Origin of the sequence: Christensenella minuta, assembly GCF_003628755.1 — a bacterium.
GTDB lineage: Bacteria > Bacillota > Clostridia > Christensenellales > Christensenellaceae > Christensenella > Christensenella minuta.
In genome coordinates, this window is record NZ_CP029256.1 from 57672 (window position 1) to 172228 (window position 114557).

Sequence of the window (114557 nt, forward strand, 5' to 3'; positions counted from 1 at the left end):
TCTGTAAATGGAAAATTGACGGTTTCCTTTGTCCGGACGGTCAGGGAAACGGGACTCATGCGTTTTTTCTTCGGCTTCCTTGCGCGGGAAACAGGCGAAGAAGTAACGGTATATACGAACGACTGGGGGACTTTGGATGGGCAAGTGTGAATATTGCGGCGTGACGGTCTCGGGCAGGGATACATGTCCGCTGTGCGGCCGGAAGGTGCGGGGCGGTACGCAAAACGCAATGTATCCGGCATGCCGCACGGATAATAGAGAAATGCCGGAAAAAAAGAGACCCTGCTGGCCGACGCTCGTAACGCTTCTGGCGGTGGGGGTCTGTGCGTGGATCAACCTAATGACCCGGGGAAGCTCGGGCGGGTATTGGTGTCTCGATATCGCGGCGATCTTCGCTTATCTGTGGGTGCTTGTGCTCCATACGGTGAAATCTAAAACGCGGGGCAGCCTCAAGCTCATGCTGCAGGCCTGCCTTATCATTGCCATGCTGTGCGTGTTCGACTGGAATGCGGGCAGGGGGCTTTGGTCGGTGAATTTCGCGATCCCGTTCGCGTGTATCGGCCTGGTTTTCCTGGCTACCTATATCGTGATGACGCGGAAGCTGAGCTGGAGCGAATATATCGGCTACATGGTGGCGGTCGTGCTTTTCGGGCAGATGCCGGTCATGGGGATATTGCTCGGGTTTACGCATTTCGTCTGGCCGAGCTTTGCAGCGGCCGGCTATGCCGTGTTTACATTCCTGGTGATGCTGCTGTTTGCCAACGGCAGGTATAAGGGCGAGCGGACGCGCAGGTTCCGCTTCTAGGGGGGCGCGTATATGGCGTTAAAGATGGGGCCGCTTGTGGCGGCGATGATGGAATACGAGCGGGGCGCAGCCCAGCGGATCAATCATTTTTTGAAGGTGTATTCCTTTGCCAAGCTGATCGGGGAACGGGAAGGCCTTCCCGCCTCCGATCAGGAGATCCTCGAAGCCGCGGCCATCGTGCACGATATCGGCATCCGGCCCAGCCTTGAAAAATACCAGTCCTCCGGCGGCAATTTTCAGGAGATCGAAGGCCCTCCCGTAGCGCGGGGGCTTCTTGAGCGGCTTTCGTTTCCGCAGCAGGCAATAGAGCGCGTCTGCTTTCTGGTGGGGCGTCACCATACCTATCAGGGGATCGACGGGAAAGATTACCAGATTCTCGTGGAAGCGGATTTCCTCGTGAACCTGTACGAAGAGAAGACGGACAAACAGTCGATTGTCAAAGTCAGGAAAAATATCTTCCGCACAGATGCGGGGATAAAGGCGCTAAACGACCTGTTCGCATTACCCGAATGATATGAAGATCATAGGCTGCGCGGAAAGCGGGAAAAAGGAATATCTGGAACTGCTGCTCGAAGCGGACCCCTCCGAAGAGATGATCGACCGGTATCTTGAAGACGGGACGCTTTTTGCGTTGGAGGAAAAAGGAACGCCCGCTGCCGTCGCAGTGGTGGCTCCCGCCATAGGGGGCGCGTGCGAACTCAAGAACCTTGCCGTTGCCGCCCATCTGCGCGGAAAGGGCGTTGGACGCAGGATGGTGGAATACCTGTTCGCGTTCTATCGCGGAAAATACCGTAAAATGTACGTGGGAACGGCGGATATTCCCTGCGGCTGCAAGGATTTTTACCAAAAGCTCGGGTTTCGGTACACGCATACGGTGGACGGCTTTTTTACGGAGAATTATCCGGAGCCGCTTTATGAAAACGGTGCGTTGATCGAAAATATGGCCTATTTTGTAAAGGAATTGAAATGAAGGGATTATTTGACGTTACGGGAAAACGAGCGCTTGTGACGGGCGGAAGCCGGGGCATCGGGCTCGCGCTTGCGAAAATGCTGAGGGAAGCCGGGGCTAGGGTCGCGGTCTTTTACCATGGAACGCCGGTAGAGGAACAAGGACTCGTTCCGGTGCAATGCGATTTGCTGGATGCGGAAGATACGCAGCGTGCATTTGCGCAAGCGGTGACGGCGCTTGGCGGGATCGATATCCTGGTCAATGCAGCCGGGCTGCATAAAAAAGACGACGCGGAACACTTTCCCGCCGGAGAGTGGGAAGAGATACTCAAGGTCAACGTAGTTGCCGCATTTCGCTTGAGCCAGCTTGCCGGACGGGAAATGATCGCGCAGGGCGGCGGGAAAATCGTCAATATCTGTTCCGTGCGTTCCGTGCTCGCGGGGGACCGCAGCTCGGCCTACAGCACGAGCAAGGCGGCGCTGCTCCAAATGACGAAGGCGCTTGCAAAGGAGTGGGGAAAATATCATATTAACGTCAACGGCCTTGCGCCGGGTTATATCCTGACGGATATGACGGCGGCCTCCATGAACGACCCGGAAACAGGCGGGCAGCTTCTTAACCGCACGCCGCTCGGACGGTTTGGGCAAATGGAAGACCTTACGGGAGCGCTGCTCTTTCTGTGTTCCCCTGCGTCGGACTATGTCACGGGTATCCTCCTGCCTGTAGACGGTGGTTTTTTGTGCTGAAGGCACTTCTTCGCAAATCACGATAGCGTTAAAACAAGCGGCATTGCACCTGCCGCATGGCAACTTCAAAAAACGTTGCGGTACCGTGCGTTTCCCTGCCGGCAGCTTTTCCGGTAGAAACCTCTGGGCCGGCCAGGCTGTAAAGAAGTGGAGCGCCAGTCCGGCATCTGGAAAATGAACTGGATTTTGCGAAGGGACCTACGGAATACCGCTTCGGGTACGACGGTTAAAAAACTTCATCCCATGAATAAAAACGCCGGGTCCTCCGGCGCTTTTTCTGCCAAATTATGTTCCTCAGCGGCAATCGACCCCAGCTGGGGAATTATTTCCATAGGAGGGTACCGTCATACACCCGCATGGCGGGTTGCCAATATCCTAAACGTTTGCATTCCCTGATAATTAACTGGTGCGTATAGCGGAACATTTCCGCGGCTTTTTTTGCAAAAATATCAGGGCTGTTGCTTGCCAGAGCCTCCGCCGCCTCGACACACTGCCGGTGGATTTCACGGTTGTGCCTGTTTTTCGCATGGTGGAGTAGTTTTGGTATGCTTCTCCCGATGTGATAATTTTTCTGGATTACTTTATAAACCGTCCGCAGCGCGCTATATTCGATATAGTCTGTTAGGAACTCCAGCAAAACGATAGGGGAAAGCTGATATAAATAGGAGTTGTTCCACCAATCCTCGAGCTTACTGCCCAATTTTCCCGCGTTTTCCACAGCCGTATCATGGGCGGCTGCATGGGCGGCGACCCCTTCGGCGGTAAGTGACAATAGCTCCAAACTGTCCAGATACCGCCGGACATGGTAGGCAACCAGGGCCGGGTCAATGGGGATATGGCGCAGTTTTTCCGGACCCATTGCTACAAAAATACCCTTGCCTCGCACAGCGGTAACTACGCCCCACTGTTTCAGCAGTTGAACGGCTTTGATTGTGGTATCGACGCTGACTCCATAAATCTGGCGCAGCCCGGCATGGGAGGGAAGGCGGTCGCCGGGCCGGTATTTACCGATGGCAATGAGGCCGAGGAGGTCCAGGTAAACGCGCGAATATTGTTCTTCCGCCCAGCTGATCCGGCGCCCCAGCTCTTTTGCGCCAAGCCGGAACGGGGAGTCGGACGCAACCTTACACACGGGCGAATGTTCCCCGCCGTCCGGGAGAAATCGGTAAAGGAACGATAGGTCCGCAAAACGGACTTCCGTCGGTTTGCCGCCGGTTTTAATAGTGTATAAAAATTCCTTTAACCTGGTAAAATACTCGGTCCTCACCTCAAGGGAGCCGGGCAGCGGATCCAGCTCGGACAATCCCAGGCTGTCAACAGCACGCAGGATAAAGTCGTTGCCGGTACGCGCGATAAAAAAACGCCAGAACCGGTTCGAGAGCCGCCAGAATTCAATTGGCCGGTCCGGCTCCATTTTCCCCAGAATGGCTTCAGGGATGTGCCAGTCGTTGCCGCCGCAAAGGTCCATTCCATACTGAATTATAGGATAACAAAGAAAAATCCCCGTTTTCAAAAGATCACCGGCGGTCGTAACGTCGGCCTTGCGCAGGGGAAGCAGCCGCTTTTCTTCTAAAGCGCCGGAATAATCAAAAGTGACGGTCGGACGCTTCCGCTGCCCGGTTTCAACAAGACCATAATCCGAAAGCAGTTTCACCGCATGTCGAACCGTCTTTTCCGATGTGCCGAACTCCCGGCACAAGTCGGTACGGGAAGGAAGCCTTGAACCGCTCGGAAGCAGGCCGCATTCAATTTTATTTTTTAAGATCCGGTAGATCTTTTCATACATCACGATTCCGTTTTTCATAGTATCCCGTTTTGTTTTGCCTATGATATCATAATTACTATCTTCGCGGGGCCAAAATGGATTCCCGGGCAAGCCTACTTGTTTTTATGATTTTGTTCGGCTAAAAATCGGATTGCTTTTTCCTGCGGCATTGGACGCGCATAGTAAAAACCCTGAATGTATTGTACGCCGGACGCGGAGATCAGCTGTTGATCCTCCTTGGTTTCCACGCCTTCCGAAACAACAGTCAGTGAATTGATTTTCGCCATTTCCACAATAGAATGAAGGAGTGCGCGCTGCTTGGGATTTATATAGATTTGGCGCGTAAGCGAACGATCTATCTTAATCACGTCCACAGGTAGGTTTGAAAGATAATTCAGGCTGCTGTATCCTACGCCGAAGTCGTCCAGGGCGATGCGAATTCCACTTTTCCTTAATTGATCGAGGGAGGAAGATGCGTGTTCGATGGACTGGATGAGGACGCTTTCCGTAATTTCCAGCGTGATCCGGTCTGCCGGGACGCCGGAAGCGCGGATCACCTCCAGCAGATGGTCGGCGCTGTTCTCGACCAAGAGCTGCTGGACGGAAATATTAATCCCCATATGTTCCAATTCCAATTGATGGGCATATAAAGACATAAACCTGCAGGCGTGGCCGAGGACATAATCTCCCAGGGCTTCCACCAGTCCGCCGCGTTCCGCGAAGGCGATCACCTGTCCGGCGGGGAAGAAGCCTCCCTTACCGTCCGGCAGGCGCACCAACGCTTCCGCCGAGGTAAACCTTCCGGATTTTACATGTACGATCGGTTGGTACCAGACTTCGAGCGTCTCCTCCGAAATAGCGGATTTGAGCCGGTGAACGATATCGGTTTCCGTCCGGATGATCTGGTCGAGTGCGTCGTCGTAGATTACGGTTTTTTGATTTTGCTCTTTTGTATAGCGAAGGGCGGACTGAATACGGTCAAGCAGAAGCTCCGGGCTGTCTCCGTTTGCCGGATACCCGCAGACAGCGATGCGCACCTGCAAGGTAAAAGAGGCATTCCCGGCGCATACCGGGTCGGCAAGCAAAGCCTGCAATTTGGCCGTAAAAGATTCCCTGTTTTCGCCGGAAAGGGAAATTCCAAGAAAAACGTCGCCGTTGATCCGGTATAAATAAGTTCCGAACAGGCGCGATAAGCGGCCGATTACCTCGAGAAGGATCGCATCACCAATGTCCGCGCTGAACAATTCATTATACTGGCTGAACGAGCAGATATCGATACAGAATAAGTCGAAGCGCCGCCTTTTATCGTAAGAGATGAGCATCTGCGCGTCCCGAAAATATTTGGGACGGTTGCCCACGCTGAAAACGGGATCGCAATACGCAAGCTGCTCAACCTGCTTGCGGTATTGGTTGAAGGTTTTCGACAACTCCGTCATCTCAAAATCGGTATATTCATCAAAGGCCACATCGTTTTTCCCTTCGATTAACTGACGGCATTTTTCGGTCAGCATACGCACGGGAGATTCCTGAGAGCGGTGGGAGTAATAATCGCGTATCAGTGATGAGATAGCCTCCTTCGCCCGGTCTTTGCCGGCCCGGCAGCGCTTATACTGATAGCATGCCGTCAAAAACTTTTTTTCTCCCTCCAGATGTACCTTCAGCAGAAGCTCGATCGAAAGGCCTCTTGCAAAATCCTCTTGCTGCATTTCATCCATATCCTCGCGGACAGCGAGGATAAAATTGCCGTCGCCGATTCGTCCGGCGATAAAGGGACTTTGAATAAAATTCTGTAAACGGCGGGGAATGCTTTGCAAAAAATCGGTTTCTTCATCATAATCGATTCGCTGCGCAACCTGGTGATACTCCTCGAAAACAAAGTAAAATAGTATAACGGGTTCGGTTGCTTCGGAAAGCCAGCGGTCAAGCTCCGCGGTAAAACCCGGTTGGTTATACAGGCCGGTCCGCCTGTCTCTGGATGCGAGCCGCTTTAATGTGCGGTTGCAATGGGATTGCTTATACAGCAAATAGGAAAGGGCGGACAAAAGACCCGCCACAAACACACAATAGGCGGTGATCCCAAAGAGATGGGCGGGGCTGAGCCAGCCGCCTGAGACGGGCTGAATACTGAGCGTCCACTGGGTTGGCAGGTAAAAGCTTGTTTTTTCGGCTTGGGAAAAATCGGTGCCCGGACGCGAAGCCGCGATCACCACCTTGCCTCCGCTCTGAGGATCGACCCGCCATAGTTCGTAATCATACCCTTGTTCGGAAAGGTAATTGAGACCGAGCTGCTCGAGGACATAATCGCGATCCAGCGCCACGATCACTTCCCCCAAGTAAGCATCTTCTTCCATAAAGGGCTGTAAAAACAAAAACACCTGCTGTCCGCTGCCGTCCCCGTCTAAGGAAACGGGCCCTTCGACTACAAGCTCCTTGACGACCTTAGCCATTGTATAGATATAGGAAAAATCCTTCAGGCCGTGTCCGACCTGGCCGCCGTAAGTATCGGCGGGCAGTGCGCTGACAATAGTATCTCCCTCAACAAGGCAGACATAACGCACCTCTTCCCGTTCGAGAAGAGGCGCCGCCGCGTTTTCCAACCATGCCGCATCGGAACCATTCATCGCATAGGCGACCTGGGCAAGCATAGCTGCTTCGTTCATGTCCTTTTGCAGCCTGAGTATGATATTGTCATTGTAAAACCGCAAAATATGTTTGGCGTCTTCCTGTCGAATCTCAGTAAACGCCCGCCCCATTACCATGCCTGTTGCCAGGGACAGGGCGAGAATCGAGACGGCTACAATGCAGAATAAAAGCCACCGCCTTACGGTTGTTTTCATGCGCACCTCAATTATGGGAAATCTTATAATATCCTTTTCCGTTTTTCTTGACGAAATATAAGGCTTCGTCCGCCTCGGCAATCAGCTGCTGCAAGTCGGAGCCGGGGAGGCACAGGGCAACGCCGATGCTGCACTGCACCGGAATATGCTCTCCGGCTGAGCCGATCTCCGAATGGAGGCGGAGAACCAGCTCATCGAGTACGCTGCGCAGCTCTGCCTCGCCATCCAAATCAGTCAGCAGCAGCACGAACTCGTCGCCGCCGTACCGGCCGACTACGCCGTCATATTTTTTTTCGTACTCCCGCAGGATATAGCCGATACTTTTCAGGGCGATGTCCCCGCCGTTATGGCCATAAGTATCATTGATATATTTCAGGTTGTCCATATCTACAAAACACAAGGCGCTGACCTTGCGGGGATCGATCTTCTTCAGGAGCGCGCCTGCCTGGTTGAGGAAAACAGACCGTGTGACCACGCCGGTTAAGGAATCGGACAAACCGTTCCCCGTGTGGCGTATGATCTCATTGAAGTCGGTATCCTCCGGGCGCTCGTTCTGGTAAATTTTTTTCTCCAGTTCTTCTACGGATTGTACAAGGATATTTACAATCTGCATTTCCTTCGCAATATACCTCCGCAGAATGAACAGCAGGCAGATGCACAGCAGAACAGCGAGGCCCGCTACAAGCAGCAGGGAAGGGAGAACACTGGAAAATGCCGTCCCAAAATTGACCGAGCAAAGAATATCCCATCCCGTATTCTCCACGCGTTGGTAGGTTGTATAATAAAAACTTCCGTTTTGAAAACTCCAGAAAGCTCCGGGGATTTTAGCCAGAAGCTGCTCCTCCAGCTGGTCCGCCGTGGTGCCAAACAGGGTGGCGTCCCGCAGCTCGCTCATGATCGGATCGCCATAAGGCAGGTCGGCGGTGGAAGACATGATTTGCCCTTGGGAACCAACCAGCGTCGCCTCGGAACCGTTGATGACCGCCGATTTCTCAAGGATATCGGAAACCTCATCAAAATAGATTGCACAAAATAGGCAGCCGGTAATGTTTCCCTGCTCGTCAAGCAGGGGGACGGCTACGGTATAATTAAGCGTTACCCCGTCCGCGCCAGCGGCAAAACTGTCCGTAACCTGCCGCTCTCCCGTGGAAAACAACCGCTGCATATAATCCCGGCTTGCGAGGCTGGCGGGTTCGGAGCCGTCTGAATATACAGTAATATCCGAGTCTACGTAACAGATCAGCAAATATCCGAAATAAGGAGCCATCTGATCGAGCTTTTTGACCTTTTCAATAGGCGGGATCGCCGGATCATAAAACTCCGGCAGGCTGGCGAGAGACTCCAAAAGGGTAATGGATTCGTTAATGCGCTGGGAAATTTGTGCATGTACGCTGGAAAGAGAAGCCTTGGCCTCCGCCTTCATTTGCCGGGAAGCAAGAACGCCCCCTCCCAGCAAGATAATCAATATAATCAGCAGGCAAAACACTGCGATGTAGCGCAGGATGGGGGAAAAGGATATCCGAACTCCGCTGCTGTTTTTTGTTTGGCTAGTTTTCCTCATCAATTCGCTTGCCCTTCCTTTGAAAACCTTAGCCTCCGGCTATTTTTTCATATGGCACATTGTCTCCCGTTGTGGTTAAAAAAGCGAGTGCATCGATTGAACGCAATACGCTTTATTCTTGGAACCTATACCGGATAATTATAGCACTTGCGGTCGGATAAATCAATACAGTTCCGGTCTTGTAATGTATGGAAAAGGACAAGATAAAAGCGTCCTGCAAAGCAAGGACGCTTTTATCTTGTAAAATATTTGGCCGTTTCCTTATTTCATCGCTTCTTCCACCGCGACAGCAACGGCCACGGAAGCGCCGACCATCGGGTTGTTGCCCATGCCGATGAGGCCCATCATCTCCACGTGCGCCGGGACGGAAGAACTGCCCGCGAACTGTGCGTCGCCGTGCATGCGGCCCATGGTGTCGGTCATGCCGTACGAAGCCGGACCGGCCGCCATGTTGTCGGGATGCAGCGTCCTGCCCGTGCCGCCGCCCGAAGCAACGGAGAAGTATTTCTTGCCGTTTTCGATCGCCCATTTCTTATAGGTGCCCGCCACCGGGTGCTGGAAGCGCGTCGGGTTGGTGGAGTTTCCGGTAATGGAAACATCTACGCTTTCATGGCGCATGATCGCAACGCCTTCGTTCACGTCGTCCGCGCCGTAGCAGCGAACCTTTGCGCGGTCGCCTTCCGAATATTTGGTCTCGGAAACGATGTTCAGCTTGCCCGTCGCATAATCATAATCCGTTTCGACATACGTGAAGCCGTTGATGCGGGAAATGATCTGTGCCGCGTCCTTGCCAAGCCCGTTCAGGATAACTTGCAGGTTTTCTTTGCGCACCTTGTTCGCTGTCTTGGCAATGCCGATCGCGCCTTCCGCCGCCGCGAAGGACTCGTGTCCCGCGAGGAAGCAGAAGCATCTCGTCTTTTCCTCGAGCAGCATCGCCGCGAGGTTGCCGTGGCCAAGACCGACAAGGCGCTGCTCCGCAACGGAGCCGGGAATGCAGAACGCCTGCAAGCCGATGCCGATCGCCTCCGCCGCTTCGGAGGCCTTCCTGCAACCCTTCTTGAGGGCGATTGCCGCGCCCAGCGTGTATGCCCAGATTGCGTTTTCAAAAGCGATGGGCTGGATGCCGCGCACGATACCGTCCACGTCGAGGCCCTTATCCACGGTATACTGCTTCACTTCCTCGAGGGAGCCAAAACCGTATTCCTTCATGCACTTTTCAATTTGGGCAATTCTTCTTTCATAACCTTCAAATGTAACCATGTTAATCGCCCTCCTTATTCTTTGCGCGGGTCAATGTACTTGACCGCGTCGTCGTATCTTCCGTACGTACCGATGTTTTTCTCATAAGCCTCTCTCGGTTCAACGCCGTTTCGGATGTCTTCCATCATCTTGCCGAGACGCACGAATTTATAGCCGATCACTTCGTCGTTTTTATCAAGGCCCATCTCAAGGATATAGCCTTCCGCCAGCTCAAGGTAACGAACGCCCTTTTTGTTGGTGGAGAAAATCGTGCCGACCTGCGAACGCAGGCCCTTTCCGAGGTCTTCAAGGCCCGCGCCGATCGGCAGGCCGCCTTCGGAGAATGCGGTCTGCGTCCTGCCGTAAGCGATTTGCAGGAACAGCTCGCGCATCGCGGTGTTGATCGCGTCGCACACGAGGTCCGTGTTGAGCGCTTCGAGGAGCGTCTTGCCGACGATCGCCTCGCCCGCCATCGCGGCCGAGTGCGTCATGCCCGAGCAGCCGCTCGTCTCGATGAGGGCTTCCTCGATGATGCCGTCCTTCACGTTCAGCGTCAGCTTGCACATACCCTGCTGGGGCGCGCACCAGCCTACGCCGTGCGTGAGGCCGGAGATGTCTGTGATCTGTTTGGATTTTACCCATTTGCCTTCTTCAGGTATCGGAGCCGGGCCGTGATGCGGTCCCTTTTTCACGCATACCATTTCTTCTACTTCTTTTGAGTATTGCATGGGATTTTTTGACCTCCTTGAAAATTTATTGCTTTCATTTAAATATTAAGCCATACATAAAATATTATAGCATATCCGGGGAACGGTAGTCATTATATTTTTAAGATTATTTCCCGCCGCCCGCCGCCTGTCAAAAAGCATCCGTTTCCCGGTTGAACGAAAGGGAAATGGATGATATTCTTAAATCAGGGGGAAAAACGGAAAACGGAGGAAATGTTATGCTGTGGATCCCGGTTGTGATTGTTGCCGCCGCCGCATTGTTTTTGATTGTGGTTTTTGTGGCGGCGAATAAGATATTTGACGTCGCCGTGAATGCCAAAAAGACCAAGAAAAAGGTGCTCGAAACAAATGCGAACAAGAGTGCGGACGGCGCGGGGCGGGAAAAAACGGAAAAGGAACGCGCCAACGAATGGCTGCGCGGGCAGGAATTTACGATACACAGCCAGCGTTCGCGGGATGGGCTTCTCCTTGTCGCGCGGGAGCTGGCTGCGAAAGAACCCTCGCACCTGTGGGCCGTATGCGTCCATGGGTTTTCGGGAAACGGCCTGAACCTCGGCCTTGCGGCCCGCCACTGGCACGAACAGGGCTGGAACGTGCTTTTGCCAGACCTGCGGGGAAGCGGCGACAGCGAGGGGGATTATTATGGCATGGGCTGGCTCGACCGCCACGATATCATCGGATGGATCCGGGGAACGGTTCTCGAAAAAGACCCCGGCGCGCAGGTCGTCCTGCACGGGGTCTCGATGGGCGCGGCGACCGTTATGATGACCACGGGCGAGCAGCTCCCGGAAAACGTCCGCGCGGCGGTTGAAGACTGCGGCTATACGGACGTGTGGGAGGAATTTACCATCCAGCTTAGGAAGGTGTTCGGGCTTCCGCAGTTTCCCATCATGCACATTGCAAACATCATGGCAAAGCGGCGTGCGGGCTATTCTTTCAGGGAAGCCTCGTCGGTCCGCCAGGTGAAAAAATCCAGGACGCCCACGCTTTTCATTCATGGCGGTGAGGATACCTTTGTGCCGTTTTTCATGCTGGATGAAGTATACGGGGCTGCGGCGTGCGAAAAGGAGAAACTGGTGGTGTCCGGCGCGCAGCATGGCGAATCGGTGCAGCTCGAGCCGCAGCGTTATTGGGATACGGTCCATGCGTTTGTCGGGAAATATCTTAATTGAAAAGGAGAAATATGATGGAAAGAGTACAATATATTTGCCCGAAATGCGGCTGTACGCAATATGAAAGCGATCAGTTTCAGGCGACCGGAGGGAACTTTTCCAAGCTGTTCGACGTACAGAACAAAAAATTTATCACAGTGAGCTGCGTAAAGTGCGGCTATACGGAGCTGTATAAAGGAAAGACTTCAGATGGCTGGAATATTCTCGATTTCCTGGTAGGCCGCTGAACATAAAAAATGAATAAATTGTAAAAAATGAAATCCGCGGCTTCCCGGCTTGCAGGGAACGCGGATTTTTGCTTGTATTTGCAATCTATTGAAAGTATAATATAATGCGTATAATTATTTACATGAGAAGGGCAGATGGAAACGATGTATCGATTTGCAGGACGTTTTGACGGCGTGGGCGGAAGCGAGATCCGTAAGATTTTTGGGCTCCTCGGAGTTCCGGGAATGATCTCATTTGCGGGAGGCAATCCTTCTCCCGACCTTTTTCCGGCGGATACGCTCGCAGACATCAGCGAACAGGTGATTGTGGACGACGGCAGGTCTGTGCTCCAGTATGGGGGAACGATGGGCGTCGCGCATTTTATAAGCGTACTGAAGGAAAAGAACCGGGATAGTATGAAAGAGGACGATGACCTTATCGTGCTTTCCGGATCCTCCCAGGGAATAGATTTTTTTGCCCATACCATGATTGAAAAAGGGGATGCCATGCTTGTGGAATCTCCGTCGTTTCTGGGCGCGCTCCAGACGTTTCGGCTTGCGGACGCCGATATCAAAACGGTGGACCTGCAGGAAGACGGGCCGGATACGGATATGCTCGAGGCGAAGATTAAGGAATATAATCCCAAGTTTTTTTATACGATCCCGACTTTCCAGAACCCGTCAGGCATCACAATGAGCGCGGAAAAACGGCAGAAGGTTTACGATATCTGCAAACGGTACGGCGTGCTGATCCTGGAAGACGATCCTTACGCGGAGCTGCGCTACGAGGGAACGCCGCTTCCCAGCATCAAGGCGCTCGACGACTGCGGACTTGTGTGTAAGCTCGGGAGTTTTTCCAAGACGATCTCCCCCGGCCTGCGCGTCGGGTACGCAGTCGCCAATAAAGAGATCATAGCAAAGTTTAACCTCCTGAAGCAGGGGGCGGACGTGCATACCTCCAACCTTTCGCAGACGCTCGTTATGAAATTCATCGAGCGCGGGCTTTATGAGGATCATGTCAGGATGCTGTGCGAGACCTATAAGGAGCATAGGGATGCGATGCTGCGGGCGATCGATATTTATTTCCCGGATGGGGTAAGCCACACCAATCCGCAGGGCGGCCTGTTTGTTTGGGTAACGCTCCCGGAATGGATGGATGCGCGCAAGCTGTTCGATGCGTGCGTGATGGAAAAGGTAGCGTTTGTGGCGGGAAGCCCGTTTTTCGCGGACGGCGGCCATGACAATACGCTGCGCATGAATTTCTCGATGCCGACCGTAAGCCAGATCGAAACGGGTGTGGAACGCATGAGCAGGGTAATTCGCCAGTACGAATTTTTGACGAAATAAACCGGACGGAACGGATATGAAGAGGAGCTTTTGAATCGATGGCAGAAAACGTATTTGATACATTACAGGAAAGAGGCTTTGTTAAGCAGACGACCCATGAAGGCCTGAAAGAAATGCTCGGCCGGGAAAAGGTGAAATTCTACGTCGGGTTCGATGCGACGGCGGACAGCCTCCATGTCGGTCACTTTGTTCAGCTGATGGCGATGGCGCATATGCAGCGCGCGGGCCATACGCCGATCATTCTCGTGGGCGGTGGAACGACGATGATCGGCGATCCAAGCGGAAAATCCGATATGCGCAAGATGATGACCCGCGAGGTGATCGCGCACAATGCGGAAATCTTTAAAAAGCAGATCGGCAGTTTTCTCGATGTTTCAGAGGGAAAGGCCATCATGGTAGATAATGCCGATTGGCTCCTTGACCTCAATTATGTGGAGTTCCTGCGGGAGATCGGCACTTGCTTTTCCGTAAACAGGATGCTGACGGCGGAATGCTATAAACAGCGCCTTGAAAAAGGCCTCACGTTTTTTGAATTCAACTATATGCTGATGCAGGCGTACGATTTTTTGGTTTTGAACCGCAAGTACGGCTGTACGCTCGAGATGGGCGGGGACGACCAATGGTCGAATATCCTCGCGGGAGCGGACCTGATACGCCGAAAAGAGGAAGGAAAAAAAGCGTACGGCCTCACGATTACCCTGCTCCTGAAGAGCGACGGCAAAAAGATGGGGAAAACAGAGTCGGGCGCCGTCTGGCTCGATCCTGAGAAGACTTCCCCATACGACTTTTACCAGTATTGGAGGAACGTTGCGGATGCGGACGTGCGGACGTGCCTTTCGCTGCTTACCTTCCTGCCGATGGACGAGGTTGAGCGCCTGTCAGCCCTTAAAGACAATGAGATCAACGATGCAAAAAAGATACTTGCGTTTGAGATAACAAAACAGGTGCACGGCGGGCAGGCAGCGCGCGAGGCTCAGAAAGCGGCGGAAGCGCTTTTCTCCGGCGGCGGGGAAGGGGGCAGCATCCCGACGACGGAGCTTACGGCTGCGCAGTGGAAAGAAAAACCGCAGCTTATTGACGTCATGGTCCTTTGCGGACTGACCAGGTCGCGCGGCGAGGGCCGGCGCCTGATTACCCAGGGGGGCGTGCTCCTGAACGGAGAAAAGGTCGTGGACGAATTCCGTGCGCTCGAAGAAGCGGATTTTGTGAACGGCGAAGCGATGATAAAAAAAGGCAAAAAGGTGTTTCACAGGGTTCTGATCCGCGTATAAGTATGGGAAAACCGTATGTTTGCCTCGCGGAGAAAGCCGCAAGCGAGCTTGTGATTAAAAAATCGAGGTTTTTGTGCAGGCTGGTTCCCGTAGAGACGGAACAGCAGGCGGCGGCGGCCCTCGGAGAGGTTAGGAAAGAACATTATAACGCGCGGCACAATTGCTTTGCCATGATACTCGGCGCAAACCGGAATTTCGAGAAAAGCTCGGACGACGGGGAGCCGCAGGGAACGGCGGGCGTGCCGATGCTGGAAGTGCTGCGCAAAAGCGGCCTGACCAATATCCTCGCGGTGGTCACGCGGTATTTCGGCGGAACGCTGCTCGGAGCGGGCGGCCTTGTGCGCGCCTATGGCGGGGCAGTGTCAGAGGCGCTCCGCACCGCAAAAAGGGAAGTGCATATCCCGGCGGTGGTGCTGCGGCTGCGGATCGATTATGCGGATTATGGGAAGCTGCAAAGCATCGCCGCGGAATATGGGGCGAAGGTGGAAGCGGATTACGGCGAAAAGGTGGAAGCGCGCGCGGTGTTCCGGCAGGCGGATTACGACGCTGTGGCAAAAAGAATCACGGAAGCGTTCCTCGGCGCGGATGTATACGAAAAAGACGGCGAATGCTATTTAACGGAACAGGTTGTCCCGCAGGAGCCGACGGAATAAATATTTTTATACGATTAGGGGAATTTTGGGTATGGAAATCAAATTTTTAGAGACGAATGAGCTTAAGAAAAAACCGGAAGACGAAAGCAACCTTGGTTTTGGCACGATCTTTTCGGATTATATGTTCCTTATGAGATATACCGAGGGACAGGGCTGGCACGACGCAGAGATCAAAAAATACGAAGATTTCAAGGTGTCGCCCGCGGCAACCGTTTTTCATTACGGCCAGGAAGTGTTCGAGGGTTTGAAGGCCTACCGTCAGGTGAACGGAGATATCGCGCTGTTCCGTGCGAAGGATAACTTCCGGCGGCTCAACAATTCGGCAAAACGCCTTGCGATGCCGCAGATCGATGAAGAGTTTGCGCACCGTGCGCTGCGCGAGCTTGTGAAGATCGAGCAGGACTGGGTTCCGCATGAAAAAGGGACTTCTCTGTATATCCGCCCGAATTATATGGGGATGGATCCGTTCATCGGCGTTTCCGCCGCAAAAGAATATGTGTTCTATATCATGACGGGTCCGGTCGGCGCATATTATGCGCACGGTCTCGCACCGGTCAGGATTTTAATTGAAAAGGAGTATGTGCGCGCCGCCAAGGGCGGAATGGGCTTCGCAAAAACGGCGGGCAATTATGCCGCCAGCCTCATTGCGGGCGTGGAAGCGCACGAAAAAGGCTGCGACCAGGTTCTGTGGCTGGATGCGGAAGAGCGTAAATATGTGGAAGAAGTCGGTTCCATGAACATGATGTTTGTGATCGACGGTAAACTGGTAACACCCGATCTCGACGGAAGTATCCTGCCCGGGATCACGCGTGCGAGCGTCATTGCTATCGCGCGTGATATGGGCATCACCGTAGAAGAACGCAGAATCTCGATCGACGAGGTGATCGAAACGGCGAAATCCGGAGCGATGAGCGAAGCGTTCGGCACGGGAACGGCGGCGGTGGTAAGCCCCGTCGGGGAATTTGTATACGGGGATGAAACGGTTACGGTTTCAGGCGGGAAGATGGGAAAACTCGCGCTCGAGTTTTATGACATTCTGACCGGCATCCAATATGGAGAAATCAAAGACCGGTTCGGGTGGACGGAAAAAATTTGAATCCCCGTTCATTTTGGAGGTAATTTGGTTTGAAGAAAATAGTATCGATTCTACTTGCCGCCGTCCTGGCGGTTACCCTGTGCATCTCCATGAGCGCCACGGCGCTCGCGGCGGGCAAGGTAACGATTACGGCCAGCGTCAGCCCCAGCTCCCTCACCGGGGCGGGAACGGTATCCGTCAAGGTAACGGTGCAAAACAATACGGATTCTGAGATCAGTGACGTCACGGTCACCTTCCCGGGGGACGATTCCGAGAATATCGGCAGCATCCCGGCGGGGGAGTCGAAGACGCGTTCCGATAATGAGTGGAATGTATCCGAGGATATGCTGGATACGGATCTGACCTTCTCGGCGGCCTTTACCGACGCGAACGGCAATACCCAAACCGTCAGGACGGAATCGCTGACAATCACGAAAAAAGAGTCGACCGTTGCGGCCACCGCAACGGCAAGCGTCTCAAAGGATACGATTGAAAAGGGCGACAAAGTTAAGTTCACCTTCAAGCTGAAAAACGAAGGCAACGTAACGCTCGAAAAAGCATCGCTCAAGGCCCCGCCCCTTTCCGACGGGGAACAGCTCGGGAAAACCTTTTCCCTCGAGCCGGGCGAAACCAAGATCATGACATGGGAGACCCCGCTCAGCGAAAGTGTCGACGTAAAGCCCGTATTCAGTTATACGGCGAACGGTGAAAAAGGAACCGCCAAGGCAGGGACGGTGTCCGTTACGGTCAATGGGGAAGCAAAGGCAAGCTCGACTCCGGAAGCGGATGCGCTCGAGGTAGTCGCGACGGCAAACAATACGCAGGTAAAGGCGGGTGACAAGGTCGCTTTCGAAGTAACGGTGCGCAACCACGGGTCGGAAGACCTTGAGAAGCTGAAGGTGACGGATGCAAACGGCAACCTGGTCACCTTTACGGGTACCCAGCTCGACGCGGGCAGCGCCGCCAGGGGAACAGCGGAAGTCACCGTGCAGCAAACGACAAGCTTTGTCTTCACGGCGACGGCGGAAGATGCGGATGGCAACAGCGTCAAAGCGGCTTCTGATCCGGTCGAAATTACGGTCGACGCCGTAGACCTTGCAAGCGCCCTTACAATGGACGTTGCATTTATCCCCGAGGTCAGCAAGGCGGGTCCGGTGGATTTTACGTTCAAGGTCAAGAACAATACGGGACAGGAGATCAAAAATATCGTCATATCAGAGGCGACGCTTGGCGAAATCGCCGCGATCCCCTCGATGACGGACGCGGAGCAGGATGTCACACAGCCCATCCAGGTCGACAAGACGACAAGCTTTGTCTTCACCATTTCCGGCGAGCTGCCCGACGGGACCAGACTCGAGTCGCAGACACAGCAGCCGGCCACGGTGACGGTGAAGCAGGCATTCGGTGGAATGAGCACCATGCTGATCCTGCTGCTGATCGTAGTGGTTGCTATCGCGGCAGTCGCTGTTACGCTCGGCGTATTCATCCATAAGAATAAGAAAGCGGGATACACCGCGTTCGGCAAGCGCAGGGACGGCGGCCCGGATCCGCGGCAGAGAAACGGAGGAAGCCATCCGAACGGGCAGGGCACGAACAGGCGTTATCAGGAGCGCCCGCCGCAGGCACGCCAGCAGCGCCCGCGCAGCCAGATGCCGCATGAAGAGATCGAGCCGCGCCAGCAGCGCCCGCAGGCACCGCGGCAGAAACAGCAAAGGCCGCCGGCTTCTAAAAAAGGCGGAAAGGGCTACAGCGACAGGAATAAATTCTGATCCGGCCCGGACAAAGGACCGGTGCCATACGGCAAAAAGGGCGGCCATTGGCCGCCCTTTTTGCCTGCTTTCCTGCCAGCGCGCTCACAGGACGTTTTTCTTAGAAAAAAGGGGCGAAACCAGGATGTCGTGGAACATGGAACGGATATCCTTGCGCATGTCCTCCCGCGGCGTTCCGCTCGCATAGCATTCGTTGATAACGCCCCACAGGCCGTTGCACAAGAGCGCGGCGGTTTGCCGCGAAGGATAGTTTGATGCCATCTGATGGCTGTGCCTTCGGATATATTCGTCGACATTGCAGAAAATATGGTGGTAAAAAGCGGAGTATAGGTACGGGTTTCTTTCCGGGGAGGTCCACGAAAAAAAAGCCAGATTGTTGTAATAAAGGTTCAGGATGCAATCGAGCATGTTGTAATATCCCTGTAGCGCCTCGCGGGAGGGATTGTTTTCCGCCTGCAGTCTGTGGTAGTCCCGCACCGCTTCGCCGATGTAACCGCAGAACATGTCCTCGACCAGCGCATATTTATCGTCATAATGTGTATAAAACGTAATGCGGCTGGTCATCCCAGCGCGGCACAGCTCACAGACCGTTACCTTTTCAAAGGGAAACCGGGCAAGCAGCCCGATCATGGTTTGCTTCAGATTCTGTTTTGTTTTAATGATACGCTTGTCTTCCATAAAAATTTTTTATACACTTTCCGTTTTTTGTAATAATAAATGACATACTATCCGCAGTTGTGATTGCTATGCCATATCCTGCATATTAATATAACACATGTATAAATATAAGACAATCCGTTAATGGGACGACGGTTCCGCTGCGGCGCCCGGCGCTGCGCGGGGAAGGGGATACGGATGGAAAAACGACCGGTGGAAAAAATTGTGCGCATCGTCACACTCGCGCCCGTTATGGCGCTTTTGGCCCTCAGCATCCTGCTCGGGGCGCAGCCGGAGCGGTTTGGTGGGATTGGAAATTATGTCATGGCGGTCATCTTCCTGACCGTCCTGCCGCTGCTGGCTTATCCCCTGCAGCAAATCCTGCCGGGATGGAAGGATAAGGGGCGGGACGGACAGCGCAAACTTGCCATATGGATGGCGGTCATCGGATATGTGGCGGGTGTTTTGTGCGCTTTGGCGGCGGCAGTACCAAAAGGCCTGCTGCTCGTTTACCTTGCCTACCTGCTTTCCGGCTGCCTGATCCTGCTGTTTAATAAGGGATTCAAAATCAAGGCGAGCGGACATGCGTGCGGCGTGGCGGGACCGCTCGCGCTGCTGGTCTGCCTGCTGGGGCCCGCCGCCCTGTCAGGCCTGCCCGTTTTGGGCCTGGTCTATTGGGCGTCGCTCCGCATGGGAAGGCATACCTGGCCGGAGCTGCTCCTCGGGAGCGTCCTGCCGCTGGCGGCATTGTTTTTGTCCATCGCTGTTTTGCTTCCATTTTAAAATCTGTTGCGGAAGCCCATAAGGGCAAACAGACCGGGGTTTCGCACAAGTCCGGCGAAGCGGACTGCGTGGGAAAAAGGAGCCGCGGCGGAGCATACTGCAAAAACCTCGCTAAAGGCGAGGCTTTTGCAGTACAGTGCAAGTCCGCTGCAACGTGTCACGGCCCATCGGAATCGATGATCTGGATTTCAAACTTCTCATACGGAAACTGGTCCACAAAATCGTCCGGCTTAAAGGTCGCCTTGCGGAACAGGCCCAGCTGTTTGGTATGGTTTGTGTGCCACATAGGCACCTCGATATCGAATTCCTTGGCAAAATGCTCGATGCATTCAAGGAGTGCCGCGGACATATCGTGCTTGCCGCTCGTATACGTGTCCGCCTTGATTGTCTTACCGTTTTTATAGAGCTTCCCCCATAATGTCAGCATATCGATCCGTCCTTTTCTGTACTTGCGCGGCCTTGGGCCCGTATACGGAAAAGCTTTCGCATACCTTCCGGGGAAGTGGGAAACGTCCCGCCCTTCAAAGGGCGAAGGGCCCCGCCGGTGCAAATGCCGCCCTTCCATTATATCGGATCACCCGGCAAAAAGAAAGGCGCGGCACTTGAAAAAACTGCGCTAAACGTATAAAATAAACACCATATCATTAAGTATTAAAGTATGGAGGATCAGAGAATGGGAAAACCACTGGCATATAAGATTTTGAACGATCATCTCGTTTCGGGGGAAATGATTCCCGGAAGCGAAATTTCCATCCGCATTGATTATACCCTCACGCAGGATTCCACGGGCACGATGGCCTACCTGCAGTTTGAAGCGATGGGCATCGACCGCGTGAAGACGAAACGCTCGGTTGCGTACATCGACCACAACACCCTGCAAAGCGGCTTCGAGAACGCGGACGACCACAACTATATCATGAGCGTGGCGAAGAAGCACGGCATTTACGCTTCCCGCCCGGGGAACGGCATCTGCCACCAGGTAAACTTGGAACGCTTTGGGGTACCGGGGGCAACGCTTCTCGGCTCCGACAGCCATACGCCTACGGGCGGCGGCATCGGCATGATTGCCATCGGCGCGGGCGGCCTCGACGTCGCTGTCGCTATGGGCGGCGGCGCATATTACCTCAATTGTCCGAAATTCGTCAATGTGGAGCTTAAGGGCAGGCTTCGGCCCGGCGTATCCGCAAAAGACGTGATCCTCGAAGTCCTGCGCGTGATGAGCGTGAAGGGCGGCGTGGGCAAGATTATTGAATATACCGGCGAAGGCGTCAAGACGCTTTCCGTTCCGGAACGCGCGACCATCACCAATATGGGCGCCGAACTCGGCGCAACCACGTCCATCTTCCCGAGCGACGAAGTGACGAGGGAATTCCTTGCGGCACAGGGCCGCGAAGCGGACTTCACGCCTCTTGCGGCGGATGCGGATGCGGAATACGACGAACATATCGTGATCGACCTTTCAGCGCTTACGCCGATGGCGGCGATGCCGCACAGTCCGGATAATGTGAAGACCATCGAAGAGATCGGCAAGATCAAGGTAGACCAGGTGTGCATCGGCAGCTGCACCAACGCCTCCTACCGCGATCTGATGCGCGTGGCGGCGATCCTCAAAGGAAAAACGGTGAATCCGCATACCAGCCTTACCATCTCGCCCGGCTCCAAGCAGGTCATGAATATGCTCGCCAAGAACGGTGCGCTCAGCAGTATGATCGACGCGGGCGCGCGTATCCTCGAATGCGCCTGCGGGCCGTGCATCGGCATGGGGCAGTCCCCGGCGACGGATGCGGTCTCGGTGCGCACCTTCAACCGCAATTTCTTCGGACGCAGCGGGACAAAGAGCGCAAGCGTATATCTTGTCAGTCCCGAGACGGCGGCGGTGACGGCAATCAACGGTTATCTTTCGGATGCTGCGGAGCTTCCGGACCTTTCCATCCTGGACGTGGAGATGCCGGAAAAATTTGATGTAAACGATAATATGATCGTTCCGCCCGCGGACCATGCCGGCGAGGTAGAGGTGATCCGCGGACCCAACATCAAGCCTTTCCCGAAACACGAACCTCTCGCGGAAGAGATCGAAGCGGAAGTGTTGCTGAAAATGGAGGATAATATCACCACGGACCATATTATGCCTTCCAATGCAAAGCTGCTCCCCTACCGTTCCAATATCCCGCATCTTGCGGACTATTGCCTCACGCCGGTGGACGAAACCTTCCCGGCGCGGGCAAAAGAGGCGGGAAAATCCATCCTCGTTGCGGGCCAGAATTACGGGCAGGGCTCCTCGCGCGAGCATGCCGCTCTTGCTCCGCTGTATCTTGGGGTCAAGGCGGTTATCGCTAAGAGCTTTGCGCGCATCCACATGGCAAACCTTATCAACAACGGTATTCTTCCGCTTACGTTTGCCGACGAAGCGGATTATGATAAGATCAGCCAGGGCGACATACTAAAGCTTACGCACGTCCGTGAAAATGTGGAAGGGAAAGACCGGTTCCGTGTGGAAGATGAGACGAAGGGAATCAGCGTCGAGGTCGTACTCGACGCATCCCCGCGCCTGCGCGATATGCTGCTCGCGGGCGGGCTTCTCAACTACACGAAAAATGCCGGCCAGGCATAAAAGAGGCGGCGGCAGGGGTGCGCAGGGCGCCCCGCCGTCCCTTCGTTTTTATTGACATTTACTTAAGATTAGAATATCATTATACTGTCTTAATTTTGCTTGATATGGGAATTGTATCTCTATTTAGCAAAGATTGTCAGAATAGATCCGTTTCATGAGCGGGAACGCGCAAGGTGAATTTCGCCGCAGGCGAAAGATTGCGAAGCATACCGGACGCAGCGAGTGTAGAAGGCGTCCTGGCGCGATATGAAACAACCTCTAGCAGGGGATCGTCGGGAAGGCGCATGAAATGTCCGGTTTGGCCGGGCCGCAGGCGGCAGGCAAATTGTGACAGTTCAGCGGTTCTTTTTCCCGGAGGGAAATAAGAACTTCAATATAGTTTTCCCGGAGCGCCATTTGGTGCGTTATGAGGTAGGAGGAATTATGAGTATACACATCATGGGAACGGGCAGCTATCTGCCCGAAAAAGTGATGACCAATGAGGACTTTGAAAAGATCATAGACACGTCGGACGAATGGATCACCAAACGGACGGGGATCAAGCGCCGGCATTATGTGGAAAACGGCATGTGGAACAAGGATATGTGCGTCATTGCGGCAAATATCGCAATGAAGGAAGCGGGGATCACGAAAGACGATCTCGGCGGTATCATCGTCGCGTCCGTCACGAATGAAATGGGCGTTCCATCCGTTGCCAGCCAGATTCAGCGGGAGCTTGAAATTCCGGAGGCGGTCTGTTTCGACGTTAATTCCGCGTGCACGGGCTTCATGTTTGCTTTAAAGGCGGCGGAAGGCCTGCTCCGGCCGGGCGGAAAACCGTTCCTTGTGTGCGGCAGCGAGACGCTTTCACGTTTTATGAACATGGAAGACCGCGCGAGCTGTATCCTTTTTGGAGACGGCGCGGGCGCTGTCGTCATCGAGTACGGCGCGGGCATGAAATATTTCGAGGTGTATTCCAAGCCGGATACGGATGGCCTCATCACGATTAACGGTATGAATACGCTTAAGGACGGGGTAGTTCAGCCGTCTTATGCGGCGCTCAAGGGGCGCGAGGTGTATGTCTTCGCGACGCGCGAGGCGGAACGCGTGATTCGTTTAGGACTCGAGGGCAGCGGGAAAACACCGGAAGAGATCGACTGGTTCCTGATGCACCAGTCCAATTACCGCATTACCAAAACGATCGCCCAGCGGCTCGGCATGCCGATGGATAAGTTCTATTCCAATATAGACGATACGTCCAATACATCAGCTGCCAGCATTCCGATCGCGCTCGACCAGATGAATAAAAAGGGAATGCTCAAAAAGGGCGATAAGCTTGTCATCGCGGGCTTTGGCGGGGGGCTTTCCTCCGGGTGCGCGGTCTATGAATGGTAACAACGCGAAAGCGTAACACAAAAAATAAATTGTTTTCTTATGGAGGAAAATGAAATGATCTACGAAAAGATTGCCGAAATTATCAGCGACAAAATGGACATTGACGCAGACGAAATCACAATGGATTCCACGTTCGAGAGCCTTAAAATAGACTCGCTCGATATGGTCGAAATCGTGATGGATATCGAAGAAGAGTTCGACGTTTCCGTTGAGGATGCAGAGAACCTGAAAAGCGTCGCAGACCTTGTCAAATATATTGAGGACAACAAATAAGAATGAGATAAACGGATAAAGGGCGGACGCAAAATTTGATTTTGCGTCTGTCTGCTATCTTTTGGAGGAATGTGACTTTGGGTAAATTAGCGGTGCTCTTTGCGGGGCAGGGAGCACAAAAAACCGGAATGGGCAAGAGCCTGTACGACAACGTCCCGGCCGCGCGCGATATCTTTGACCGGGCCGAAGCGGTATGCCCGGGGATCGCGGAGCTGTGCTTTGCGGGCGGCCAGGACGAGCTCAACCAGACCATCAATACGCAGCCGGCTGTGTTCACGGTAGACTTTGCCGCATGGGCGGCGCTTGCTGCCGCCGGGATACGGGCGGATATGGGAGCGGGCTTCTCCCTGGGGGAATATGCCGCAGTTGCCGCGGCGGGCGTGCTTCCGTTCGAAGAAGCGCTGAGCCTTGTGCTCCTGCGTGCGGAATGGATGCAGGAAGCGGCGGAAAACCATAGCGGCGCGATGGCGGCCGTTCTCGGCAAGACTGCGAACGAGGCAGAACAGCTTGCGGCGCAGCTGCGGGAAGGCGGCGTGCTCCTGCCTGTGAATTACAACTGCCCGGGACAAACGGTCGTGGCGGGCGATACGGGCCGGATCGAAGCGATGATGGCCTACTGCAAAGAGAATAAGATAAAATGTATGAAGCTCCCCGTGAACGGGGCGTTTCATTCGCCGCACATGCAGCAGGCGGCGCAGAATATCTATGAAGAGATCGCAGGAATGGACTTTGCCGCGCCGCAGTTCACGCTGTACGCGAACCGGACGGGCAAACCCTACGGTCCCGCTGATATGAAAACGGTCATGGCGGAGCAAACCGCGCATCCGGTGCTGTTCGAGCAGTCCGTCCGTTCGATGCTTGAAGCGGGTGCGGATACCTTCGTAGAGGTAGGCCCGGGCAAGACCCTTGCGGGCTTTGTGTCACGCATCAGCAAGGAAGCGGAGACATACAACATCAATGATTTTGAATCTTACGAAAAAACGGTGGACGCGCTGAAAGCGCGGTAGCTGTTTGCGTACCGATAGATACGGGAGGAATAAAATATGAGCACAGCACTTATTACAGGCGCTTCACGCGGCATCGGCAAGGAGCTTGCCCTGCGCCTCGCGGAAGAAGGATATGATATCGTGGTCAACTACCTGTTCGAGGAGGAAGACTACGCGGGAACGGTCGCGGAAATCGAGAAAAAGGGTGTAAAAGCCGTTGCGATCAAAGCGGACGTAAGCAAATTCAATGAAGTGGAAACGATGATGAAAGAGACGGTGGAGACCTTCGGCGCCATCGACGTGCTTGTCAACAACGCGGGCATTACCCGCGACGGCCTTCTTGCCCGTATGAAGGAAGAGGACTTTGACGCGGTCCTGAGCGTCAACCTCAAAAGCGTGTTCAATTGCTGCCGCCATGCGGTGCCTTATATGATGAAGCAGAAACATGGCAGGATCATCAGCATGACTTCCGTGGTCGGGCTGTCCGGCCAGGGAGGACAGACGAATTATTCTGCTTCCAAAGCGGGAATCATCGGCTTTACAAAATCCCTCGCCAAGGAAATTGGCTCGAGAAACATCACCGTCAATGCGGTTGCCCCGGGCTTTGTGGAAACGCCCATGACGGACGCAATGCCCGAAAAAGCACGCGCAGACGTGCTCGGGAGCATTCCACTTCGCCGCGGCGGTACGGTCCAGGATATTGCGGATGCGGTCGCGTTCCTCGCGAGCGACCAGGCGTCCTATATCACGGGGCATGTGCTGTCGGTGAATGGCGGCATGTATATGTGACCTGTCTGCGTTGGCAGCAGGCGGATATCGTGATCCATTAAATAGACTTGAAAGGAACCTTTTATGGGAAGACGGGTAGTTGTAACGGGCCTCGGAATCCTTTCCCCAAACGGGAACTCGGTCCAAGAGGCATGGGAAAACACAAAAAACGGCGTGAACGGCATCGGGCCGCTGACCAAGGCGGGCGCGGAAGGTCTGCCTGTTCATTTTGCGGGAGAGCTGAAGAACCTCGATGTGCTCGACCATCTGGAAAAGAAAGAGGCACGCCGCCTCGATGAGTATGCGCAGTTTGGCGTGATCGCGGGCGATCAGGCAATGGCGGACGCGGGCTTTGAAATCGGCCAAGAGATTCCTTACGACCCGTACCGTTTTGGGGTTTTGGTCGGCAGCGGAATCGGTGGCCTCGATACGATGGAAAAGGAAGTAACCAAGCTCAACGAAAAGGGCTTTAAGCGCGTCAATCCGCTGCTCATTCCCATGATGATCGGCAACATGGCGTCCGGACAGCTTGCCATCAAACATAAGCTGCATGGATACAATACGACGATCACGACGGCCTGCGCATCGGGGACTCATTCCATCGGCGATGCATACAGGATGATCCGGGACGGCTACATGGATGCGATGCTTGCGGGCGGCTCGGAGTCGCCGATCAAGATGCTGGCGATCTCGGGTTTTCTTGGCCTGCACGCGGTCACGACGACGGAAGAATTGGACCGCGCCTCCATTCCGTTCGATGCGGAACGCAGCGGCTTTGTCATTGCGGAAGGGGCCGGCGTAATCGTATTGGAAGAATATGAAGCGGCAAAGAAGCGCGGCGCCCGTATTTATGCCGAAATCGGCGGATACGGCGCGACAAGCGACGCATACCATATGACGGCTCCGGAGCCATCCGGAGCGGCGCTTGCAAAAGCAATGCAGTTTGCGCTGGATGAGGCCCATCTGAAACCGTCGGAAATTTCCTATATCAATGCGCATGGAACGTCGACGGAACTCAACGATAAGACAGAGACGATGTCGATCAAGAGCGTATTTGGAGAGGAAGCGTACAAGGTGGCGATTTCCTCTACAAAATCCATGACCGGCCATGCGCTCGGGGCAGTTGGCGGCATTGAAGCGGTATATACGGTCAAAGCGATAGAAGAGGGGTTTATCCCACCGACCATCAATTACAAGGTTCCCGATCCGGAATGTGACCTTGACTATACGCCAAACACAGGCAGGAAGATGGATATCCAGGCTGCGCTTTCCGATTCGCTTGGCTTTGGCGGGCACAACGCAGTGCTTTTGTTCAAAAAAGCGGAATAAATGTTAGATAGGAGATAGAAACAGTGGATTTAAAATCGATACTGGAATTGCTGAAGGCCGTGGACGAAACAAGCCTCAATAAATTTGAACTTGAAGACGGCGATTTCGCTGTAAAAATGGAACGCGGGACGGGTGAATCTAAAACAGTTTATGTGACGGCGCCCCCGCAGATTTCCGCACAGATCGGCTCCGCTCCGGTGGCCGCGCCTGCGGAAGCTCCGGCAGCGGCAGTTCCCGCCGCGCCTGCGGAGGAACCGGCGCCAGCGGCAAGCAAGGGCAAGGAGATCACTTCGCCCCTCGTAGGGGTATTCCACAGCCTTTCCGAAGGGAAGGCCGTAAAGATCGGCGATAAGCTCAAAAAGGGCGATATCGTGTGCATGGTGGAAGCGATGAAGCTGATGAACGAGATTACCATGCCCGAGGACGGCGAGATCACATGGGTCGCATGTGAAGAAGGCGGCAGCGTAGAATACGGGCAATTACTGTACAATTACGTGTAATAGTCCATATAGTACAGCAGTTTTTTGCAAGAAGGAGCTTATATGGTTTTGAATCAGGAAGAAATCAAGCAAATTATTCCGCACCGCGATCCGTTCCTGTTTCTGGACGAGGTGCTTGAATGTGAAGTGGCAAAACGCACCAAAGCGGTGTGGCGCATCCGGGAAGACCTGTTTTGCTTCAGGGGGCATTTCCCCGGCAACCCGATCCTTCCAGGCGTGCTCATCACGGAAGCGCTCGCACAGGCAGGCGCGGTGGCGATTTTGCAGGATGAAAAATACAAAGGGCGCCTCGCGGTGTTCGGCGGGATCGACGGCGTGCGGTTCCGCGGCATGGTGAAGCCGGGCGACGACCTTGTTCTGGAAACGGAGATACTCCGCCTGTCTTCGATGGGCGGCAAGGGCAAGGTCCGGGCGGCGGTGGACGGAAAAACGGTGTGCGAGGGTGAAATCCTGTTTGTGCTTGTAAAACAGGATTAAGCGGACCGGGCCGGGGCTGCGGCGATGCCGCCTGCGGGCTGGTTTCCCGGGAGCGTATGAGGCAGTCTTCGGCCGACCTCTGCAGGCGCCGTATGTAAAGGAGAAACATTCGATGATAAACAAGGTTTTAATTGCTAATCGCGGCGAAATCGCCGTGCGTATCATACGCGCATGCCGCGAGATGGGGATAGAAACCGTTGCGGTATATTCGACAGCGGACGCAAATGCGCTCCATACGCAGCTTGCGGATGAAGCGCTGTGCATCGGTCCGCCTGCGCCCAAGGACAGCTACCTGAGCGCGTACAACATTTTATCCGCCGCAAGCATATCCGGCGCGGACGCCATCCATCCGGGTTATGGCTTCCTGTCGGAAAATTCAAAATTCGTACGCATGTGCAATAAGAGCAATGTCGTCTTTATCGGCCCGGACGCGGAAGCGATGGAAAAAATGGGCGATAAGCTGATGGCACGGAAGATCATGACCGAGGCAAAGGTCCCGATCATCCCCGGCTCGCTCGAGGCGCTCAAGAACGCGAAGGATGCGAAGAAGATCGCGAAAAAGGTCGGCTATCCCGTCATGATAAAAGCCGCAAGCGGCGGCGGCGGGCGCGGCATCCGCAAGGTAGACCGTGAAGAAGATATCGAAGAGGCGATGAGCGCAGCCTATAAGGAAGCGCTGGGCGCGTTTGGAGACGGTACGCTGTATATGGAAAAGTGCATCATGGACGCGCGCCATATCGAGGTGCAGATCCTGTGCGACAATTACGGCGAGGCGGTCTATCTCTACGAGCGCGAGTGCTCCCTGCAAAGAAGAAACCAGAAGGTCATGGAGGAAGCGCCCAGCGTAGCGTTCGGCGCGGATAAACGAGCTGAGATCGGGCAGGCGGCTGTGCGCGCGGCAAAAGCGTCCGGTTATAAAAATGCGGGCACGATCGAATTTTTATACGACGAAGCTTCCGGGAATTATTATTTCATGGAACTCAACGCGCGCGTGCAGGTCGAGCATCCGGTCACAGAGATGATTACTGGCATCGACATTGTGCGCGAACAGATTCTGGTTGCAAACGGGGGCAAGCTTTCCTATACGCAGGAGGATATCCCGCTGATGGGGCACGCGATCGAATGCCGCATCAACGCGGAAGACCCGATGAAAAATTTCATGCCGTCCATCGGCACCATCGAAGCGCTTCACCTCCCGGGGGGGCCGGGCGTGCGCTTTGATACGGCAATGTATACGGGGTACAAAATCCCGCCGACTTATGATAGTATGATAGGAAAGCTCATCGTCCACGCGCCGACGCGCGCGCGGGCTATGGCGAAAATGCGCGCCGCCCTGACGGAGCTCGTTGTGGACGGGGTGGAGACCAACGCGGACTTCCAGCTCGACCTCCTGAACAACGAGGACGTAATGGAGGGAAGGCTCGATACGGGTCTTGTCGGGCGCATTATGGAGGAAAAATAACAGATGGGTCTATTTTCTAAAAAGCGCAAGGACATCACCCTGCGCGTATACCGTACCAACCAGCAGGCCCAGATGCCTGCGGAGGAACCGGAAACGATACCGGAACCGTTGGTTGCGCACGATGAAGAACAAGTCGAGGGCATGTGGGAAAAATGTCCTGAATGCGGCAGCGTGATTTATACGGACGACCTCATTGCCAACCTTAACGTATGCACGAGCTGTAACTACCATTTCCGCCTGTCCGCCCGCCAGCGGATCATGTATACGGCGGACGAGGGAACGTTTGAGGAAAGCAATGAAAACCTTATCGGGACGAATCCGCTGGATTTCCCCGGGTACGACAGTAAGATTCGCAAGATCCGCGGCTATACCAATGAAAAAGAAGCGGTCATTACCGGCAAATGCCGGATCGGCGGCGAACCGGCGGTTATTGCCGTCATGGACGGCTTTTTTATGATGGGTTCTATGGGCGCGGCGGTCGGCGAAAAAATTACCCTCGCTATTGAACAAGCCGCAGACGAAAAGCTGCCGTTCATTGCATTCACGGTATCCGGCGGCGCGCGCATGCAGGAAGGCCTCATATCCCTCATGCAAATGAGCAAGACGAGCGCGGCGCTCGGCAGGCTCGATGAAGCGGGGCTGCCGTATTTTGCCGTCCTTACCGACCCGACTACGGGCGGCGTAACCGCAAGCTTTGCGATGCTTGGCGACGTGACGGTCGCTGAGCCAAGCGCGACCATCGGCTTTGCGGGACGGCGCGTGATCGAGCAGACGGTCAAACAAACGCTTCCGCCCACGTTCCAGACGGCGGAATTCCAGCTCGAAAAGGGTTTTGTGGATATGATCGTTCCGCGCGGGGAACTGAAGGATACGCTGGCAAGGCTTTTGAAACTACATAAAGGAGGCGGCGCGAAATGAGTGAGAAACGTTCGGCATGGGACATCGTACAGATAGCGCGCGATCCCAAAAGGATTACCTCCCAATACATCATCAACAATATTTTTACGGATTTCCTGGAAATGCACGGTGATAAGCTGTTTGCGGACGATGCGGCGGTTATCGGCGGAGTCGGTTTTTTGGAGGGGATTCCGGTCACAGTCATTGGGCAGGAAAAGGGCGTAGACCTTCGCGATAAGGTCAACCGCAATTTTGGCTGCTCTAACCCGGAAGGATACCGTAAATCCCTGCGGCTGATGCGGCAGGCGGAAAAATTTCACCGTCCGGTCATCTGCATTGTAGACACACAGGGCGCGTTCTGCGGGATCGGCGCGGAGGAACGCGGTGTGGCGGAATCCATCGCCCGCAACCTGATGGAGCTTTCACGGCTGAAAACGCCGGTTTTGAGTTTGTTTATCGGCGAAGGCGGAAGCGGCGGAGCGATCGCCCTGGCCGTGGCGGATAAGCGCGTGATGCTCGAAAACGCGCTGTATTCCATCCTTTCTCCCGAGGGCTTCTCCAGCATCCTGTGGAAGGATTCCTCGCGTGCGGCGGAGGCGGCAGAGCTGATGCGTATGACGGCCTCGGAGATCAGGGAAATGGGCCTTATAGACGATGTGCTTCCGGAACCGGAGGGCGGCGCGCAGGCGGGCGACGGCGGCGCGTTTGCGGGAGAAATCAAAAAATACCTTGTGAACAGCGTGAAAGAACTGATGGCGGAACCGCTCGAAACCCTGCTCGGGAAACGATATGCAAAGCTTCGGTCCTTTGGTCAGGATGCGGTCGTCGGAAAATAAGCGGATATAAAGACAGGAAGCGTATGCCTTCCTGTTTTTTTTGTGCAAAAACGGACTTATGGACTTCAGGCAGCCGGAACAGGCAGCTTTACGGGAAACCTTAATCCCGTCCATACCGCCTTTTGGCTCAGCTTCATGCGCCGCGGCAATGAAGGCGCGCGTTGGAAGCGTCTGTAACCAGCGCGGAGGCGGAAAGCGGATAAAAAATTTTCAATTTTACAAAAAAACTGAAAAAACTGAAAAAATGTATTGACAAGGATTAAATTTAACGTTAAACTTAAATCGAATACAAGATACCATTCAAACAGAACGTAGTTTACAAGAAATAATAAAATAACAAACCTGTAATTCTAAACTGAAAAAATATTTGTGAAACCAAAAGTACGCGCGCGGCAAGCCAAACGGGTGCGCAAAGCGGGAAAAATACTTTTTTTGATGCGGAAAACAGGAAAAGGAGGCCGGAAAACCGGTACCGCATATTACTTTTACAGCTCTGGCAACGGCAAAATATGCCGCGAGTCCAGCCGGAGCGCACTATGACAGAAGCTTCCAGGCAAGAAAAAATGCACAAAAACCTTAATGAATCGAGGCGTATTTAATACCAAATTAAGTATAACGATAAACTAAAGCTGTTTGAAGTCCTAAGAGGAGGGAAAGATGAGTGTTTTAGAATTTAGGAACGTATCCAAATCGTTCCCGGGAGTAAAGGCGCTGAGCGATATCAGCTTTGCAGTAGAAAAGCAGGAGGTCCACGTCCTGATCGGTGAAAACGGTGCCGGGAAATCGACGCTGATTAAAATTTTGACCGGCGTAAACAGCGCAGACCCGGGAAGCGAAATATGGATCGACGATAAAAGGGCGGAAATTAATTCCCCCGTGGATGCGCTGAGCCTTGGTATCGTTGCGATCTATCAGGATTTTTCCTTGTTTGACAACCTGAGCGTAGTGGAAAATATCGCGCTTGGACTGCAGGTAACACGGCAAAAAAAGGTGGTTGATTGGAAAGAAATGCGCAAAAAGGCGGAGCAGGCCATGAAGAAGGTGCGCCTGGAGGCGGACCCGGATGAATTGGTGGCAAATATTTCCGTTGCGAAGAAGCAGCTGGTGGCGATTGCCCGCGCCTTGGTCTACGATGTAAAAGTATTGATTATGGATGAACCGACCTCCTGTTTGTCCCAGGGAGAAGTGGAACAGCTGTTCGATATCGTGCGGGACTTGAAAGCAGACGGCGTCACGATTATTTTTGTCAGCCATAAAATGGAAGAAATTTTCGAGATCGGCGATCAGATCACCGTTCTGCGGGACGGCCAGTATATCAAAACGGCGGCGAAGGGCAACATTACGGTCGACGAACTGATCGAATTGATGGTGGGACGCAAGGTAACCTATGAAACTTATGAAAAGCGGAAAATGACGGAGCCTATCCTGCGGGTGGAGAACCTTTGCAAAAAGGCCAACTTCAAAGATATCAGCTTCGAACTGAATAAGGGAGAAATCCTTGGCGTGACGGGACTGGTCGGCGCCGGGCGGACAGAGATGGTGCAGGCGATTTTTGGCCTCAACAGGCCCGATTCCGGCGCAATCTACCTGCACGGAAAAAAGATAACGGTCCATTCGCCCGTTGACGCAATCAAGCATAAATTCGGCTATGTGCCTGAAAACCGCCTGACGGAAGGGCTGGTCCAGACGCAGAGCATCAAACGGAATTTAAACGTCGCGATCCTGGAAGAACTGAAAAACGGGATATTCCTGAGCAATACGGCGCGGAGTAAATCGGCTGCGAACTGGATGGAGAAATTGTCCATTAAGCCCGTCCTCCCCGATATGCCGGTGGGAAAGCTTTCCGGCGGAAACCAGCAGCGCGTGGTCATTGCAAAGTGGCTGGCGACAAATCCTGAAATACTGATTGTGGACGAACCGACGGCAGGGATCGATATCGGGGCGAAAGAAGAGATACACCGTCTGCTCCGGGAACTGTCGGACGGAGGAATGAGTATTATTGTGGTGAGTTCGGAGCTGCCGGAAGTCATTTCCATTTGCGACAGGATACTGATTATGAAAAACGGAAAGATCGTAGCGGAGATGGGCGACGGGGCAACGCAGGAAGAAATACTCAATAAAGCGGTTCTATAGTGGGGGAAGAAGCATGGAAAGAGTGCGTAACTTATTCAGGAAAAAAGAAGCGGGGATCATTACGATATTCATCATTGTGATGATTGTCATCACAATCGGGAATAACGCATTCCTCAATCCGGCCAATATCATGAACATATTGACCACCAATATCGTTATGGGGATTGCCGCGCTGGGAATGCTGCTCGTTATCATCACGGGTGGGATCGATGTGTCGATCGGCTGGGTTATCACGATCGTAACCGTTGTGATCGGCGAGTTTTCAACACAGGTGGGAGGAAACCTATTCGTCCTGATCCTGATCGCCTGCGCAACGGGCGCGGCGTTCGGGCTGGCAAACGGGATTTTGGTAGCCCACCTGAAATTACCGGCGATTGTGGCCACCCTGGGCACTATGAGCATCATCAACGGCCTGGTGCTGCTCATAACGAATGGGAAATATATCCGGGAACTGCCGGATTACATCTCCGGTTTGGGCCAGCAGTATTTATTCAAGATCGAACTGGCGGAAGGAGGCTTTTACGGCTTCCCGGCGATCTGGCTGTTCTGGATCGGCGCAATCGCCCTGACATGGTTCGTACTGCGCCACACGCTGATCGGCCGCGGGATCTATGCGGTAGGCGGAAACATAGAGTCGGCGGAAAGGGTCGGCTATCGTCCCAAACGGGTATTGACGTTCGCATATGTTTACACCGGAATTATGGCAGGTCTTGCGGCCGTCGTCCACACGGGTATTGTAAGGATCGTCGATCCGCTTGCGTTCAAGGGCTTTGAAATGCAGGTCATCGCGGCGGTCGTCGTCGGCGGCGCGAACGTGCTCGGCGGCTACGGCACGGTGCTTGGAACGACGGTAGGCGTAATTTTCATGGGCGTGATTAACAACGGCATGGTGTTGATGCATATCCCGACATTTTATCAGAAAATCGCAGTTGGCCTGATTATTTTGATCGCTGTTTCGATTGATGTCGTGCAGCAGACCATGAAGGAACGCAGGATGGTCAAAGTCGACATCAAGGATTGAGGAGGAACAGGAAATGAAAAAGTTAAAGGCAAAGTCGAGTGAAGTTTATGTGTTACTGGGGGTTTTGGCTGCGATCATCGTCCTGTTTGGGGCGGCGTCGGGCGGCGCGTTGTTCAGCGGCAACATTTTGCAGACCTTCGCGTTCCAGTTCCCCGAATTCGGGCTGCTCGCCCTTGGCATGATGGTGGCGATCCTGACAGGCGGCATCAACATGTCCCTTGTGTCCACGGCCGCGCTGGCCGGGATCCTCGGGGCAATGGTGCTCTCCAATCCCGCGCTTGATGAAGCGACGGCGATCACGATGGGAATTGCGGTGTGCGTAGGCAGCGCGTGCCTGATGGGGGCTTTGAACGGCGCGATCATCGCCTGCCTGAACGTGCCGCCGATGCTCGTTACGATCGGCACGATGACCCTGTTTGAAGGGATCAGCCTGAACCTGACGGAAGGCGGGGCGATCTCCGGTTTTCCGGAAACGTTTTTCCAGGTCGGCTCCGGCAGCGTGCTTGGAATCCCGATCCCGCTGCTGCTGTTCATTGCAATGGCGGTGCTGCTGTTCCTGCTGCTGGAGAAGACCCCCTGGGGAGAAAAGGTGTATATGCTGGGCAGCAACCCGAAGGTCACGCGCTATTCCGGCATTGATAATACGGCGGTGTTATTCAAGGTATATGTCCTGTCCGGGCTGATGTGCGGCCTGGCTGCGCTGATTATGATCTCCCGGTATAATTCGGCCAAGGTGGATTACGGCGCGTCATACCTGCTCCAGACGGTGTCCGCAGTCGTGCTTGGCGGCACAAGCATCAGCGGCGGCTACGGAAAAGTGGCGGGTACGGTGATCGCCATCCTGGTGATCCAGATGATCACAACGGGCTTCAACCTTCTGGGAATCAACAAGCTGTTCACCGATATCTGCGTGGGAGCTGTGCTCATTGCGGTGCTGGCGGCAAATTCGCTGAAAAGTTCTGGTAAATTGAATTTCTCAAAAAAGAGAAATCTTGCTTAATGGTATTCACCATAATAAAAGGGCAAAGAAACAAGGAGGTAAAAATGAAAAAAAGATTGTTGGTAGTGATGATGGTGGTCTTGGCCGTAGCGCTTGTATTTACGGGCTGTGGAACCCCGGCGGCGGATTCGTCCGGCGGCGCGGAGGCTTCGGCTCCGGCGGAAACATCGGCGGAAGCATCAACGGCAGCATCGGCGGAGCCGGCAGGCGGCGCGGCGGATGACGGTGAGTTCACTGTGCTGGTGCTTCCCAAAATGATCGGCATTCCGATCTTTGACGCTTTCGAGGCGGGCGCCGTACAAGCGATGGAAGACTTCGGGATCAATGTGATCTATACCGGCCCGACCACGGCAGACGCGGTAGAGCAGGTCAAGATTCTGGAAGACTACCTCAACAAAGGGATTGACTGCGTAGCGGTAGCGCCAAACGATCCGGCAGCGTTCACCCCGGTCCTGAAGAAAGCAAAAGAGCAGGGCGTAACGGTAGTAGATTGGGATTCCTACGCAGAAGAAGGAATCGCAGACCTGTCCTGCAGGCAGATGAACGATGAAGATTTCGGTAAGGCGATCTGGGACGGCCTCGCGGAAGCGATGGGTGAAGAAGGCGAATATGCGATTATCACGGGCGGCCTTTCCGCGGAAAATCTCAATGCCTGGATCAAAGCGGGCACTGCTTATGCGGAAGAAAAATATCCGAACCTCAAGCTGGTGACGGACCCTGTTCCCTGCGACGAAAAACAGCAGCAGGCTTATACAAAAGCACAGGAACTGATCCAGGCGTATCCAGACCTGAAGGGGATCGTGGGAATCAGCACGCCGGCTCCGATCGGCGCGGCACAGGCGGTTCAGGAAAAGGGATTGCAGGATAAAATCGCGGTCGTCGGGACGGTTTGCCCGAATGACGCAAAACCCTTCATGGAAGACGGCTCGCTGGACAGCGGCTATCTGTACGATCCGACGGGCTTTATGAACGCAACGGTTTACCTTGCATGGCAGAAAGCTCTCGGCAATGAAGTGACCGACCAAATGGAAATCCCGAACACGGGAGAAAAGGTCACCGTGAACGGCTCGGACGTAACCTATGCCCCGCCGCTCAAATTCACGAAAGACAACGTAAACGACTATAATTTCTAAGAAAGATGGACCGGTGTCTCCCGGGAAAGGTCCCGGGAGATGCCATTCTCTGATACCGGCAAAGGAGCCTGAAAAATATGAAGTTTAATCTGGATTGCCATTTGTTTTGTTTCGGAACGTTCAGCGAACGCTATGTACCGAACGGCTATTATGACGGCGTAGATGTCAAAAAAGCGTTTGAAACGATCGCCTCCACCCCGGTGAAGGGCTTTATGAATACGTGGAAACCCGCGCTTCTCCCGGAAGACCCGGAGAAGAACAAAAAGTTTCTGGCGGAGTACGGACTGGTGCCTTCCCTGGTGCTGATCGATAATTTTGGAGACAGGATGTTCCGCCACGGCGCATATTCCACTTCGCAGAAGGACGTACAGAAGGAGAATATGAAGCTGTGCAAGGACGGCATTGATTTTGCGAAGGCTCTCGGGGTGCATAGCGTATTGCTCTGGCCGGCGCATGACGGGATGGACTATCCGTTCTCCGTAGATTACCGCGCGACGTGGGAACGCATGGTGGATCATTTCATTGAGATCGCGGAATATGCAGGCGATATGAAACTTGCCATAGAACCAAAACCGCAGGATCCGCGCCAGAAGATGTTGGTCAACAGCACGGGCAAGGCAATGATGTTGGTCAATGATATCGGACGCGATAACGTGGGGCTGGCGCTTGACGTGGGGCATTCCTTTGCCGCGGCGGAAAATCCGGCGGAAGCCTGCGTGGTGATGGACCGGCACAATAAGCTGTTCCAGGTGCATCTGAACGACAACTACAAAAATGCTGATCCGGACATGATTTTCGGAACGGTCAACTTCTGGGAAAACCTCGAATTTATGTATTATCTCCTGCAAACGGATTTCGACGGCTGGTGCTCGGTGGATATCATTGCGAACCGGGAAAACAGGGAAGATTCCTTTCAGGCATGCGTCGCGCTGATTGAAAAATATTACGAGCTGGCAAGCAGGCTGCTGGAAAGCAAGGATGTACTGCAGGCGAATATGGAAAATTACCGCTTCAGCAGGAATATCGAGCTCATCAGCAGCATCATTTTCAAATAGGCGGGCTGTCCGCATATAGAATGACGATTGGGAGAACAGGACGATGACAAGAAAACTGGAACATAAGGTAGCGTGGGTAAGCGGCGCAAACAAGGGAATCGGCGCGGGGATTGCGCGGCTGTTTGCAAGCGAAGGCGCAAAGGTGGCGATGATCGGACGCACGCCCAGCGAGGGCGGGGCGCTGGCAGAGGAAATCCGCAGTGCGGGAGGAGAAGCGTTTTTCTTCCGCTGCGACGTGTCGAAAGAAGAAGAGGTAAAGGCTTCGGTCGAAGAGACGGTCAGGTGCTATGGAACGGTCGACATCCTGGTGAACAACGCCGGAATTGTCGATGTCAGGATGCTGCACGAGTATACGTCCGAAGACTGGGACCGAGTGATGGGAATCAATGTAAAATCCATGTTCCTTTCCTTCAAGTATGCTTTTCCCTATTTAAAGGAACACGATATGAGCTATGTGGTCAACGTCGGGTCCATTTCAAGCTTTGTCGGACAGGACTGCACGCCGGTCTATACTACCTCCAAAGGCGCTGTGCTGAATCTTTCCAAATCGATAGGACTCGATTATGCGCGCTACGGAATCCGCTGCAACTGCGTGTGCCCGGGCATTACGGATACGCCGATGCTCCATACGCACCTGAATACGGAGGAAGACCCCGCGGCCCGCTATAAGGACCGGCTGCGCCGCGTGCCGCTGAACAGGCCGCTGTGGCCGGACGATATCGCAAAGGCCTGCCTGTTCTTCGCATGCGAGGATTCCTCGGGAATCACCGCAACGTCGCTGACCGTAGACGGGGGCTACCTCGCCTGCGCGGAATGGGACGCTGCAAAACACGAATAAGCGAACGGAGGCGCGAAATGGATTTTACAGGAAAGACAGCCATTATCACGGGCGCTGCCAAAGGGATTGGCCGGGGCTGCGCGGAAATTCTTGCGCGCGGCGGCGCGAATGTGGTTTTGGCGGATATAAATCTTGGCATGGCCCGGGAGGCGGAGCGGGCATTGACGGAGGAAGGACTGCGGGCAAAAGCGGTGCAGGTCGACGTAAAATCGGTCGCGGAGATCGAAAAAATGGTGCGTGCGGCGGACGAGGCGTTTGGCACGGTAGATATCCTCGTCAATAACGCGGGCATTTTCCATGCGACGCCCATTGAAGAGATCACCGAACAGGAATGGGACAACATCGTGGATATCAACCTGAAAAGCGTCTTTTTTGCCACACAGAAGGTCCTGCCCTACATGAGGAAAAAGAAGAGCGGAAAAATCGTCAACCTTTCTTCGCTGGCCGGACGCAACGGCGGTTTTACCAACGGACTGGGCTACTCCGCGGCCAAGGCGGGGATCATCGGCCTGACGCGCGGCTTTGCGGCGCGGCTGGCGCGGGATGGCATCAATGTGAACGCGGTTGCCCCCGGATCGACGGATACGGGAATACTGGACGGGCTGGGCGAAGACGGGATCAGGGGCCTGACGGAGAAAATACCGCTCGGGCGGTTCGGCAAAACGCCGGAAGTCGCCTCCGTAGTCGCTTTTCTGTGTTCGGAAGAAGCGGCGTTCATGACGGGAGCCGTGGTGGATGTCAACGGTGGTATGTATTTTGGTTGAAAAAGCAGCAAAACGGCGGGCCGTACCAAAAAGAAAGGCGGGAGACGTCCGTCCGGGAAAGTCTTGGACGGGCGGGAAACAGCTTCGCTATCGTCATTTGTTGACTTGAATGGGATTCGATGATATCATTCAAATAATAGGGTTCGCTTAATTAAGCAGCTTAGTCAGGAGAGTAATTTTGGCAGCAAAAAAGCCGGTCACACTCAAAAAAATTGGGGAACAATTGAATATCTCCGCAATGGCGGTCTCAAAAGCGCTGCGCGGAGATCCGAGCATCAGCAAGGAGACGATCCAAAAAGTAAAGCAATTGGCGGAAGAGCTGAACTACAGGCCAAATTCCATTGCGAAAAGCCTGCGTACCAACGAAACCAAGACGCTTGGATTGGTGATCGCGGATTCCACGCTTTCCCTGTTTGCCCCGGTGATCGAGGGAATAGAAGACGTCGCGTCCGAAAATGGATATAACATTATCCTGTGCAATGCACATTCCAACAAGGAAAAGGAAAAGGAAGCCATCCGTACGCTGATCGACAAGCGGATCGACGGTTTTATGCTTGCGGCTTCCACTCTGACGGCAAAAAAGTATAAGGCGTTTCTGGATTCATTCGGTGTGCCATACGTGTTTCTGGTACGCCGGTGCGAATACGAAAGCGGAAGCTATGTGGTAAACGACAATATTTATGGCGCCACTCAGATGATAAATTACCTGGTTAAGACGGGCAGCAAAAGGATTCATTATATCAACCTGTCTAAAGATATCGTAACGGCCGGGGAACGCGAAGAGGGCTATTGCCGGGCCCTGCATGAAAACGGGATTGCGCCCGACCCGGAGATTCTTTATAATGTAGCGCCCACGTTCGACGGCGGCTATGCCCAGATGACACAGCTGCTGCACGAAAAGGAAAAGATAGAAACGGTGTTTTGCGGCTGCGATATGATTGCCGTAGGCGCTATGGAAAGCATTTTAGAGCATGGGCTTAAAATCCCGGAGGATATCCGCCTGGCTTCATACGACGATATTGAATTTGCAAAATACCTGCGGATTCCGCTGACCACTGTACGTCAGCCAAAATACCGGATTGGAGAGCAGGGCGCCCGTATGCTGATCGAGATGATCGGTGAGAAACAGAGTAATTGCTCGCATATTATGCTCAAACCAGAGCTGATTTTAAGGGAATCGACCTAATTCATTACAGTTCATCACAAACTTTGAATTTTTTATTGACATTCGGAATGGAAAGTTTTACACTTAATTTAACGATAAACTAAGAAGCGCAATTCAAGGGCAAACTTCTCCAGGGCGCCAGCCAGCGGAATGAAATAGAAAAGAGTATAGGTGCTGTGCCGCAAAATAGCAAGAGCGAAATCCAAACAGCGCCGGCCTATTGGTATGAAAACTTGGTTTAACGATAAATTTAAAGAAAAGGCAGAAAGGAAGGAAAAAGAATGAACCGGTTTCAATTTTTAGGATTTGCGAGTTTCCTGATTACGACGGATACGGGGCTGAATATTTTAATCGATCCCTATCTGGACGATAACCCCAAAGCCCCGGTCAAGACGGACGCCCTGCCGAAAATCGACCTGATACTGGTGAGTCACGGAGCGTTCGACCATATGAAGGATACGCCCAAAATCGCGCTGCGTGACGGCAGCAAGATTATCTGCGGCGGGGAGACAATGAACCTGCTCATCGACCAGGGAGTGCCGAAAGGGCAGATCACAAACAGCGTCTGGGGGCTGACGGTAGAAGAATGTGGAATCCGGGTAAGGCCGGTAGTAAGCATGCACCGCTCCTCCGTAAGGCTTTCCGGCGGCACGGCGATGGACGGCTTTGCGCTCGGTTTCATTATTTACCTCCCGGACGGCACAAGAGTCTATAACGCGAGCGATACGGCGCTGTTCTCCGATATGAAGCTGATCGGCGAGCTGCATAAACCGCACGTTGGCCTGATGAACGTAACGATCGAAAACTGCTTCGATTTCCTGCCCGAATTCCTGACCGGGGAGATGACGCCGTATGAAGCGGCGCTTGCCTGCCAGTGGCTGCACCTTGATTATGCGGTGGCATGCCATTACGCGGATAAGGACAATGACGATGTGCGCGAATTCGAACGGCTCCTGAACCTGATGAGGGATCAAAACGGCGAAGAAGCACCTAAGCCGGTCGTGATGGACCCGGGCGGGGTGTTTGAATATTCTGTAAGGTAACGAAGACAAACAGGAAAGGAAGAACGGTTATGGCAAAAATCGGATTTATAGGCCTTGGAATCATGGGAAAACCCATGGCGAAGAATTTAGTGAAAGCAGGATATGATCTTGTTGTTTATGATATCGCGGCCGCCGCGGTAAAAGAGCTCGGAGAAACGGGCGCGCAGGCGGCCGCCTCGGTTGCGGAGGTGGCGCAGGCGGCAGGTATAATTTTCACCATGCTGCCGAATTCGCCGCATGTAAAGGAAGTTGTTCTCGGCGCGGGCGGCATACTGGAAAACGCGAAAGAGGGAACGATTATCGTGGATATGAGCTCCATTTCCCCCATCGTATCCCGGGAAATTGCCGCGGCATGCGGTGAAAAAGGCGTAACGCTCCTCGACGCTCCGGTATCGGGCGGGGAACCGAAAGCCATCGACGGCACGCTCGCAATTATGGCAGGCGGCGACGAGGCGGCATTCAAAAAGGTGGAGGAGATACTGCTCAAAATGGGTTCGTCCGCGGTACTGGTGGGCGAGGTCGGCAGCGGAAACGTCACCAAGCTGGCGAACCAGGTGATCGTGGCGCTTAACATTGCGGCAATGAGTGAAGCAATGGTGCTCGCGACGAAAAACGGTGTAGATCCGGAAAAGGTATACAATGCCATTCGCGGAGGCCTCGCGGGGTCCACCGTGCTCGACGCAAAAATGCCGATGGTCCTCAGCGGCAATTTCGATCCGGGCTTCCGCATCGAGCTCCATATCAAAGACCTGCAGAACGCGCTCGACTGCGCGCATGCTGTGAATTCGCCCATACCGCTGACGGCGGAGGTAATGGAGATCATGCAGGCGCTGAAAGCCGCGGGCATGGAGAAAAACGATCACGATGCGGTCATCCGTCATTATGAAAAGCTGGCGGGCGTGGAAGTAAGAAGAGTTTAAAGCAGAAGGGGAATAATCATGGATAAGAAAACACAGGCCTATGTAAAACAAACATTGCCGGCACTCAAGGAACTGCGGGCGCCCGAAGGGATGCCGCTTGACGAACAAAAGCGGATGTACCGCCAGATGTGCCTCATCCGGGAATTCGATTCCCAGGTGAAAACACTGTGGATGAAAAATGAGATATACGGTCTCGCACATTCCTATGTCGGCGCGGAAGCGATCGCCGTCGGCGCGTGCGAAAACCTTACGAAAGACGACTTTATCACCTCGACGCACCGCGGGCACGGACATACCATCGCGAAAGGCGCAAATACGCGCGCGATGATGGCGGAACTCCATGGGAAATATGAGGGGCTCAACCGCGGCAAGGGCGGGTCGATGCACATTGCAGACGTTGATATTGGAATGCTCGGCGCGACGGGCATCGTTGGCAGCGGTATGCCGGTTGCAATCGGCAGCGCAATCTCTGCGAAAGTATTGAAAAACGACCGTGTCACTATTTGCTTCCACGGGGACGGCGGTACGAACCAGGGAGTGTGGCACGAATCGATCAACATGGCGGCCGCCTGGAACCTGCCGGCGATCTTCCTCATCGAGAACAACCAGTACGCGATTGCGACCAAGCTTGGCTGGGTCGCCAGGGAGACAGACCTTTACAAACGCGCGGCCGGCTATGGGATCGAAGGCGTGCAAATTGATGGTTTCAATGTATTCGACGTATACAACGCAGTGAAAAAAGCGGTGGAAAAGGCAAGGAACGGCGGTGGCCCCACGCTCATCGAAGCGCGCTATATCCGCCTGCTCGGCCATTTTGTAGCGGATGATCAATGGTACAGGGATCTGAAGGCGGATGAGATATTCTGGGAATACGAACCGATCAAGCGCATGAAAGAATATTTTGTCGGCAATAAGCTCCTGGGCGAAGAAGAGGTAAACGCGATTCAGCAGGATGCCATCGCTGAAATCGCGGACGCAGTCAGCTACGCGCAGAACGAATGTACGGAACCGCCGGCGGATACGCTTTATGACGATATTTACGCGGACGGCGAGATCATCTACTAAGGTTGGGAGGAACGAAATATGGCAGTCATAACCGTAAGACAGGCACTCAATGATGCCTTTAAGGAAGAAATGAAAATAGATCCCACGATTATCATGATGGGGTGCGATATCGGCGTGCGCGGCGGCCCGTTCGGTATCACGCTCGACCTGATGAACCTGTATGGGAAAGACCGCGTGATCGATACGCCTATCTCCGAGCCTGCGTTTGTAGGCGCGTGCGTAGGCGCGGCGGCGACAGGGCTTCGCCCGGTGGCGGAGGTCCTGTATTCGGACTGGATCACGCTCGGCATGGACCAGCTTGTCAATATGGCGGCAAAGATGCGCTATATGTTCGGCGGCAAGGTGCATATGCCCCTTGTAGTGCGCGCGCCGTTCGGCGCAGGCGGCGGTATCGCGGCCCAGCATTCCCAGTCGTTCGAGGCCTGGTTCAACCATGTTCCGGGCTTCAAGGTAGTTGCGCCGATCGAGCCCTACGACGTCAAGGGGATGATGAAAACCGCCCTCAGGGACGATAATCCGGTCATCTTCTTTGAACACAAGAGAAGCTATCAGATCAAGGGCGAAGTCCCGGATGGAGAGGAAGGCGAAACGTACACAGTGCCGTTCGGCAAAGCCGCTGTGCGCCGCGAAGGTACGGACGTTACCATCGTCGCATATTCCATGATGGCGCTGCGCGCGAAAAAAGCGGCGGAAGAGCTCGCAAAAGAGGGCGTTTCCTGCGAAGTAATCGACCTCATTTCCCTGTTGCCTCTCGACTATGAGACGGTCATGAATTCGATCGGTAAAACAAACCGTGTCGTTGTTTGCCAGGAAGCAAACCTCCGCGGCGGCATGGCGGGCGATATTGTCTCCGAGATTATAGACAGGGGCTTCGACCTCCTTGATGCGCCTCCGGTGCGCGTGGGCGCTTTGAACGTGCCGATGCCGTACAACAAAGGCCTTGAAGACCTGTGCATCCCGGACGAGCAGAAAATCAAGGATGCGGTATACAAGGTTCTCGACAACAGATAAAGAGGGTAGGATTATGGCAAGAAAAATGGCTTTGCCTAAAATAGGCGTAAATATGACGGAAGCCGTCATCACAAAGTGGCTCGTGCAGCCCGGCGATACGGTGAACGAGGGCGATCCGGTCATAGAGGCGGAGACGGACAAGTCCACGCAGGAAATCTATGCCACGGAAGGCGGCATAGTCGCAAGGCTTCTCGTGGACGAAGGCCAGACGGTGGAATGCTACGCGGACATCATGGTGCTCGTGGACGAGGGCGAGGAATACCGGGAGGAAGCGGCGGAACCGAAAAAAGCACAGGGTAATGCGCCGCAGGCGGGCGTGCGCAGGATGCAGCTCCCTAAAATAGGCGTAAATATGACGGAAGCCGTCATCACAAAGTGGCTCGTGCAGCCCGGCGATACGGTGAACGAGGGCGATCCGGTCATAGAGGCGGAAACGGATAAGTCGACGCAGGAAATTTATGCAGCGGAAAGCGGGATCGTTGCCAAGCTCCTCGCAGACGAAGGGCAGACGGTGGAATGCTATTCGGACATCATGGTGCTCGTGGACGAAGGCGTAGAATATAAGGAAGACGACGACCTCTGCGTCAATGGGGAAGAGCCAAAGGCGCAGGCTTCTGATCCCGCAGTTTCTGCGCCGGATTACGCAGCGGAGCCTGCCGTGGTCCCGGCCGCAGACGTGGCAGGGACGCGCGTGAGGATTTCACCCCTCGCGAAAAAAATTGCGCGGGAAAGTGGAATCGATTTCCGGCTGGTTTCCCCGGCAGAGCCGGGTGGACGGATCGTAAAAGCTGATGTTCTGAGGTTCCTGCAGAGCGGCGGCGCTGCGGTCTGCGCGCCTGCGGGGGCGGCAGTACCGGAAGCGGAATACGAGGATGTAGCTCTTCCGAATATCCGGAAGGTGATCGCAAGGTCGATGCACGCGTCCCTTTCCGAAATGGCCCAGCTGACGCACTCCTTTTCCTTCGACGCAACGCAGGTCATGGCGTACCGCAAGATCGTCAAGGAAAATGCGGAAAAATTTGGCCTCGCGAATATTACCTTCAACGATATCATCCTTTTCGCGGTATCGCGCGTGCTCCTGAACCACCGGGACCTCAACGCGCATTTCCTCGGGGACAAGATGCGCTATTTTACGGACGTGAACCTCGGTATGGCGGTGGATACGCCCCGGGGATTACTGGTGCCGACGATTTTCGGTGCGAACAAAATGTCGCTGAACGAGATTGCGGGGGCGGCGAAGGACCTGGCGAAGCAGGCGCAGGAGGGAACAATCTCCCCGGACCTTCTTGTGGGGGCGTCGTTCACGGTATCGAACCTGGGGACGTACGGAGTGGAACATTTCACGCCGGTCATCAACCCGCCGCAGACGGGCATCCTGGGAGTGAACAACATCCAGACGAAGCTGAAGATGGTGGACGGGGAAGCGGTGCCGTACCAGGCGATGGGAATTTCGCTGACATACGACCACAGGGCGCTCGACGGGGCGCCGGCGTCGCGTTTCGCACAGGAGCTGTGCAGGACGCTGGAAAACTTCATGGCATTGCTTGCCAAATAAGGGGTGCTCATTATGGCAAGTTATGACGTAATCGTAATCGGCGGCGGCCCAGGCGGCTATGTGGCCGCGATCAAGGCGGCGACAAGCGGAAGGAAGACGGCGCTGGTGGAAAAGGAACATTGGGGGGGCGTATGCCTTAACTGGGGCTGTATTCCCACAAAATCCCTCCTGCGGAACGCCGAAATTATGCGCGGCCTCTCCGAGGGAGAAAAATTTGGGTTTTCCACTGGGAAAATCAAAACAGATTATGCGGCTGCGCAGAAGCGCAGCCGCGAGGTAAGCGCGCGGCTCGTGAATGGGATCGAATACCTGATGAAAAAAAATAAGATCACGGTATATCGGGATTCCGCATCCTTCACAGGGAAGAAAGAGCTTTCGCTTGAGGCTTCCGGCGAAAAGCTTGCGGCAAAGAATATTATAATCGCCACAGGCAGCAAGCCGTTTGCGCTTCCGATGCTCGATTATTCAATGCCAAACGTGCTTGATTCCAAAAAAGCGCTGCAGGTGACGCACGCGCCGAAAAGTATTATAATCATAGGTGCCGGGGCGATCGGAATGGAGTTCGCGACGGTGTTCCGTTCCTATGGAACGGACGTGCACATCATAGAAATGCTGCCCCGTGTGCTTCCTAACGAAGACGCGGAAATATCCGCGCTCGTTGGAAAAGAGTTCCGGAAAAAAGGCTTTGACGTGCATACCGGCACGAAACTGGCCAAAGTGAAAAACGATGGAAAAACGGTTTGCGCATGTTTTGAAAAAAACGGAAAGACGTTCGAGCTGCAAAGTGAAGCGGTTCTTGCCGCAACGGGGGTCCGCCCGAATACGGAGGGATTGAACTTAAAGCTTTTCGGGATCAAAATGGACCGGCGCGGGTGCATCGAAGCAGATGAAAATATGTGCACAAGCGTTCCCGGGATTTATGCGGTCGGCGACGTAACGGGAAAACTGGCGCTTGCCCATGCGGCGAGCGCACAGGGAATGCGTGCGGTTGACCACATCTGCGGAAAGCGCCGCGGGCCGCTCGATTACAGCAATATCCCCAAATGTACCTATACCGTGCCCGAAGTGGCGAGCGCGGGGCTTACCGAGGAAGAAGCGAAAGAAAACGGTTATGATGTGAGAACGGCTGTGTTTCCGCTTTCGGCGAACGGAAAAGCGATCGCTTATGGGGACGATACGGGCTTTGTCAAGCTGGTTTATGATGAAAAATACGGCCAGCTCCTGGGAATGCACATGGCGGGTATTCACGTTACGGAAATGATCTGGGGAGCCGTTGGCTATCTCGGCATGGAAATGACGGTTGAAGAAATGGCAGAGGTCGTTCACCCCCACCCGACAGTCAGCGAGGCTGTTATGGAAGCGGCCCACATAGCAAATGGCAAACCTGTTCATATCTGATTAAGTTGCTAAAATAATCCTCGTACACTGTCGTTGTCCCCTAGGGATAGCGACAGTGCCATATATGGGAAAGGAGGAAAAGATGGAGCGAAAACGGGAATGCAGCGGGATTTGCCCGGTGTGTGGATTTCAGTTGGTATTTGAAGAGGGCGTATGCTATTGTCCGTGCGAATATTGCGGATACAAGTGCAGCCGGTGCAAAAAAGAAGAGGAAAAAAATCAATAGAAGGGTGAGGAGGCCTGCAAAATGGAATATCGGTATGCGTGCGCGGATTTTACGTTTCCGCTGCTCCTCCACGGGGATGTGCTGAAACTGATTGGAATGATGGGGTTTGACGGGGTCGACGTCGGGCTGTTTGAAGAACGGTCCCACCTGCGGCCGTCCGGGGAGTTTTACGCGCCGGCGGCGCGCGGCGCGGCGCTCAGGCGCAAAGCAGAAGATGCGGGGATCGCCGTTGCGGATGTCTTTTTGCAAAGCGCGTTTGATTTTCAAGCGCGCGCGGCAAACCACCCTTCCCCAAAGGTACGGGCAGAAGAGCGTACGCAGTTTTGCAGGCTGATGGAGTATGCGCGCGCGGCAGGAAGCGGGCACATTACCTGTCTGCCCGGCGTAGCGTTTGCGGGAGAGACATACGGGGATTCCTATAGGCGTGCGCTGGAGGAATTGGCGTGGCGTGTGGAACGGGCAAAGGAGTGCGGACTGGTATTCGCGGTGGAAGCACATTTAGGTTCGCTCGCAGATACGCCGGAGAAGGCGGAAAAGCTCGCCGCAGACGTGCCGGGGCTGACGTTGACGCTGGACTATACCCATTTTACCAAAATGGGGGTCGCCGACGGTGCGGTCGCACCGCTGATGAAGTATGCATCGCATTTCCATGCGCGCGGCGCGGCGGAGGGAAGGCTGCAAACCGTGGTCTGTGAAAGTGCGGTCGATTACGATGCGGTGGTTGCGGAAATGGTAAAAACAGGGTACGATGGTTTTATTGGGATTGAATATACCTGGCAGGAATGGGAAGGATGCAACAAGACGGATAATGTTTCGGAAAGCATCCTGCTCATGAGGAAGATGAAGGATGCCGAGCGCAAGGCGCGGGAAATGGGAAAATGAAGATAGTGATAGCGCCCGATTCATTTAAAGGAACGATAACGTCCGGAGAAATATGTGACATTGTCGGCGCGGCGGCAGCACGGCATTTTCCCAGGGCCGAAATCGTGAAAATACCCGTTTCAGACGGCGGGGAAGGCATGGTAGACGCGCTGCTGGCGGGCGTGGGCGAACGGATAGCGGTGGAAGTGACCGGGCCGAATTTTACAGAGGAACAGGCGGCCTACGGTATCCTGCCGGACGGAACGGCGGTGATCGAGATGGCTGCCGCCAGCGGGATTATGCTGGCCGCGGACCCGAAGCGGCCGATGGATGCGACCTCGCTTGGTACGGGCCAGCTGATCCGCGACGCGGCGCGGCGCGGCTGCCGGAAAATAATACTGGGAATCGGCGGCAGCGCGACAATGGACGCGGGACTTGGCATGGCCGCGGCAATGGGGGTTCGCTTTCTCGACGGCAGCGGCGCGGAGGTGGAACCTACGGCGCGCGGGCTGGGAAAGATCGCCCGTATTGATGCGTCGGTGGTCCCGGGGGAGATGGACGGACTGAAGATACTGATCGCGAGCGATGTAAAAAATCCGGCCTGCGGGGAAACAGGCTCCGCACAGGTGTTCGGAAGACAGAAAGGGGCCTCCCGGCAGGATATCGCAGAGATCGACGAATGGATCGTACGGTTTTGCGGACTGGTCCGCGAAGCCACCGGCAAGGATTTGCTGCACACGCCGGGAACGGGTGCGGCGGGTGGAATGGCGATTCCGCTGCTTGCGTTCTTCGGGGCGGATATCGTACCGGGGATCGACCTTATCTTGGATGCCGCTGGATTTAACGAAAAAATCCGCGGCGCAAATATGGTCATTACCGGCGAGGGGATGCTGGATGGCCAAAGCCTGGAGGGGAAAGTGCCTGTCGGGGTCGCCCGCCGCGCTAAAAAAGAGGGGATCCCGGTCGTCGCGCTGGTGGGCGATATTGGGCCGGATTACGCGCGGGCATATGAAGAAGGGATCACAGCGGTCTTTTCGACAAATAAGGCGGCCGTTCCCTTCGAGATTGCAAAGCAAACCAGCAAGGAAGACCTTGCGCTGCTGGCGGATTCACTCTTTGCTTTTAAGGCGATGCGGTAGGCGCGGCAGGTGAAAGGAAGGAATTTGTATTGAAATTAGCGAGAGTAAAAACGGAAGCGGGAATCCGCTATGCGCAGCTGCGGGATGGGAAGGCGCTGCTCCTGCGCGAAGCTCCCTATGACGGCATCTGCTACAGCGGAGAGGAACTACCGCTGGAACAGTGCGGGCTGGCCGTGCCCAGCGAGCCGAAAAACATCGTGGCGGTAGGCCTCAATTACCGCAGCCATGCCGAAGAGATCAAAATGGAACTGACGAAGGAGCCGCTGATTTTTTCCAAATGGATCAGCTCGATGCTGGACCCGGAAGGAACGATCATAAAGCCCCGCGTCTGCAAACAGCTGGATTATGAAGCAGAGCTGGCCTTTGTCGTAAAAAAGAAATGCAAAGAGGTCAGGCGCGGGGATGCCGCGGAATACATACTGGGTTATACCTGCCTGAACGATGTAACGGCACGCGACCTGCAGGCAGTGGACGGCCAGTGGGCGCGCTGCAAGGGATTCGATACCTTTTGTCCGTTCGGACCGTGGATTGAAACTGAGTTCGATCCGGAAAATGCACATATCCGGGCCGTTCTCAACGGAAAAGTCGTGCAGGACGGAAACACGAAGGATTTTATTTTCGATGTTTTCGAGCTGCTCGAATACATCAGTGGCTTCATGACGCTTTATCCAGGGGATGTCGTAACCACCGGAACGGCAGGGGGGATCGGGCCGATGGAGCCGGGCGATGAGATTTGCGTCGCAATAGACGGGATCGGAACGCTGCGCAACCATATCGGCTGAGGTAAAATTTTGCCGGAACAGGACGGCGTTCCACCCGGCAAGCACACAGCGCTTCGGGCATGCCGGAAAAAGGGCATGCCTTTTTTCCGGCGGCGCGGGCAGGAAAACATAAGTTGAGCGGAGCGAAACCGTATGGTATGATGAATGTACGAGTGACGAACGTATCTTTTGATGTCTGGCACTGTCTGGAGGATAGAAGATGAAACGGAAAATTCTGCTTTGTATTACCCTTGCAGCCCTGATTCTGGTAGCTTTTGCCTTTCCCGCTTTTGCGGAAATTATTGCTCCGGAAGAAGACGGGGAGAAGGTCCCTTCGGTTCCTGCCATTGGGATCAACTTGGCTTTTACCGGCACGGACGGCAAGCCGCTTGCGGAAACGGAAGTGTTCCTACAGGAGGATGTGGATACGGAATATCTGTATAACGGGGTGACAGACAAGGATGGAAAACTTTCCCTGCCCTCCGTTCCCATTTCGGATTTTCAGTTGGTGACCAAAGACCGGGATGATGATCTTACCGGGGCGGTAAAGGTGCACCTTTATCCTGCGGATAAGACGGAGATACTGAACCAGCCGGAGAATGTCGTTGAAACGATTGACCTGACCCGGGCGCGAAACGCGGCGCTCGTAACGGGAAATACTGCGCCAAAAACATCAAAGGGACCGCTTGTGCCCGATAATGTAGAGGTATATACCTACGAGGTGAACGTCAATCAAAAGGCGCCGGCGGTCGATTTTGTATTCCGGGTCCCGGCAGACGGAAAAATTTTGATGACCGGCGCGGCAGACGGCGTATTGCCCGAACCGACGCCGGAGCCGACTTCTACAATGGAACCAACGCCTACTGCGGAACCGACTCCGACCGCCACGCCCCAGCCCACGGAGCAGCCTACGCCCCAGCCCACGGAGCAGCCGGCGCCCACGCCCACGGAGCAGCCGACGCCCACGCCGACAGCGGCCCCTACCACTCCGCCGGAACGTGTCAATCTGAAGCTATACCTGATGGATGCGAAGGGAAGCGCCTTGCCCGGCTACTATGCGAGCATCGGCGACAGCCAGCAGGGGATTGCAAACGCGACGGGGACGGTGTATTTTTCTAATATCGATCCCGACGACGCGGAGACCATGCGCGTGTACGACCATGAAACGAATGTGCGCGGAAAGTGCAGGGTGATATTTGTGGAAGGCGGTTCCACTGCAGTCAGCCTGAAGGATGGCGTATATACCGTAACATACAAAGAAGGAACGCAGGATGTTTATATGTCTGCGGATGTCGATCCGGATGGAAGTGAAAAAACGGAGCTCGTCCTTGTAAAAGCATCAGACCGGCCGATGCCGCATGGCGGAACTGCAAATGAAGGCCAGAAAGACCAGCCCGCCGAACTGGAAGGCGAACCGGGGCTGGACGGTTATCTTGTAGGCGCGGACGGAAAGACCGTTGCCGGGGCGACAGTAGAGAGCCTGAACACGGAGAATCATGGTATGCTCAGCGGCGTCACGGACGCCAGCGGCTACTTTGAAATCAGCGCCCTCTCTACGGGAAATCATAAAATTACGGCAACGGCGGAAGACGGGGCCTATATTGGCCAGGTGAAATTTACCGTGCAGGATGCGGATGCTACGGGTATTGTATCCCGGAATGGAAAATTGATTCTCAGCATCGCGCGGGATGCAAGGAAGGTCTACCTTAATCTCACGGCTGACGGGAACGGAGGCCTCACAATCTCGGATGTATCCTCGGGCGCGGCTGTAAAACCGCTCCAGCCGTCGGCGCCGCCGTCGCCGGAGGCAAGCCCCGCGCCTGTCCCGGCGGAAACGGCGGGCGGAGGAATCAGCCCCGTCCTCGTGATCGTGCTGGCGGCCGCCGCAGCCGCGGCCGCCATACTGGCGGTATTCCTGGTAAAACGCGGCAAGGACCGCAAAAACAGCGGAACTAAGGATTGACCGGGAAAGATAGGTCTGGAAACAAAAAAGGCATATTTAAAAGCGAACTTGTCAAGAAAAAGCAGACGATAAAAAGAGTGAACTCAGAAGCCTTGTTCAATTCAAAATTGGACAGGGCTTCTGTAGTTTAGGGCAAGGGCGGGTCTGATATGATTGTAATAGAAAACAAACTCATCCGGCGCGGCCTGAAGGTTGCCGCATAGGTGAAGGCTAAAATCTAAACGCATCTCCTGCTTTATCCGGCCGTTGACCGCTTCGATCACCGGATTATCCGTGGGCGTACCGGCGTGACATCGAGCGTACTGTTCGTGGGCTTTGGCGAAAGCCCTGGACGAATAGACATAGCCTTGGCCAGTGTGCAAAACTACCGGGGCCTTCTGTCCGTCCCATTGTTTTTACATCAATTTGTATTCTACATAAAAAAGCAGGCATGCTCTTTTTCATGTCTGCTTTGAGGTTGCTGCTGTATACGGCTGTGTATACGGCGCTTTTTTATTTACTCAGCTGTTTTTCATGACGATGATCTCAAGAATATTCGCCACTTCCTCGCATGCGTCGCAGCAGCCCTCAAGATAGTTGAAGGTTTTGGACCATACCATGATTTCGATCGGGTCGGTCGAATTGACGTGCAGGTCGCGCATCGCGCGGGTATAAAGCAGGTCTCCCTCGCCCTCGAGGTCGTTGACCTCGATGATGCAGTCGCTGAGCAGCCCGGATTTTTTGAAGTTGCGGAATTCCTGCACCGCTTTTTTCAGGGAACAGCAGCAGGCCACGATAATATCCATAAACTCCAGAGCCTCCGGACGGATGGTGCGGATGTTGAACGTATAGATTTTGACCAGCACATCCTCGAGGGCGTCGGTAACGTCGTCGATTTTCTGCGTCAGCTCGGTAACGTCCTCGCGCTCGATGGGCGGCAGAAACTCGCGGATCAGGACCTTCATCATCCGGTGCTTGTCTCCGTCTGCGGCATGCTCTATTTTATGCATTGCCGTCATCGATTCCTCGAGCCTGTCCGGGTCGAAGTTCCTGAGCGTATCGTTTAAAAGGGAAGCGGCGGCGCAGGAAGAATCCACCGCTTTTACAAATGCTTCAAAATAATCGAAAGAGTGCTTTTTTGCCATGATAAATCCTCCGGAATTTATTTGATATCATAGGAAAACGAATCAGAATACGGCCATAAACAAAAGGGCCATCAAAAAGCCGATGATACCGCAGCCGGGAAAGGTCAGGAGCCATGCCATGAACATCTCCTTCACCACACCCCAGTTCACGGAAGAGACGCGCCGCGCTGCGCCTACGCCCATGATTGCCGTCGTTTTGGTATGTGTCGTGCTGACCGGAAGCCCGGTGAGGGACGAAGTGAGCAGGCACACGGTCGCGGACATATCCGCGTCAAAGCCCTGATATCCCTTAAGGTGCACCATATCCATGCCCACTGCCTTAATGATACGGTATCCGCCGATCGACGTGCCAAGCGCCATCACCGCCGAACACAGGATCATCAGCCAGATCGGGATTTCAAAGGTAGTGACGTTCGCCTGTCCTTTGGCAAGGAAAATACCGAGCAGGAAAACACCCATGAATTTCTGGCCGTCCTGCGCCCCATGCATAAAAGACATTGCCGCGGCCCCGCCGATCTGCCCGTAATGGAAAAAGCGGTCGGTCCTGCGCCGGTCCCTGTATTTGCAAAGGCGGGTGGTGAGCTTCGCGGACAGCCATCCAAGTCCAAACCCAAGCCCGGTGGAAAGCGCAAGGCCGTATAAGACCTTGACCCATTCCGCGCCGTTGATACCCCCGAGTCCGCCGTGCATGGCGATCGCCGCGCCTGAAAGTCCGGCAATCAGCGCGTGGCTTTCACTGGTGGGGATGCCAAACAGCCAGGCAACGGTAGCCCATGTCACAATGGCAACCATCGCCGCGCACAGGGCAACCAGCGCTTCGTGCGGATCGCCGCCGAAATCCACCATGCTATAGATCGTATAGGCGACGGTAGCGTTGATCATGGTCATCACCAGCACGCCGAGAAAATTAAAAACAGCCGCCATCAAAATAGCCGGCTTTGGTCTTAGGGCACGGGTCGAGACACACGTTGCGATTGCGTTCGGCGCATCCGTCCATCCGTTTACGAGGATCACACCCAGCGTCAGAATCACGGTAATCAAAAGGGCGGGATTGGAACCGAGCTGGGAAATAAACTCTGAAAGCGAAATCGTCATGTTGGTTTCCTCTGTTATGAAAAATGATTGCAACTATATCAATTAATATACCCGCAAATCATAAAAAAATTCTAAATTGCGTGAAATTATTTTTACAAATTTTTTACAAAAGGCCCCGGAAGCGTTTGCGGCTCCGGGGCCCTCTCTGTTTTCGCGCGGATCTCATGCGATCCGCATCTGCTCCACCTTATCCTGAAGCTTTTCAGCGCGGTTTTTGAACGCGATGGAAAGTCCGAGGGAAACGCCGAGGAAGACCGCAAGAATGCCGATGCACTGCCAGATCAGCGTAATATCGTTTCCCGATATCGCTTCCCGCAGCGCGGTCACGCAATAGGTAAACGGCATGAACGGGTTCAGTACCCGGAAGAAATTCGGCACCAGCTCGAGCGGGAAGGTGCCCGCGTCCGATGTCAGCTGCAAAATTAGAAGCACAATGGCGATCAGCCGCCCCGCGTCGCCCAGCAGGGAGATCAGCGTCTGCACGATGGCAATGGAAACGAGCGACATTACAACGACCGTAAAGAAATACATCCCGATATGGTTCGGCACAAGTCCAAGCGCCAGCACTGCCGCGCCCACCAGTACGGCCTGCAATACCCCTACGAACGCATACGAAAGAAACTTGCCGACGACAGCCTGTGCGCTGCCCGCCGCAAAGCGCGGGTCGGCCTTGGGCGAAATGATGAAGAACATCAGGATCGCGCCCACCCACAGGGAAAGCGGGATGAAGTACGGCGCGAATCCGGTGCCGTAATCGGGCACGGGATTGATCGGCCGGCTGGATATGGTCACCGGACCGCTGATATAATCCGCCATCGCCCCGCTGGAATTTACGAGGTTCCCGTCGATATAAGACACGCCGTCAGCCAGCTTTTCGGAAAGCGCCTGCGATCCGCCTGTCAGCCGCGATACGCCGTCTGTAAGTGCGGGCAGCTGGTTTTCCATTGCAGCCATACCGTCCGACAGCGCCGCGGAGCCGATGTAAAGCTGCCCGATGCCCGCAGCCGCCCTGCCAACGCCCGTTTCCAGCGCATTACTGCCATCCCTCAGCTGCGATACGCCATCCATAAGGACGGGCGTCTTGACGGAAAGCCGCTGTGCCCCGGCGGTAAGGACCGAAGCGCCGTCCGCAAGCTCGCCGATGCCTGCCGTCAGTGCAGGGATATTGCCGGAAAGCTCGGCGATCCCTGCATTGACGGCGCCGGAACCGCTTGCCAGTTTTGCAGCCGCGCCAGCGGCTGCTTCCGTACCTGCCACCAGCTGCGATACGCCCGCCGCAAAGGAGGGTGAGCCGTCCGGCATCGCGGAATTGGCCGGATCGAGCGTATAAGACAGGCTGCCGAGTCCCGCGGCCACGTCCGCAAGGCCGCTTTTTGCGGATTCAATCCCGCCGTTCAGTGTGCCGAGGTCCGCGTGATAGGAAGACTGCAGCTGGTCAAGCGCGGCGGAGATATCGTCTGCGGATGCGCCGCCCGCGGCCAGGGCCTTGATCCCATCGATTGCGGTATCGAAATCTGAGGTCGAAGAAGTCGCGGCGGCCAGCGTGTCGAGACCGCCCGAGACCTGTCCGGTCCCAGCGGACAGTTGATCCACCGTGGATTTTAGGGCAGACGTTCCGTTTTGAACTGCTTCCGCTCCGCCGGTCAGCGCAGGCATCCGGCTGTTCAGGCTTTCAAGGCCGTCCGCTAATTTCTGAGAACCGGACGCGAGGCGGTCCACACCGCTTGCCAGCTCGCCGCTTTTCTGCGCGAGGGTATTGATTCCGCCGGATACCTGTTCGGCGCCGTCCGCTAGCCGCGCCGTGCCGTCCGCTAGCGCGGGCAGTTGGCTTTGCAGGCTTTCAAGGCCATCCGCCAACCGCGCGCTGCCGCTTTCCAGGGAAGGCGTGTTCCCGTCTAGCGTGCCAAGTCCGGTTTTCAGCGTGGCGGCGCCGTCCGCAAGCTGCGAAGCGCCCGACGAAAGGTCGGGAATCTTGCCGGAAAGCTCGAGGATGCCATCGTAAAGCTGTGAAGCGCCGCCCGACGCCTGGGAAAGTCCATCCCTCGCGTCATAAAGCCCGTCGAACGCGCCCCGCGTATATTCCTTGGTCACTGAAGCGGAAACCCTTTCCTTCAATTGCGTTTCCACATTGCCTCCGATCTGCGAGGCAAGGAAGTTCTTTGCCTGGTTCGAGGTATAAACGATTTCCGCCTTGGTCGGCGCGGCCGTTTTGGCGTTCACGATCTTTTGCGAAAAATCCTCGGGGATCGTAAACAGCGAATAATATTTGGTGTTTTCAAGCCCGTCGGCAAGGTCGTCCCGGGAGATAAAAGACCATCCCACCTCGTCGTTGCCCTTCAGGTCGTTCACCACCTGTTCCCCGTAATTTACATCCTTGCCGTCCAGCGCCGCGCCCCTGTCGAGATTCAGCACCGCGACGGGAAGGTCCTTAAGCCGTCCGTACGGGTTCCAGAACGCCGCAAGGTAGCATAGGCTATACAGCATCGGTACGATCAGTATCGCCGCCACGGAAACGCGGATGAACCGGTTCCTGAAAATCCCCGATATATCGCTTCCGGCGATTTTTGCAAATTTCAATGCACACACTCCCTTTTAAATTGTACTGACTAGTCAGTACAATAATATTGCTTTATGTACTATTTGTCAACATATTTTTGGCAGCGAAACAGCGGGAAAATTAAAATTGGAAAGGCAGGCCTACAAAATCCGGCAACTAAAAAATGCGCGGAGCCGCGCATTTTTTAAGCCGCCGGAAAGCAGCGGAAAAAGCAGGGAAAGCCTAGAGGATTCCATGCAAATAATTTTGGATCAGCAGGCTGGAAATATCTTTTTTCTGCGGTCCGGCCATGGCGCTGTAAACGGCAGCCGAGACCATCGTACCGAGAAAGCCGAACACCGCGGCCGCGGTCTCTTTTTCGGTGCCCTTTTCGATCCTCAGCTCGCCGATACATTCGCGGATCAGCTGTGCATATTCGTTCAGCTTGCCGCGCAGCAGGCGCTGGCGTTCCTCCTGGCCGAACAGCTGGCTTAAGATCACCTTGACAAAGTTTTCGTTTTTGCGGACGACACGCAGCTGCGACTTACACAGCCCGGCGATCTTCTCCTCGGGAGGGAGCGGCTTTTCAAGGATCAGCCTGGCGTCGTCGATCATATGGCCAAGGCCCGTCTGCATTACAAACAGGAACAGGTCTTCCTTGCTTTTGAAATGATAATACAAAGTGCCCTTGGCGACCTTTGCCCGCTCCGCGATTTCGTCCATTGCCGCGCCCGTATAGCCCGATTGTGAAAATACGTCCACCGATGCCTCATAAATTGCTTCTTTTGTTTTATTCATGGAAACCACCCCAAAATAGAATTGACCGGTCAGTACAGTTTCTTTATACCCTATTCGCAGGCAAATAGCAAGAAGAAAAGAATGGGATTGAAAAACAGGAAAAAGAGGTATACAATGATTTGTATTGGAACAGATAGAAAGGCACAACATATGGAGCTGAAGATCGCCCCGCTGTTCAGCGGATCGAAAGGGAACTGCATCTACGTCGGCACGGAAAGATCCAAGGTCCTTGTGGACGCGGGCTATTCGTGCACGAAAATCGTATCCGAACTGCAAAAGGTCGATATCCATATGGAAGATATCGACGGCATTCTCATTACGCATGAACACAGCGACCATATCGCGGGCGTGGGTGTGATCTCCCGCAAATTCGATATCCCGGTTTACGCGAACGGGCAAACGTGGTGCGAGATGGAAAAGCGCCTCGGCGAGGTGCGGCCGGGGAATATCCGTGTGATCGACGAACAGGATTTTTATGTCGGAGAGCTGTGCGTCCAGCCATATGAAATATCGCACGACGCTGTGCGTCCCTTTGGCTATAGCCTCACTGCGGGCGGGAAAAAGGTCAGCGTGATGACCGATCTTGGCCGGGTCACCGAAAAAATGCTCGCGCAGGTCGCGGGTTCCTCCATCGTGCTGCTGGAATCCAACCACGATGTCGAAATGCTCAAATGCGGGCCGTATCCTTACTATCTCAAACGCCGTATCCTTTCCACGCACGGTCACCTGTCCAACGACGACGCGGCCCAGACTGCGATGCGTTTGGCGGCGGCGGGCGTGCGCGGCATCCTGCTCGGCCATCTTTCCGAAAAAAATAATTTTTACGAGCTTGCCTATGAAACGGTGTGCGGCTTCCTGCGGCAAAACGGGGTCGTAATCGGTAAACATGTCGCAGTCGCTATGGCAAAGCGCGAAGGTGTAACCGGTATTTACGCTGCCGTATAAAAAGGGCGCCGCCCGGGAGTGGGGAAAAACCGATTAAAATCAAAATTGTATGCGTAGGAAAATTGAAGGAAGCTTTTTACGAAAAAGCGCAGGCAGAGTATGCCAAAATGCTCGGCCGTTTTTGCCGTATCGTGATTGACGAACTGCCGGACGAACCGCTCACGAACGTAAAGGGAGAAAAGGCCGAAGAGGCGGTCCGCGCGGCGGAGGGGGAGCGTATCCTCAGGAGATGCGAGGGCTATGTGGTCGCGTGCGATGTACGCGGGAAGGAAATGTCTTCCGAAGCCTTTGCGGAAAAGCTCGGCAGCTTGATGTCCGGTGGGAGCAGCACCCTCACCTTTGTGATCGGCGGCTCGCTCGGGCTTTCGGCCGGGGTGCTCGGCCGGGCGGATTTACGGCTCTCCCTTTCCCGGATGACGCTTCCGCACCGTCTGTTTCGCATCGTTCTGTTAGAACAGATATTCCGCGCGTTCAAGATCATGCATGGGGAAACCTATCATAAATAGAATATTTTTTGAGATAGTTTTGGAAACAGAACGTATATTAAGATGACAGGAAAACAAAAAAGGGGGCAATGAACATGGCGAAGATTAGGAAAGAAAACGGACGGATATTTGCGGATGGGCAGCCGGTAGAAATGGGTAAGTTCCGCAAGCTGACTGACGACGAGTTGAATGCGGTAGACGGCGGGATCAAGATATACACGAAATCCCACTGATACGGTCCGGACTATTTGGTGTGCGGAGGCTGCGGCAGCAAAAGCTGGACGATCATCGGTGGAGAAGAGCCGAACTGGCTGATTATCAGATGCGATAAATGCGGGCGCGTTTCCAGGGAGAAAATCGATACCTGATTAGCATCTCCAAAAGGACGCATCCAGCGTCCTTTTTTGGTTGAAAAATCCGGTTTATGGTACTATAAAAATAATACCGCCATACATCAGGGCAATAGCGCCCGTGGACCGGGAGACCCGGCCCGCGTCCGTCCGCAAAACAAAAGCGGCGGTTACGGCGGAAAACTACAGTATCATTGGCGGGGCCTATTCGGCGGTGAGCGAGACGCTTGCGCGGGAATATCCCATCCCGGCCAGGCGTACACGGCCGCTTCGCGAGGTCGGGCAGATGGATTATTTGCGGCAGGCGCTGCACCTTTGAAAGTGAAGTAAGCAGTGCTTTGGAATAATGATAATAAAAAAGAACTCGATAGTTGAGTTCTTTTTTACTAAATCAAATATGAATATTCAATTTGTTGTTAAGGCGTATAGGTCCCGGTCTTTGTTGGATCGCCTTCATCCGTCCATGTCGTAGATGTGACTTGATTTCCGTTGACGTTAACGGTTATTAAACCGGAGAAGTTGTCTCCCAGAAGCGTTTTGATCCTGCCTGCAAAACCAGTGTCCCCCAGGGCTGCGACTGTTTCATTTGTGATAGTTGCCACAGGGTCTACGGGATCTTGCGTTAAGGAAATCGCCGCGGCTGCTGCCGCCGCCGAATAGACCGACCTTGCGTTGGCAGTTGCGACAGAGCTGTTTGCTTCATTGATATAACCGATCATATTCGGGATGAGGATCGCCGCAAGGATCGCAAGGATTGCGATCACGATAATCAGTTCGATGAGCGTAAAGCCTTTTTTCTTCTTGCTGCGGTGGCGTTGAAATAGTTGATACATAACAATAACTCCTTTGATAAAATAAATAGGACAGGCCGCCGTGGCCCTGTCTTTGTGGGCGGCCGGATATCCTTAGAAGGAAGCGCCGCTCACGTATTGCATAATTCATATTTTACACGCAAAACAATATAAAGTCAATCAGGTATATATTTAATTATTCGCATAAAAACGGGAAAAATCAGGTATCCGGTGGATACCTCGCGGGCAGTGTGACAAACCGGTCGATAAAATCGCGCCCGTCCTCCCTGTCCCATTGCGCGAACTTTATTTCGCCCCTTTCGCTGAACGCGATACGGATTTCTCCGCCGTAAGGGAAGCTTTCCCCAAGGCGGTCCGTGTCCGTGATATAAAAGAGCTCCCCGTCGCTCAGGTCATAGGGGGTTTCCGTGGAATGCGTCGCGGTATAAAGGAGGCCGCTGTAATAAAGCTGCCGCGCATAGCTTGCGTACTGCGCCTTGCGGTACTCCACCGAAAAGGTAAAGACGGCAATCAAAATCACTGCGACCGCAATGCCGATACCGGTGAGCGTATAGATAAAGGCCTTCCTCGACGCTCCCTGTCCGACGGAATCATACTCAGATTTGGACGTAACGCTTCAACTCCTCTTTGCTGGCCGCCCGGTCGAGGGCAGCCTCCATAGTAATTGTACCGTCCTTCACCAGCCGCGCAAGATACATATCGAGGCAGATCATTCCCGTCCGCGTGTTCGTCTGCAATACGGAGGCGATCTGGAAGGTCTTGCCCTCGCGGACAAGGTTTGCCACAGCGTCGTTCACCAGCATAATCTCAAAAGCCGGAACGCGTCCTGAACCGTCCGCGCGGGGGATCAGCGTCTGCGTGATGACGGCCCTAAGGACCGTCGCCAGCTGCGTGCGCACCTGTTGCTGCTGGTAAGGCGGAAACACGTCGATAATCCTGTCGATGGTCTTGGCCGCGCCGATGGTATGCAGAGTAGACATCACCAGGTGTCCGGTCTCCGCCGCGGTAATGGCGGAGCTGATGGTCTCGAGGTCGCGCATTTCCCCCACAAGGATCACGTCCGGGTCCTCGCGCAGGGCGCTCCTGAGCGCGGAAGAAAAGCTCCTTGCGTCGCGCCCGATCTCGCGCTGGTTGACCATGCTCTTTTTGCTCGCGTGCATATATTCTACCGGGTCCTCAAGCGTCAGGATGTGGCAGCTGCGTTTTTCGTTCACCGCGTCGATCATCGCCGCGAGCGTGGTGGATTTACCGCTTCCGGTCGGCCCGGTCACCAGAACAAGGCCGCGCGGGTAATCCGCAATTTCCGCAAAGATGGAAGGCAGGTTCAGTTCGCCGATGGTCGGAATATCCTTTTGCAGCAGGCGGACGGCGATGCCAATCTCGCCCCGCTGGCGGAAGATATTGACCCTTTGCCGCTCCCCGGACGGTGTCTGGTACGAAAAATCGACGTCCCCGTCCTCCGGGCTGCCGCTGCCGCCGCTTTTTTGCAGCATCTCCCGCGCGATTTCGGCAACTGTCTGCGGGGTAAATACGGGCCTGCCCGAAAGTCGCTTCAATTCGCCGTTTTTACGCACGATCGGTGGCTCGCCGCAGGCGATATGGATGTCCGAACAGTCCATCTCGCGGGCCATGCCAATCAATTCGTCTATCATAAAAAAGTCCTCTCTATTCTTCTTCCGCCGTCGCGATGCGGTACAGCTCGAAAATATCGGTTTTTCCCTCTCGCAGCAGGTCGAGCGCGTTGTCCATCAGGAATTTTTGATTTTTGTTTTTCAGGTAACCAAGGATATCCTGCGTCTTTTTGTGGCCGACGACCATGTCACGGATGGCGTTGTCCGTTTTGACGATTTCGTGCACCGCTGTCCGGCCGTAGTGCCCGGTATTATTGCACGCGTCGCAGCCTGCGCCGTAATAAAGCGTAGGGATATCCTCCATTCCAAGCGAATGCAGGTAGGAAATATCCGCGCCGGTCGGCGTATAAACCGCCCTGCATTTGGGGCAAATCAGCTTTACAAGGCGCTGCGCCACCACGCCCACGACGGACGAAGCCACGACGTATGGCTCGAGGCCCATATCCACAAGACGCATAAAGGTGGAAGCGGCGTCGTTGGTGTGCAGGCTCGACAGTACAAGATGCCCGGTGATGGCGGCGCGCGAAGCGATATCCGCGGTCTCCGCATCGCGGATTTCCCCGATCATAATAATATCCGGATCCTGCCGCAGGAAGGCGCGCAGGCCGGAGGCAAAGGTAAGCCCGGCCTTGGGGTTCACCTGCGTCTGGCTGACGCCGGAAATCACCTTTTCCACCGGGTCTTCCACCGAAACGACGTTCACAAGCGGCGTCGCGATCTCTGCGAGAATAGAATACAGCGTGGTGGATTTTCCGCTCCCGGTCGGTCCGGTCACCAGCACGATGCCGTTTGGGGCGCCGATCAGCCTGTAAAAAAGCTCGATATTTTCCGGCGTCATACCCAGCTGCTGGATTTTATAAATGCCCGACTTGCTGTCTGTTAAAAGCCGCATAACAATCTTCTCTCCGAACACGGTGGGCATGGAAGATACGCGTACGCTGATTTCCGAATCCTCCACCTGCGCGTTAAACCGTCCGTCAAGGGGCAGCCTGCGTTCCGCGATGTCCATGTCCGCCATGATCTTGATACGCGTCACGAGGGACGCGTGCGCGGACGGGGAAAGCTCGGTGATGTCCACGAGGTCGCCGTCGATCCGGAAGCGGACGCGGGTCACGCTCTCGCACGGTTCGATATGGATGTCGCTGGCACGCTTCAGGTATGCCTGCTCCACAAGCATGCTCACAAAGCGCACGATCGGGGCGCTCCCCACCCGGCCCTCGATCTCGGAAAAATCCTCGCCGGCAAGCTGTTCAAGGCTCTCCGACACCTCGCGTTCACGGCTGATGTCCTCGGCAATTTCGTCCACCTGGTGCAGCGCGTAAAAACGCTCGATCGCGCTCTCGATTTCATGCTTGGGCGCGAGGGAAGTCTCGATCCTGCGGCCCTTGACGAGGCCCAGCTGGTTGATCGCGTCGTAATTAAGCGGGTCGGAAGTCGCGATCTCAAGGACGTTTCCCTGCAATTTCACAGGCAGCACGGAATATTCCCGCGCCAGCCTTTCCGGCACCTCGCGGATGACTTCGTTTGGGATATTGATATGCTGCAAATGGATTCGGGGAACGTTCAGGCGCTTTTGTAGCGCCTCCATCAGATGCTCCTCGCTGATAATGCCAAGGTCGATCAAAATATCGCCCAGCCGCTTCCCGCCGGACTGTTTCTGGATATCGAGCGCGCTTTTCAGCTGTTGCTCGTTGATAATGCCGCTGTCTACCAGCAGTTCGCCGATCCTGATATTCTTCATTCGTCTTAAACTCCCAAATTGTCGATTTTCGTGCGCCGTCCCAAACGGCGGACGGCCAACCGCACCGGGGCGGCCGCGTTCTGTTTATCCGGGTGCTGAAAAAATGCCCGATCTGTGTTAAGATATGGAACAGGACAAAAGAGGCCGGATGCCGTCCCTGCTGCACGCATCCGCCCGGGGGAGGAACCGCATGCAACTTATACTCGTCGTATCTTATATTTTTTTATTCGTTCTGGGGCTTATAATCGGCAGCTTCCTGAACGTGTGTATCTACCGGATTCCGAGGGGCGTCTCCGTCGCTTCCGGCCGTTCGGTCTGCCCGGGCTGCGGAAGTATGATCCACGGGTATGATAATATCCCTGTCTTAAGCTACCTGCTCCTGCGCGGGAAGTGCAGGAGCTGCGGCGCGCGCATTTCACCGCGCTATCCGTTGGTAGAGCTGCTCACGGCAGGATGCTTCCTGCTGTGCGGGGTCCGCTATGGCATTTCCATAGAAACCGTTCTGTTCTGCGCCTTTTCCGCCGTCCTGGTCGCCGTCGCCTTTATCGACATAGATACGCAGGAGATTCCGGACAGGTTCCACTTCATTATCCTCGGACTCGGCATCGCGGCCCTGTTTCTGGTTCCGGAGGTCGGCTGGATTTCCCGCTTGGTGGGCGCGGCCTGCATCAGTGTTCCCATGCTCGTGATTGCCTTGGCGACGGACGGCTTCGGCATAGGCGACGTCAAACTGATGGCGGTCAGCGGCTTCCTGCTCGGATGGAAAAACATTGTTTTTGCCGCCCTCGCCGGCGCGGTGCTGGCCGCTGTCTGCGCGCTCGTCCTGATCGCCCTGAAGAGAAAAACCAAAAAAGACAAAATTGCGTTCGGTCCCTATCTTGCCATCGCGCTGTTTACCGCGGCGCTCTTCGGCGATACGATCGTCAGCGCCTACCTGTCCCTGTTCTCGCTCTGATGCCTACGCCCCGGCTGCGTCCGCCGCGTCCTGCGCGGCCTGTTCCGCCTCTGTTGCTGCGGCGTCAAGCGCCGCGTCTCCCGGCTGTGCCACCGCGTAAAGCTCCGCCTGGATAGAAGTTGCCGACGGCAGCTGCGGGTTTTCCATGTCGATATAAAATTCCGTGACCACCATATAAGGGAGTTCGTAAAGCTGCTCGAGGACGTTCGCCGTCTGCTCGAAATTTCCGGTTGCCGTGAACTGCAGCACCACGCGCGAAAGGAATGCGCTTTGCTCCTGTTCCGGCTGCTGGCTGCCGTCTGTGCCGTCGCCGGCCGCTTCATATTCCCCGATGCTCAGGGAATCCAACGTAACGCCCGCCTTGCTGCAAATGTCGCTCACCAGGTAATGGATGTCGTAATTTTTCATTGCGGGCGGGATCAGCTCCTCGTTTTCCGCATACCGTTCCTCGATCTCGGCAAGCGCCGTCTCGAGCGCCGGTTTCGCGGCAAGCCGCGTCTCCATTTCCATCCGGGAAGCCTCGAGCACCGCCAGTGTGTCTGCCTTTCCGGTATTTTGCTGCATAACCGGGAAAATAAGCAGCACAAAGGGGACAACAGCCACCAGGATCACCAGCAGGACGATTAGCAATACCTTTTCGCGTTTCTGTAATTTTTTCATTCTGCTGCGCCTCCTTCCGGAAGGACGCAGGCCACGGAGAATACGTACCCCTCCTCAGGCGTTCCCTGAAAACCGGGATAACCTACTTCCCGGAAATAATCCAGCCGATCAAGCGCCTGCACGAAATCGGCGGGGGGCAGGTTGTCCGAAGTCCTGCATTCGATGGTAAGGGCCGCCTTGCCGAGCGCAAGCCCGGTGATGGTTACGCGTTCGGGTTTTACGGATACGATTTTGCTGTAAACGGCGCCGCTGTACTGGGACGAAGCGGCAAGCGCGTCCTGCGCGGCCCCCGCCGCTTCGTCGTATTGCGCATATCCCGAAATCTGCGATTGAATTTCGTTCACTTCCTGTAATTCAAGGGCATGGTCCGCGATATACTGGTCTGCGATTGCGATCTGCGTATCGAGCATGCTTCCGCGCGCCGTCGCCAGGAAATATCCTCCGCCCACGCACGCCGCGAGGACGATGAACACAAGTACGAGTATAAAGCCGGAGCTTACGGATTTTACGCTCGTCGGCGCGGCTTTTCTGTTTTGAAACATATTTACGGTCGTTTTCAAATTCCTGTTCATTTTTCCAGCAGCGCCCCCGTTGCATATGCGTATTGATGGAATAAAAATCCGCTGGGCGCGGATACCGCGGCCGGGCGGGGCAGTAGGGAAACCGGCAGCCCCAGCGCGGCGGAAATACCGCCGGCCATCTCTTCGCTTGCGGTGTCGCCGAAAATAAAAATCGAATCGCACGCCCGGCCGGGGTATTTGATGGATTGATATTGCATCATTTTGGAAATATTCTGCGTAGCCGCCTCCATTGCTGCGGAAACGTCGTAACGGTGTCCGGCAGAGTCGGAAAACGCTTGTTTGCCTGGCATCACCACATCCGAACGGGTCAGGGAAATATTGGGCTGGGCGAGCAAGGTAACGTGGATACGCGAACTGCCCACGTTCGCGGCGATGATATCGCCGGATGAAAAACCGTTTCCCAGGTGCTGCAGTTGATATAGGCAGTGTTGCGCCACTGTGTAGCAATACGGTTTTTTCCCGGCAAGGGAAAGAATTTCCGCGACGGATTCCACAAGGGAACGCCTTGCGAGATAGGCCTGCACCCGGCAGAATGTGCTGCCGTCCTGAGGGAATACCTCCAGGATCGTATAATCCAGGATGGAATCGTCCGAAGTCTGCGATTTATAAAGCTCCCCCTGCACGATGTTGCGCATAGCGATCGGATTTTTTTCATAAGGCAGCACGAATTCGTTGGAAATCACGCTGCTCTTCGATACCAACACGGTTGCCCGGCTGCCGGAAAAACCGGAAGAAAGAAGCCCGCGCACAGCGTCCGCCACAGCCCTCTGGTCTGCGGCCCCGTCCGCGTCCATATACCCCGGAAGGGGAACGCTGGCCGCGTGGTCCACGGAAATTTTCCCGCCGGAAACCTTCCCGTTTACGGCGCGGATATAAAGATTTGTAAAGTCTAAAGCGATCAATCGGTTCACCTCTCCTGCGCCTCCGTTGCCGGAAACGCGCCGTCCCACCTCGGCGGAACGGCTTTTGCGACGCACCGGGCCGGCCCTTCCGCGGGGAAGAAGCCTACAGCATGCTCGAATACATCGAATATATAGGCAGCATCACAGCTGCCAGCACAATCGTTATAATAACAGCCAGCACGATCAGCATCACCGGCTCCAAAATAGAAATCATCCGGTTGATGGCGTTTTCGGATTCCGTGTTATAGTAATCCGAAATACTGGCAAGGATACGGTCAAGGCTGCCCGATTCCTCCCCGATACGCACCATGGAAGGAAGCAGCCGGTCGAATACGTTCGCCCGTTCGATGGCCGACGAAAGGGATTCGCCCATGCTGACGTCCTGCATCAGCGAAGTAAACAGCCGGTCGATATACAGGTTGCCGAGGACGTTCGAGGACAGCCGCAGCGATGTAATCAGCGGGATGCCGCTCGCATACAGGATCGACATAGAACGCGCAAAACGCGCGGAATATACGGTGCGGTTCATTTTCCCCGTAATGGGTATGCGCAGCTTCATACGGTCGAGCACGTAACGGAAGGAGGGCATACGCGCGGAATTCAAAAACAAAACGGCGGCCGCAGCGATCGCGAGGATGATCCACATCCAGTAATTCACCATGAAACCGCTCACACTCATGACAAACTCTGTAATCGGGGGGATTTCAGCATTCTGGAACATGGTCATCATATTCGGAAGCACAAAAGTAAAGAGCAGGATAATCACACCCACCGAAACGACAAGCAAAATCGTCGGATAGATCGTTGCCGATTTGATCTTATGCATCAGCTTGTTCTCATTTTCATAGTGGCCCGCAAGCGTCAAAAGAATGGAATCGAGGTTGCCGCTCGTTTCACCGGATTCGATCATGTTGGTAAGGAAAGGCGGGAAAGACTGCCCCTCGAGCCGCATCGCCTGCGAGAGGGACATCCCCCTCTGGATGCTTTCATAGACGGAAAGGTATAATTCGCGGATTGCGGGCGTCTCCGCCGTCTGGTAGAGCACCTCGAAAGCCCCCGTCATGCTCAGCCCGGATTCCATCATCGTGCCCATTTTCCGGCAGAAAACGATAAGCTCCCTGGTTTTCATCTTGTGGAGGCGCCGCCGCGCCTGCTGCGCGTCCGCGTCCTCGCTGTAGGAAAGGCAATAAAGCCCCTGCTCGCGAAGGGAAGCGTAAAAGGACGGGATGCCGTCCGCCGTAAGGATGCCCTTTACTGTTTTGCCCTGAGCGTCGCGGGCGGTATATCGAAACTGACTCAATCCAAAGGTACGACCTTTCTGAAATAATACTGTCTAAATACGGTTATGTTTACGGTCAAAAAAATAAGTCCGCACAACAATATAGTTTTATCATATCATAAATCACAAATTCCGCAACAAAACTTCATATGAAAATTTTAAAATAATGGATGATTCACAACATCTTGTGGTATACTGGATTAGTCGGGGATTGTATTTTGACTGGGCGGTCAAAGCGGCATAAATCAAAGAACGGCTTTGCGGGCGCAAAGAGGGAATGTGTTTTGCCGTGCACCGTGCAGGAGAGGGAATTAATTTTCTTGCGGAGGGAGCCTGTTCGTGGTTTTAACGAAAGGAAAAAGCAAACTGGCTTTTACGCTGGTAGAACTCGTTGTCACCATTGCGATTATCGGAGTGCTGGCGGGAATATTGATCCCGTCGATTTTTGGTTACATCAAAATGGCCAAAATGGAAGGGCTCAATAACAACGCCCGTACGGTTTTTCTGGCGGCGCAGAACTACCTGACAGGCTGGACGGGCGACGGGAACGACGCGGCGGCGCTTGATCCGGATGGAGCGCCGGTAGACCTTAAAAAGATACTGCCGGAAGTCCCGCAAAAAGAAATGGACGAAAACGGCGGCAATATCAGACACCTCGCGCTCGCGCGCATGGATTCAGATGGGGAAAAACGGCAAAGCAGGCTCTACCAGCTCCTCTCCGGTTACATTTCAGATCAGCTCTTATTGGAAAAATCGATCCTCCTCGAGTATAACGCGAAGACGGGGCAGGTGCGCTCCGCGTTTGTTTCGGAAGAACCGTTTTTAGACTACGCCGGGGAGGACGGCGATCCGACGAATGTGAACGACCGCAGGGAGGATGCCCTGTGGGAAAAAGAGCAGGGATATTACGGGGTGGATTATACGGGCAGCCTGCCCGAACGCGTGGAAGACCAGACTCTTTCCGTACGTATCGTGAACAGCGGCGGCATGCTGGGCGTGGAGTGCGACATTGCGGATTATTTGAACGCAAAGGAAAACACCCAATACGAATTCCGCGTATTTTCCTTGGAGGACCCGAAAAAAGGATATACGTTCACCTTCGACCCCAACGCGGTCACCGACCGGGCGTCCGCCGGTGGAACGGTATGGGCGGTCACGTACAACAACGCAAAAACCGCGATCGAAAAAGCGGATCCTGCCAGGCCCATGGTCTATAAAACGGAGGTGGACCCGGACGGGACCGGGCACATCGTATGGATTCTCGATGTGTTCAGTGAATGGAACGCTTATAATTCCACGCGGGACATGGGCATAGCGAATTGCTATCCCGACCTTCCGGTCGGCATGCTCGATGCGCAGGTTACGGCACGGGCGGCGGATACGGGCGGCGAGCTTGCCGTAAAGCAGTCCGGGAATATGGAGCACAGCTATTTTGCCGGGCAGGAAAAGGGGGCGGACGGAAGCCTTACCTATACGCTCCGTGACGCGCGGCAGTTAAACAATGTGCGCTATATGACCAACGAAAAAGGGTATATCACAGGCGCCTTCAAACAGATCGGCGATATCAGTATGCGGGCGTTTTTCGATCAAACGGGCGACCGGGTCCTGGCCGAGGGAGCGCGGGTCACCATTGCGCCGCTGGGCATATTTGCCGGAACCTACAGCGCGGAGGACGCAAAGGCTGCGGTGGGAGAAGACGGAAACTATAAAATAACCGAGCTCATGGCCGCGTCCGTGTCCGGACAGGCCGGGCTGTTTGAGGAAAACCGGGGAAGCGTTCAAAACCTCACGGTCGAGGGCGCGCAGGTGGGAACGGAAACCGTTCCCGTGAGGACTGCGGGCGGCGTCATTGCGGGAACGAACGCAAACGTGGGCGTACTCCAAAACTGCAATGTCTCGGGAAGCGTCACGGGCGGGGCGTCGGTAGGCGGCCTCGCGGGCGTGAACAACGGGAAGATCATTGGCTGCAAGAGCGGCGTATTCCCCGCGCCCGGGACGGCGAACGCCGTACAGTATACCTATAAAAATACTTATTTCTACACGGAAAAAGTGCTTCGGAACCAGAAACCGGTCGAGATCGAAAAGGAATTGCCGTGCGTGCTTTCTTCCGGGCAAGCCCGTGAAAAGGGTGCCGCTGTCGGCGGCGTTACGGGCACGAATGCGGGAACAGTCTCTCAGTGCATCAATATTTCACAAATAGAGAACCACTCGGAAAACGGACGGGCGGGGGGCCTTGTGGGTCTTAATGCCGGAGGCGTGCTCAAGGAGAGCTATAATGCGGGCCGGGTCGTTGCGGAAGGAGACGGCGGCAGCGTTGGCGGCGCCGCAGGAGAAAACGGCGCGCGCATTGAAAACTGCTATAACACAGGACGGATCAATCTAAAGGACGGCGGCAAAAATGATCCCGGGGACGACATCCCGCTTGCAAACGGCATGATCGGCGGCGTAGCCGGCCGCAATACGCAGGACGGGCAGCTTGCGGACTGCTATGCGATCAACTATATCGGCTATAACGAGTGGCAGGAAAACACTGTTGCGGGCGGTATCGTCGGACGCGACGAAACAACGGACCCTGATTTTATCACCAACTGCAGTTTTATTCCCGGTGAAAACCTGACGAATGCGCTCGGCGTTTCCATCCTTGGCGCGCGCGGAGAACTGCGGGCCGTCTACCGGCCGGAAGACCTTGCGGACTACTATACGGATGAGCCGTGGCGCAGGGACGACCCTTCCGTCGCGGATACTTTTTACTACAGGTATCCGTATTTATACGGCCTCAAAAGCGAGCAGGCCACTCCGTGGGAACAGATTACGCCGGCAGTACCAGCGCTCATGGCGCGTATGCAAAACGGCGAACTGCTGACGGCGGAATGGACCAATGGGGCCTCTGCCCTGCAAAAGGGAATTTCCGTGGAATTACTGGATGAAAGCGGCCATGTGCTCGACACCATCGGGGATATCAGCCTGCCTGCGCTGCGCGGTATAACATCCGTGCGCGAAGCCCTGCAAAATCCTCTGACCGGGAATTCAGGCAGGGAGTACCCCGTTTTTTACGAAGACGATACTTATAAAATTGTGTTGGACGGCATTTTGATGGACGATCTGCAAAACACGATCGAAAATCATTTCCGTGACCGGCAAGGCATTGGCGTGCGCGTGACCTATCCGGGAGAAGAAACAGTTGTTTCCAACCTGGAAAATCCGCTGTACGCGGGGACGGCGGATGAGGGAAATCAGATCGCGAATGCGCGGCATCTATATAATGTACGCTACCGCAGCGGCGAAAATTTTGTGCAGACGGGAAATATCGGACTGCATAATTTCGACGGCAGCGAAGCGGTGATCCCGCCTATAGGCGAACTCACGGGCAGCTATGACGGCGGGGGTTATTCCATTTCCCAATTGCTGGTCGCCGCAAAAACCGGCGACGCGGGCTTGTTTGCGCAGGTCGGCGAGACGGCAGCGGTCAGGGACCTTGCTTTAGAATCGGGTGCGGTCATGGGCCGCGGAAACGTCGGCGGCATTGCCGGCGTGAACTATGGGACGGTAAGCGGCTGTACGGTCAAGCCGGGCGTAAGCGTTGCGGGCAGTGCCGGCAGCGCGGGAGAACAAAAGAATATCGGCGGCGTCGCCGGGCTGAACGCCGGGTCCGCTGCCGGTGCGGACAGGCGTCCCGTAACGCCTGCCGATAATTACCTGCATGCCGAAAACGGCGCATGGCAGGGCAGCAAAGATAAACGGATTCTGTATACGGCCGGCGGCGCGCTGCCGGCTCAGTTCAACGAACTCTATCTTGCGTTCCAAACGCTTGACCTGACGGAAACGAATACGCCGCCTGGCTGGGAAAAAAGGCCGGACCAGCTGGGCGTCGCGGTGACGATAGAAGACACGGTCTATCCGCTGTACCGGCGCAGTGCGGGGAGAATAACCGCCCTTACGGTGGCGGACCTCCAGGGCATGGGTGAAAAAGCGGCGCAGGGATATTATATCCGCTGCTATTTGACCTACGACGGTGCCGGATGGGCGCTGGAAGCGGACGGGCTGACCGACCAGCCCGGTTATTCCGCATATTCAGGCGAAATCATCGGTTGCATCAACGAAGCGTCCCTCGCGCAGACGGCGGACACAGCGAATGCGGGAGACAGTCTCGGCGGTGTCGCTGGGGCCAACGAAAGCATCATCCGGGACTGTGTGAGCGGTACGGTTCCAGCGGCGCCTTCCATGACGCTGCAGGAGGTCCTTGCCAACGCGACGCGCTATACCGCGGTAAACGCAGAGACGGTGGGCGGCGTTACGGGCGGCAATACGGGCGAAATCACCGGATGCGTCAATGCGGCGCAGGTTTCTTCGGCTGCAGGCAGTCTCGCGGGCGGGATCGCGGGCAGCAGCGTAAACCTAGTCGACCGGTGCTACAACGCCGGGACCGTGCAAATGACGGGGGCCAGCGGCAGCGTAGGCGGCGTTTTAGGAAAAAACACCGGTACGGTTACCAATTGCTATAATACGGGCCGCGTCAATGTGGAAAGCGTGAAAAAGTCCTCCGTAACGCTTGCGGACGGCAATATCGGCGGCGTTATCGGCCGAAACGGGGAAAGTGCCGCAGTGAATGCGTGCTATAACATCGGCTATGTAGGCGACGCAGCGGGCAGCGGCTCGGCGGGCGGCGTCATCGGCCTCAATAAAAATACGTCGCCGTCCGCTGCGCGGGTGCAGAATATCTACACGCTCGCGGAAGCGGCGCTCAATAAAAACGCCGTCGGCGCCGGAACGGTAAGCGGCGTACAGGATGAGCCGGTCACGAAGGATGCGCTCATTGCGGCACGTATCGGGACGGCGTTTACCGCGGATGCCGTCCCTGTGTCCGGCACCTATCTGTACCCGTATCCTTATCTGCGCGGCGCTTCCGCTGCGCAGCGCACCCCGTGGGAAGATACGACGCTGTCCGACGGCCTGAAGGGTTCGGGCACCTATGGCGATCCATACCAGGTTTGGAGCGCGGACGACCTGCAGCTCGTCGAACAGTACGACAGCAAAACAAACGACGCTTATTTCCAGCAAATGGAGGATATCGATATGCTGGGTGTAGGCTATCGGCCGATCGCCAGCTTCAAGGGTCATTTCGACGGGGCGGGACACATTATTTCAAACCTTACGCCGCTTATCGGAACGCTGGAAGGCGGCTCGGGAGATCCGGGGCGTTACGCGGGTGGGCTTATGCTCCGGTCCAATGGAAATGTCAGGAATGTCTGCCTGGTCAATCCGCAAATTGTGCTTTCCTACCGTGAGCCAAAGGATGCGTGGGGAAATATAAACCAGTTATATTTGGGCGGAATTGTGGGCATGACAAGCGGCCGGGTGGAAAACTGTATGGTGATCGGCGGTTCAATTACCGCGGTGATCGAAAGAGATGCTTTCGATGTGACCGCTTATCTGGGCGGCGCGGTAGGATATAACACGGGCGGGGCGGTTGATTATTGCGGCTGTACGGCGGATATTATACTGGTAAACCAGGGCACGAAACTGAAAGGATCTTATCTGGGCGGTCTTTCCGGACGCAGCTATGGAAGCGGCGTGAGCCACTCCTATTTTGCGGGTACGCTCGGGAGCGTCGAAACATCCGTCCTTAAAGGAGGCATTGCGGGGCTCAATGAAGGTGCGGTTAATTCCTGCGTAATTCTCGAGGGCAGCGCACAGCAGGCGGCAGGATCGGGCAATGCGGCTTCACCGGTGGAATTTTGCAGCGGACGTACTATGGCTTCAAATAGTATCCTCGGCATTCTGGGCGGCGGCGTGTGGCATTTTGTCCCGGAAAGCGGGTATCCGTATCCGCTTTCCGTCGATGTCACGGCGGTTCTGCCCGCGGCGTCCTTCAATACGCTTCCGGCAGAGGAGCCCTCGGCCCGGGAAACGGCCCCCAGCCCGTCAGGAGGCGCGGAGCCTTCGTCCCAAGAGACGGCGGAGCCGGAACTGTCTCCGTCCTTGCAGCCGGAACTGGATGCGGCAAAAAGCAGTGCCGGATCGGAACAGACGGGCGGTGAGGCGGCATGAACGGGAAGCGCAGGGCAAAAGAAGGGGCGTCGATGATTATCGCCCTGATCCTGCTGATCGTTTTCTTGGTGATCGGCACGTCCGTGCTCACAGCCGCGTCGGCGTCGGTCGGCAGAGCTGCGGCGCTGCGGGAGGAAAAGCAGCTTTATTATTTCGCGCGGTCGGTTGCCTCCACCTTCACGGAAGGAATGACGGACCTGTGGGGCACCGTATGGGGCCCCGTCAATAAAATGCTCGAAGCCGACCGGGAAGGGGAAAAGACGGAATACAGCTACCATTGCACGGTTTCCGTGCAAAACCTGTCGCAGGACGGCGTGCCCGACGATTTTTTGTCGGAAGACGGTACCCGGCTCAATATGGAGCCGGTCGCACTGACCGCGGAGGGTGTCCGCTTTGACGAAAACGGGACGCTGTATTCGGTCGGGAAACTGACCGCGGCGTTCCATGTGCAATATAAAAGCCGGGACTATCAGCTTGTCGCGGAGTATACTTATCAAAAACCGGAGGATGGAGATGCGGAAACGGGCTGGACGCTTGTCAAATACGGCAGGCCGTAAAACCGGGAATCGGTGGAAAAGGGGCGAGCTGCTGGTCGAGACGATCGTGGCGATCGCTGTTTTTGTAGTGGTCATGGTCGCGGTTTCGGCGATGGTGGCCGTCTCCTATCATATGCTCAATGCATCGCGGGAGCAATACGGACAGATACGCCAAAGATGCTCGGATATCGAAACCATGCAGGACGTGGGCGGCTACGAAAGCTCCGTACTGGAATTCCGGTTTGATGACCAAAACGATTCACAGACGAACGCCGCCATCCGGGTATATGGGGAAGGCCCGGTCACGTTCTTTACGCTGGGGAAATAAATGAGACGCAGGAACCTGTTACGGAAACTGAAGAAAGGCTTCACACTGGTCGAAATGGTGATCGCGATCGCTGTATTTGCGGTTTTTTCCGCCGGAACGGCGGCTGTTTTGGTGCCGGTGCTGAATGTTTACAGCGGCGCGGTCCAACTGTCCGACGCGCAGCTTGTCGCCGCCAACATACTTGATGCGGTGCAAAACGAGCTTGTTTATGCGCGTCCGGATCGGGAACCCGAAATTTCGGAGGACGGTTCGCTGATCGAGTTTAACGGCGTTTATCCAAACACGAGGATTACGTCGGCTCCCGCGGGGGAGACGCCGGGTTACCTGTATATTGCGCGCAGTGCGCAGGCAAACTTCGTGCCCTGCTATGACGAGCGCTATTACCGCAGCGACACCGTAGAGGTGTTTTTTGCCAAAGCCGGGGAATCCCATGCCCTTACGGTCACGGTCACGGTGAAAGACAGGAACGGCCGCGCGGTCTATACGGCGAAGCAAAGCGTCACGCCGCTTGCTTGGGTTTCCTGAAATCCGTCCGCGGCGGACGCGGCCCCGTTCGGCCCTGCCGCCGTCTCCTGCGCTCCTGCCTTGGAGCGGCTGCGTTTTCCGTTTGCCAAAGCGAAATATCCGCAAAAGCGGGCCGCGCGCAATATTGCGCGCGGCCCTGATTCTTGTTATAATAAAAGTTCGTAAGAGAATTGGAAAAGAGGTTCATTTATGGCGGAAAACGAGTCAAAGAATTTTATCGAAGAGATTGTTGGGCGAGATCTTGCAGACGGAAAAGTGGATCGTGTTGTAACGCGGTTCCCACCCGAGCCGAACGGCTACCTGCATCTTGGCCACGCGAAATCCATCTGCCTCAATTTCGGGCTGGCGGAAAAGTTCGGCGGAAAGTGCAACCTGCGCTTTGACGATACCAATCCCGCCCGTGAAGATGTAGAATATATAAACGCCATCAAACGGGATATTGAATGGTTGGGTTTTGAATGGGCGGCCGAAGCCTATGGCTCGGATTATTTCGGATTCATGTATGAATGTGCGGAGCGCCTGATCGAAAAGGGGCTTGCCTATGTGGACGACCTCACGCCGGAGGAAATGCGTGCATACCGCGGCACGCTCACGGAGCCGGGGAGGGAAAGCCCATACCGTGGAAGGACGCCCGAAGAGAATATGGACCTGTTCCGCCGTATGAAAGCGGGCGAATTTGAAGACGGCACAAAGGTGCTGCGCGCGAAGATCGACATGAGTTCCCCAAACCTTAACATGCGTGACCCCGCCATTTACCGCATCGTAAAAGCGCCTCATCACCGTACGGGCGAAAAGTGGGTCATCTATCCGATGTACGATTTTGCGCATCCGCTCGAGGATGCCTGTGAGGGCGTGACGCATTCGGTGTGCACGATGGAATTTGAAGACCACCGCCCGCTGTACGACTGGTTCATAGAAAACTGCGAGTGTAAGAACGTTCCGCACCAGTATGAGTTCGCGCGTCTCAACCTGACGCATACGGTTATGAGCAAACGGTACCTGAAAAAGCTGGTCGACGACGGCGTGGTCTACGGATGGGACGACCCGCGTATGCCCACGCTTTCCGGCGTGCGCCGCAGGGGATATACGCCCGCCGCGATCCGCGATTTCTGCGAACGTATCGGCGTTGCCAAGGCAGTATCCGAGGTAGACGTGCGCCTGCTCGAGCATTGCGTGCGCGAAGACCTCAACGCCCATGCGCCCCGCGTAATGGGGGTGCTCCGGCCTCTTAAGCTCACAATAGAAAACTATCCTGAGGGAAAAACGGAGCTGCTGGCGGCGGAAGACCTGCCGGGCGGGGAAAGCACTCATGAAGTGCCGTTCTCGAAGCACCTTTTTATCGAGCAGGACGATTTCCTCGAGGTAAAGCCCAACAATAAATATTTCCGTCTGTATGTGGGTGGCGAAGTACGCCTCAAGAATGCCTATATCATCAAGTGCGAACGTGTGGTGAAGGACGCAGACGGCAGCATCGCGGAAGTGGTCTGCACCTACGACGAAACAACGAAATCCGGCGGCGAGAACAGCGGACGGAAGGTCAAAGGCACGCTGCATTGGGTGGAGCGCGATACTGCGGTAAAGGCACAGGTGCGGCTGCTGGATTATCTGTTCACCGAGTCCGCAGACGGTACGTGCGTGGCGAACCCTGACTCGCTGACCGTCCTCGACGGCGCGGTGATCGAGCCGCATATCAGGACTGCGGAAAAGGGCAGCCGCTTCCAGTTCATGCGGCAGGGCTATTTCTGCATCGATACAAAAGATACGGCGGACGGCAAACTGGTATTCAACCAGATCGTGAGCCTGAAGGACAGCTTTGCCAAAACAATGAAAAAGTAACGCGCGCCGTATGCGGCGGCAGGGCGGAGCGGCCTATAAGGTCCCTGCCAGAAGGAAGGAACAGACCAGGAATCGAAAGGAATGGTATTATGGAGATAAGAACAAGATTCGCGCCCAGCCCGACGGGCTACCTGCACATCGGCGGCCTGCGGACGGCGCTGTACGCATACCTGTTTGCCAAAAAGAACGGCGGGAAATTCATCCTGCGCATCGAGGATACGGACAGGGAACGCCTTGTAGACGAGGCAAGCGAGATCATCTACCGCACGCTGAAAGATACGGGACTCATCTACGACGAAGGCCCGGATGTTGGCGGGGAGTATGGCCCCTATATCCAGTCCGAGCGCAAGGATATCTACCGTGATTACGCGGAAGAGCTCGTCCGGCGCGGCGCGGCTTATTATTGCTTTTGCACCAAAGAGCGCCTTTCCGGCCTGCGCACGGAGTGTGAGGCAAAAGGAGAACAATTCAAATACGATAAGCATTGCCTCAGCCTCACGCCGGAGGAAGTGCGGGCAAAGGTCGCTGCGGGCGAGCCGTATGTCATCCGCCAGAATATCCCAACGGAGGGGGAAACGACGTACAGCGATATGGTCTACGGCGACGTCACGGTCCCAAACAGCGATATGGAGGATAACATCCTCCTGAAATCGGACGGCTACCCGACTTATAACCTCGCAAACGTGGTGGACGACCATCTGATGAAGATTACGCATGTCATCCGCGGGATCGAGTATCTTTCCTCTACCCCCAAATATAACCTGCTCTATGAAGCGATGGAGTGGGACGTACCGGAATATATCCACCTGCCCCCGGTCATGCGGGATAAACACGCGAAGCTTTCCAAGCGCCACGGGGACGCTTCCTATGAAGACTTTGTGGAGAAAGGGTTCCTCTCTGGTGCGATCCTCAACTATATCGCGCTTCTTGGCTGGAGTCCTTCGGACAATCAGGAGATTTTCACGCTGCCTGAGCTTGTAGATGCGTTCGACGTATCGGGCATCAGTAAAAGCCCGGCGATCTTTGATGTGGAAAAACTGAAATGGATGAACGCGGAATATATCCGCGCGCTTTCGGAAGAACAGTTTATTGAAATGGCAATGCCGTATTTCGGGCAGGTGATCGACCCGGAAAAGTTCGACCTGCCGCTCATCACCCGGCTGATCCAGCCGCGCCTCGAAGTGATGACAGAGATACCCGATAAGCTCCGGTTCCTTTCCAAGCTGCCGGATTACGATATCAGCCTTTACAGCCATAAAAAAATGAAAGTCACGCCGGAAAGCGCGCTCGTATACCTTGAAGCCGCCTATCCCGTCCTGCGGGACCTCCCGGATTTCACGGAGACGATGATCCACGATTCCATGATGGAGCTTGTGGAAAAATTGGGCGTGAAAAACGGGCAGCTGCTCTATCCGCTGCGCGTCGCGGTATCCGGTACGCCCGTCACCCCGGGCGGCGCGATCGAGATCGCCTATCTCCTTGGCAAGCACGAGACGCTCTCGCGCCTCGAAACGGGAATTGCCAAGCTCAAAGATGCGCTCCAATGATGTGCGGCTCCTTGGCTGCAAAGCCCCGTTTTACGCTGCGGGGGGCCGGCGGAAAGGATTGTCGATTGGAAGGAGCCGGAGAAGTTTGCTTGACTTTCTCCTGCCCGTTGCGATATAATATTTTGATGTAACGTCCTTGCCCTGCGGACAAAAAGCAGGGCCATTAGTCCAGAAGGAGGTGAATTACGGATGATAAAGTACGAATCCATGTACATTTTGAAACCGGATATGGAAGAGGAGAAAAAAGACGCGCTCGTAAAGCGTTTTTCCGATATCGTCGAAAAAAGCGGCGGTAAGATGGAAAAGATCGACGAGTGGGGAAAAAAGCGTCTTGCGTATCCGATCCAGTATCTGAACGACGGTTACTATGTACTCATGACGTTTGAGGCGGACCCGACGCTCCCGGCAGAGCTTGAAAGAAATTACAAGATCTCCGACGATGTGCTCCGCTACATGGTTGTCAATCTCGAAGACCAAAAAGCGTAAGCAGGAAATTGCACGGGCAGGTCTTACCTGGCCCTGAAACGACCAAACAAAGGATGGTTCCAAGATGAATAAAGCGATTCTGGTTGGTAATTTAACAAGGGATCCGGAACAGCGCACAACGCCGTCCGGTGTTTCCGTCACAAGCTTCACGGTCGCGGTTACGCGCCGTTACAAGTCCCAGGACGGAACACAGCAGGCGGATTTCATCAATTGTGTTGCATGGCGCTCGACGGCCGAGTTCATTGCGAAGTATTTTACAAAGGGCTCGCGGATCGGCATCGTAGGCACAATACAAACACGCACTTACGACGACCAAAACGGCGTCCGCCGTTATGTGACGGAAGTTGTCGTGGATGAAGCGGAATTTGTGACGAGCAAGGCGCAAAATCCGGGCGCGTCGCGTGGTGATATGCCCGCGCAGCAGGCTCCCGCACAGCAAAACGCAGATGACCTGTTTGCTGAAGAATTATCAGATTTCCAGCCGCTCGACGATGCGGAGCTGCCGTTCTGACGGATCATTCACGAAGCCGCGGCGCACGATGCGCAAGGCGGCGATTTTAAGCAAAGGAGATGTCTCAAATGAGCGAAGAAAGAGCGAGAAGACCGATGCGCGCAAGACGCCCGAGAAGGAAAGTATGCGCCTTTTGTGCGGACAAATCGGAATTCATCGATTATAAAGATGTTGCGAAGTTAAGGAAATACCTGACGGAGCGCGGTAAGATCATGCCCAGGCGCGCTTCCGGTACGTGCGCGAAGCACCAGCGCGAGCTTGCTGTTGCCATCAAGCGGGCAAGAGTTATGGCGCTGCTGCCTTATGTCTCAGACTAATTCATCTGCACGGCGGTCTCTGGATTTTCGGATTGCGCGGCGGGCTCAGCGTATTCTGCGCTTTTGTCCGGCACGCTTCCGGTACGATCGATCCGGATGTTGTCCGTGTACGCTTCGTTGATCCGAAGCAAAAAAAGCAAGACAGGGAGGACATATCCTGATTGGATATGTTCTTTTTTTTACCCGCCGCCTTTACGGTGCGCATCCGTATGCGCCGGCGCGCTGCCCGTCCTGTCCGTGCGGCGCGGACACATTCCCTGGGCTTCCGCAGGTTTGCACGGCATACCCCGCGTATCACACCCGTGTATTTTGTATGACGCGGCGAATCAATGTGCTGTAATCGCCGCTGGTTTATGGTATACTATAAAATATGGATGTAGCCTATGAAAATGGCGCCGCGCTGGTGCGTACAGGGTGTTTCGAGCCGCGGCATATCTTTGAAAACGGGCAGGCCTTCCGCTTTTTCCCATGCGGGGCGAACGCCTATGAAGGCGTGGCGCACGGGCGGTATCTGCGTGTGGAAAAAGTGCCGGAGGGCGCGCGCCTTTATCCATGTACGCAGCAGGATTTTGAGCGGGTATGGAAGCGTTACTTCGACCTGGAACGGGATTATGCTGCACTGTTTTCGGATTGCGGCGACAGTGTCCTGAAACAGGGGATGCAATATGGCTGCGGGCTGAGGCTTTTGAACCAGGAGCCGTTTGAGACGCTGATTTCGTTTATCGTGTCCGCCAACAATCATGTGAAACGGATTCGCGGCATCCTCCGGCGCATCTGCGCATTATACGGCGAACCGTTCTCCTTTGAGGGGAAGACATGGCACCGCTTCCCGGCGCCTGCTATACTCGCGGGGCTTTCCGAGGAGGCGCTCGGCGAATGCGGCAGCGGCTACCGCGCGCCCTATATCAAAGGAGCGGCGCGGATGGCTGCGGAGGGCTTTTCGCTTGAAGCGCTGCGCGGGATGGGATATGCGGACGCGAAAAAGGAACTGCAGCGGCTGCCCGGTGTGGGTCCGAAAGTCGCGGATTGCGTCCTGCTGTTCTCCCTTGGCTTCTACGATGCGTTCCCGGCCGATGTATGGGTCAGGCGGGTGCTGCGTGAGCAATATGGATTTACAGGGAACGACAGGCAAATTTATGAGTTCGCGCGGAAACGCTTTGGGCCGTACGCGGGGATTGCGCAGCAATACTTGTTTTTCTGGAAGCGGGAAAACAGCAAAAGCTGATTTTGTTTGATACCGTTTGTGGACGGATTAGATATTTTTATAAAATTTGGAGGAAACGGAACTTATGAAGCTTCTCGTAGATACCCATACGCATACGGTGGCGAGCGGCCATGCGTATTCTACCCTGCGTGAAAATGCGCTTTTCGCGGCGAAAAAAGGCCTGGAAGCCTTTTGCTGTACGGACCACGGTCCGGGCCTCGCGGGCGGCGCGCCGGATTTTATCATCAGCGTGCTCCAGGGATTGCCGGACGTTTTGGAAGGAGTGCGCATGATCCGGGGCTGCGAGCTCAACATCCTGGACAGTGAGGGAAATATCGACCTTTCCGAGCGGTACCTGAAGCGGACGGAATTTTTGGTCGCGTCCATGCACGATATCGTGGTTGCGCAAGGTACGGTGGAAGAAAATACGGCGGCGCTTGTGAATGCGCTCAAAAATAAATATGTCGACGTGGTGGGGCATCCGGGCAATCCGCATTATGCCGTCAATATAGAGGAAGTGGTGGATGCGGCGAAGCGCTGCGATAAGCTGATCGAGATCAACAGCCATTCTTTCCGCCACCGCAGGGGCAGCGATAAGACCTGCCCGCAGTTTATCCGCCTGTGCAAGCAGAAGGATGTGCGGATCACCGTGTCGTCGGATGCGCATGCGTGCTATAACGTGGGAAATTTCGAGGATGCGGTCCGGGCGCTCGAAGCGGAGGACTTTCCGCAGGAGCTGATCGTCAGCCGCAGCCTCGGCGCGTTTACGGAGTATCTCCGGGAACGCAAACAAAGAATCGAAAAATAAGGAGACCTTTTATGGCATATAAGACCCTATACCGCGTATTCCGCCCCAGGACCTTCGATGAGGTCTACGGGCAGCAGCACATTACGGACATCCTGAAAAAGCAGGTGATGACCGGACAGCTTTCGCATGCCTACCTTTTTTACGGCCCGCGCGGGACCGGGAAAACAAGCACGGCTAAGATCCTTGCAAACGCAATGAACTGTCTCGATCCGCAGGGCGGGAATCCCTGCGGCAAGTGCGAGGTCTGTACAGGGGCCGCAAACGATGCGTTTGTAGACATCGTGGAGATCGACGCGGCGTCCAACAACAGTGTGGACAATGTGCGCGATATCCGCGAAAAGGTTTCGCTTCTGCCCGCGCTTGGGAAATACAAGGTATATATCATCGACGAGGTGCATATGCTTTCCCCCGGTGCGTTCAACGCGCTTTTGAAGACGCTCGAGGAGCCACCCGCGCACGCGGTGTTTATCCTCGCGACGACGGAAATCCGCAAGCTCCCGGCGACGATCCTGTCGCGCTGCCAGCGCTATGATTTCAAGCGGATTACGGAGGAAGATATCGTCGCCCGCCTGCGCGAGGTCGCAGAGAAAACGGGTGTGGAATACGAGGAAGAAGCGCTCTGCATGATTGCGCAGTCCGCCGAAGGGGCGATGCGCGACGCGCTCTCCGTGATGGACCAGTGTATCGCTGGTCAGGATTCCCTGACGCTCGGACATGTAAACGAAGCGATGGGCATTGCGGATACGGAGCGTACCCGCGCCTTATGCGGGGCGGTGCTCGGTGAAAATCCGGCGGAAGCCCTCGGCCTTTTGCAGGGCATGCTGAAAGACGGGATCGAGCCGCACAATATCCTGCGGGATATTATCGTGGAATTATCCGGACAGCTTGCAAAGGAGGCCGCGGACGCCTACAGGTGCGCCAACCTTTTGCGTGTGCTGGAAGTGTTTATTTATAACCAGAACATCCTGCGGTATGCGGCCACGCCGGACGCGGTGCTGGTCGCGGCGGTTGCGCGCGCCGCGGTCAACACGACGGATGTAGATACGGAAGATATGGACCTGCGCGTAAAGAAGCTTGAGGCGCGGGTGGAAAAACTCGCCGCAGACTTTGCTTCGGGTAAGCTGGCCGCGGCGGCGCCGGGACAGAAGCAGGCGCCCGCTCCGCGGGGGGGCGTGCCCGTGCAGGCAGAGATTCCCGGCACACAGGATCTTGCCGGAAACGCGATCAGGGCAGTAGAGCAGGAAGAAAAAGCACAGCAGGAGGAGCAAGAGGAAGAGATGCCTGAGGCAGGCGAAGCGTTAAAACAGCTGCGTGCAAAAATTGGTAGCGAACTTCCGGTGCTGGCCCCGGCGGCAGCTGCGGTCCGCGGTATCAATGCAAAGGGCAGCCTGCTTCAGTTCATCGCGGACGAGGCGGACAGCGTGCTTGTGGACATGCTGTGCAAGGAAGAATACCTTGCGCAGATGAACGGGATCATTGCGGAAATTTTCGGGCATACGATGGTGCTCGAAACGCGGTATGAACAAAAAGAGGAAAAAAGTATGGAGCAGCAGCTCTTTGACCTTTTTGGAAAAGATAAAGTTGTGATAAAATAGAGATCAAATGAAAACATTTTGGAGGATTGAACAATGGCAAAAGGCGGATTTCCGGGCGGGATGAATATGCAGAATATGATGCGTCAGGCGCAGCAGATGCAGGCGAAGATGCAGCAAATGCAGGCGGAGCTTGAAGAGCGGGAGGTCGAAGCGACGGCCGGCGGCGGTGTTGTGCGCGTGGTCGCGACGGGAAAAAAGATGATTAAAAGCATTGAAATACAGGAAGCGGCAGTCGATCCGGACGATGTGGAAATGCTGCAGGACCTCGTGATCGCAGCCGTCAATGAAGCGCTCACGAAAGCGGATGAAATGATGCAGGCCGAAATGGGAAAGATTACGGGCGGCATGAACCTGGGGGGGCTGTTTTAATTGAACCTGCAATCCTACCAGAAACTGGTCGCCCAGTTCTGTAAGCTTCCGGGGATCGGCGCAAAAACGGCGCAGCGTCTTGCGTACCATGTGCTGAAAATGCCGGAAGCAGAGGTGAAGCAGTTTGCGGTCGATATGTACGACGCGCGGCGCCGGGTGAAATACTGCAAAATATGCGGGAACCTGTGCGAAGGCGAAGTGTGCGAAGTGTGCGAAGACCCGCGGCGCGACCATTCGCTGATCTGCGTCGTGAAAGATGCACGCGATGTTTTTGCGATCGAAAAAACGCATGAGTACCGCGGGCTTTACCATGTGCTGGGCGGAACGATTTCCCCGCTCGAGGGAGTCGGCCCCGACGATATTGCGATCGACCAGCTCCTAGCCCGCCTTGGCGGAGAGGTGAAAGAAGTTATCCTCGCCACCAACCCGGACGTGCAGGGCGAGGCGACGGCGGCATATATCAGCCGGCTGCTGGGCGGCTACGATATCAAGATATCCCGTATCGCGCATGGTATCCCGATCGGTGCGGAGCTTGAATACGCGGACGAGATTACCCTGGCAAAGGCCCTCGAAGGCCGGACCTCTGTGTAAATAGGATTCGGAGGGCGGGACATATCCGGCCTGTAAAACCATGCGCCTCCCTGCGGGAGGTGCGGACAGCGGAGGCGTTTCTCCATGTATGACAGTATTAAGACGCTGTATGAAGCGGTTATGAATTGTAAAAAATGCAGACTCTCGCAGACAAGGCAGCATGCCGTGTTCGGCGAAGGCAGCCTGCATGCGGACGTGATGTTCGTGGGCGAAGGCCCGGGCGCGCGGGAGGATGAGCAGGGCAGGCCGTTTGTCGGTCCGGCAGGGCAGCTTCTCTGCCGTATGCTGGACGAGATCGGGCTCCGGCGCGGGGATGTATATATCGCCAATGTGGTCAAATGCCGTCCGCCGGGAAACCGCGATCCTCAGGATGACGAACGGGCGGCCTGCATCGATTACCTGCGCAGCCAGGTGGCGTTCGTCAAACCGAAGGTAATCGTGTGCCTCGGGCGCATCGCGGCGGGCGTTATCCTCGGCCGCGGCGTACGGATGATGAAAGAGCACGGCGTGTGCGTAAAGGTTAAAAACTTTTACATCATGCCCACGTTCCATCCGGCCGCGCTGCTGCACAATCCGGACTATGTGCAATACGCGAAACATGATTTTCAGGTGCTGAAGGGAACGCTGCATGGACTCGAACTCTCTTGAACGTTTATATGATCGGATCAGCGGAGCATATCCGGGGCAGGAGCTTGTGTTTGGCGACGGGAAGCCGGATGCGGGGCTGATGCTCGTGGGAGAAGCGCCGGGCCGGGACGAGGTCGCGCAGAAAAAACCGTTTGTGGGCCGGGCCGGGCAAAACCTGACCGGGTTCCTTAAAACACTTGGGCTGTCCCGGACGGAGATTTACGTTACAAACGTATGTAAATTCCGGCCTACGAAGGTGAGCGCCAAAAACACGGTTTCCAACCGTCCGCCCACCCGGGAGGAAATCCTTGCCGCACAACCGTTCCTGTGGGAAGAGATCAGGCTCGTTGCGCCCCGGCTTCTTGTGACGCTTGGAAACACGCCGCTTCGCGCGGTCAGGGGGTTTAACGCCGTCATCGGCGATCACCACGGCAAAGCGGAGCGAATTTCCCTCGGCACAGGGGAATATTGGCTGTTTGCGCTCTATCATCCGGCCAGCATCATCTACAATCCCTCCCTCAAAGAAACCTATTCCCAGGATCTTTCAAATTTGGCCGTATGGCTGGGAAAAAATATCTGAATTCTGCATCCTGGGCCCCGGAAACTTGCATTTTCTTAATAAGGTGGTATAATTGGGTTGTAATAAGTTCGTAACAATTGAAAAAAGGGAATGGCGGTATATGAAAAAGCAGAAGCGCACGGAAGTGCGTTGTTTCATTCTTGAGGTAAAAGCAGACCGGGAAGAGTGGAACGATTGATCCGTATGGAGGTAAGAACCGTTTGGATAAAAAGAAACTGTTTATTTTGTGTGTGGTGATTGCAGTCACGGCAAGCTTTGTAACAGGGTTGTTTGTGTATTTCTACCAGACGTCCAAAATTAAGGGCAACGATATCCTGCTGGGAAAAGGCAGTTATCAGGACATCCAGAAATACATGGAGATCAGCGACCTTGAAAAAATTATCAACGATACCTACTACCGGGACGTCGAACAAAGCGATCTTGTGACAGGAACACTCAAGGGGATGGTCGAGTCATTGAACGATCCCTATTCCGTATACTATACCGAGGAAGAATACCGGGAATTCAACCAACAGTCCGATACGGACCTTGTGGGCATCGGGGTCACCGCCGGGCCATACCAGAGAACAGGGCATTTAAAGCTGGAACGCGTCTATGCGGGAAGTCCCGCCGAAACGGCCGGGCTCGCTGAAAACGACGTGATCCTCACCATCGACGGTGCGGACGTTGGCGGGCTTGATTATGAAAGCTCGCTCAATATGCTGCGCGGGCCGAGCGGCAGTTCCGTAAAGCTCACGGTGCAAACGGGCGCGGATGCGCCCCGGGAGCTCGAAGTGGCGCGCGCGAATGTGGATGCGCAGCGCGTGACCTATACTATGCTCACAGACGACGTCGCGCAAATCGCGATTTCTGAATTCAACGGAAATTGCGTGGAAGAATTCAAAAATGCCATCCAGTTTTTAAAGGATGAGGACGCGAAGGGCGTACTGGTCGACGTCCGCGGGAATATGGACGGCAGCGTTCCGGATGCGGTTTCGATGCTCGACGAAATATTGCCCGAAGGGCTTGCGGCCTATACGGTGGATAAGGAAAATAAGCGTGACGAGCTTACGGTGGACGCCGATTATTTCGATCTTCCGCTCGTCGTGCTGGTCGATGGAAACAGCGCTTCTGCCGCCGAGGTTTTTGCCGGCGCGGTGCAGGGAAGGGGGCGTGGGCAGGTCATCGGCACCCAGACCTATGGAAAAGGCGTTGTCCAGTCTATTGTGGATATGCCGTATTCAGGCGGCGGGGTAAAGCTCACGAGCGCGCTCTACTATACGCCGGATGAAAAAGCGGTCAACGGCGGGATTACGCCCGATATTGCGGTAAGCAATCCGGAAGGACGGCTCACGTTTGAGACGGATGCGCAGCTCCAGCAGGCGCTCACGACACTCGGAGAGCTGATCGCGCAGGGAGGCTGACGCCATGAACAGGATTGGGATCATAGCAATCATAATTGAAGGGCATAAGGAAAGCGTGGCAAGGGTAAACGCCATCCTTTCAGAGTATGCGGATCTTGTACACGCACGCATGGGCGTGCCCAACCATGAGAAGGATATCAACGTCATCTCCCTCGTTGTAGAAGCGACGGGCGACCAGGTAGGGGCTATGACCGGCCGGCTCGGAAACCTTCCCGGCGTTACCGTAAAAAGTATGATGACCAACAAGACCTATTGAAGGAGCGGCTTCCGGGCGGAACTTCTGAAAAGAAAGCTGATGATAAAAAGCGGGATGGCGTTAATAGCCATCCCGCTTTTTATCGGCTTTGATCCATACGGTATCCGTTGTCAGCCGATCCTCTCGACGGTAACGGATGCGTCCTCCGGAAGCGCCGCCAGCAGGTCCATTCCCGACTCGATTTTTCCCATTGGGCAGAGGCCCTCCGCATACGGCTGGTCATTATAGAAAACGGCCATATTGCCCCATGGACCGTAGCAGGCCACATCGCCAATTTGTGGATCATATCCCTCCGGCGCGCCTTCATCGGTCAGAGCCTCTGCGAAATAGGCAATCTTTTCCGCCCCCGCATAGTCGCTCATCGTTACGGTAGCCGGAAGCTGCGCGAGCAGGCTTTGAACAGTAGGAGTATCGTTTAAAACGGCGGCGGCTTCCCCGCCGTCAAAGGAGAAACGGACACGGATTTCCCCGCCGGACGCTGCCGCCGTACCCGCTGCGGCTCCTTCAAGGCCAAGCCCGGCCAGCCATCCGATCACTTCCTCGCGGGAATCCGCTGCTTGCCCGCCGCGGACCGCGATGCCTTCCCGCAGCTCCGCCCCCGGCTGTAGGGCGGCAATGGCCTCCTGCGTGCCGGAAAAACCGCTGCTGCCGTGGGTACAGAAAGGAATGACAGTCTTCCCGGACAGATCGTATTCCTCGAGGAAGGTATAGACTGCCATCGGCATGTCGGCCCACCAGATCGGATAACCGATGAACACCGTGTCATAGGCCTCCATGTGTTCCACCCGTCCGGACAGCGCCGGACGGGCGCCGGCCTCCTGCTCCTGCCGTGCGGTTTCCAGCAGCTCGTCGTAGTCTTCAGGATATGCGTCTGCCGTCCGAATCTGGAACAGATCGCCGCCGAGCGCTTCCTGAATCCATCCGGCAATCGTTTCAGTATTTCCCGTGCAGGAGAAATAAACGGTCAATATCCCTGACGGCGCGCTTGTTTCCACAGGCACCGTCTCCATGGGTCCGTCAGGCGCGGAAGCTTCCGCCGCGTCCGGCGCTGTAGTTCGCTCACCGTCGGCCTGCGGCGGTTTTGCTTCCAAAGCCCCGCACGAAATAAGCAGCATTGCGGCAAAAATTGCCGCAGTGACGATCGAAATTAGTTTCCCAGTCTTTTTCATCGGATTTCCTCCTCCGTTGGCTTCGTTTGTTCCTGTTCCAGCGTCCTGATGACTTTTGCGGGGACGCCCCCCACAACGGTACCCTCCGCAACGTCCTTTGTGACCACCGCCCCCGCGGCGACGATCGCGCCGTCATGGACGGTCACCCCCGGAAGGATGGTGGAATTTGAACCGATCCATACGTTTTTTCCGATCACAATTGGAGCGGGGCGGAGGCTGCTGCGTTTTTCCGGCGCGAAACCATGGTTTAGGGTCGCCAGCACCACATTATGCCCAATCAAGGCCCCGTCGCCGATCGTAATGCCGCCCTGGTCCTGAAAACGGCAGCCGGAATTGATGAATACGTTTTTTCCCACCGTAATATTCTTGCCGCAATCTGTGGTAAAAGGCGGAAACATAGCAAATGATTCGTCCACCGGCTTTCCTGTCAGCTCCGAAAATAAGGCGCGGATTTCTTCCGGTTCATGATAGGAAGAATTCAGTTCCGCCGTGATTTTCATTGCTTCAAAGCTCAGGCGGCGCATGACGCGGTGCATCTCAGAATCCCCGTCAACGGTGCCGCCGCGGTTCATATAGTCCAAAAATTCCTGTAATTCCATCTTCTGTTCCTCCCGGGTCCTATTCTAAGGGATGGGAGGTTGAATAGCAAATACCTATATTAAATATAAATATATGCTTGAAAAGCATGGAATGCAAAGCTATACTGGTACCGGAGGAGGAATGCGAAATGGAACTTCGGGTGTTGCGTTATTTTCTTGCCGTAGTGCGGGAAGAGACGATATCAGGCGCGGCGGAAACGCTGCATGTCACACAGCCCACCCTCTCCCGGCAGCTTAAGGAGCTGGAGGAGGAGCTGGGAAAGAAACTGTTTATCCGGGGAAAGCGTAAAGTTTCGCTGACGGAAGACGGCCTGCTGCTCCGCAGGCGCGCGCAGGAGATCGTTGAACTGGCGGACCAGACAGAGGCGGCTTTTCATTCTTCAAACGAATTTGTCAGCGGAGATGTCCATATCGGGGGCGGGGAAACAGACGGGATGCGCCTTATTGCCCGCGCCGCCAAACGAATGGAGCGGAAATACCCGGAGGTCCGGTACCATCTGTTCAGCGGCAATGCCGACGATGTGACCGACCGGCTGGATAAGGGCCTGCTTGATTTCGGGGTGCTGATCGAGCCGGTGGATAAGAAGAAATACGATTATATCAAATTGCCCGCCTTCGACACATGGGGGGTCCTCATGCGCAGGGACAGCCCGTATGCCTCGCGCGAATCGCTCTCGCCAGAGGATTTGCCGGGGCTGCCGCTCATCTGTTCACGGCAATCGCTTGTGCAAAACGAGCTTTCGGGCTGGTTGGGAAAGGAGTTCGAGCAGCTCAACATCGTCGCTACCTACAATCTGCTGTATAATGCTTCATTGATGGTGGATGAAGGACTCGGCTGCGCCCTTTGCCTTGACCGGATCGTCAATACGGCGGGCAGTAGCCTGTGTTTTAAGCCGCTGGTCCCGCGGTTTGAGGTAGGACTCATCATGGTTTGGAAAAAATATCAGGTATTCTCCAAGGCGGCGGGAAAATTCATGGAGGTCTTGCAGGCGGAAGTTCTCTGAGATAAATGAAGCGGCCTGCGTTTTTCTTGGTAAAGAAGGATAATTTGTGTTAAAATAATAATATGGATAAGAATCAGGAAATCATTGAACGGCTGCGAAAAGAATATGGGAATACGGAGTCCGCGCTCCATTACGAAAATCCTTACGAGTTGCTGGTCGCGACGATCCTCGCCGCACAGTGTACGGATGTGCGCGTCAATATCGTTACAAAGGACCTCTTCAAGCGGTATCCTTCGCCCAAAGAGCTTGCCGGGGCCGACCTTGCCGAGGTGGAGGGTTATATCAAAACATGCGGACTTTATAAAAATAAGGCCAAGAACCTTATTGCATGTGCGCAGCGTATCATGAGCGAATACGGCGGAATCGTCCCGCATACGGAGGAAGAGCTCACCACGCTCGCGGGTGTGGGCCGCAAGACCGCCAACGTGGTGCTTGCGTTTGCGTTCGGGCTTCCGGCTTTTCCGGTGGATACGCACGTCCGGCGCGTCTCGAACCGCATTGGCTTCGCACACTCCAACGATCCGGATAAGGTCGAGGAAGAGGATAAAAAAATAATCAGGAAAGAGGACTGGTCACAGGCGCATCATTGGCTCATCTGGCATGGCCGCCGGGTATGCAAGGCGCAAAAGCCTTTATGCGGCAGCTGCTGCATCGAAGACCTGTGTCCCTATCCCAATAAAAATTTATGATAGTTGATAAAGTAAGGATCATCATCAAGGCGGGCGACGGCGGCAATGGGGCGGTCTCGTTTCGCCGCGAGAAATATGTCAGTGCGGGCGGGCCGGACGGCGGCGACGGCGGCAACGGCGGCAACGTCATTTTCGCTGCGGACCCTGGTATGCGCACGCTGATGGATTTCCGTTATCATAAAAAATTCAAAGCGGAGAACGGGGAGAACGGCCGCAAGAAGAATATGCGCGGCAAAACAGGCGCGGATATTCTCGTAAAAGTACCTGCGGGCACGGTCGTGATCGATAAGGAATCCGGGCGGGTGGTTGCGGATGTACGTGATCCGGAAGGCGTTGTCGTGCTTCGCGGCGGCAGGGGAGGAAAAGGCAATGCGCGTTTTTCCACAGCCGTGCGCCAAACGCCGCGCTTTTCCACGCCGGGCAAAAAGGTGCAGCCGCGTGAAGTCATTCTGGAGCTGAAATCCATTGCGGACGTCGGCCTCGTCGGATTTCCGAACGTGGGGAAATCTACGTTGCTCTCCTGCATGACCTCCGCAAAACCCAAAATCGAAAATTACCATTTTACGACGCTCGCCCCTAACCTTGGCGTAGTGAAGTCGTACGATTATGATTTTATCCTGGCGGATATTCCCGGCCTCATCGAGGGCGCGTCCGAAGGCGCGGGCCTTGGGCACGACTTCCTGCGCCACATCGAACGCACGCGCATGATCGCGCATGTGCTCGATATCGCGGGCAGCGAAGGACGCGATCCTTTGGACGACTATGTGAAAATCCGCGAGGAGCTGAAAAGCTATTCGCAGCAGCTTTTGGAGCGGCCCGAGATCATCGTGGCCAATAAAGCCGACCTGCCGGAGGCGGAGGAAAACCTCGCGCGTTTTCGCAGGGAATATCCGGATAAGGAAGTATTCCTTACCTCCGCGGCGACCCGCCAGGGGATTGGCGAACTGTGCGCCGCCATGATGGAAGTGCTGAAAACGCTGCCCGAGGAAAAGGTCATCCGCGAGGAAGGAGTGATCGAAGAGTGGCAGATGGAAGATGAAGAGCTGACCTTTGAAGTAGGCCGCGGCGAGGATGGGGTCCTGGAAGCGAGCGGTTCGCTCATCGATGAAATTTTTGCCCGCATCAATCCGGACGAAGTGGACTCCATGCGGCATTTCCATAAGCTTCTTAAGGACATGGGCATTATCAAAGCGCTTGTCCGCGCGGGCGCGAAGGATGGAGATACGGTGCGGCTCAATGGTGAAGAATTCGATTTTGTGGAGTAACGCATGGCATGCGCCCTGCCTCTTACGGCGGGTATAATCTGGGTGGTAATATGATAACGAGCAAACAACGCGCAAAGCTGCGCGGCATGGCACAGAAGATGGAGCCGATCCTGCATATCGGCAAGGATGGAGTTACGGAAAATCTGGTGAAGCAGGCGGATGACGCGCTCACGGCGCGCGAGCTTTTTAAGGGAACGGTGCTTAAGAACAGTCCGCTCACGGCGCGCGAGGCCGCGGATGAGCTTGCCGGATCGCTCGGTGCGGAGGGAGTATCCGTATTAGGCCGCAAATTTGTCCTGTACCGCGAATCCGAGAATAAGAAAATCGGGCTGTAAGCTATGGAACGTCCCGGGTGCATCACAATTGAACAGCAGGTACGCCTGTTTGCCCGCCCAAAACGGGTCGGGATCCTGGGCGGGACCTTCAATCCCCCCCACAATGGTCATGTGGATATGGCCCATAAGGTAAAAGGAGAATTTTCCCTCGACCAGGCCTGCCTCATGCCGTGCGGGAATCCGCCTCATAAAAGCCGCGGGCTGGCTCCAAAGGAAATGCGTCTGCAAATGACGCGGATGTGCGCGGCGGGAACGGATGTCGGGGTACTTGATTTTGAGGTAAAGAAAAAAGGCTGTTCCTACACCGTGGAGACCATCGCGGCCCTGCGGGAAAAGAACCCGGAAACGGACTATTATTTCATCGTCGGTGCGGATACGGTGTTCGAGCTGTGTACTTGGTATGATTTTGAACGATTGTTCAAAATAACGAAATTTATCTGTGTGCGCCGTCAAAACCATGATATCTTAAAGCTTTCGGCAGAAATTTCCCGTCTCCGGTGGGAATACGGCGCGCAGATATTTTTATCGGAGTATACGGGCCTTTTCGTCAGCTCGTCCTACATCAGGGAACGGGTAAGGGAGGGCCGCGGAATAGAAGGGCTGGTCCCGAAAAACGTGGAGGAATACATCATTGCAAATGGACTATACCGGAAACCGTGACGGCGTCGTAAAAAAGCTTGCGGAGCAGCTGAAAGGGGAAAAGTTCGAGCATTCTCTCGGAGTGGAGGAAACGGCGGTAAAGCTTGCGCAGCGGTACGGCGCGGATGCGCAAAAGGCGGGACTTGCGGGCTTGCTGCACGATTATACCAAACAAAAAGACAACGTGAAGCTCGCGGAAAAATACCATATCCCGTATTTTACGGAAAAAACCCTGCACGGGCATACGGCAGCCGCGGTGCTGAAGGACAAGGGCTATGTGACGGACGAGGAGGTGCTCTCCGCAGTCAAATGGCATACGACGGGCAGGGCAGGCATGACGATGCTCGAAAAGATCGTCTATCTTGCCGATTACATTGAGCCCAGCCGCGATTTTGACGGCGTCGAAAAGCTGCGGAGGCTTGCTTTCGAAAACATCGACAAAGCGGTTCTTTACGGCCTGCAAACGTCGATCGAGCACATTATTGAGAACAAAAGTCTGATCGACACGGACAGTGTCGGGGCATATAACTACTACCGGAAATTGTTTCCGGGGGAGGATATTTAATGGAAATTTCGGAACGTGCAAAACGGATTGCGGAAATATTAGACAATAAAAAGGCACAGGACATCGTGATCCTGAAAGTGGCGGATATGACGATCATCTCGGATTATTTTGTAGTTGCCAGCGCGCCCAATGTGTCGCATGTCCAGACGCTTGCGGAAGAGGTGCAGCTTAAGCTGCGCGAGGAAGAAGGGGCGTCTCCGATCCGCACGGAAGGCGAACGCGAAGGACGCTGGGTAGTCATCGACTACGGCGACGTGCTTGTGCATATCTTTCATAAGGAGGAGCGCGGGTTTTACCAGCTTGAGCGCCTGTGGAAGGTAGAAGGCAATTTCTATGACTACTCCGCTGAGCATAAAGAGCAGTAACCTCCTGATATGTCCCTTAAAACCGGAGGAAGCGGGAACGGTCCTGCCGGAAATGCTGTATCAGGCGCTGTTTTGCCCGCCGGGAGAAAAGGCCCTTGGGCGGATGGGCCGTCCGTGAAACAAACGAAGATTATGTGATGGTTTTTGACTTGGACGCATAAAAAAGCACCTGCGCAAAGCAGGTGCTTTTTGCCGGGGTCCTTTTACAGGAATACGTCCGCATCCATTTCCCGGAGGTCGTCCGCGATCAACGGCCTGAACTCCATATGTGCGAGAATATCCTTTTCAAGGTCTGCGCCCGGGGCGATCTCGGTAAGCTTAAGGCCGCCGTCCGTAAGGCGAAGTACGCACCGTTCGGTAATAAACACCACCTTCTGGCGCAGCTCTTTTGCGCGCGCGGCGGAGAATGTAAGTTGCTCGATGCTGCGCTTGAACTTCTTGATGCTTCCTTCGCTGATAATACGGAGCTTTCCGTCCGCTATCTCCACCTCGAGTCCTTTCGCGGTGAAGGTGCCGATAAAGTAAAGCTCGGGGGTCGACTGCGTGATGCAGATAAATCCGCCGCAGCCCGCGATGCGCGGGCCGAATTTACTGACGTTGATGTTACCCTGCGGGTCAGCCTCCGCCAATCCGAGGAAGGCCTGGTCAAGTCCGCCGCCGTGATAAAAATCAAACAGCTGATGCTGGAAAATGATTGCTTCCGGATTCAGTGTGGCGCCGAATTCCACGCCTGAAAGGGGGGAACCGCCGATGCCGCCAGCCTCCACCGTCAGGGTAAAATCCGAGACGCCCTTTTCTTCGGCCACCGCCGCGATTCCTTCCGGCATGCCGATTCCAAGGTTCACTACGCCGCCCTGCTTCAATTCCTTGAGCGCCCGCAGGGCAATGATGCGCCGGGGTCCGGCGGGAAGTGTGGGCATTGCGCCCTGCGGGGCACGCGTTTGTCCCGAATACGCGGGGTTATAGTCTGCCGCGGCCGTCTGTGTGTGGAATTTCATGTCGCTCGTCCGCACTACATAATCCACCAGCACCCCGGGTACGCGTACCGCATGCGGCGGAAGGTCGTCCACGGTTTCCTCCACCTGCACGATCACCTTGCCTCCGAGCGTGTGGCAGGCCTGCGCGATGGAAAGCGCATCCGCTACGGCAGCCTCCTTTTCCATGCTGATGTTGCCGTTCCTGTCTGCCCGTGTTCCGCGCAGAAATGCAAAATCGATTTTGGGAAAAGGCTTATAACGAATATAGTCCTTTCCATCCATAGTCACGATCTCATTCAGCTCATCCTTTGAAATGCTGTTAAGCCGCCCGCCGGAAAAACGCGGATCGACGAATGTTCCAAGCCCGATCTGCGTCACAAGTCCCGGCCGCCGTGCGCCTATGTCACGCATCAGCTGGGCGATCACACCCTGCGGGAGGTTATATCCTTCGATATCTTCCGAGAAAATCATCTGCTGGAGCTTGGGCATCAGGTTGATGTGCCCGGCGATCAATTTTTTGATTAGCCCCTTGTGCGCGAGACGGTTCAGTCCGCGTTCCCCGCCATCGCCCACCGAAGTAACGCTCACCAGCGAAAGGTCCCTCGGCGCGCCCGTTTCAAGAAAGCGCTGTTCCAGCGCGTAACACAATTCATCCGCTACTGCCGCCATTACGAAGCCGTTCGCAGAGACCACCGCACCATCGGGGATCATGGCCGCCGCTTCCCTTGATGTAATTTCCTTAAAACTCATACGCCACCATCCGTTCCTCAAAAATAATAATTACCCGTCTATTATCCAATAACACGGCGGCATTTTCAAGTGGCGAAATCCAATTTGCACAGCGGGGGATTCCCGCTGTGCGCGTGCGTGCGCGGCACCCTATTTCTGGCGAACTTCCGAAGGCCTGCGGTATTTTTTGCGGTCCTTGCGTTCCAGGAAGACCGCCGAAGCGCTCATCGCGGCAATTACCGCCAGGGCGGCGGAAAGAACGGTTAAAACTTCCTTCGAGAAAATAATTTCAAACATGATGCTGCCTCCTTTTTCCGGTATCCGAACCCGATGCTTCCATTGTAACCGCCGCCCTTTACATCCGGGGTCAAAGCCGTAGGCTTTTTAATGTAACATCTGTAATATTTTACGGGAACAGCCTGCGGTTCTGCGCGCAGGGAAGCTTTTTTGCGTTCCGTTTTTCGGGGAAAATATGAAAAAAGTGTGACAAAAGGGGGGATAAGCCTATACAAAATGGGCGTTCTGAGGTATAATATAGACCGTTATATAGAGACTCTGAGAGGTACCGTATTTGAAAAAGAAATTTGCGTGGATCATTGCAGTGCTGATGATCCTTACATTTCCGATAACCGCCTTCGCGGAAGCGGAGCCAGAAGCGCAGGCTTCGGCGGAGCCTGTCGCGCAGGAAGCAGGGGAAACGCAGGAGCCGCAGCCCGAACAGCCGGCCGATCCCGAGGCAACGCCGACGCCGGAGCCCACCCCGACGCCGACGGCGACCCCGCCAGAGACTTCCGAAACGAAGGAAGGAGCGCCGGAGGCCGATTTGTCACAGGTGACGTCTCTGTCGGCAATGCTTGTCGATGCGGATACGGGCGAAGTCCTGTTTTCTAAAAATGCGGACTGGACGATCTTCCCGGCCAGCACCACCAAGCTGATGACGGCGATTCTTGTCGCGGAGAATTGCAAACCGGAAGATATGGTCACCTATACGGTGGATATGAAGACGGAGGTCAATAAGTCGGGGGGCAGTATGATGGGCCTCAAAAATCTGCCTGTTGATTCGCAGATTTCCGTGAAAGACCTTTTCTATGGTCTCATGCTTTGTTCGGGAAATGACGCGGCGATCGTCCTTGGGATGCACATTGCGGGCACGGAGCAGGCCTTTGTGGATATGATGAACCAGAAGGCGCAGGAGCTCGGCATGACGGGAACGCATTTTATCAACCCGCATGGACTGTATATCCATAACGTCGGTTACGGCCATTATTCCACCGCCACGGATATGGCAAAGCTTGCAGTGGAAGCGAAAAAATATCCGATGATTACGGAAGCGGAAACCACGCAGACCTATACCTATGAATCGGTCAGCGGTTATTGCCAGCTCGAGAACCTTCCGCCCGATACTATTGAAAATTCAAACTACCTGGTCCACACTCCGGTGAATAAGCCGGAACTGGCGGCATATCTGTACGATAAAGCGACGGGAATGAAAACGGGAACATTGGAAAACATCCTGCCTCCCGGCGCAACGGAATACATCAAATCCTACGGCTGCCTGGTCGCATCCGCGTCGGATGGCGGCCTCAACCTGATCGCGGTCATCTTCGGAGACCTGTCGGTGGGCAATAAGGAGACGGGCGTGCCCAATGCTTATGCGCGCTGGGATATTGCAAAATACCTGTTTGATTATGGCTTTGCCAATTACGCCAAGGTAGACCTTGCGCAGTTCGCCGCTCCCGTGGCGCTTACCGAGCAGACCGAAAACTTCGCCTCCAACGACCCGGAGGAAGGCTCGCTTGAAGTAACGGCGGACCTTACGGGGATAGGGGCCGATACGCAGCTGCTTGACGCGGCGACCGTGCAGGGACTTCAGGACGGAAGCATCAAGCTGGAGGAAAAAACAACGATTGAGGAACCGCTGCGAGCGCCGATCACGGCGGGGCAGCAAATCGGGACCGTCACCTATTCGCTCAACGGTCAGGAGCTTTATACCGCGCCGCTCGTAGCGGGCCGCGATATCTATCCCAGGGGAGAGGAATCCGAAACGAGCGAGGAATACGGCGTACCGGTGTTCGCGTTTGAACTGTGGTATCTGTGGATCATTGTTCCCGCAGCGGCGGTTCTTACGCTTCTCATAATCCGGGCGGTAAACAAATCGCGGCGCAGGGCGCGTTATGCAAAGCGTGCGTCAGTCGGCGCGCGGCCGGTTCAAACGCGCGCAGGCGGATCCGCCGTACAGCGCCGGAATGCGAACACGCGCAGCAGCCGGCAACATAAGCCATGAGCCTATAAAAGCGGCCCCGGAGGGGCCGCTTTTATAGCGGGATACGAAAGGGAACGGACAATGGAACCGGTTATGATCGCGCCGTGCGGCATGAACTGTGAATTATGCGTTTCCCGTCAGCGTGAAAAGAAAAAATGTCCGGGATGCCGCGGCGGGGATGGCCATAAACCGGCAGGCTGTGTCAATTGCGTCATCAGGAACTGCGCCAGGCTGCCGGGATCTGGTTTTTGTTATGATTGCGGGCAATACTGCGCACGGATAAAAAGCCTTGATAAACGCTACCGTACCAGCTACGGGATGAGTATGCTGGATAATCTTGAGGACCTCAGGACGCTTGGGATGGAAGCGTTCCTGCGCCGGGAGGAAAAACGGTGGACGTGCCCGCATTGCGGCGCTATGCTGTGCGTCCACCGGGATAAATGCCCTTCCTGCGGCGTAAAATGGCGCTAAAAAAGGGACGGTTTCCGTCCCCTTTTTAGCGCCGTTAGTGCTACTTCCTATTTCAGTTCTGCAAGGATCAGGTCCGACATTTCCCTTGTCGAAATGGATTTCCCGCCCGCGGCGATATCCGCCGTGCGCGCGCCGCCTTTTAGGACCGCCTTGACCGCCGTCTCGATGGCCTGCGCTTCCTCTTCAAGGTCAAAGGAATACCGCAGCATCATCGCGCATGAAAGGATCATGGCGATCGGGTTGGCCTTGCCCGTTCCCGCAATGTCGGGCGCGGAACCGTGGATTGGCTCATACATCCCAAGCTTTGTGGAGCCGAGGCTTGCGGAAGGCAGCATTCCGATCGAGCCGGTAATCATGCTGGCTTCATCCGTCAGGATATCCCCGAACAGGTTGCCCGTTACCACCACGTCGAACTGGCGCGGGTTGCGCACAAGCTGCATGGCTGCGTTATCCACATACATATGGTTTAATTCGACGTCCGGGTAGTCCTTCGCCACCCGGCTTACCGTGTTTCTCCACAGGCGGGAAGTAGCGAGGACGTTGGCTTTGTCCACGCTCGTTACTTTTTTGCCCCTCTTGCGCGCCGATTCAAACGCAAGGCGCGCGATGCGCTCCACCTCATAATCGTGGTAATTCATCAGGTCGGAGGAATAGGTGATGTCGTCGCCGCCGCGCTCGCCGAAATACACGTCTCCGGTCAGTTCGCGCAGGATCAGAATATCGAGGCCCGTACCCACGATTTCATCCTTCAGCGGACAAGCGTCCCGAAGCTCGTCATAAATGATCGCGGGCCGGAGGTTGGCAAATAGGCCAAGCCCGCCGCGCAGGCGCAAAAGTCCCTTCTCCGGGCGTTTATCCACAGGAAGGTCGTCCCATTTTTCTCCGCCTACCGCCGCGAGGAGCACCGCGTCGCTCCGGCGGCAGGCCTCAAGCTGCTCCTCCGGCAGCGGATCACCGTATTTATCGATGGCCACGCCGCCCGCATCCACCTCCGTAAAAGCAAAGGTGTGGCCGTATAGCTCACCTATACGGCTTAGTATGCGCACAGCCTCTTCCGATATTTCCGGGCCGATACCGTCGCCGGGAATTCTGGCAATTTTATATTCCATCCGTTTTTTCGTCCTCCTGTCAAAAATTTAAGATACGCACCTATTATATAACAAAAACAAATTAGACAAAAGAGGCGCTATGAAATAAAATAATAAGAGGAAAGGACATACAATGAAAACAGGAATGTCGACAGCCTGCTTTTTCTGCAGGCTCTATAACGAAGAAGCGGTCAGAAAAATGGCGGAACTCGGGGTGCGCGATATGGAAGTCTTTTTTTCTGCCATGTCGGAATACGAAAAGCCGTTTACAGATGAACTCAGGCGCATCACGCAGGGGGAAGGCGCGCATATCCGCTCCATCCATGCCCTGTGTACGCAGTTTGAACCCCAGCTTTATTCCGCGCACCGGCGGCAGTATGAAGAAGCCCTCGATGTGTTTGAGAAGGTCACGGACGCGGCGGCGGCGGTCGGCGCGGGAACCTATGTGTTCCACGGCCCGATGAACGTCAAACGGGCCAAAACCTTCCATGTTAATTATGAGTTCGCGGGAGAGCGCACCGCAGTCCTCGCGGAACGCGCTAAGAAAAAGGGAATTAAGCTCGCATGGGAAACCGTGCATTGGTGTTGGTATGCGCAGCCCGGCTTTGCGCGCGAACTCCTTCGCCATACGGACAGCGACAACCTGTACTTTACCCTTGATATCAAGCAGGCGGCGCAATCCGGTTATGAGGTCATGGATTATATAGACGATATGAACGGCCGCCTTGCCCATATCCATGTATGCGATTACCGGAAAGACGCGGAAAAAGGAATCATTCCCTGCCTTCCGTTCGAGGGAGAGATGGACTGGGCCGGAATGAGGGAAAAGCTTGCCGGGTTGGATTACCGGGGCCTGCTGATGCTTGAGGTCTATCCGGGCGATTACGGCTCCTACGGCGAACTGATGAAAACCTATAACCGGCTTTCGGAATTTTTCGGTTAAAAGGCAAGCGCGGTGCGGCTATCCTTCTAAAAAAGTAAAATAAAAAGCTGCCCGCTGATATGGCAGGCAGCTTTTTTGCTGCGGCAAACAATATGCCCCGTCTTTTCACGCGGCGCTTTACGCCGGGCCGCTGAACGCCTTTTGCTGTGCCCGCGCTTCCTTTTTCAGCCGGTTGAACATCTTATACAGTGCGGGGATCGCGGCGACAGCCGCACAAATCGCGCATTCGATGCCAACGACAGCTCCGTTGTATCCGAGGGAATAAAGCCAAGCGGGCATTCCCTCCGGCGCATACATGCCGAAAAAGAGCCAGCCGGAAAGGAATTGGCAGGCAAAACGTGCGCCGCATCCATATAGGATACCGGGAATGATGCTGTTTCTTGCCAGCCCCGCCAATGCCAGCAGGGAGAAGGATGCGAGGTAATCGAGGGCAAACTGCGGAAAAGACAGGAAAAGCGGCTCCTGCACGAATTGCAAAAGACCATAGCACAGTCCCGCAATGAAGCCTTTTTTAAACCCGTAGATATAGGAAAATGCAAGCATCGGCAGCATGCTGGCAGGAGTGATGGACCCGCCGTTCGGCATCGAAAAGACCTTGATAAAGCTTAGCAGAAAGGACGCGCCGATGCAAAGGGCGGCGGTTGTCAGTTCCTTTGTCGTCCATTGCGATTTTTTTGTGATTTGTCTGCCGCCGTTTGTTTTGCGGCGGTACAGGAAATAACCGGCGAGACCCGCGGCAACGGTCACGCATACAATAATGACCGCAGGCAGGGTAAGTTCGGAAAAGCTTTTAAACATAATAAAAATCCTCCTTTGAGTGACAGGCGCGCCGGACAAGGAGCCCTGCGCCGCTGTAAAATCCGGGCGGGCAGGCCGTCCGGTCCGGTAAGCACACTGCAAAAAAGGAAAAACTCCCGCTGCCTGCGGGAGTTTGATTTTAAGTATAAGACTTATGCTTCCCACGCACGCATTATCGTGCAGGTTGAAGGGTTTAATTCTCAGCCGTAGCTCCCCTAGCAGTGTATTTACTTTTCTGATATAGTATAATAGTAGCATCAATGAAAAGCGGTTGCAAGGGGGATTCGATGAAAAAAAGTTTCTATGCCTATCTTTCGCGGATGCGGCACATCAAGCGGTGGGGCCTCATGCGCAATAATATGGAGGAAAACGTAGCGGAGCATACCTTCTCCGTTGCGCTGATCGCCCACGCCCTGTGTATCATCCGGAATACGTACTTTGACGGCAATGTAAGCGAAAAGGATGTGCTTGCGGCCGCGCTTTACCATGAAGCGGGCGAAGTCATTACGGGCGACCTTCCGACGCCCATCAAATATTTTGACAGCAGCATTACGCAGTCCTATAAAAAGATCGAGCGCCAGGCGGAAGATACGCTTGTTTCTATGCTGCCGGATGAAATGCGTCCCCGGATCGCGCCATATGTGCGGCAGGAAACAAGCGAGGACGTACGCCTGCTCGTCAAGGCGGCGGACCGCCTCAGTGCTTACATCAAATGCATGGAGGAGCTTAGGACGGGGAACCGCGAGTTCGAGAAGGCCTGCGTGCGCACCAAAGAAGCGGTGGAAGGCATGCGCCTCCCGGAAGTGGAATATTTCATGGAGCATTTCCTACCGGGGTATTCTCTTACGCTGGACGAGCTCAATTAGGCGGCGCTGGCAGAAAGTGGAAAAAGGGTTGTTTGGCCGGATTTTTACACGTTTTTCTTGACATAAGCCCTTTGGCGTGGTATTATAAGTCCTGCGTGAAAATGAAATATGTACCGAAAGCCATAGACTCAGGAGCGTAACGCTTAATCTCTGAAATCCTGACGAGGTTGATTTTATAAGAACCCAGTTGCTCTTTTAAGGTCTGCATGGCTTTGAAAGGGCATTTTTTATTAAATCCTGCGCAGTCAGCGAGGTGAAAGAATTTGAAGGAAGCAAAATTACAGGCAAAACAGGCAGCCGTTGCGGACGTAGTAGATAAAATGCAGCGTGCGCAGAGTGTCGTCGTTCTCGATTATCGCGGCCTTACGGTTGCGGAGGTATCAGACCTGCGGAGCAAGTTCCGCGAAGCGGGCGTCGAGTATAAGGTTATCAAAAACAATATGCTTAAGCGCGCGGCCGAGGAACTGAAAATCGAAGGTGTGGAAGATTACTTCAAAGGCCCGACGGCAGTTGCGTTTGGTTTTGAAGATCCGGTGGCTCCGGCTAAGATCCTGTGCAAGTTTGTAAAGGATGCGGGCAAGACGGAAATCAAGGGCGGCATCCTGGCCGGTCAGGCGATGGACGCGAAGAAGGTTGAAAGCCTCTCAAAGCTCCCGTCCAAGGAAGAGCTTATTGCAAAGATGATGGGCAGCCTCAACGCCCCGATCACCAACTTTGCTCTGGCGCTTCAGGCGATCCCGCGTGGTCTCGCATGCGCGCTCAAAGCGGTTGCGGAACAAAAACAGTAAAAGTGCTGCATGGCACGCAAAAATTGAAATCTATTAAAATTTGGAGGATAATAAATCATGGATAACAAGCAGATTCTTGATGCGATTAAAGAAATGAATGTTCTGGACCTTGCAGAACTGGTAAAGGAAATTGAAGAAACGTTCGGCGTAAGCGCTGCCGCTCCGGTTGCTGTTGCCGCTGCTCCGGCTGCTGGTGATGCCGGCGCTGCTGCGGAAGAAAAAACCGAGTTCGACGTTGTTCTGAAGGCTGCCGGCGCAGAAAAGATCAAAGTCATTAAGGTTGTAAGAGAAGTAACCGGTCTTGGCCTGAAGGAAGCAAAAGAGATGGTTGATTCCGCTCCTTCCACGATCAAGGAAGCTCTCGGAAAAGACGACGCGGAAAAACTGGTCGCTTCCCTCAAGGAAGTTGGCGCAGACGTGGAAATGAAATAAGTTTCCCAATTGCAGAGGATTCGCAATATTATGCGGTAAAAAACGCAGCCCGGCGCTGCGTTTTTTATATACGCTGGCAACCTATCTTCGCGCGGCGGCATAGGCATTTTGATTTTTTGTGACGAAGGTTTTTGGTTTTAACTGCGGAAGGCCGGTGTATAATTAATTAGATTGGATCAGGGGGGTCTTGTGTATGGACAGTTCCGGAGAGCAGGTGCTTGACGACTTCCTGGAGCAGGCGCGCATCAAAAGCAAGGAATTTTATATTAAGGCGGCACAGAACGCGATCGAGCAGGCATACGAATGCTCCCGGGAGGCGATTCTTGCCGCGCGTAAAACGGCGGAACGGCTGAAAGCCTATGCGGAAAACGGAAGCGCCGGGGAGCGCGGCAGCGTTGACGAAGCGGCGAAGGAAGCGGCAGAGCTCGCGGCCAGGGTAGCTGAAGCGGCGAAGGAAGCGGCGGAAGCCGCGTCACTTGCGGTCTCCGTCGAATTGAAAGATAACGGTTGATACGGACAGGGGGAAACGATTATGGCAGTAACGAAAGACCAGGTTGAAAAAACGGCAAAGGCCGCGCAGAAAAAAGCGATGGATGCAGGCCAGGCGGTGGGCGAGGCAGCGAAGACCGCGGCGGCAAAAGCCAGGGAAGGCATCGTAGCCTTTGGAACCACGGTTGCAAGCAAATCCAGGGAATTGATGGAAACGGCCAAGCTCAACACGCAGAAGTCCCAGAAGCAGAAAGAGCTCGAAGAAGCTTACCATACGCTGGGGGAAATGGCGTATGCCAAAGGAAGGCTGCGCGGCGATATGGGTGAAATGGCCAGGAAGATCAAGGAAATCTATGCGGAACTGCAGCAGCTTGAAGTGGCCCTCAATGCGGCGCAATCCGTGAAGGAGTGCAAAAACTGCGGCCAGAAACACTATGTGGGCGATAATTATTGCCCGAATTGCGGCGCAAAACAATGAATACGGCAGAAAACAAACAGCCGTGGACCAATATTGTCGTCTACCGTCCCGATGAATATCTCCCGCGGGAAGAGCTTGAAAAGCTTCGGGAGGATTTGAAACGAACCTGGCATACGCTCGGCTGGCTGCATCTTCGGCTGGCGAACGATCTCGATATAAAAACCGCGTCCCCGCTTCCGCGGCCGGAGATTGCGAGGCGGCTCGGTGAGGTAAAAAAGCAGATCGAAAAAATGATGGACGTATATCTTGGAGAGGATTTTTAAATCCTCTTTTTTTTACCGCAGTAATGGCGAACGCCACAGGCTTACCCGGAAAAAAGTTTGCGGATAGGATACGGTAAATTTTTTTAATCCGGAAGCCGGTTATAAGCAGGGCCGGTCCGTGTATAATATAAGTAGGGAAATAGAATGCTCGGGACGGAAGGAAAGAATGGCATATACTCGATCGGGAAGCGGATATATTTCTGTCATAACAGCGCTGCTTGTAATCGCGCTGTTATTGTTTGCCGTTCAGCCATTTCTGGACGATCCTGCGGATACGGCCGGAAACCCCGGCCATGCCGCGGAAAACCAGTCAAACCAGCAATATGGTTTTTTTGAAAGTTCAAATTCCACCGCTGTCCATCTCATATGCGGCCAGCCGGAACTGCAGGATACACATTCACGTTTGGCGCAGGAGCTTGGGGACCTGCCGTTTTTTTCAGCGTTTGTCCCCGGCTTCGGCAAATACGCCCAGGTCTTTGGCTGTTCGCCAGATTTTGCGCCGGGCAAATATTTAAAGGAATCTGTCATCGCATATTCACTGGGAGGAAACGCCCCGCCGGTTTCATAAACTGACGTTTTGATTATTTCAACGGCTGTTTTATGAAAGTAGAGGTGACCTTTGGATTCTTTGAATCAATTCTTGATAGGGATGGGCCTGTTGGAGCTGTCCTTCGGGCAGGTGGTTATGATTGGCATATCTTTCGTGCTGATCTACCTTGCCATTGTAAAAAAGTATGAACCGCTCCTGCTGTTGCCGCTGGCATTTGGTATGTTTATTGCCAATATACCGGTTTCGGGGCTTTCGGTCTATGACGAAGGCGGATTGATGTATTACCTGTACCAGGGAATACAGCTCGGAATTTATCCGCCGCTGATTTTCCTTTGCATCGGTGCAATGACGGATTTCAGCCCGCTGATTTCTTCCCCGAAAAGCGCGCTGATCGGGCTGGGCGGACAGCTGGGGATTTTTGTGGCGCTGGGCGGGGCGCTGCTTTTGAGCGGCTGGCTTGCTCCGGTTATTCCCGGCTTTGACGGTTTTACATTCCGGCAGGCGGCGTCCATCGGCATGATCGGCAGCTCGGACGGTCCCACATCGATCTATTTATCGGAGCTTCTCGCCCCGGAGCTGCTGCCTACGATCGCCATAGCCGCCTATTCCTATATGGCGCTTGTCCCGCTGATACAGCCGCCGATTATGCGCGCGCTGACGACGCAAAAGGAACGTGTCATCGAAATGCCCGTTCCAAACAAGGTGTCAAAGAAAAAACGGATTCTGTTCCCGATTATTGTGACATTGGCGACCTTGCTGCTCGTTCCGTCCGCGGGACCGCTTGTCGCAATGCTTATGCTCGGGAACCTGATCCGTGAAAGCGGGGCTGCCAAACGCCTGGTGCGTGCATTACAGAACGATTTGCTGAGCATTCTCACGATGCTGATCGGGTTGTCGATAGGCGCAACGGCAACGGCGGACAGGATACTGAATGTCCAGACGATCCTGGTCATCGTTTTAGGCCTTGTGGCCTTTTGCTTTGGCACGGTCGGCGGGGTATTGATCGCTAAAATAATGAATAAGGCAACCAAGGGAAAAGTAAATCCGCTGATTGGCAACGCGGGAGTATCGGCGATGCCGATGGCCGCGCGGGTGTCCCAAAAAATGGCGCGGCGGTATAACCCGCACAACCATCTGCTGATGCACGCAATGGGTCCGATCGTAGCCAGTACGGTCGGCTCGGCGGTCATCGCGGGGATTTTTATTGCAATGTTTGGATAGCTTCGAGCCCATATGATATGCGGATACAAGCAAAAGAGGACCGTCCGCCCGGCTTCTTCGGGCAGCGCAGGTGAGAGGGTAATGCTTGAGTGATCCGATATTTTAATGTTGCGCATGCCGGTAAGCGGTTAAAAAAGGTATCTGGTTAACTTTATTTCCCGGAAGATATGTTCGTCTGTTTTATGGGGATCGAAAGGATAAATGATATGAAAAAAAGAAGATTGATTTGCGTATTGCTTTCAGTGGTTCTCGTATTGGGCGTATTCGGTTTTGCCTCCGCACAGGAAGCGGCGGAAGTGAATGATGCTGCAATGGAAATAGTTGGCGGCGCCCCTGTTGACGCTGCCGGGACGCGGGAGCCGGAACCCCCCACAGCTGGGACGGAGAAGGATTCCGGCGGGGAAGAAGCCGAACCGTCTGTGCCTGCGGAACCTTTGGCACAGCCTTCCGTGCAGCCTGCGGAACCGGTGCCGGAGGCTCAGATGGAAAATGGCGGTCCGCCTGCGCTTACAGGCGAGGCGGCTCCGGCGGAGGACGGCCTTCAAATTATGCCTCTCGCGGCAGGGGACGAAGCAGCGCTGCGTGCGGACATCTTAAACGCCGCTCCCGGCGGAGTGGTAGAGATATCGAACAGCCTGCAGTTGACGAACACGCCCCTTACGATAGATAAAAACCTGACCTTCAGGTCGACGGGAGGCACGGTTCAATTATCCGTTGCGGGAGCCATCCGCCATATCAACGCGTCGGCAGGCGTTACCCTGACCTTTGAAGGAGTAGAACTTGTTGGCAACGCGCCTGCGGCAGGCGGTGGAATTGAAGCGGCGGGAGACATCACGCTTAACGGCGCTTCGGTCAGGGATTGCCAGGCGGCGGCAGGCGGCGGCGTTAATGCGGCCGGTGCGGTTACGCTGAGCAATTCGGTATTAAGTGGAAATAGAGCCTCGGCAGGCAATGGCGGCGGTGTTAACTCAGGACTCACGGTTTATGTATCAGGCAGCACGGTCAGTCAAAATACAGCGGCGGCAGGCAATGGCGGCGGGATTTATTCGGCAGGAGCATTTACGCTCAATAGCGGGACGATAGACGGCAATAATGCGGGGCTGAACGGCGGCGGAGTATATTCGCCCGCGCCGAATGCTTTTATAAGCGGTGGTACGATAAGCGGAAATACAGCGCAGGGGGATGGCGGCGGCTATTACGGGTTAAGCATCTTCGTATTAAATGGTACGGTCAGCGGCAACCATGCGGTTGAGAGCGGCGGTGGAATATTTGTGGAGACAGTTACCATAGAAAACGGTACGGTCAGCGGCAATACTGCCGGCGATAATGGCGGCGGAATCTATACGGAACAGGATTTTGAAATCAACGGCGGCTCAGTCAAAAACAATGCGGCTGCGGACGGCGGCGGGGTCTATGTGTTGGGCGAGGCCCTGCTGAATGGCGGGACGGTTTCAGAAAATAACGCGGCTGCGGATGGCGGCGGAATCTATGCAAGAGGGAAAACGCAATATGCGGGCGTGGAAATCAACGGAAATACGGCGGCAAACAATGGCGGCGGACTTTACGCATATAGCAGCGTCTCCGTATCAAATGGCAGCCTGACGGGAAACACCGCAGCAACCGGCAACGGCGGCGGGATCTATTGCGGTGGCAATTTTATGATCCAGAGCGGAACGGTCAGCGGTAATGAAGCCGGCGCTAACGGAGGCGGGGTCTACGCGGTCGCTCCGAACGCATTTCTGCGGGGCGGAACGGTTGCCGGCAACACGGCACGGCAGGATGGCGGCGGTTTCTACGGCTCTGTCGCCTATGTGATGGGAAGCTCGGTCACCGGGAATCACGCGGCTGCGGACGGCGGCGGGCTGTTTGTGGTGGACGTCACCGTAGAAAGCGGCCTGATTGATGGAAATGCTGCAGATGGCTACGGTGGCGGAATCTACGCGGAAAATGGGATAGAGATCAACAATGGAACGGTCAGCGGAAACACCGCGGCGAACGGCGGCGGGATCAGCACAATAGGAGATGTTGATTTCAATAGGGGCTTTATCACCGGCAACACGGCCCATGAAGACGGCGGCGGAATCTATGGGACCCTTGCCAGCATTACCGCCGGTTCCGGCGCGGTGTTTGCGGATAACAGCGCGGCGCGCGGCTACCTGATTAAAGAAGCGGACAAAGCGCTGTATGCGGCGAAGATTTTTACGGCGCATATCACGCAGCCCTTTACTTACGCATACAATAATTTTGACATCAATTATGTGGGGATCGAAATCGAATATGTCGTGACCTTCGATCCGCAGGGCGGCAGCGCGGTACGGCCTGCCCTGGTAACCGCGGGTTCGGCGGTAGAAAAACCGGCGGATCCGGTTCGCGCTGGCTACGTGTTCACCGGCTGGTTCAAGGACGCAGCGGCGACGCAGCCGTGGGATTTTGCAACGGCGGTAAACAGCAACATAACGCTGTACGCGGGATGGCGGGAAGGCCCCGCCCCGGCCGTAGTCTATACGGTGACGTTTGACTCGCGCGGCGGCAGCGCGGTCGCGGCGGCCATAGACATTCCCGCCGGAAGCACCATCAGCGCCCCGGCCGATCCGACACGCGGCGGGTATACGTTCACCGGCTGGTTTACGGATGAGGCGGCAACGCGGAAATGGTCTTTTGAGTCGGATACGGTCAATGGGAATATAACGCTCTATGCCGGCTGGAAAACGGCTGCGGGCACGGCAGCGGATACGGATGCGCCAAAAACAGGGGATACCTCCGGCCTTTGGCTCTATACGTGGATCGCCGTTGCGGGGGCGTCGCTGTTCATAGTCGCACTGGTCAAAATAAAACGGCGGCGGAAAAAAGAGTATTGATCCGCGGTCCAAAATATGCGGGGACCGGAGCTGCATCGGCAGCTCCGGTTTTTTTAGCTTAGGACATTTCGTTTTTACCAAGAAAACGGATACCGGGCCTTGCCAAAACGGGGCATGGGGAATAGCGCTATAAAGCGATTTTTGGAGAAAATTTCCTGCATTGATGCAAATATGATACAATGTAAAGCGATAATGGATGTATCTTAAGAAATCCATTGATTTGGGGAAACAACGGGTTATGATAAACATATTGATTGTAGAAGATGAACGTCCGATCTCCAACCTGATTCGCGTGAATCTGGCGGAGGGCGGATATTCCTGCGACGTAGCGGATGACGGGATGCAGGCGGCGGACATGATCGAGCAAAACCGGTACGATTTGATTTTGCTGGATATCATGCTGCCCAAGGTAAACGGGTATGAGCTGATGGAATATATCGCCCCTACCGGCACTCCCGTCATTTTTATTACCGCCAAAAACGACGTGGCGGACCGTGTGAAGGGCCTCCACCTCGGGGCGGACGATTACATCATCAAGCCCTTCGAGATCGTCGAACTGCTGGCGCGCGTAGAGGCCGTTCTGCGCCGTTACAACAAAGGCGAAAGCAGGATCGCCGTGGGAGACGTGGAAATCGATACGCAGTCGCGGTGCGTCAAAAAGAACGGGCGGCAGATCGATCTTACGATGAAGGAATACGAGCTCCTGCTTCTCTTCATCCGTAATAAGAATATTGCCCTCTTCCGCGAGACCATCTTCGAGCGCGTGTGGCAGAGCGATTACCTCGGGGATACGCGCACGGTAGACCTGCACGTCCAGCGGCTGCGCAAAAAACTTGGCTGGGAAAAAATGATTGTTGCCGTCTATAAGGTAGGATACAGGTTGGAATACTAGGATGAAATTTGCCTGGAAGGTGTTTTTGTCAACGGTGATCGTGATCGCCATCGTATTTGCGGTGGGCGGCTATGTTTTGGTTACGTCCTTTTTCACCTCCGCGCTTTCGCGCGAGACAGACCGGGCCCTTGAAGAAAACCAGCTAATGAAGCTCGCCTACGAAAGCGCGGCGACCACCTATCTGAACCAGGGCGCCAAGCTCACGGACGAAGCCGTCGTCAACAGTGTTTCATCCCTTGAAAACGGCGGGCGGCGGGGTATCATCGTTTCGGATGAAAATTATAAGAAGATATTTTCCAGCACGGGAGAAGCGGCGGACGAACAACTCATGCGCGAAATGGACGGCGGACGCGTATACCGCATCGGCGGGAGCGGCGGCCGTTACGATATCACCGTTTGCTGCTCGACCAGCGTGGGCGGCCGCACCGTCTATCTCGAGACCTCGCGGGATATCACCTCCATCTTCCAGGAACGGGAAGCCCAATTTGATACCTATACGGAATGGAGCATCGTATTGTTGCTTTTAAGTGCGCTGGTGATGCTCGTTGTTTCAATGTTTTTGACCCGCCCGCTTACCAGGCTGTCCGCGACCACGCGGCGTATCGCTGAGGGGGACTACAATGTGCGCATGCGGGTGAAGGGCGAGGATGAGATTGCCGAATTCACGCAGGACTTCAACGCCATGACAGACGCGGTGCAGGATAAAATGTACGCGCTCGAAAATACGGCGCGCCAGCGCGAGGATTTCGTTGCGAGCTTCGCGCACGAACTGAAAACGCCGCTCACGTCTATCATCGGCTATGCGGATATGCTGCGTTCCAAGCATATGAAGCCGGAGGAAATGTTCCTTTCGGCCAATTATATTTTCACGGAGGGAAAACGCCTCGAGGCGCTGTCCCTCAAACTCCTCGAATTGATGGTGCTCGAGCGGCAGGAATTTGAGAAACGGCGCATCAACCCGCGCGTACTGATCGAGGAGATCGAAGGCCTGATGCTTCCCATTATGGAAAACGCGGGGCTTGTCTTAAAAACGGCGGCGCAGAACGCGGTCGTGATGGTCGAGCCGGACCTTTTCAAAACCCTGCTTGTGAACCTGATTGATAATGCGCGCAAGGCGTCAGAACCGGGCAGCCTCATCGAGCTGTACGGGCAGATCGACGGCCGTGATTATGTCTTTTGCGTGCGCGACCATGGCCGGGGCATCCCGGAGGAAGAAATCAAGAAGATCACGGAAGCGTTTTATATGGTGGACAAAAGCCGCGCCCGTGCGCAGAACGGCGCCGGACTTGGCCTCGCGCTTTCCGATAAGATCGCGCATATGCACGGTTCGCGTCTTGAGTTTAAGAGCATCGTAGGCTCGGGTACGCTCGTATGCATCAGGATCAGAAGGGCAAGGAGGGCGCGTCCATGAAGCGGATCGTAAAATATGTGTGCGCAATCGCCGTGACCGCGTTCGTGGTCGTCATGAGCGCGTGGCTGCCGCCCTATCTCGCGCGGGAAACAGATTCCTCCTTCCTGAATGTTGTTCAAAAGGACGAGTCAGTCTCCGAGTCCTATCAATATAAGGCGACCAAATACCAGAAAACCAAGGTTCTCTACGAGCTGGTGGGCGCGGATTTTACCGGCAATATGCTGAATATTGAAAGGAACTACTATGAGACAGGGGTTGAACAGCCGTCCGCGGAAACAGACCCCTTCGATATGAGCCGTTTCGATAATGGAATATCTTCCTACAATTATCCGGATATTTCAGGAGGATTCATCGAAGAACCGGCCGGGGACAGTGTGATGACCAAGGCGCAGGCGGAGCTCGCCATCGTGCGTGAAGCGCGCCTTTTGCAGGAAACGGGGGCGATACCAAAATTTGACCTCGGCAAGGAAGGCACCTACGACGCGGTCGACAGCATCGCCTTTTTGTGGGCGGTCGACCCTACGGTCTCCAACCTCAAGTTCTATTATTGGAAGGGGATCATATCCAACCCGAAAACGGGCCAAAGGTATAGCCTTATCATCGACGACGACCTTGGAAAGGCGTATTATATGGCAATTTCCGCCAAAGATGACGAGCTCGGCGCGTGGTGGGACGATCTTGATAAGGTTCTCGCGGCGGCGGAGGCATTTGCGGAATACCACGAGTTCAAAGTGGATTACCGGAAGGATTTTTTCACCCTGACAACGGACGGCCCTGATTATAAAAGCTATATCGACAGCCTGTTCGCCATGACGGACCAGGATTTCGACATTCTGACAGAAATTGAAGATGTCAGCATATTCCGGATGATCCTCAAACCGTCGGATATTTTATAAAATTTTTTACGATGTTACAAAAATGATGCAAGATAGATGAAAAAAATATGCCCCGGCCCTGTACGTTATAAGTACAGGGTTTTTGTTTGGACAAAGAGAATCGGCATCAGGGGGAAAGAGATCATGCGTAACTTATCACAGCATACCGGAACGGGACGGCGGCACAGGCGGGCGACAGGAAGGTTTTTCCTGTTCCTCGCCGTCACATTGCTTATCATTGCGGGAATATTCCTGCTCTACCGGGCCTTCCCGTTTGAGATATCCCGTGCGGCCGGCGAAGAAATGGCGCCCGCAGCGGGAGAGACACAGACCCTCAAACAGATCATCCCGGCAGGCAGCGGCGCCACGGTCATCGTGGACCCCGGACACGGGGATACGGATGTCGGAACTAAAGGTGTTTCCACCGGAAGACTCGAAAAAGAGGTCAACCTCGAAATTGCCTTAAAACTGAGAAACGTACTGGAAGGGAAAGGCTATACCGTTATCATGACGCGCGAATCGGATGAACCGATCGCCGCGGCGGACGAGCCGGACGCCAAAGTACGCAAAGCGGCGGATATGGCAAAACGCGAGGAGATCATACGCACCGCGAATGCCGATGTCTTCGTCAGCGTCCACCAGAATTTCTTTGAACAGGGCGCCGGGGCCGCCGGCCCCCAGGTTTTTTACCGCGACAGGGAAGCGCCGGGCTACGAGCTTGCGCAATATGTCCAAAGGGCGCTCAACGAACAGCTCGGCATCGCAAATCCGCGCGATGTCAATTCGGGAGATTACCAGCTCCTGCGGCCGGGAAACCAGGCCAGTATCATTGTGGAATGCGGTTTTTTCTCCAATCCGGAGGAGGAACAGAAGCTGCAAAAAGACGATTACCAGCAGGCCGTCGCGCAGGCGGTGGGGTCGGGGATCGAAACATATCTTTTTGAAAAAAATTCGTAAAGGGGGGTGGGATTTAGAGACTGCTATATAACGTAACGGGCAATAAAATTTTTTCTGTCGGGAGAGGGAGGGCTTCAGCCTTCCCTTTCCTCTATGGCTGCGGTATAAAAATGATGAAGAATAGAAGCGGGAACGATACGTTCTCCGGATACTATGGAAAAAACAGGACGGGAGGAGGCGGCGAAATGCGTTTTACGGCGTCTGCGCCGCCGGGCAGGCATAAGCGCAGGAGGGCGACGAAGCGTTTTGCGGTGTTTGCCGTCATGGTGGCTATACTGGCCGTGGGGCTTCTGCTCTTCACGCGGGGCTGCGCACAATCGGAAAAGACCGTGCATACGGGTGCCGCGCGGGTTTGCGCACAGGCGCGGCCGCCCGCGGAGGCAGCGGAGAATCCCCCCGTTGAAGACGGCCGGTTTCTTGTGCTCGTAAACTGGGAACACCCTTCGGATGGCAGCCGCCCGGATACGCTCGTGCCGATGGACGAGGTATTCGAAAATGAAGTGTCCTTTGAGGGCGGCTCTATCGACAGCATGGCGGGCGCGGCCGCCCGGGAAATGTTCCGGGCTGCGCAGGCGGAAGGGGCCGGTCCCTACAAGATTACGACCGCGTACCGTTCCATCGAATACCAGGAACAGCTTTGGGAACAAAGACTGCGCGAGGATCCGGACTATGGCCGCGAACCCTATTCAGATCCCGTCCGCGTCCTTCCGGGAAATACGAGCGAGCACACGACCGGCCTCGCGCTGGATATCCTTTCCCCGCGGCACGACGAGGCCGACGATTCCTTCGGGGAAACGCCGGAAGGGCTGTGGCTCGCGGAAAATGCATGGAAATACGGTTTCATTCTCCGTTATCCGGAAGGGAAAGAAGCCCTCACCGGGGTGATCTATGAACCGTGGCATTTCCGCTATGTGGGAAAACAGGCGGCAAAAGAGATCTATCAAAGCGGCCAATGCCTTGAGGAATATGCAGGCGGCAATTCCTGAAAAA

Annotated in this window: 117 protein-coding genes and 1 other annotated feature (1 of these 118 only partly in view); of the genes, 91 read left to right on the forward strand and 26 right to left on the reverse strand. The window is 54.9% G+C overall.

Annotation, left to right across the window (positions count from 1 at the left end):
* The 5 genes in view from B1H56_RS00275 to B1H56_RS00295 are tightly spaced (at most 12 nt apart) and all read left to right on the forward strand, a layout consistent with a single transcriptional unit that may run on beyond the window.
* Positions 1-150: the 3' portion of a hypothetical protein gene (locus tag B1H56_RS00275; protein ID WP_066740036.1), read on the forward strand. It extends 1125 nt beyond the left edge of the window; 150 of the gene's 1275 nt are visible here — the last part of the coding sequence; its start codon lies beyond the left edge, outside the window; it ends in the stop codon at positions 148-150.
* The gene (locus B1H56_RS00280; protein WP_066523280.1) at positions 137-805 is read left to right on the forward strand and encodes a DUF6320 domain-containing protein; all 669 of its coding nucleotides are present in this window, start codon (positions 137-139) and stop codon (positions 803-805) included. The genes B1H56_RS00275 and B1H56_RS00280 overlap by 14 nt, the downstream gene beginning before the upstream one ends.
* Positions 806-817: 12 nt before the next feature.
* A complete protein-coding gene (locus B1H56_RS00285; protein WP_066523281.1) occupies positions 818-1318 on the forward strand; it encodes an HD domain-containing protein in 501 nt (166 codons plus the stop codon).
* Position 1319: 1 nt separating this feature from the next.
* Entirely contained in the window at positions 1320-1775 is a 456-nt protein-coding gene (locus B1H56_RS00290; protein ID WP_066523282.1) for a GNAT family N-acetyltransferase, read from the forward strand.
* On the forward strand, positions 1772-2500 hold the full coding sequence (locus tag B1H56_RS00295) for an SDR family NAD(P)-dependent oxidoreductase (RefSeq protein WP_066523283.1): 729 nt from the start codon (positions 1772-1774) through the stop codon (positions 2498-2500). The genes B1H56_RS00290 and B1H56_RS00295 overlap by 4 nt, the downstream gene beginning before the upstream one ends.
* A 322-nt stretch (positions 2501-2822) precedes the next feature.
* Here B1H56_RS00295 and B1H56_RS00300 read toward each other — a convergent pair whose 3' ends face one another.
* The 5 genes from B1H56_RS00300 to B1H56_RS00320 all read right to left on the reverse strand — a co-directional run bounded on the left by B1H56_RS00300 (position 2823) and on the right by B1H56_RS00320 (position 10630).
* A complete protein-coding gene (locus B1H56_RS00300) occupies positions 2823-4304 on the reverse strand; it encodes a GntR family transcriptional regulator (RefSeq protein ID WP_066523284.1) in 1482 nt (493 codons plus the stop codon).
* Positions 4305-4378: 74 nt separating this feature from the next.
* The gene (locus B1H56_RS00305) at positions 4379-7102 is read right to left on the reverse strand and encodes a putative bifunctional diguanylate cyclase/phosphodiesterase (protein WP_066523285.1); all 2724 of its coding nucleotides are present in this window, start codon (positions 7100-7102) and stop codon (positions 4379-4381) included.
* Between the two features lie 7 nt (positions 7103-7109).
* Complete coding sequence (locus tag B1H56_RS00310) at positions 7110-8663, reverse strand: sensor domain-containing diguanylate cyclase (protein ID WP_066523286.1); 1554 nt, start codon at positions 8661-8663, stop codon at positions 7110-7112.
* 261 nt (positions 8664-8924) lie between these two features.
* Complete coding sequence (locus B1H56_RS00315; protein WP_066523287.1) at positions 8925-9923, reverse strand: GGGtGRT protein; 999 nt, start codon at positions 9921-9923, stop codon at positions 8925-8927.
* Between the two features lie 14 nt (positions 9924-9937).
* Positions 9938-10630 (reverse strand): iron-sulfur cluster assembly scaffold protein, encoded by a 693-nt coding sequence (locus B1H56_RS00320; protein ID WP_066523288.1) that lies wholly within the window; start codon positions 10628-10630, stop codon positions 9938-9940.
* Positions 10631-10848: 218 nt separating this feature from the next.
* Between B1H56_RS00320 and B1H56_RS00325 the strand changes: the two genes are divergently transcribed.
* The 7 genes from B1H56_RS00325 (at position 10849) to B1H56_RS00355 (ending at position 18123) form a co-directional block, all read left to right on the forward strand.
* Positions 10849-11802, forward strand: coding sequence for an alpha/beta hydrolase (locus B1H56_RS00325; RefSeq protein WP_066523320.1), 954 nt, complete (start codon positions 10849-10851; stop codon positions 11800-11802).
* Positions 11803-11816: 14 nt separating this feature from the next.
* Entirely contained in the window at positions 11817-12029 is a 213-nt protein-coding gene (locus B1H56_RS00330; protein ID WP_066523289.1) for a zinc ribbon domain-containing protein, read from the forward strand.
* Between the two features lie 135 nt (positions 12030-12164).
* Positions 12165-13355 (forward strand): aminotransferase-like domain-containing protein, encoded by a 1191-nt coding sequence (locus tag B1H56_RS00335; protein WP_066740034.1) that lies wholly within the window; start codon positions 12165-12167, stop codon positions 13353-13355.
* A 38-nt stretch (positions 13356-13393) separates the two neighbouring features.
* Positions 13394-14626: a tyrosine--tRNA ligase gene (gene tyrS, locus B1H56_RS00340; RefSeq protein WP_066523290.1), complete on the forward strand. Its 1233-nt coding sequence runs from the start codon at positions 13394-13396 to the stop codon at positions 14624-14626.
* A gap of 2 nt (positions 14627-14628) precedes the next feature.
* On the forward strand, positions 14629-15279 hold the full coding sequence (locus tag B1H56_RS00345; protein WP_066523291.1) for a YigZ family protein: 651 nt from the start codon (positions 14629-14631) through the stop codon (positions 15277-15279).
* 31 nt (positions 15280-15310) lie between these two features.
* The gene (locus B1H56_RS00350; protein ID WP_066523292.1) at positions 15311-16375 is read left to right on the forward strand and encodes a branched-chain amino acid aminotransferase; all 1065 of its coding nucleotides are present in this window, start codon (positions 15311-15313) and stop codon (positions 16373-16375) included.
* Positions 16376-16404: 29 nt separating this feature from the next.
* A complete protein-coding gene (locus B1H56_RS00355) occupies positions 16405-18123 on the forward strand; it encodes a CLIPPER-2 domain-containing protein (RefSeq protein ID WP_066523293.1) in 1719 nt (572 codons plus the stop codon).
* 84 nt (positions 18124-18207) lie between these two features.
* On the opposite strand, the gene B1H56_RS00360 is transcribed toward B1H56_RS00355, so the two are convergent.
* Entirely contained in the window at positions 18208-18801 is a 594-nt protein-coding gene (locus tag B1H56_RS00360; RefSeq protein ID WP_066523294.1) for a TetR/AcrR family transcriptional regulator, read from the reverse strand.
* Between the two features lie 177 nt (positions 18802-18978).
* Between B1H56_RS00360 and B1H56_RS00365 the strand changes: the two genes are divergently transcribed.
* Complete coding sequence (locus B1H56_RS00365) at positions 18979-19563, forward strand: hypothetical protein (protein WP_066523295.1); 585 nt, start codon at positions 18979-18981, stop codon at positions 19561-19563.
* Positions 19564-19720: 157 nt separating this feature from the next.
* Here the strand turns inward: B1H56_RS00365 and B1H56_RS00370 are convergent, their stop codons facing one another.
* A complete protein-coding gene (locus B1H56_RS00370) occupies positions 19721-19990 on the reverse strand; it encodes a hypothetical protein (protein ID WP_147554735.1) in 270 nt (89 codons plus the stop codon).
* A gap of 246 nt (positions 19991-20236) precedes the next feature.
* Here B1H56_RS00370 and B1H56_RS00375 point away from each other — a divergent pair, with 246 nt between their 5' ends.
* The 30 genes from B1H56_RS00375 to B1H56_RS14430 all read left to right on the forward strand — a co-directional run bounded on the left by B1H56_RS00375 (position 20237) and on the right by B1H56_RS14430 (position 52127).
* Positions 20237-22174 (forward strand): aconitate hydratase, encoded by a 1938-nt coding sequence (locus B1H56_RS00375; RefSeq protein WP_066523297.1) that lies wholly within the window; start codon positions 20237-20239, stop codon positions 22172-22174.
* 423 nt (positions 22175-22597) lie between these two features.
* Positions 22598-23548, forward strand: a complete 951-nt coding sequence (locus tag B1H56_RS00380; RefSeq protein ID WP_066523298.1) for a 3-oxoacyl-ACP synthase III family protein — start codon at positions 22598-22600, stop codon at positions 23546-23548.
* A gap of 54 nt (positions 23549-23602) precedes the next feature.
* The gene (locus tag B1H56_RS00385) at positions 23603-23821 is read left to right on the forward strand and encodes an acyl carrier protein (protein ID WP_066523299.1); all 219 of its coding nucleotides are present in this window, start codon (positions 23603-23605) and stop codon (positions 23819-23821) included.
* A 77-nt stretch (positions 23822-23898) separates the two neighbouring features.
* Positions 23899-24828 carry an ACP S-malonyltransferase gene (locus B1H56_RS00390; RefSeq protein ID WP_066523300.1) on the forward strand — a complete coding sequence of 310 codons (930 nt, stop codon included), beginning with the start codon at positions 23899-23901 and terminating at the stop codon, positions 24826-24828.
* Positions 24829-24864: 36 nt separating this feature from the next.
* On the forward strand, positions 24865-25596 hold the full coding sequence (gene fabG / locus B1H56_RS00395; RefSeq protein ID WP_066523301.1) for a 3-oxoacyl-[acyl-carrier-protein] reductase: 732 nt from the start codon (positions 24865-24867) through the stop codon (positions 25594-25596).
* Positions 25597-25659: 63 nt separating this feature from the next.
* Positions 25660-26904 carry a beta-ketoacyl-ACP synthase II gene (fabF, locus tag B1H56_RS00400; protein WP_066523302.1) on the forward strand — a complete coding sequence of 415 codons (1245 nt, stop codon included), beginning with the start codon at positions 25660-25662 and terminating at the stop codon, positions 26902-26904.
* Positions 26905-26927: 23 nt separating this feature from the next.
* On the forward strand, positions 26928-27404 hold the full coding sequence (locus B1H56_RS00405; RefSeq protein ID WP_066523303.1) for an acetyl-CoA carboxylase biotin carboxyl carrier protein: 477 nt from the start codon (positions 26928-26930) through the stop codon (positions 27402-27404).
* 42 nt (positions 27405-27446) lie between these two features.
* On the forward strand, positions 27447-27881 hold the full coding sequence (fabZ, locus tag B1H56_RS00410; RefSeq protein WP_066523304.1) for a 3-hydroxyacyl-ACP dehydratase FabZ: 435 nt from the start codon (positions 27447-27449) through the stop codon (positions 27879-27881).
* 112 nt (positions 27882-27993) lie between these two features.
* Positions 27994-29343, forward strand: coding sequence for an acetyl-CoA carboxylase biotin carboxylase subunit (gene accC / locus B1H56_RS00415; protein ID WP_066523305.1), 1350 nt, complete (start codon positions 27994-27996; stop codon positions 29341-29343).
* Between the two features lie 3 nt (positions 29344-29346).
* On the forward strand, positions 29347-30261 hold the full coding sequence (accD, locus tag B1H56_RS00420; RefSeq protein ID WP_066523306.1) for an acetyl-CoA carboxylase, carboxyltransferase subunit beta: 915 nt from the start codon (positions 29347-29349) through the stop codon (positions 30259-30261).
* Positions 30258-31076 (forward strand): acetyl-CoA carboxylase carboxyl transferase subunit alpha, encoded by an 819-nt coding sequence (gene accA / locus B1H56_RS00425; protein ID WP_066523307.1) that lies wholly within the window; start codon positions 30258-30260, stop codon positions 31074-31076. Before accD ends, accA begins: the two co-directional genes overlap by 4 nt.
* A 657-nt stretch (positions 31077-31733) precedes the next feature.
* On the forward strand, positions 31734-33209 hold the full coding sequence (locus tag B1H56_RS00435) for a sugar ABC transporter ATP-binding protein (protein ID WP_066523309.1): 1476 nt from the start codon (positions 31734-31736) through the stop codon (positions 33207-33209).
* A 13-nt stretch (positions 33210-33222) separates the two neighbouring features.
* Positions 33223-34230, forward strand: coding sequence for an ABC transporter permease (locus B1H56_RS00440; RefSeq protein ID WP_066523310.1), 1008 nt, complete (start codon positions 33223-33225; stop codon positions 34228-34230).
* Positions 34231-34243: 13 nt separating this feature from the next.
* Positions 34244-35230: an ABC transporter permease gene (locus B1H56_RS00445; RefSeq protein WP_066523311.1), complete on the forward strand. Its 987-nt coding sequence runs from the start codon at positions 34244-34246 to the stop codon at positions 35228-35230.
* Between the two features lie 44 nt (positions 35231-35274).
* Positions 35275-36363 (forward strand): autoinducer 2 ABC transporter substrate-binding protein, encoded by a 1089-nt coding sequence (locus B1H56_RS00450; protein WP_066740031.1) that lies wholly within the window; start codon positions 35275-35277, stop codon positions 36361-36363.
* Positions 36364-36440: 77 nt separating this feature from the next.
* Positions 36441-37418: a sugar phosphate isomerase/epimerase family protein gene (locus B1H56_RS00455; protein ID WP_066523312.1), complete on the forward strand. Its 978-nt coding sequence runs from the start codon at positions 36441-36443 to the stop codon at positions 37416-37418.
* Positions 37419-37461: 43 nt separating this feature from the next.
* Positions 37462-38256: an SDR family NAD(P)-dependent oxidoreductase gene (locus tag B1H56_RS00460; RefSeq protein ID WP_066523313.1), complete on the forward strand. Its 795-nt coding sequence runs from the start codon at positions 37462-37464 to the stop codon at positions 38254-38256.
* A 17-nt stretch (positions 38257-38273) separates the two neighbouring features.
* Positions 38274-39020 carry an SDR family NAD(P)-dependent oxidoreductase gene (locus B1H56_RS00465; RefSeq protein ID WP_066523314.1) on the forward strand — a complete coding sequence of 249 codons (747 nt, stop codon included), beginning with the start codon at positions 38274-38276 and terminating at the stop codon, positions 39018-39020.
* A 178-nt stretch (positions 39021-39198) separates the two neighbouring features.
* A complete protein-coding gene (locus B1H56_RS00470; RefSeq protein ID WP_066523315.1) occupies positions 39199-40206 on the forward strand; it encodes a LacI family DNA-binding transcriptional regulator in 1008 nt (335 codons plus the stop codon).
* A gap of 260 nt (positions 40207-40466) precedes the next feature.
* Entirely contained in the window at positions 40467-41228 is a 762-nt protein-coding gene (locus tag B1H56_RS00475) for an MBL fold metallo-hydrolase (RefSeq protein ID WP_066523316.1), read from the forward strand.
* Between the two features lie 29 nt (positions 41229-41257).
* The gene (garR, locus tag B1H56_RS00480; protein ID WP_066523317.1) at positions 41258-42148 is read left to right on the forward strand and encodes a 2-hydroxy-3-oxopropionate reductase; all 891 of its coding nucleotides are present in this window, start codon (positions 41258-41260) and stop codon (positions 42146-42148) included.
* An 18-nt stretch (positions 42149-42166) separates the two neighbouring features.
* A complete protein-coding gene (locus B1H56_RS00485) occupies positions 42167-43213 on the forward strand; it encodes a thiamine pyrophosphate-dependent dehydrogenase E1 component subunit alpha (protein ID WP_066740028.1) in 1047 nt (348 codons plus the stop codon).
* Positions 43214-43231: 18 nt separating this feature from the next.
* Positions 43232-44224: an alpha-ketoacid dehydrogenase subunit beta gene (locus tag B1H56_RS00490; protein ID WP_066523318.1), complete on the forward strand. Its 993-nt coding sequence runs from the start codon at positions 43232-43234 to the stop codon at positions 44222-44224.
* Between the two features lie 13 nt (positions 44225-44237).
* A complete protein-coding gene (locus B1H56_RS00495; RefSeq protein WP_162938940.1) occupies positions 44238-45779 on the forward strand; it encodes a dihydrolipoyl dehydrogenase family protein in 1542 nt (513 codons plus the stop codon).
* A 12-nt stretch (positions 45780-45791) separates the two neighbouring features.
* Positions 45792-47177, forward strand: a complete 1386-nt coding sequence (lpdA, locus tag B1H56_RS00500; RefSeq protein ID WP_121418942.1) for a dihydrolipoyl dehydrogenase — start codon at positions 45792-45794, stop codon at positions 47175-47177.
* 82 nt (positions 47178-47259) lie between these two features.
* Positions 47260-47403 (forward strand): hypothetical protein, encoded by a 144-nt coding sequence (locus B1H56_RS14425; protein ID WP_156468719.1) that lies wholly within the window; start codon positions 47260-47262, stop codon positions 47401-47403.
* A gap of 21 nt (positions 47404-47424) precedes the next feature.
* On the forward strand, positions 47425-48285 hold the full coding sequence (locus B1H56_RS00505; RefSeq protein WP_066522249.1) for a sugar phosphate isomerase/epimerase family protein: 861 nt from the start codon (positions 47425-47427) through the stop codon (positions 48283-48285).
* Positions 48282-49403 carry a glycerate kinase gene (locus B1H56_RS00510; RefSeq protein WP_066522246.1) on the forward strand — a complete coding sequence of 374 codons (1122 nt, stop codon included), beginning with the start codon at positions 48282-48284 and terminating at the stop codon, positions 49401-49403. Before B1H56_RS00505 ends, B1H56_RS00510 begins: the two co-directional genes overlap by 4 nt.
* Before the next feature lie 29 nt (positions 49404-49432).
* Entirely contained in the window at positions 49433-50185 is a 753-nt protein-coding gene (locus B1H56_RS00515) for a fumarylacetoacetate hydrolase family protein (RefSeq protein ID WP_066522243.1), read from the forward strand.
* Positions 50186-50384: 199 nt separating this feature from the next.
* Positions 50385-52127 (forward strand): carboxypeptidase-like regulatory domain-containing protein, encoded by a 1743-nt coding sequence (locus tag B1H56_RS14430; protein WP_066522236.1) that lies wholly within the window; start codon positions 50385-50387, stop codon positions 52125-52127.
* Between the two features lie 101 nt (positions 52128-52228).
* On the opposite strand, the gene B1H56_RS15100 is transcribed toward B1H56_RS14430, so the two are convergent.
* From B1H56_RS15100 to B1H56_RS00550, 5 genes are all read right to left on the reverse strand, one after another.
* A complete protein-coding gene (locus tag B1H56_RS15100) occupies positions 52229-52489 on the reverse strand; it encodes an integrase core domain-containing protein (RefSeq protein ID WP_066522231.1) in 261 nt (86 codons plus the stop codon).
* Positions 52490-52627: 138 nt separating this feature from the next.
* Complete coding sequence (locus B1H56_RS00535; RefSeq protein ID WP_066522229.1) at positions 52628-53251, reverse strand: DUF47 domain-containing protein; 624 nt, start codon at positions 53249-53251, stop codon at positions 52628-52630.
* A gap of 42 nt (positions 53252-53293) precedes the next feature.
* Positions 53294-54346, reverse strand: coding sequence for an inorganic phosphate transporter (locus B1H56_RS00540; protein WP_066522228.1), 1053 nt, complete (start codon positions 54344-54346; stop codon positions 53294-53296).
* 162 nt (positions 54347-54508) lie between these two features.
* Entirely contained in the window at positions 54509-56923 is a 2415-nt protein-coding gene (locus tag B1H56_RS00545; protein ID WP_066522225.1) for a YhgE/Pip domain-containing protein, read from the reverse strand.
* Positions 56924-57125: 202 nt separating this feature from the next.
* On the reverse strand, positions 57126-57680 hold the full coding sequence (locus B1H56_RS00550) for a TetR/AcrR family transcriptional regulator (RefSeq protein ID WP_066522222.1): 555 nt from the start codon (positions 57678-57680) through the stop codon (positions 57126-57128).
* A 114-nt stretch (positions 57681-57794) separates the two neighbouring features.
* Here B1H56_RS00550 and B1H56_RS00555 point away from each other — a divergent pair, with 114 nt between their 5' ends.
* From B1H56_RS00555 to B1H56_RS00570, 4 genes are all read left to right on the forward strand, one after another.
* Positions 57795-58625, forward strand: a complete 831-nt coding sequence (locus B1H56_RS00555; RefSeq protein ID WP_162938942.1) for an MBL fold metallo-hydrolase — start codon at positions 57795-57797, stop codon at positions 58623-58625.
* A gap of 32 nt (positions 58626-58657) precedes the next feature.
* Positions 58658-59131 (forward strand): 23S rRNA (pseudouridine(1915)-N(3))-methyltransferase RlmH, encoded by a 474-nt coding sequence (rlmH, locus tag B1H56_RS00560; RefSeq protein WP_066522221.1) that lies wholly within the window; start codon positions 58658-58660, stop codon positions 59129-59131.
* Between the two features lie 74 nt (positions 59132-59205).
* Entirely contained in the window at positions 59206-59343 is a 138-nt protein-coding gene (locus tag B1H56_RS00565) for a bacteriocin (protein ID WP_121418944.1), read from the forward strand.
* 175 nt (positions 59344-59518) lie between these two features.
* Positions 59519-59779, forward strand: coding sequence for a transketolase C-terminal domain-containing protein (locus B1H56_RS00570; protein ID WP_121418945.1), 261 nt, complete (start codon positions 59519-59521; stop codon positions 59777-59779).
* A 97-nt stretch (positions 59780-59876) separates the two neighbouring features.
* Here the strand turns inward: B1H56_RS00570 and B1H56_RS14910 are convergent, their stop codons facing one another.
* The 4 genes from B1H56_RS14910 to B1H56_RS00590 all read right to left on the reverse strand — a co-directional run bounded on the left by B1H56_RS14910 (position 59877) and on the right by B1H56_RS00590 (position 63644).
* On the reverse strand, positions 59877-60293 hold the full coding sequence (locus tag B1H56_RS14910; protein WP_066522215.1) for a prepilin-type N-terminal cleavage/methylation domain-containing protein: 417 nt from the start codon (positions 60291-60293) through the stop codon (positions 59877-59879).
* A gap of 178 nt (positions 60294-60471) precedes the next feature.
* Positions 60472-60792, reverse strand: coding sequence for a hypothetical protein (locus B1H56_RS00580; RefSeq protein ID WP_066522214.1), 321 nt, complete (start codon positions 60790-60792; stop codon positions 60472-60474).
* Between the two features lie 76 nt (positions 60793-60868).
* Positions 60869-61924, reverse strand: coding sequence for a type IV pilus twitching motility protein PilT (locus B1H56_RS00585; RefSeq protein ID WP_066522211.1), 1056 nt, complete (start codon positions 61922-61924; stop codon positions 60869-60871).
* 13 nt (positions 61925-61937) lie between these two features.
* Positions 61938-63644: a GspE/PulE family protein gene (locus B1H56_RS00590; protein WP_066522209.1), complete on the reverse strand. Its 1707-nt coding sequence runs from the start codon at positions 63642-63644 to the stop codon at positions 61938-61940.
* Positions 63645-63834: 190 nt separating this feature from the next.
* On the opposite strand from B1H56_RS00590, the gene B1H56_RS00595 reads away from it, so the two are divergent.
* On the forward strand, positions 63835-64599 hold the full coding sequence (locus B1H56_RS00595) for a prepilin peptidase (protein WP_066522206.1): 765 nt from the start codon (positions 63835-63837) through the stop codon (positions 64597-64599).
* A gap of 3 nt (positions 64600-64602) precedes the next feature.
* Here B1H56_RS00595 and B1H56_RS00600 read toward each other — a convergent pair whose 3' ends face one another.
* From B1H56_RS00600 to B1H56_RS00615, 4 genes are all read right to left on the reverse strand, one after another.
* Positions 64603-65259 (reverse strand): hypothetical protein, encoded by a 657-nt coding sequence (locus B1H56_RS00600; protein ID WP_066522199.1) that lies wholly within the window; start codon positions 65257-65259, stop codon positions 64603-64605.
* Positions 65256-65801 carry a PilN family protein gene (locus B1H56_RS00605; protein ID WP_162938943.1) on the reverse strand — a complete coding sequence of 182 codons (546 nt, stop codon included), beginning with the start codon at positions 65799-65801 and terminating at the stop codon, positions 65256-65258. The genes B1H56_RS00600 and B1H56_RS00605 overlap by 4 nt, the downstream gene beginning before the upstream one ends.
* A 26-nt stretch (positions 65802-65827) precedes the next feature.
* Entirely contained in the window at positions 65828-66742 is a 915-nt protein-coding gene (gene pilM / locus B1H56_RS00610; protein ID WP_162938944.1) for a type IV pilus biogenesis protein PilM, read from the reverse strand.
* Between the two features lie 103 nt (positions 66743-66845).
* Positions 66846-68042 carry a type II secretion system F family protein gene (locus B1H56_RS00615; protein ID WP_066522188.1) on the reverse strand — a complete coding sequence of 399 codons (1197 nt, stop codon included), beginning with the start codon at positions 68040-68042 and terminating at the stop codon, positions 66846-66848.
* A 318-nt stretch (positions 68043-68360) separates the two neighbouring features.
* Between B1H56_RS00615 and B1H56_RS00620 the strand changes: the two genes are divergently transcribed.
* From B1H56_RS00620 to B1H56_RS00710, 19 genes are all read left to right on the forward strand, one after another.
* Positions 68361-74069 (forward strand): type II secretion system protein, encoded by a 5709-nt coding sequence (locus B1H56_RS00620; RefSeq protein ID WP_066522185.1) that lies wholly within the window; start codon positions 68361-68363, stop codon positions 74067-74069.
* The gene (locus B1H56_RS00625) at positions 74066-74626 is read left to right on the forward strand and encodes a pilus assembly PilX N-terminal domain-containing protein (protein ID WP_066522182.1); all 561 of its coding nucleotides are present in this window, start codon (positions 74066-74068) and stop codon (positions 74624-74626) included. The genes B1H56_RS00620 and B1H56_RS00625 overlap by 4 nt, the downstream gene beginning before the upstream one ends.
* Positions 74583-74933: a hypothetical protein gene (locus tag B1H56_RS00630; RefSeq protein WP_147554713.1), complete on the forward strand. Its 351-nt coding sequence runs from the start codon at positions 74583-74585 to the stop codon at positions 74931-74933. Before B1H56_RS00625 ends, B1H56_RS00630 begins: the two co-directional genes overlap by 44 nt.
* On the forward strand, positions 74934-75458 hold the full coding sequence (locus tag B1H56_RS00635; protein WP_066522179.1) for a PulJ/GspJ family protein: 525 nt from the start codon (positions 74934-74936) through the stop codon (positions 75456-75458).
* A gap of 189 nt (positions 75459-75647) precedes the next feature.
* Positions 75648-77294: a glutamine--tRNA ligase/YqeY domain fusion protein gene (locus B1H56_RS00645; protein ID WP_066522178.1), complete on the forward strand. Its 1647-nt coding sequence runs from the start codon at positions 75648-75650 to the stop codon at positions 77292-77294.
* An 89-nt stretch (positions 77295-77383) separates the two neighbouring features.
* Positions 77384-78841 carry a glutamate--tRNA ligase gene (gene gltX, locus B1H56_RS00650; protein WP_066522176.1) on the forward strand — a complete coding sequence of 486 codons (1458 nt, stop codon included), beginning with the start codon at positions 77384-77386 and terminating at the stop codon, positions 78839-78841.
* 189 nt (positions 78842-79030) lie between these two features.
* Positions 79031-79327 carry a 30S ribosomal protein S6 gene (rpsF, locus tag B1H56_RS00655; protein WP_066522174.1) on the forward strand — a complete coding sequence of 99 codons (297 nt, stop codon included), beginning with the start codon at positions 79031-79033 and terminating at the stop codon, positions 79325-79327.
* 64 nt (positions 79328-79391) lie between these two features.
* Positions 79392-79838 carry a single-stranded DNA-binding protein gene (locus B1H56_RS00660; protein ID WP_066522172.1) on the forward strand — a complete coding sequence of 149 codons (447 nt, stop codon included), beginning with the start codon at positions 79392-79394 and terminating at the stop codon, positions 79836-79838.
* A gap of 68 nt (positions 79839-79906) precedes the next feature.
* Positions 79907-80155, forward strand: coding sequence for a 30S ribosomal protein S18 (rpsR, locus tag B1H56_RS00665; RefSeq protein WP_121418948.1), 249 nt, complete (start codon positions 79907-79909; stop codon positions 80153-80155).
* Between the two features lie 370 nt (positions 80156-80525).
* Positions 80526-81380 carry a DNA-3-methyladenine glycosylase family protein gene (locus B1H56_RS00670; RefSeq protein ID WP_066522165.1) on the forward strand — a complete coding sequence of 285 codons (855 nt, stop codon included), beginning with the start codon at positions 80526-80528 and terminating at the stop codon, positions 81378-81380.
* Between the two features lie 64 nt (positions 81381-81444).
* Entirely contained in the window at positions 81445-82167 is a 723-nt protein-coding gene (locus B1H56_RS00675) for a phosphatase (protein WP_066522160.1), read from the forward strand.
* An 11-nt stretch (positions 82168-82178) separates the two neighbouring features.
* Positions 82179-83762 carry a DNA polymerase III subunit gamma/tau gene (dnaX, locus tag B1H56_RS00680; protein WP_066522157.1) on the forward strand — a complete coding sequence of 528 codons (1584 nt, stop codon included), beginning with the start codon at positions 82179-82181 and terminating at the stop codon, positions 83760-83762.
* A 33-nt stretch (positions 83763-83795) separates the two neighbouring features.
* Positions 83796-84131 carry a YbaB/EbfC family nucleoid-associated protein gene (locus B1H56_RS00685; RefSeq protein WP_066522154.1) on the forward strand — a complete coding sequence of 112 codons (336 nt, stop codon included), beginning with the start codon at positions 83796-83798 and terminating at the stop codon, positions 84129-84131.
* Entirely contained in the window at positions 84132-84722 is a 591-nt protein-coding gene (recR, locus tag B1H56_RS00690; protein WP_066522153.1) for a recombination mediator RecR, read from the forward strand.
* 84 nt (positions 84723-84806) lie between these two features.
* On the forward strand, positions 84807-85370 hold the full coding sequence (locus tag B1H56_RS00695) for a uracil-DNA glycosylase (protein WP_066522150.1): 564 nt from the start codon (positions 84807-84809) through the stop codon (positions 85368-85370).
* Positions 85351-85929 carry a uracil-DNA glycosylase gene (locus B1H56_RS00700; RefSeq protein WP_066522147.1) on the forward strand — a complete coding sequence of 193 codons (579 nt, stop codon included), beginning with the start codon at positions 85351-85353 and terminating at the stop codon, positions 85927-85929. The genes B1H56_RS00695 and B1H56_RS00700 overlap by 20 nt, the downstream gene beginning before the upstream one ends.
* Positions 85930-85981: 52 nt before the next feature.
* Positions 85982-86107, forward strand: a complete 126-nt coding sequence (locus tag B1H56_RS14915; protein ID WP_258107062.1) for a hypothetical protein — start codon at positions 85982-85984, stop codon at positions 86105-86107.
* Between the two features lie 22 nt (positions 86108-86129).
* On the forward strand, positions 86130-87332 hold the full coding sequence (locus B1H56_RS00705; RefSeq protein WP_066522146.1) for a S41 family peptidase: 1203 nt from the start codon (positions 86130-86132) through the stop codon (positions 87330-87332).
* 4 nt (positions 87333-87336) lie between these two features.
* On the forward strand, positions 87337-87588 hold the full coding sequence (locus B1H56_RS00710) for a TM1266 family iron-only hydrogenase system putative regulator (protein ID WP_066522139.1): 252 nt from the start codon (positions 87337-87339) through the stop codon (positions 87586-87588).
* A gap of 110 nt (positions 87589-87698) precedes the next feature.
* Here the strand turns inward: B1H56_RS00710 and B1H56_RS00715 are convergent, their stop codons facing one another.
* Both B1H56_RS00715 and B1H56_RS00720 read right to left on the reverse strand, forming a co-directional pair.
* On the reverse strand, positions 87699-88757 hold the full coding sequence (locus tag B1H56_RS00715) for a cyclophilin-like fold protein (protein ID WP_066522136.1): 1059 nt from the start codon (positions 88755-88757) through the stop codon (positions 87699-87701).
* Complete coding sequence (locus B1H56_RS00720; RefSeq protein ID WP_066522134.1) at positions 88754-89356, reverse strand: DapH/DapD/GlmU-related protein; 603 nt, start codon at positions 89354-89356, stop codon at positions 88754-88756. Before B1H56_RS00720 ends, B1H56_RS00715 begins: the two co-directional genes overlap by 4 nt.
* Positions 89357-89484: 128 nt before the next feature.
* Here B1H56_RS00720 and B1H56_RS00725 point away from each other — a divergent pair, with 128 nt between their 5' ends.
* The 7 genes from B1H56_RS00725 (at position 89485) to rsfS (ending at position 94218) form a co-directional block, all read left to right on the forward strand.
* Positions 89485-90360, forward strand: coding sequence for a LysR family transcriptional regulator (locus tag B1H56_RS00725; RefSeq protein WP_066522132.1), 876 nt, complete (start codon positions 89485-89487; stop codon positions 90358-90360).
* Positions 90361-90422: 62 nt separating this feature from the next.
* Entirely contained in the window at positions 90423-91049 is a 627-nt protein-coding gene (gene nth / locus B1H56_RS00730) for an endonuclease III (protein ID WP_066522130.1), read from the forward strand.
* Positions 91046-92314, forward strand: a complete 1269-nt coding sequence (obgE, locus tag B1H56_RS00735; RefSeq protein WP_066522128.1) for a GTPase ObgE — start codon at positions 91046-91048, stop codon at positions 92312-92314. Before nth ends, obgE begins: the two co-directional genes overlap by 4 nt.
* 50 nt (positions 92315-92364) lie before the next feature.
* On the forward strand, positions 92365-92649 hold the full coding sequence (locus B1H56_RS00740; protein WP_066522273.1) for a YhbY family RNA-binding protein: 285 nt from the start codon (positions 92365-92367) through the stop codon (positions 92647-92649).
* Between the two features lie 3 nt (positions 92650-92652).
* Positions 92653-93309, forward strand: a complete 657-nt coding sequence (gene nadD / locus B1H56_RS00745; RefSeq protein ID WP_066522126.1) for a nicotinate-nucleotide adenylyltransferase — start codon at positions 92653-92655, stop codon at positions 93307-93309.
* A complete protein-coding gene (yqeK, locus tag B1H56_RS00750; RefSeq protein ID WP_066522123.1) occupies positions 93287-93853 on the forward strand; it encodes a bis(5'-nucleosyl)-tetraphosphatase (symmetrical) YqeK in 567 nt (188 codons plus the stop codon). The genes nadD and yqeK overlap by 23 nt, the downstream gene beginning before the upstream one ends.
* Positions 93853-94218 (forward strand): ribosome silencing factor, encoded by a 366-nt coding sequence (gene rsfS, locus B1H56_RS00755; RefSeq protein WP_066740019.1) that lies wholly within the window; start codon positions 93853-93855, stop codon positions 94216-94218. The genes yqeK and rsfS overlap by 1 nt, the downstream gene beginning before the upstream one ends.
* A 203-nt stretch (positions 94219-94421) precedes the next feature.
* On the opposite strand, the gene B1H56_RS00760 is transcribed toward rsfS, so the two are convergent.
* Positions 94422-95945: an acyl CoA:acetate/3-ketoacid CoA transferase gene (locus tag B1H56_RS00760; protein ID WP_066522121.1), complete on the reverse strand. Its 1524-nt coding sequence runs from the start codon at positions 95943-95945 to the stop codon at positions 94422-94424.
* Positions 95946-96074: 129 nt separating this feature from the next.
* A complete protein-coding gene (locus tag B1H56_RS14440; protein WP_156468717.1) occupies positions 96075-96221 on the reverse strand; it encodes a hypothetical protein in 147 nt (48 codons plus the stop codon).
* Between the two features lie 274 nt (positions 96222-96495).
* Here B1H56_RS14440 and B1H56_RS00765 point away from each other — a divergent pair, with 274 nt between their 5' ends.
* The gene (locus B1H56_RS00765) at positions 96496-98208 is read left to right on the forward strand and encodes a D-alanyl-D-alanine carboxypeptidase family protein (RefSeq protein ID WP_066522119.1); all 1713 of its coding nucleotides are present in this window, start codon (positions 96496-96498) and stop codon (positions 98206-98208) included.
* A gap of 60 nt (positions 98209-98268) precedes the next feature.
* Positions 98269-98658 carry a DUF3795 domain-containing protein gene (locus B1H56_RS00770; RefSeq protein ID WP_066522111.1) on the forward strand — a complete coding sequence of 130 codons (390 nt, stop codon included), beginning with the start codon at positions 98269-98271 and terminating at the stop codon, positions 98656-98658.
* 47 nt (positions 98659-98705) lie between these two features.
* On the opposite strand, the gene leuB is transcribed toward B1H56_RS00770, so the two are convergent.
* Positions 98706-99767 (reverse strand): 3-isopropylmalate dehydrogenase, encoded by a 1062-nt coding sequence (leuB, locus tag B1H56_RS00775; RefSeq protein ID WP_066522109.1) that lies wholly within the window; start codon positions 99765-99767, stop codon positions 98706-98708.
* A gap of 112 nt (positions 99768-99879) precedes the next feature.
* On the opposite strand from leuB, the gene B1H56_RS00780 reads away from it, so the two are divergent.
* Entirely contained in the window at positions 99880-100689 is an 810-nt protein-coding gene (locus tag B1H56_RS00780; RefSeq protein ID WP_066522106.1) for a sugar phosphate isomerase/epimerase family protein, read from the forward strand.
* Between the two features lie 117 nt (positions 100690-100806).
* Here the strand turns inward: B1H56_RS00780 and thiT are convergent, their stop codons facing one another.
* Positions 100807-101487 carry an energy-coupled thiamine transporter ThiT gene (thiT, locus tag B1H56_RS00785; protein ID WP_066522104.1) on the reverse strand — a complete coding sequence of 227 codons (681 nt, stop codon included), beginning with the start codon at positions 101485-101487 and terminating at the stop codon, positions 100807-100809.
* Positions 101488-101774: 287 nt separating this feature from the next.
* Here thiT and yfbR point away from each other — a divergent pair, with 287 nt between their 5' ends.
* The 14 genes from yfbR to B1H56_RS00855 all read left to right on the forward strand — a co-directional run bounded on the left by yfbR (position 101775) and on the right by B1H56_RS00855 (position 114553).
* Positions 101775-102353, forward strand: a complete 579-nt coding sequence (gene yfbR, locus B1H56_RS00790; RefSeq protein ID WP_066522103.1) for a 5'-deoxynucleotidase — start codon at positions 101775-101777, stop codon at positions 102351-102353.
* A gap of 102 nt (positions 102354-102455) precedes the next feature.
* Positions 102456-102590 (forward strand) — a sequence feature (ribosomal protein L10 leader region).
* Between the two features lie 26 nt (positions 102591-102616).
* Entirely contained in the window at positions 102617-103141 is a 525-nt protein-coding gene (gene rplJ / locus B1H56_RS00795) for a 50S ribosomal protein L10 (protein ID WP_066522102.1), read from the forward strand.
* A gap of 57 nt (positions 103142-103198) precedes the next feature.
* The gene (gene rplL / locus B1H56_RS00800) at positions 103199-103573 is read left to right on the forward strand and encodes a 50S ribosomal protein L7/L12 (RefSeq protein ID WP_066522100.1); all 375 of its coding nucleotides are present in this window, start codon (positions 103199-103201) and stop codon (positions 103571-103573) included.
* A 193-nt stretch (positions 103574-103766) separates the two neighbouring features.
* Positions 103767-104084 (forward strand): hypothetical protein, encoded by a 318-nt coding sequence (locus B1H56_RS00805; RefSeq protein ID WP_066522098.1) that lies wholly within the window; start codon positions 103767-103769, stop codon positions 104082-104084.
* Positions 104085-104105: 21 nt separating this feature from the next.
* Positions 104106-104540 (forward strand): zinc ribbon domain-containing protein, encoded by a 435-nt coding sequence (locus B1H56_RS00810; RefSeq protein ID WP_066522095.1) that lies wholly within the window; start codon positions 104106-104108, stop codon positions 104538-104540.
* On the forward strand, positions 104537-104803 hold the full coding sequence (locus tag B1H56_RS00815; RefSeq protein WP_066522093.1) for a hypothetical protein: 267 nt from the start codon (positions 104537-104539) through the stop codon (positions 104801-104803). Before B1H56_RS00810 ends, B1H56_RS00815 begins: the two co-directional genes overlap by 4 nt.
* Before the next feature lie 166 nt (positions 104804-104969).
* Positions 104970-105371 (forward strand): hypothetical protein, encoded by a 402-nt coding sequence (locus B1H56_RS00820; RefSeq protein ID WP_066522092.1) that lies wholly within the window; start codon positions 104970-104972, stop codon positions 105369-105371.
* An 81-nt stretch (positions 105372-105452) separates the two neighbouring features.
* Positions 105453-106574 (forward strand): sodium ion-translocating decarboxylase subunit beta, encoded by a 1122-nt coding sequence (locus B1H56_RS00825; protein ID WP_066522091.1) that lies wholly within the window; start codon positions 105453-105455, stop codon positions 106572-106574.
* A 206-nt stretch (positions 106575-106780) separates the two neighbouring features.
* Positions 106781-109432 (forward strand): InlB B-repeat-containing protein, encoded by a 2652-nt coding sequence (locus tag B1H56_RS00830; RefSeq protein ID WP_162938945.1) that lies wholly within the window; start codon positions 106781-106783, stop codon positions 109430-109432.
* 238 nt (positions 109433-109670) lie between these two features.
* The gene (locus B1H56_RS00835; protein ID WP_066522083.1) at positions 109671-110324 is read left to right on the forward strand and encodes a response regulator transcription factor; all 654 of its coding nucleotides are present in this window, start codon (positions 109671-109673) and stop codon (positions 110322-110324) included.
* A gap of 1 nt (position 110325) precedes the next feature.
* Positions 110326-111735, forward strand: a complete 1410-nt coding sequence (locus B1H56_RS00840; RefSeq protein WP_066522081.1) for a sensor histidine kinase — start codon at positions 110326-110328, stop codon at positions 111733-111735.
* Positions 111732-112631 (forward strand): hypothetical protein, encoded by a 900-nt coding sequence (locus tag B1H56_RS00845; protein ID WP_066522079.1) that lies wholly within the window; start codon positions 111732-111734, stop codon positions 112629-112631. Before B1H56_RS00840 ends, B1H56_RS00845 begins: the two co-directional genes overlap by 4 nt.
* A gap of 123 nt (positions 112632-112754) precedes the next feature.
* A complete protein-coding gene (locus tag B1H56_RS00850; protein WP_066740016.1) occupies positions 112755-113567 on the forward strand; it encodes an N-acetylmuramoyl-L-alanine amidase family protein in 813 nt (270 codons plus the stop codon).
* 110 nt (positions 113568-113677) lie between these two features.
* On the forward strand, positions 113678-114553 hold the full coding sequence (locus tag B1H56_RS00855; RefSeq protein ID WP_066651291.1) for a M15 family metallopeptidase: 876 nt from the start codon (positions 113678-113680) through the stop codon (positions 114551-114553).
* Positions 114554-114557: the final 4 nt, after the last annotated feature.

Coding starts and splice junctions, on each gene's coding strand:
- B1H56_RS00280 (WP_066523280.1), top strand. CDS start 137: ATGGGCAAGTGTGAATATTGCGGCGTGACGGTCTCGGGCAGGGATACA.
- B1H56_RS00285 (WP_066523281.1), top strand. CDS start 818: ATGGCGTTAAAGATGGGGCCGCTTGTGGCGGCGATGATGGAATACGAG.
- B1H56_RS00290 (WP_066523282.1), top strand. CDS start 1,320: ATGAAGATCATAGGCTGCGCGGAAAGCGGGAAAAAGGAATATCTGGAA.
- B1H56_RS00295 (WP_066523283.1), top strand. CDS start 1,772: ATGAAGGGATTATTTGACGTTACGGGAAAACGAGCGCTTGTGACGGGC.
- B1H56_RS00300 (WP_066523284.1), bottom strand. CDS start 4,304: ATGAAAAACGGAATCGTGATGTATGAAAAGATCTACCGGATCTTAAAA.
- B1H56_RS00305 (WP_066523285.1), bottom strand. CDS start 7,102: ATGAAAACAACCGTAAGGCGGTGGCTTTTATTCTGCATTGTAGCCGTC.
- B1H56_RS00310 (WP_066523286.1), bottom strand. CDS start 8,663: ATGAGGAAAACTAGCCAAACAAAAAACAGCAGCGGAGTTCGGATATCC.
- B1H56_RS00315 (WP_066523287.1), bottom strand. CDS start 9,923: ATGGTTACATTTGAAGGTTATGAAAGAAGAATTGCCCAAATTGAAAAG.
- B1H56_RS00320 (WP_066523288.1), bottom strand. CDS start 10,630: ATGCAATACTCAAAAGAAGTAGAAGAAATGGTATGCGTGAAAAAGGGA.
- B1H56_RS00325 (WP_066523320.1), top strand. CDS start 10,849: ATGCTGTGGATCCCGGTTGTGATTGTTGCCGCCGCCGCATTGTTTTTG.
- B1H56_RS00330 (WP_066523289.1), top strand. CDS start 11,817: ATGGAAAGAGTACAATATATTTGCCCGAAATGCGGCTGTACGCAATAT.
- B1H56_RS00335 (WP_066740034.1), top strand. CDS start 12,165: ATGGAAACGATGTATCGATTTGCAGGACGTTTTGACGGCGTGGGCGGA.
- tyrS (WP_066523290.1), top strand. CDS start 13,394: ATGGCAGAAAACGTATTTGATACATTACAGGAAAGAGGCTTTGTTAAG.
- B1H56_RS00345 (WP_066523291.1), top strand. CDS start 14,629: ATGGGAAAACCGTATGTTTGCCTCGCGGAGAAAGCCGCAAGCGAGCTT.
- B1H56_RS00350 (WP_066523292.1), top strand. CDS start 15,311: ATGGAAATCAAATTTTTAGAGACGAATGAGCTTAAGAAAAAACCGGAA.
- B1H56_RS00360 (WP_066523294.1), bottom strand. CDS start 18,801: ATGGAAGACAAGCGTATCATTAAAACAAAACAGAATCTGAAGCAAACC.
- B1H56_RS00365 (WP_066523295.1), top strand. CDS start 18,979: ATGGAAAAACGACCGGTGGAAAAAATTGTGCGCATCGTCACACTCGCG.
- B1H56_RS00370 (WP_147554735.1), bottom strand. CDS start 19,990: ATGCTGACATTATGGGGGAAGCTCTATAAAAACGGTAAGACAATCAAG.
- B1H56_RS00375 (WP_066523297.1), top strand. CDS start 20,237: ATGGGAAAACCACTGGCATATAAGATTTTGAACGATCATCTCGTTTCG.
- B1H56_RS00380 (WP_066523298.1), top strand. CDS start 22,598: ATGAGTATACACATCATGGGAACGGGCAGCTATCTGCCCGAAAAAGTG.
- B1H56_RS00385 (WP_066523299.1), top strand. CDS start 23,603: ATGATCTACGAAAAGATTGCCGAAATTATCAGCGACAAAATGGACATT.
- fabG (WP_066523301.1), top strand. CDS start 24,865: ATGAGCACAGCACTTATTACAGGCGCTTCACGCGGCATCGGCAAGGAG.
- fabF (WP_066523302.1), top strand. CDS start 25,660: ATGGGAAGACGGGTAGTTGTAACGGGCCTCGGAATCCTTTCCCCAAAC.
- fabZ (WP_066523304.1), top strand. CDS start 27,447: ATGGTTTTGAATCAGGAAGAAATCAAGCAAATTATTCCGCACCGCGAT.
- accC (WP_066523305.1), top strand. CDS start 27,994: ATGATAAACAAGGTTTTAATTGCTAATCGCGGCGAAATCGCCGTGCGT.
- accD (WP_066523306.1), top strand. CDS start 29,347: ATGGGTCTATTTTCTAAAAAGCGCAAGGACATCACCCTGCGCGTATAC.
- accA (WP_066523307.1), top strand. CDS start 30,258: ATGAGTGAGAAACGTTCGGCATGGGACATCGTACAGATAGCGCGCGAT.
- B1H56_RS00435 (WP_066523309.1), top strand. CDS start 31,734: ATGAGTGTTTTAGAATTTAGGAACGTATCCAAATCGTTCCCGGGAGTA.
- B1H56_RS00440 (WP_066523310.1), top strand. CDS start 33,223: ATGGAAAGAGTGCGTAACTTATTCAGGAAAAAAGAAGCGGGGATCATT.
- B1H56_RS00445 (WP_066523311.1), top strand. CDS start 34,244: ATGAAAAAGTTAAAGGCAAAGTCGAGTGAAGTTTATGTGTTACTGGGG.
- B1H56_RS00450 (WP_066740031.1), top strand. CDS start 35,275: ATGAAAAAAAGATTGTTGGTAGTGATGATGGTGGTCTTGGCCGTAGCG.
- B1H56_RS00455 (WP_066523312.1), top strand. CDS start 36,441: ATGAAGTTTAATCTGGATTGCCATTTGTTTTGTTTCGGAACGTTCAGC.
- B1H56_RS00460 (WP_066523313.1), top strand. CDS start 37,462: ATGACAAGAAAACTGGAACATAAGGTAGCGTGGGTAAGCGGCGCAAAC.
- B1H56_RS00465 (WP_066523314.1), top strand. CDS start 38,274: ATGGATTTTACAGGAAAGACAGCCATTATCACGGGCGCTGCCAAAGGG.
- B1H56_RS00475 (WP_066523316.1), top strand. CDS start 40,467: ATGAACCGGTTTCAATTTTTAGGATTTGCGAGTTTCCTGATTACGACG.
- garR (WP_066523317.1), top strand. CDS start 41,258: ATGGCAAAAATCGGATTTATAGGCCTTGGAATCATGGGAAAACCCATG.
- B1H56_RS00485 (WP_066740028.1), top strand. CDS start 42,167: ATGGATAAGAAAACACAGGCCTATGTAAAACAAACATTGCCGGCACTC.
- B1H56_RS00490 (WP_066523318.1), top strand. CDS start 43,232: ATGGCAGTCATAACCGTAAGACAGGCACTCAATGATGCCTTTAAGGAA.
- B1H56_RS00495 (WP_162938940.1), top strand. CDS start 44,238: ATGGCAAGAAAAATGGCTTTGCCTAAAATAGGCGTAAATATGACGGAA.
- lpdA (WP_121418942.1), top strand. CDS start 45,792: ATGGCAAGTTATGACGTAATCGTAATCGGCGGCGGCCCAGGCGGCTAT.
- B1H56_RS14425 (WP_156468719.1), top strand. CDS start 47,260: ATGGAGCGAAAACGGGAATGCAGCGGGATTTGCCCGGTGTGTGGATTT.
- B1H56_RS00505 (WP_066522249.1), top strand. CDS start 47,425: ATGGAATATCGGTATGCGTGCGCGGATTTTACGTTTCCGCTGCTCCTC.
- B1H56_RS00510 (WP_066522246.1), top strand. CDS start 48,282: ATGAAGATAGTGATAGCGCCCGATTCATTTAAAGGAACGATAACGTCC.
- B1H56_RS14430 (WP_066522236.1), top strand. CDS start 50,385: ATGAAACGGAAAATTCTGCTTTGTATTACCCTTGCAGCCCTGATTCTG.
- B1H56_RS00535 (WP_066522229.1), bottom strand. CDS start 53,251: ATGGCAAAAAAGCACTCTTTCGATTATTTTGAAGCATTTGTAAAAGCG.
- B1H56_RS00540 (WP_066522228.1), bottom strand. CDS start 54,346: ATGACGATTTCGCTTTCAGAGTTTATTTCCCAGCTCGGTTCCAATCCC.
- B1H56_RS00550 (WP_066522222.1), bottom strand. CDS start 57,680: ATGAATAAAACAAAAGAAGCAATTTATGAGGCATCGGTGGACGTATTT.
- B1H56_RS00555 (WP_162938942.1), top strand. CDS start 57,795: ATGATTTGTATTGGAACAGATAGAAAGGCACAACATATGGAGCTGAAG.
- B1H56_RS00565 (WP_121418944.1), top strand. CDS start 59,206: ATGGCGAAGATTAGGAAAGAAAACGGACGGATATTTGCGGATGGGCAG.
- B1H56_RS14910 (WP_066522215.1), bottom strand. CDS start 60,293: ATGTATCAACTATTTCAACGCCACCGCAGCAAGAAGAAAAAAGGCTTT.
- B1H56_RS00585 (WP_066522211.1), bottom strand. CDS start 61,924: ATGATAGACGAATTGATTGGCATGGCCCGCGAGATGGACTGTTCGGAC.
- B1H56_RS00590 (WP_066522209.1), bottom strand. CDS start 63,644: ATGAAGAATATCAGGATCGGCGAACTGCTGGTAGACAGCGGCATTATC.
- B1H56_RS00595 (WP_066522206.1), top strand. CDS start 63,835: ATGCAACTTATACTCGTCGTATCTTATATTTTTTTATTCGTTCTGGGG.
- B1H56_RS00600 (WP_066522199.1), bottom strand. CDS start 65,259: ATGAAAAAATTACAGAAACGCGAAAAGGTATTGCTAATCGTCCTGCTG.
- B1H56_RS00605 (WP_162938943.1), bottom strand. CDS start 65,801: ATGTTTCAAAACAGAAAAGCCGCGCCGACGAGCGTAAAATCCGTAAGC.
- B1H56_RS00625 (WP_066522182.1), top strand. CDS start 74,066: ATGAACGGGAAGCGCAGGGCAAAAGAAGGGGCGTCGATGATTATCGCC.
- B1H56_RS00630 (WP_147554713.1), top strand. CDS start 74,583: ATGCGGAAACGGGCTGGACGCTTGTCAAATACGGCAGGCCGTAAAACC.
- B1H56_RS00635 (WP_066522179.1), top strand. CDS start 74,934: ATGAGACGCAGGAACCTGTTACGGAAACTGAAGAAAGGCTTCACACTG.
- B1H56_RS00645 (WP_066522178.1), top strand. CDS start 75,648: ATGGCGGAAAACGAGTCAAAGAATTTTATCGAAGAGATTGTTGGGCGA.
- gltX (WP_066522176.1), top strand. CDS start 77,384: ATGGAGATAAGAACAAGATTCGCGCCCAGCCCGACGGGCTACCTGCAC.
- rpsF (WP_066522174.1), top strand. CDS start 79,031: ATGATAAAGTACGAATCCATGTACATTTTGAAACCGGATATGGAAGAG.
- B1H56_RS00660 (WP_066522172.1), top strand. CDS start 79,392: ATGAATAAAGCGATTCTGGTTGGTAATTTAACAAGGGATCCGGAACAG.
- rpsR (WP_121418948.1), top strand. CDS start 79,907: ATGAGCGAAGAAAGAGCGAGAAGACCGATGCGCGCAAGACGCCCGAGA.
- B1H56_RS00670 (WP_066522165.1), top strand. CDS start 80,526: ATGGATGTAGCCTATGAAAATGGCGCCGCGCTGGTGCGTACAGGGTGT.
- B1H56_RS00675 (WP_066522160.1), top strand. CDS start 81,445: ATGAAGCTTCTCGTAGATACCCATACGCATACGGTGGCGAGCGGCCAT.
- dnaX (WP_066522157.1), top strand. CDS start 82,179: ATGGCATATAAGACCCTATACCGCGTATTCCGCCCCAGGACCTTCGAT.
- B1H56_RS00685 (WP_066522154.1), top strand. CDS start 83,796: ATGGCAAAAGGCGGATTTCCGGGCGGGATGAATATGCAGAATATGATG.
- B1H56_RS00695 (WP_066522150.1), top strand. CDS start 84,807: ATGTATGACAGTATTAAGACGCTGTATGAAGCGGTTATGAATTGTAAA.
- B1H56_RS00700 (WP_066522147.1), top strand. CDS start 85,351: ATGGACTCGAACTCTCTTGAACGTTTATATGATCGGATCAGCGGAGCA.
- B1H56_RS00710 (WP_066522139.1), top strand. CDS start 87,337: ATGAACAGGATTGGGATCATAGCAATCATAATTGAAGGGCATAAGGAA.
- B1H56_RS00715 (WP_066522136.1), bottom strand. CDS start 88,757: ATGAAAAAGACTGGGAAACTAATTTCGATCGTCACTGCGGCAATTTTT.
- B1H56_RS00720 (WP_066522134.1), bottom strand. CDS start 89,356: ATGGAATTACAGGAATTTTTGGACTATATGAACCGCGGCGGCACCGTT.
- B1H56_RS00725 (WP_066522132.1), top strand. CDS start 89,485: ATGGAACTTCGGGTGTTGCGTTATTTTCTTGCCGTAGTGCGGGAAGAG.
- nth (WP_066522130.1), top strand. CDS start 90,423: ATGGATAAGAATCAGGAAATCATTGAACGGCTGCGAAAAGAATATGGG.
- obgE (WP_066522128.1), top strand. CDS start 91,046: ATGATAGTTGATAAAGTAAGGATCATCATCAAGGCGGGCGACGGCGGC.
- B1H56_RS00740 (WP_066522273.1), top strand. CDS start 92,365: ATGATAACGAGCAAACAACGCGCAAAGCTGCGCGGCATGGCACAGAAG.
- nadD (WP_066522126.1), top strand. CDS start 92,653: ATGGAACGTCCCGGGTGCATCACAATTGAACAGCAGGTACGCCTGTTT.
- yqeK (WP_066522123.1), top strand. CDS start 93,287: ATGGACTATACCGGAAACCGTGACGGCGTCGTAAAAAAGCTTGCGGAG.
- rsfS (WP_066740019.1), top strand. CDS start 93,853: ATGGAAATTTCGGAACGTGCAAAACGGATTGCGGAAATATTAGACAAT.
- B1H56_RS00760 (WP_066522121.1), bottom strand. CDS start 95,945: ATGAGTTTTAAGGAAATTACATCAAGGGAAGCGGCGGCCATGATCCCC.
- B1H56_RS14440 (WP_156468717.1), bottom strand. CDS start 96,221: ATGTTTGAAATTATTTTCTCGAAGGAAGTTTTAACCGTTCTTTCCGCC.
- B1H56_RS00770 (WP_066522111.1), top strand. CDS start 98,269: ATGGAACCGGTTATGATCGCGCCGTGCGGCATGAACTGTGAATTATGC.
- leuB (WP_066522109.1), bottom strand. CDS start 99,767: ATGGAATATAAAATTGCCAGAATTCCCGGCGACGGTATCGGCCCGGAA.
- B1H56_RS00780 (WP_066522106.1), top strand. CDS start 99,880: ATGAAAACAGGAATGTCGACAGCCTGCTTTTTCTGCAGGCTCTATAAC.
- thiT (WP_066522104.1), bottom strand. CDS start 101,487: ATGTTTAAAAGCTTTTCCGAACTTACCCTGCCTGCGGTCATTATTGTA.
- yfbR (WP_066522103.1), top strand. CDS start 101,775: ATGAAAAAAAGTTTCTATGCCTATCTTTCGCGGATGCGGCACATCAAG.
- rplL (WP_066522100.1), top strand. CDS start 103,199: ATGGATAACAAGCAGATTCTTGATGCGATTAAAGAAATGAATGTTCTG.
- B1H56_RS00805 (WP_066522098.1), top strand. CDS start 103,767: ATGGACAGTTCCGGAGAGCAGGTGCTTGACGACTTCCTGGAGCAGGCG.
- B1H56_RS00810 (WP_066522095.1), top strand. CDS start 104,106: ATGGCAGTAACGAAAGACCAGGTTGAAAAAACGGCAAAGGCCGCGCAG.
- B1H56_RS00815 (WP_066522093.1), top strand. CDS start 104,537: ATGAATACGGCAGAAAACAAACAGCCGTGGACCAATATTGTCGTCTAC.
- B1H56_RS00820 (WP_066522092.1), top strand. CDS start 104,970: ATGGCATATACTCGATCGGGAAGCGGATATATTTCTGTCATAACAGCG.
- B1H56_RS00825 (WP_066522091.1), top strand. CDS start 105,453: ATGGGCCTGTTGGAGCTGTCCTTCGGGCAGGTGGTTATGATTGGCATA.
- B1H56_RS00830 (WP_162938945.1), top strand. CDS start 106,781: ATGAAAAAAAGAAGATTGATTTGCGTATTGCTTTCAGTGGTTCTCGTA.
- B1H56_RS00835 (WP_066522083.1), top strand. CDS start 109,671: ATGATAAACATATTGATTGTAGAAGATGAACGTCCGATCTCCAACCTG.
- B1H56_RS00840 (WP_066522081.1), top strand. CDS start 110,326: ATGAAATTTGCCTGGAAGGTGTTTTTGTCAACGGTGATCGTGATCGCC.
- B1H56_RS00845 (WP_066522079.1), top strand. CDS start 111,732: ATGAAGCGGATCGTAAAATATGTGTGCGCAATCGCCGTGACCGCGTTC.
- B1H56_RS00850 (WP_066740016.1), top strand. CDS start 112,755: ATGCGTAACTTATCACAGCATACCGGAACGGGACGGCGGCACAGGCGG.
- B1H56_RS00855 (WP_066651291.1), top strand. CDS start 113,678: ATGATGAAGAATAGAAGCGGGAACGATACGTTCTCCGGATACTATGGA.